Raw genomic sequence first — 115,343 nt, 5'->3', positions numbered from 1 at the left:
ATTCAGATCGACGCCAATGGCCAGTTGAGCATGGCCAAAGCTACCGCCAGCAGTGCCGTCGATATCATAGCTAAAAGTCTTGATGCCCAAGGCCCCGTTTATGCCGGCACGCAACTGGCGGTGCAGACTGCTGAGCAGTTGGTCAACCACCAGAGCGTTGCCGCCCGCGATAGCGTGCACCTGACCAGCGGCGGCAAGTTAACCAACACCGGGGTGATCGAAGCCGGGGTCAACCCCGACAACAGTCGGAATGTCAACGGCGATCTGTCCATCAACAGCGATTCCGTGAGCAACAGCGGCAGTGTGTCGGCCAGCCGTTCCCTGAACGTTACCGCTGCTGGTGTGCTCGATAACCAGAACGGCATCATCCAGGCACAGAACGTTACTTTGAGCGCGGCTCGACTGGTCAACCAAGGCCTCAATGCACGCATTTATGGGGAAACCGTTCTTGCGTTTAATGCCCCGGCGATCGTCAACCTCGACGGCCTGATCCGCTTTGCCGATGGACAGTTGACGACGGTGTCGGTCGACAGTCTCGACAACCGTCAGGGCCGTATCGAAGTGGCCGGCGGCAGTTTCAAGCTTAATACTCGAGAGCTGCAGAACGCCGATGGCAAAATCATTGCCGGGCAACTGGACATAGAGGCTAGCCAGATCGACAACAGCCGCGGCCTGATCGGCGCCAGTGAGAGCGAAGCCAAGGTTTTCGCACGTGAACGGCTGGACAACGGCAAAGGCAAAATTCAGGCGAAAACCACGTTGGCAATGTCCGGAGGCGAATTGCTCAATCGGGGCGGTACGCTGGCGGCTGATCAAATGAGGGTCACGGCGGCGCGCCTCGATAACAGCACCAAAGGTGTGATCAGTGCCGAAAACGGCGCTGTCGAGCTGGCGTTGGCGCAGGATCTGGATAACCACGACGGTAAGGTACAAGCATCGACTCAACTGTCTGTCGCTGCCCAAAGCATCAACAACCGCAACGCCAGTCTCACCGGTAAAACCATTGAGATGACCAGCCGCGGCGCGCTCGACAATACTCAGGGAACGATTTCGTCCGCTGACACTGTCATCACCAGCGCAGACATGGATAACAGCCAGGGTCTGATTCAAGGCAACGATCGCCTTAAACTGACCGCACAGGATCTGGAAAACTCGGGTGGCAAGCTGCTGGGCGGTGTGCTCGATGCAAGTCTGACCCATCTCACCGGCAACAACGACGGCACCATTAGCGCAGAAAACGGCACGCTCTCGCTGACGGTTCAGCAGCACCTGAACAACGCCTTGGGTCGGCTGCAAGCCAGCCAAGGTGACGTGGATGTTTACACCCGTTCTTTCGATAACCGGGGCGGCGTAGTCGCCGCTCAGCAGTTGTTGGTGGTGGCCAAGGAAGGACATGTCGACAACCGTGGCGGGCGCATGATCAGTGATGGTCTGAACCTGCACGCTGCCAGCCTTGATAACAGTGACAACGGTCTGTTGGCTGCGGGTGTTGACGGGGCTCGGCTGATCCTCAAACAGACCGCTCCCGGCCAGTCACAACTGCTCAACAACAAAGGCCGTATCCAGAGTGATGTCGGCCTGCACATCGAAAGCGATGCCGTCGATAACAGGGCCGGCGTCCTGCTCGGCAAAACCATCGACATCACCGCCACGCAACTGACCAATAACGATAAGGGTGGCATTGTCGGTAATGGCGGCGATGTCGCATTGAACATCTCCGGTGTCTTCAGCAACGTGACCGGTGTGGTTGATGCCGGTGAACAACGCTTGCTGCTCGAGGACTTCACTGCACTGGACAACCGTGGCGGTACCTTGCGCGGCAAGCGTCTGGACATCACCGGCACTTCGATAAACAACAACGATGCCGGCCAGATCGTCGCCAGCAGTGGCGGCCTGAAAATCACTGGCAAGACCCTCCTGAATCAGCAGGGTGTGATCCTCGCCAACGGCAGTCACGCGGAACTGGCACTCGGTAGCGGCACCTTGCAGAATCAGGGTGGGACGGTGCAAGCCGACTCTTTGGAAATCACCAGCGGCCACCTCGACAACAGCGCAGTCAACGACAAGGCCGGGCTGATTTCCAGTCTGTTAGATGACTTGAAACTCACTGTTTCGCGCCTGACCAACCGCGCGGGCAAACTGTTCGGCAAGGATCAAGTGATCTTCACTGGCAGCAGCCTGGATAACACTGGCGGCGAGATCAGTGGCAATCAACTGAGGCTCGACGCGGCGGGGCAGATTCTCAATCAGGGTGGCCTGATTGAATCGGCAACCCATCTGAAACTCACTGCCAGCGAGTTGGATAACAGCGCCGGCGGCCAAGTTCGAGCACTCGGTGGGGCATCCAGTCAGCTCAAACTGACCGGTAACCTGAACAATCAGGGCGGCGTAATCGAAATTGGCAGTCAGGATCTTGAGTTAGGTGCAGCCCAACTCAACAACTTCAGCGGAAGCGTACGCCACGCGGCGGCTGGCCTGTTCGATCTGGATCTGAGTAATCTTGCCGGAGAGCAGGGCAGCCTCACCGGTTTGGGTAAAGGCGTATGGGACGTCGGCTCAGTCATCGGCGTCGGCAACTGGCAACTCAACGGTGGCTTGACCTACACCAGCGCTCAGAGCCTGACCCTCAACGCCGACGACCGCATCGCCAGCGCTTCGGCACTGAGCCTGAATGTCGCCAACCTGACGAACGCCGGACAACTGCTCAGCGATGGCGATCTGACGCTGACCCTTGGCGGCCACCTGATCAACAGCGGTCGAGTATCGGCTCAGCAGAAGCTCACCATCAACGCCAACGATGTGATTCAACAGGACGGTCGGCTGGTCAGCGGCGGCGATACCGTCATGACCTTGCGCGGCACGCTGGACAACCTCGGTAGGCTGATCGCCAACCAGAACCTCACGGTGACGGCTGCGCAGGTCAATAACAAAGGTACCCTCGGCGCCCAAGGCAATCTCGAACTCAACGCTACCGACGGTATCTCCAACGTAGCCGATACGCTGCTGTTCAGCGGTGGCTCGATGAAGTTGCATGGCAACAGCTTGAGCAACTATTACGGCGATATTTATAGCCGTGGCAATCTGTCGTTCGACGCTGTGGGCGGTGGTCGGGCTACGTTGTTCAGCAACTTGTCGGGGACGATTGAGGGCGAGGGGGATATCGACATCAATGCGGTGTCGGTGGAGAACGCCAAGTCGGTTTTCGAAATGACGCAGGGCGGCAGTTCCGGCTCCATCAGATGGGTTTGCGGGCAGCACTGCGGTGGCCACGATGGCTGGAAAAGAGGCACGATCATCATTGATCGGACCTATAACGAAGTGGTCCTCAAAGACTCGACTGCATCGCGCTTCGTCGCGGGCAAAAACCTGACGATTCATGCTGGCAGCGTAGAAAACCGCTACAGCATGATGGCTGCCAACGGCAATCTCACGGTAACGGCCGACCGCTTGTTAAACCTTGGCGCGGCATCGCGCTCTGGAACTTCGACAGAAACGATCGGCACGCCTGGCAAGATCGATAATAGCTTATGGGATCGCATGGAGTTCGTCGAAGTCCCGGCGTTCAATGCGCAGACGCAGCAGGGACATTTCGATGAGGCACGCTTCAACGAGTTGGTCGCCGTTACCAATGACAGTCGCTTTTCTCACCCCGCCAATGTACACATAGACTGGTCCCCCAATGGCAACACCTTGTATCCGGCCACCCTGCAGGCGGGAGGAACGGTAAGCCTTGACGTCACCGACTCGATTCAGAACGGCAAGCTCTACAACAATACTTACGATCAACTCACCGGAAATCTGGACAGCGAAAAAGCGACCGGTGTGGGTGTCGTCGACATCAATCTGGGCAAGCGCAGCAGCAACGCCAGCGTTCAGGTCGCGAAGGACGTCACTCGCATCGAAAAGGTGGATGCGGATGGCGTGAAGCAGATCAGCTTTGTCCCGGTTGATTTCCGTGGGGTGCCGTTCGCTGCCGTAGATCCAACCGCGTCTTCGACTTTCAGGCTTCCGAAAGGCCCGTACGGCATGTTCGTGCAGAGCCAGAGTCCACAAAGTCGTTATCTGATCGAAACAAACCCTGAGCTGAACCAGGCCGCGCCATTCATGAGTTCCGACTACCTGCTCGGCAAACTCGATTTCAGCGCTGATGAAGCCGCGCGCCGCCTCGGCGACGGCCGCTACGAATCGCGCTTGATCAGCGATGCGGTACTGGCTCAGACCGGCCAGCGTTTTCTGGCCGGCGGCTTGAACAACGATTACGAGCAATTCCGTTACCTGATGGACAACGCGCTCGCCAGTAAAAATGAGCTGAATCTGGCGGTGGGAGTCACCCTGACGTCCGAGCAGGTGGCGGCGCTGACGCATGACATCGTCTGGATGGAAGAGCGCGTCATCGACGGTCAGAAAGTACTTGTGCCAGTGCTTTATCTGGCTCAGGCCGAATCCCGAAACGTGCGAGGCGGTAGCCTGATTCAGGGGCGTGATCTGCAAATGATCGCCGGCAATGACCTGGTCAACGTCGGCACTCTGCGTGCAACGAACAACCTCTCGGCAGATGTGAAAGGCAGCCTTTATAACGGCGGTCTGGTCGAGGCCAACGAACGCCTGAGCGTGATGGCCACCGACAGCATCCGTAATGCGCTGGCCGGTGATATACGCGGTAATCAGCTCAGCCTGAGCACCCTCAAGGGTGACATTGTCAACGACCGAACCGCCGTGACTTACAGCCCGGGGCAGGGGCTGCGCACTGCCCTTGACGAAGGCGGCAACATTAGCGCCCGCGATACGCTGAGCATCAAGTCCGGCAATGACTTGACCAACTCCGGCACGATCACCAGCGGCGCCGATGCAAACTTGAGCGCGACTCGCGACATCAATTTGCTGGCGGTCCAGGACGTCAACGAGATTCACAATATCGAGAACGGCGGGCATCGCTCGACCGTCACTACAACGGTGGAAAATCTAGCGTCCACCGTGAAGAGCGGCGGCAACCTGAAACTCGACGCCGGGCGCGACATCAACGTCCTCGGCAGTACTGCCGAAGCTAAAGGCGATCTGCTTGCCGACGCGAAACAAGACTTGAACATGGCTTCGGCGAGTGACGAACACAATGTCGAGACCAACAGCAAAAAAGGCAAGAAACGCGTCCACGAAGAAGATAACCACACCGTCCAGAAAGCCGCCGAGTTCATCGCGGGCGGCGACGTAAAGACCTCTTCCGGCCGCGACACCACACTTGTCGCGAGCAAGATCAGTGCAGGCAATGAAGCCTACGTGTATGCGGGTAATGACCTGAACCTGCTGGCAGCGCAGAACAATGACTACACCCTGTATGACATGAAAGAGAAGGGTGGTTTCGGCGCCAAGAAAATGAAGCGCGACGAGGTTACCCAGATCACTCATGTGGGTAGCGAGATCAAGACTGGGGGCAATCTCACGCTGGTTAGCGAGGGAGACCAGCGCTATCAGGTGGCGAAGCTCGACAGTGGTAAAGACCTCGTTCTCGACAGCGGCGGCTCCATCACCTTTGAAGGGGTGAAGGATCTGCATGACGAAAGTCATGTAAAGAGCAGCGATAACCTGGCGTGGACTTCCATGAAGGGGGAGGGCAGGACTGACGAAACGTTGCGTCAGAGTGCCCTGATTGCCAAAGGATCGATCACCATCAAAGCGGTTGATGGACTTAAGATCGATATCAATAGGGTAAACGAACAAAGTGTCAGTCAGGCCGTGGATGCAATGGTCGCTGCCGATCCGAATCTAGCCTGGTTGAAGCAGGCACAAGCACGAGGCGACATTGACTGGCATCAGGTAGAGACGATCCACAAAAGTTTCAAGTATGAGCACTCCGGACTCGGTGCCGGGGCTCAACTGGTTTTGGCCATTCTTTTAGCGGCGATCACCGGGGGTGCAGGTGCTGCGTTAGTGGGAGCGGCCGAGGGCTCGTTATTTGCCGGCATTGCCAACACCATGTTTGTGTCCCTGGAAACAACGGCTGCTAATAGCGCAATCAGCAACAAGGGGAAAATTGGGGCAGTTGTCAAAGACACCTTCAGCAAAGAAAGTTTGAGAAATGCCGCGATTTCCGGAGCCACCGCCGGCTTGACTCAAGGCTTTATCGATCCATACCTTGGCGGCCAAACGGCGCCTTTCAACAACCTTACCAAGGGCTTTGACCTTAATACGCTTGAAGGTATCGGTGGTTTTGCCATCCATGCGAGCGCTCAAGGGCTCGCTTCGAGCAGCATTAAAACGATCATAGGCGGTGGTAGCTATAGCCAGAATCTGAAAGACGGCTTGATCTCTCAGGCAGGAAACGTCGTTGCCGCCACCGCGTTCAATTTTGTGGGCGGTTACGCTCAGAAAAACTGGCAAATAGCGAAAAATGCTGGCGACTCGGTCGGCATGGCCATATGGGCCGAAGGTGGTGCCGCTCGTACTGCTCTGCACGCGTTGATGGGGGGCGCCGTCTCCAGTATTACCGGTGGTGACTTCAAAACCGGAGCAATTGCTGCGGGTGCCAGCCAGGCAATGGCTAGCATCCTGAACTCCACCTTCGAAAATAAACCGGAGTTACGTCAGGCCTTTTCTCAAATTGTCGGGCTGACCGCCGCTGGGTTGGCGGGCGGGGATGTCAACAAGGGATCGTGGGTCGCGTTGATGGCTGACCAGTACAACCGTCAGCTCCATCTTAAAGAGGCAGTGGCACTCGAGAAACTGCAGAAAGAGTCACCGGATAAAGCTTATGAGCTCAAAGCGGCTGCATGTGCGTTGGTTCATTGTAGTGAATCAATACCAACGGGTGATCCGAAATATCAGGAGTTCAAGGATCTCGAAACTGCAGGCAAAGGCTTCAAGGGGGCGCAAGATGCGCTGGTCGCAACGGGAGCTTTTGACGAGTACTCAAAATGGGACCAGGCCAACGATGCACTTGAGCGTAATGAAGAAGGCGCCCAACGCTCAATTGCTGCTCAACGAGCGATATTTGGTGCTACGGGTGCTGTAGCCGGTTACGGAGGCGCAGTAGCCTTTAGCCCGGCTTGTGTGAGTGTGGTTGGTTGTACGCTGCCTGCAATGTCAGCATTGGCGGGCGCCGCTTCCTTCAAGGATGGCTGGGACGCCACTGGCCAACTGTTTGCGCCTTATGAATACACCCAGGGCGACAGGGTTAATGCGTCGTTCAGTAGTGATACGTACCCAGGTGATGTGAGTCCGCTTCGTGACTACGGTACGGAAGTTGCTAAATCCGCATTGGAATTCGCGCTGCTGAAGGGCGCCGGGAAGTATCTTGAGGATGTTGGAACCGGGGCCTCGGTTTTGATCACTGGCGTGAAGAAAGAGGGGGTAGCGGCTGACGGAATCAAAGGCGCTTCAAATGTAGATCAGCCCGTCCTTCCTGCGTGGTACCGCGAAGACAGTTCAGCAGGAGCCGTTTTCAACAAAACAGGCGAGCTACCGGACGGGTACCGCCGGGTATTGAACACCAGAACAGGGAATGCCGAGGTGCTTGCACCGGATGGTCAGTTCTATCTTGAAACAAGCAATGGACTCAGGCCAAAGGCTGGCGGTAATCTTGCTGAGTTGGCGGAGGCTGAGCGGCGGATTGATGGATCAAAAGCAACAGCGGGTTCTGTAGAAAAACAAGCGACGCCTAGTTTTTCCAATCAATTCCCAGATCATCCAACAGGTGTCCCAACGCTAATCTCTGATACAAAGTTGACTCAAGGCGCAGGACGATATAATTATGTCGTTCTTCAGGATGGTCAGTTAGTGATCGGACGAAAATTTAATGATGTAGGCGGTGGTCACATTGACCTAGCAAATGGCAAACCCGTTGTTGCTGCGGGAGAAGTGAAAGTTGTGAACGGCGAAGTTAAATATATTGATAATACATCAGGGCACTATGAGCCATCTGGTCGGGCTGCGCAAACCGCAGCAGAAGATGCTTTTTCTCAAAAAGGGCTTGATGTGGGAGGGAAATATATAGAAAAAGTATGGGTGCCAGATCCTAGCAATTCCAGAAAAGGAGCCTGGGTGCCGAAATGAATGACGTTATTAAAGAGTTTGATGAGCTTTGCGATATGGCTATGGCCGCTTTTAGTGAAGAGCTAGAAATTTCCTACGAGATGTCCTTGTTAAATATTTTGAAATTTATTAAAAAAAATCCTGACTATAAAGAAGATTTTATAGATAGATTTAAGTTGATTTTAATGTCTAGGAGCTCGCCATTTGAAGTTGTGGCATTTTGTATGCGTGAGCTTCAGTGGCCCGAAATTAAAGAATTTGTAATTTCAAAGATGAATCCTTCTGAGGATCCTCGGACCGAGGCCCTGCGAAGTACATTAACCGCATATGACGAATTTTGGCCTGATGCCGATCTTTACAGTTACTATGGCGTGAAATAATTGGTGCCAAAGCTACTGGTGGCGCTGCCGGAAAGGTAGATAAGTTTATTCCTCCAGGAATGGACCGCTCATTCCGTTCTGTTAACCTAGAGTTTTCGCCGAGCAAGTATGTTGTTGATACAATGCAGAGCTCATAAATTTAAAACATGGTGGGTTGTTTTGGGGTAGGCTGTTCAAATATTGCAAGAAAGTTATTTTATGCTTCTGGTGGTGAAGGGGCGGTATTGACGTTTGCCATGCGAGAACTGGCGAATTAAATTTTTATGAGTTGCGTTTTCAGCTGCATAATATTTATGGGCGAGGTGGTTGTATAGGTGCCATGCACTCTGGTGCTATTCCCGAGCATCCTGATAAGTTGGATGTGCTAATCGGTACAGTTGGTCATGAGCCAAAATGGCTTTATTTGGTTGATCCGAATAGTCCGGAGGCGATTTTCACCGGGAAGTAGATTCGTTATTAGCATCGCGGAAGGGGCAGGGATAAATGGGGATAGACCACGTTTAATTCAATTGGCTAAGAGGTAAATGGGGGATAAGAGGTAAATGGGGACAGACCACGTTTAGAAAGCACTCCGAAAATGTGGTCTGTCCCCGTTGACCCGTTGACCCCCTCGTTCAACCCTATTCCTAAAGGGGATTGGGAACAGCATATTAAAAATATTAACCCGGGCGGAGTGTCGATCTCTGATAAGTTGAAGGGGTTGAAATAATGGGTGTGACTAGAATTTTAGACTCGGAAGGTGAGCTGCTTAATATTCTTCATGACTTGAATGCACTTGAGTGGAGAAAGTATGGGCAACGTAATCCAGAGGTCTGGATGGGTGATCATTTTGAAAGAGAGGATCGTTCGAGATTTCCTCCATATATAGCTTTTCGATTTGAAAAAGAAAATGAATATGTTATCTCTATTTTGAATGAGGTGATTGGTTCATATAATGGCTTGATTTCTTGGGTGCTGATAGGTTGTGAGCGTTATGCGTCCTCTGGCATGAATTGGGTAGTTGAACCTGCATATATTAAGGACGTAGAGGCTAAAGCCAAATTTTTAGGGTGCTCTTCTGAAAGCTATCTTGCCAAGTATGAGCCTGAGTTTGGCTCTATTGCCTTTGAAGACTTGGTTGGGTTAACTGAGTATATTCGTAAAAAATTCTCAGAATTGAATATCTCTAGCCAATGAACTGTAGAAGTCTTGGCTTGTATTGGCACTTCCGACACCGGCCTAGCGCCGGTGTTTTTGCACCCGATCTGCCCACTTTTTTCTATCTATTTACATCTTTTTTGCTCCCAAGTGCATCCTTTCAGGACTCAAGTTGCACCCCTTTTGCACCCCCCTGACTACCTATGGTCTACCTCTCGTCCGCTTAATGAGGCGGACCCAAAAATAGGTAAATGGGGACAGACCACGTTTAGAAAGCGCTCCGAAAATGTGGTCTGTCCCCGTTAACCCAGAGAAATGTAATAAGTGGAACGGCTTAGGGAGCTGCACCCAAAGTGGACGCTGAGAGAACGGTATGAGGACAGACCTTCCAAGACGTCAATCAAACCTCTCATCCGCCTAATGAGGTGGACCCAAAAATACCTTCGTTGATCACGGATAGAATTGCGGACAAAGCCGCTACGAACTCTGGCAAGCTTTATCCAAATGGAAATATGAAAGATGCCCACGCTGAAATCGGAGTGATTTAGCAAGCGTATAGCGCTGGTAAAACCACCGGAGCGGATATGTCCATGACCGTCGCCGGAAAGGATGTATGCGGATTCTGCAAAGGCGACACAGCCGCTGCCGCAGAAAAGGCTGAGTTGAAATCTTTAACCGTAAGCGCTATAGATGATAAAACAGGACTGCCGAAAAACTACTACTGGGAGCCAGGTATGAAGTCCATTAAGGAGAAGAAATAGATGATAATCGGAGGGTATACTCTTAGTCCTGAGCACGGTAGATTGCAAATTCCTCTTGTTCATCAGCCGACTATGGAAGATGTTGAATCCATTATATTTGAGTATAGTAAATTCGATGGCGTCATTTCGTTGTCTGTTACCCCTGTTCCTGAAACTGGGCCTTACGAAATTAATCTTTATGCTGATTCTGGAAACTATCTTCTGATGTTGAATCAATACCTGGATGATGGGGGGCACGTCGTGCGTACCCTTAATAATACGTCAGCTGGAACCAAGCGGATTGACGTTCTGGGTGATTGCTATCAGGCCAGTTTGATTACAAGAGATATAGGAGTTGTTATTTCTTGTTTTCAAGAATTTTTAAGTTCTGGTAATGTGAGCTCATTAGTGCTAAGTGTTTAGAGTGAGAGTGTGCAAGTAGAGTAAGAGTTAGGTGTGGAGCTGCTATGCAGATCGTCAATTCATCCGTTAGGATTGGGTGGAAGACAAAAAAGTGGCGAATTTATTAAAAAATGAGACAGGTTTATTTTATTTAATAAATCTGCCCCCTTTTTTAATTTGTGAATTTTAATGCTGCATCGTCAAAAAATAATCTTCGAATGATCGATTTGTTGAATCAGGCAGCACAGAAGAATGGTTCGTTTAAATAGGTACTAAGCATATGACTTCAATGACACCGTCTATGACAATTGAGCTTCTTCGACGGCTCACCGGCAAGCCCGTCTCCAAGCTTGTTAGGTATAGCTGGTGGCCTGCCTCGGAAGTTTCTGTGCAGTGTGGTATCGAGGATGAATTAGCCTTCTCATTAACTGCCGGACCCTTAGCTGTCTATTTTGAGGATGGCGTAATTCTTGGCTTTTCGAGTGACCCTTCTCTGAATAGTGTTATCGTTTGGGATGAAGCAGCGAGGGTTGCGGGTCAAGGTCCGGCCTCTTTGAATAGCGATGAAGAACTGTTCGCTATCTCTGAGTCTGGAAGGTTCTCTACTGTTTTTTGGAGGCGATTGATCGGCCGTTGTGTAAGCAATGTAACGATACTTAAGCGTGTGCACATGAGTGCGATAGAGAGCCAGCGCCCTAGTGAAGTAGGCTTGCGTTTTATTTTTTCAGACGGCAAGAGTTTTGTAGTATCTCATGGGTTACATGACAAATCTGATGATTTTTCAGTGCTAGAGGAAGCTCAGTTGAAGGGAGTTGAGTTGGAGGAAGTCTCGATAAACTAACGGTGCAAAAGAGTGGGCTAGCCTTACGCCGAAACCACCGTTGGCTGGTACTTCAGGGGGTAAATAGTGAAAGGCCACGTTTAATATAGCTGGCTGAAACAATACGTAAAATTTTGCCGTCGTTTGAGTCTTGCAGCGCACCAAGCTTTCAGTTCGACCAATTTAAGGATTCATTGATGCTGCGTAGACCCGGAGTTTTGATACCAGACGAAGAGGTAAATGGGGCCAGACCAAGTTTTGAAAGCACTCCGAAAATGTAGTCTGTCCCCTTTAACCTGATATGAAAATCACAACGCCGCAACAGCTGCCGCCTGCGCTGCAGCCCGGAAGGACTATTGAGTGATGTGAATATGATGGTTCGAGAAATTGGGCGAGAAGAGCCTGTGCAGGTGTTTGGTATTTACTGGATAGAGAGCCAGCGCTTTTACTGGATCATTCCTTATGATGGTTACGGTGGCCTGATGGCGCTCAGTGATAGAGAGGTCAATGTCGTTGACGCTTCTTTGTCAAGTGATCTCATCCTCTGCAAGGATGGGGAGGGAGGAGACATGATTTTGCATTGGGCAGCGGAAGACTTGATTGAAGAGCTTGTGGAGCGTGATCCACAGGCAATGGCCGAGTTCTTGGAGCGCATGAAAAGCTCACGATGAAGGTAAATGGGGACAGACCACGTTTAGGAGGAGGGGCGGGAATAGAGCGGATCTATTTTTTGATCTGTAATGAAGTTGATTCGCAGAATGACGATCCAGTCAAGGCTCGCATCTGGAGCGACCAGATAAGGTCATAAAGGAGCTTTTATGGACTCAAAAACATACAGGCTTTTAAACGATATCCCGGAACATGCTGATTATGCTGTAGAAGCCGGAGACCTGGATCCAGAGGATATTCCTCAGGAGCGAGTTGACGCAGTGGAGGAGTTGCTTTGCCGCACTCAGGACGATAATGAACGGTTTCTTGCTGCGAAGCTTTTGACCAATTGGGGATACCCAAGAGGTTTGATGGCTCTCGAGAAGTGCTTGGAAAAGCCTGAAAGTATTGAGTGGACATATAAACATCGATTGCACGGTTATGATGATACTTATTGCCATATACTTTTTGCTCTAACTCAATATTATGCCAATATGGCCGGTCGGGGCCACGCGGTGCTCGCGAGAGCTGAAGTATTTCCACTTGTTTCGAAAATAATTGTGTTAGCGGGTAGCCAGCCATTTGAAATTACTGGTGCACTTGATTTCGCGAGGAGAACAGGACATCAAGAATATCTACCTTTGATAAAAGACCATCTTCTCTCGATAATCGATCACTTTGATTTGCATCGATGGAAGATTTACGATGTTATCGTATTTCTTCTAGAGTTTGACGCCGATTTTGTAGTCTCTGTATTGAAACAAAAAAACAAAATAATTGAAGACTTCAAGCCGATGCACGGTGCATAGTTACTGCAGGTCCACACGAAGAAGCAAGTCTGGAGATTATTGATCGTGGTTGCCGCTAATGAATGAATCCTATGGAGTGAAGTGCGAGCAGTGTGGAGGCAATTTGATCGTCTTCAAAGAAGGTAGTACACAGGGAGTCCGTTGTGATCAGTGTGACTGGTCGGTGGTGACAACGAATATGCCCGGCATCCAGCTGGATAGGTGCAGGTATGAACTTCGCTGTCGCGGCGACTATCGGAATCAGGCTCAGGTGAGCGCTGTCTCCGAGGTGACAGGTCAAAATTATTTACTGTCCAGGATTACACTCCAGCAAGGCGATACTCTGGTATTCAGCGGTCAGGCGCAGGAGGTTTTACAGGCTAGAAATATTCTTGTGTCGGCTGGGGTTGTTTGTGAAATTACGCCTGATTTTCCCTGGATATGAATGAATTTGGCGATGATAGCGGTTTTTCGGAGGCGGGCTATGAATCAACAACAGCAGGACTTGATGATTGATCTGGTATCGCATCGGATCTCAAAAGACTGTTTTCTTGAGTCTCTATTTAAGCGTGGGGATATCCCCGAAGATTACCTGCGTGCTGAACTGGAAACTGCCCTTGAAATTAAAGACGCTGATAGTTTGGAATGCTTGCTGATATTCGGTGCGGTGTTCGGTTTCACTCAGGGTTGCGCGGATGTGTTATGCCGCTTACTCGTTGAGGACTGGCATTTCAGTCACGAGAATATTGCAAGGGAATTGAAGGTTTTCAGATACCTTGGTGCGGTCGACTATTTATTCAAGACGGCGCTGACCTGCTATCCGTATATCGCTTCCGAGCATGCTCTGGGTGTGAAATGCATTTATGCTTTACACGAGATTGGTACCGATAAGGCTAGAGAAAAATTGCAATTGCTGGCCAAGGTTGATAACGCTGAAATGTCCGAGTGTGCACGCCGTTTATTGGCGCGAGTCTGATGTTGCTTTAAAAGTGGTTGAGTTCGCAGGCATGAATATGCATTTCCCCATTTAAAATAAAAAGCCCCGAATTGCTTGGGGCTTTTTATTTGGGCTGGCGGTCGGCATGACTTAACGAAACGCCGGCACCACATCCCTGATAAACAACTCCAGCGATTTCTTCTTCTCCGCATGCGGCAGACTGTTGTCACACCAGAAACTGAACTCATCCACCCCCAGTTCCTGGTAATACTTGATCCGCGGAATGATCTCTTCCGGCGTACCAATCATCGCCGTCTTGTGCAGGCTCTCCAGTTCAAACTCCGGACGCCCGGCGAACTTCTCTTCCGGGCTCGGGGCGAGGAAGCCGTTGACCGGTACTTCCTTGTTGCCGAACCACGCATCGAAGGTGCGGTAGAAACGCGAGATCGCCTTGGCGCCGACTTTCCAGCCGTCCGGATCGTCAGCCGAGTGCACGTGGGTGTGGCGCAGCACCATCAGTTGTGGACGCGGGACGTTGGGGTTGTTGTCGAGTGCGGCCTGGAACTTGTTCTTCAGGTCGACGACTTCTTCGTCACCTTTCATCAATGGCGTGACCATCACGTTGCAGCCGTTGGCCACGGCGAAGTTGTGCGAATCCGGGTCGCGGGCGGCGATCCACATCGGTGGATTCGGCTTCTGGATCGGCTTCGGCACGCTGGTCGAGGTCGGGAATTTCCAGATGTCGCCGTCGTGGGCGTAGTCGCCTTGCCACAGGGCGCGGACCACCGGGACCATTTCGCGCAGGGCCTGACCGCCGCTGGAGGCGGGCATGCCGCCGGCCATGCGATCGAATTCGACCTGATAGGCGCCACGCGCCAGGCCAACTTCCATACGTCCGTTGCTGATGACGTCGAGCAGCGCGCATTCACCGGCCACCCGCAGTGGGTGCCAGAACGGCGCGATGATGGTGCCGGCGCCGAGGTGAATGGTGGTGGTTTTGGCGGCGAGGTAGGCCAGCAGTGGCATCGGGCTCGGCGAGATGGTGTATTCCATCGCGTGGTGTTCGCCGATCCACACGGTGCTGAAACCACCGGCCTCGGCCATCAGGGTCAGTTCGGTCAGGTCTTCGAACAGTTGGCGGTGGCTGACGCTTTCGTCCCAGCGTTCCATGTGGATGAACAGGGAAAATTTCATGACGCTTCCTCGGATCTTTTGTTGTTGAGGCTACAAAACTGTGTGGGAGGGGGCTTGCTCCCGAAAGCGCTGGATCAATCGACATCTCTGGTGGCTGACGCATCGCCTTCGGGAGCAAGCCCCCTCCCACAGTGGATTTGTGTGGGGTTGAAGTTTTGCTCAGGCCAGAACGGGCAGGGCGCCCATCTTGCCGTGGCAATACACCAGCGGCCCGGTGTGCTGCTCCGGGACGATCAGGTTCTTCACCGCGCCGACCATGATCGCGTGGTCGCCGCCTTCATATTCGCGCCACAACTCACACTCGATGATAGCCGTCGCGTTGGCCAGGATCGGGTTACCCAACTCGCTCAATGTCCACTCGATGCCTTGCGCTTTGTCCTTGCCTTTACGGGCGAAGGCATAGGCTTCGCTCTGTTGGCCGCCGGACAGAACGTGGATTGCGAAGCGCTTGTTCTTGATCAGCACAGGGTAGGAGTCGGAGCTGTAGTTGGGGCAGAACAGCACCAGCGCCGGGTCCATCGACAGTGAACTGAAGGCGCTGGCGGTGAGGCCGACGATCTGGCCGTCATCGTCCAGCGTGGTGATGACGGTGACGCCGGACGGAAACGAGCCCATGACTTGTTTGTAGATGGCAGCATCGATCATTGGACGGTCCTCGGGTGTTGTGACGCGATTTTTATGTATTTGTTGGTCTGATGGTATACCAGTATTTTTTCTTTGCAAGGGCTTTTAGGCTGAACCGATAAACGTGGTGCTTTCGTCGGAAACTCAGCGTTTATTGGGCTTTCGGCTGGCCTGCAGGCCATGGTATCAGTGAGGATGGCGTATCAGATGGCGCCGCAAACTACGTATCAGTCTTGTGAAATGTTTGGAATACCATAATATGGTCTGCATCTGAGGGGCGACCCAGAGTTCCCCCGGTTTGGCTTCATACAAAGATAAAAACAGACAAACTCGAGTTCATGCATATGTCCCAGATGTCCCGGCAAGATCCGTTGATCGAGAATCACACGGTCGACTACGTCCCACTCGCGGAACGCCACGGGAAGGCCCGCGACCTTTTCACTTTATGGTTCAGCACCAACATCGCGCCACTGCCCATCGTCACCGGCGCCATGGTGGTTCAGGTGTTCCATCTCGACTTGCTCTGGGGGCTGCTGGCGATTGCGCTGGGGCACCTGATCGGCGGCGTGGTGATCGCACTGGCCTCGGCGCAGGGGCCGCGCATGGGCATTCCGCAAATGGTTCAGAGCCGTGGCCAGTTCGGGCGTTACGGCGCACTGCTGATCGTGTTTTTTGCGGCGCTGATCTACATCGGCTTTTTCATTTCCAACATCGTGCTCGCCGGTAAATCGATTGTCGGTATTGCGCCATCGGTGCCGGCACCGCTGAGCATTCTGATTGGCGCACTGGCGGCCACGGCGATTGGTGTGATCGGCTACAACTTCATCCACACGCTCAACCGCATCGGCACCTGGGTGATGGGCAGCGCGCTGCTCGCCGGTTTCATCTACATCTTCGCCCACGACTTGCCGGCAGACTTCCTGACGCGCGGCAGCTTCAACCTGTCGGGCTGGCTGGCGACGGTGTCGCTGGGGATCATCTGGCAGATCAGCTTCTCGCCGTACGTGTCCGATTATTCGCGTTACCTGCCGGCGGATATCGGCATCGCCAAACCGTTCTGGGCCACTTATCTGGGGGCGACGCTGGGGACGATTCTGTCGTTCAGCTTCGGCGCCGTGGCGGTACTGGCAACGCCGGAAGGCACCGAGGCGATGGCGGCGGTCAAGCAGTCCACCGGGTGGCTGGGGCCGATTCTGATGGTGCTGTTTCTGCTCAATATCATCAGCCACAACGCGCTGAATCTGTACGGCGCGGTGCTGTCGATCATCACCTCGATCCAGACCTTTGCCAGTCAGTGGACGCCAAGCATCAAGGTGCGCGTGGCGTTGTCGAGTGTGGTGCTGGCGGGTTGCTGCGTGGTGGCGCTGGGTGCCTCGGCGGACTTCATTTCGCAGTTCATCGGACTGATTCTGGCGTTGCTGCTGGTACTGGTGCCGTGGGCGTCGATCAACCTGATCGACTTCTATCTGATCAAGCGCGGCGCGTATGACATCACCTCGATTTTCCGCGCGGATGGCGGCATTTACGGGCGCTTCAATCTACACGCGATCATTGCCTACTTCCTCGGGATTATTGTGCAGCTGCCGTTCGCCAATACCTCGTTGTATGTCGGGCCGTACGCCAATCTGGTGGACGGTGCGGATCTGTCGTGGCTGTTCGGCCTGGTGGTGACAGTGCCGTTGTATTACTGCCTCGCCACACGTGGGCAGACCCAGAATCAACGTGGCGAGGGGATTTATCCCCGATCGGCTGCGAAGCAGTCGTGAAATCAGCGAGTGCGGGCCCCTTTGAGATGTAAAGGGGGCCGCTTCGCGCCCCATCGGGGATGAATCCCCTCACCACAAGTGATCCTCGCCCAGGCTCCGCATTCCAGTGGTCATTCAAATTGGCCATTTCGATCCCCTTTTGGCCCATCCCCCACTGTGCCGCGACCCCGAGGTCGGCAAGAATCAAAGCCATAACTAAACGCTGGACTTTGCTTGCCCTTGGCTACCTTTACAGCCGCTGCCGTGTACAGAACATAAAAACCATCGATCTCACGTCGCATTCCGGGGAAACAACCATGGTCACGATGAAACGCATTCTGGGTGCCACCGTGTGTGGGCTGACGCTGCTGGCCAGCGCGGTGCACGCCGAACAGCGCGAACTGCGGGTGTACAACTGGGCGGATTACATCCTGCCGTCGGTGCCCAAGGATTTCGCCGCGAAGACCGGCATCAAAGTGACCTGGGACACCTTCGACACCAACGAATCGCTGGAGGCCAAGTTGCTCACCGGCAACTCCGGCTACGACCTGGTGGTGCCGTCGAACCAGTTCATCGACACTCAGATCAAGGCCGGCGTGTTCCAGAAACTCGACAAGTCAAAACTGCCGAACTGGAGTCATCAGGATCCGGCGCTGCTCAAACTGCTCGACGCCAATGACCCTGGCAACCAGTACGGCGTGCCCTACATGTACGGCACGGTACTGATCGGTTTCAACCCGGCCAAAGTCAAGGCAGCGCTCGGCGACAACGCGCCGGTGGACAGCTGGGATCTGGTGTTCAAGCCGGAGAACATGGAGAAGCTCAAATCCTGCGGCGTGGCGATGCTCGACTCGCCGTCGGAAATTCTGCCGCTGGCCCTGCATTACCTCGGCCTCGACCCGAACAGCCAGAACCCGGCCGACTATGAAAAGGCCAAGGACCTGATGCTGAAGATTCGTCCGTACGTGACCTACTTCAACTCGGCCAAGTACATGACCGACATCGCCAATGGCGACATCTGCGTGGCCATCGGTTACTCCGGCAGCTTCTATCAGTTCGGCAACCGTGCGAAAGAGGCGGGCAACGGTGTGGTGGTTGACTGGCGCTTGCCGAAGGAGGGCGCGCCGATCTGGTTCGATACTTTCGCGATTCCGAAGAGCGCGAAGAATGTCGAAGAGGCGCATGAATTCCTCAACACCTTGCTCGATCCGAAAGTCATTGCGCCGATCAGCGACTTCCTCGGCTACCCGAACGTGAACAACGACTCGATGCCGCTGGTGAACAAAGACATCACCGGCAACCCGAACCTGACGCCAACGCCTGAGGCCCTGAAAACCCTTTATGTAGTCCAGCCACTACCTCAAAAACTCGAACGCGTACGCACGCGGGTGTGGACCAGCATCAAGTCCGACAAGTAGCCGCACACCCTCTGGAGGAGTGAGCCTGCTCGCAAAGGCGCTGGACCAGGCAACATGGATGCTGAATGTGCCGGCCCCTTCGTGAGCAAGCCCACTCCCACCCTTTGATCTCGGCCAGCTCCGGATCCTCCATCCACTGACTATCACCTGTGGGAGCGGGCTTGCTCGCGAAGGCGTCGGGTCAGCCGACACCTTTATTGAATGTCGCACCGCATTGTGAGCAGGCTCACTCCTACAGGTTTTGTGGCGCGTTTTTACTCATCACCAGACTCAACACCACCGACCCCAGAATAACCCCGCCGACCACCGCCAGTGACCATTCCACCGGCATGTGAAACCAAGGCATCAGCGTCATCTTGCCGCCGATGAACACCAGCACAATCGCCAGTCCATACTTGAGCAAATGAAAGCGGTCGGCCATGTCGGCCAGCAGGAAATACAGCGCGCGCAGACCCATGATCGCAAAGATGTTCGAGGTGAACACGATGAACGGATCGGTGGTGACGGCGAAGATCGCCGGGATGCTGTCGACCGCAAACATCAGGTCGCTGGCCTCGATCAGCACCAACACCAGGAACATCGGCGTGGCCCAGCGCACGCCGTTCTGCAGCACGAAAAAGCGCTCGCCGTGAAAGCCCTGAGTGATCCGCATGTGCCCACGCACCCAGCGCAGCAGCGGGTTTTTGTCGAGGTCCGGTTGTTGCTCGGCGAACATCAGCATCTTGATCCCGGTGATGATCAGGAACACCCCGAAGGCATACAACAGCCACTCGAACTGCGACACCAGCCACACACCGGCGAAGATCATCGCCGCGCGCATCACGATCGCCCCGAGTACGCCGTACAGCAGCACCCGGCGCTGCAATTCCGGTGGCACGGCGAAGTAGCTGAAGATCATCACGAAGACGAACATGTTGTCGATCGACAGCGATTGCTCGATCAGATAACCGGTGAGGAATTCCAGGGTCTTGCGCTGGGCAATCTCAGCGCCGAACTCGCCGTGCAAATACCACCAGAGCAATCCGGCGAAAGCCAAGGCCAGTGCGCACCAGGCGATCACCCAACAGGACGCTTCCCGCACTGAAACGCAGTGCGCCTTACGTCCGCCGAAGACGAACAAATCCAGTGCAAGCATGGCGAGGACGAAGACGATAAACGCGCCCCACATCCATGGTTCGCCGATATTGATGTTGTCAGTGGGCATGGCAATCTCCCTGTCTTTTATGTCGTTGGAGGCAGACCGGGACATGCTAGCGAGGAGTGAATGCAAAGGAAAAATCGTATATTCCTGAGGCAAAGTTCGATAAAAACGAAGTGTCTGGCGTTTTTTGCGGCAGGCATCTTTGCAATGGCAAGCGGCATTGATGCGTTTATACGAGAGAAATTTCAGTGCGAGTTGATTTGGAAGGCAGAGCTGCCAAACACTGCGGGCGGACACATACCCGTTTGGCATTAATATGTCATTGCGACTGACTTTCTTATTGTGCAGGTTTGTCAAGAGGGCCCGATGCCAGCAGTTCTAATCTGCCTTGTACTTTGTGCGGCTTTCCATCGGGCTCTATTTGAAAATCAAAGTCTGCGTATATTGATTTGTTTTTGTCGTCTCGCTTAAGTTTGATTTCGCCGTTGTCACTCGAAATGATCCCTCCAGAAGCAATGACGCTGGCACGCACAGGGCTTTCGTCACCTTTCTTAATTGGATATGTGCCACTTTCGAGCTTCTGATCAATGATGATAGTAATCTGGTAAAAAACGTCTGCTTCGTGATATCGACCGATGATGCTGACTGATCCGGGAACCAAGGATGCATAAATAAACAGCTCCGGCCTGAAACTCGGAATGGGCGGAAAATCAGGATTGAATTCGGCCTTGTAGTATTTGCCAACGGGTTGTTGCTGTACTTCGATGGGTAATGGCTTCAAGTTTTCATCGACGCCAAGTTGTTTAAGCAGAATGGCATTGCTCATGGTTGCGTTCCTTCAGTGCTGAACGGTTTCAGGGATTTTCCAAATGGAAAGTCTATCGAGCGAGAACGTTACTCGCCGTCCTGTTCCACCGCTACTGTCAGAACTGTCAGTTGCCAGTTATGGGGGGGTGTGTTGGCAGGATTGTATTGATGCAGAGATAAGTGAAAGGGCATTGCAATCGAAAGCGGATTGAGGCCCTATCGAGCCTCAATCCAACCCTGCTTTTTACTTGCCGACAGTCAACGCCGGAGTACGCGGCGGCACCTGACGTTTCGAGCCCGTAGCCTCAAACGCCGAGGCCAGACGCAACAGATTCGAGTCATCGTAAGCACGACCGGCGAAAGTCAGACCAACCGGCATGCCAATGTCGGCCATGATGCCCATCGGCACGGTGACGGTCGGAACGCCGAGGTGACGGATCGCCAGGTTGCCGTTGGCGACCCAGACGCCATTGCTCCAGGCGATGTCCGCCGATACCGGATTGATATCGGCATCTGCCGGGCCGACGTCGGCGTTGGTCGGGAACAGCACCGCGTCGAGCTTGAACGTGTCCATCCAGTCTTCGAGGTCGAGCTTGCGGGTCTTTTCCAGACCGCGCAGGCCATCGGGCAGGGTCGGGATCTGGTCCCACGGGGTGATGCCGCGTTGGGCCATGCGCACGTATTCGTCCATGCCGGCGGCCAGATCGCCTTCACGGTTGGGCAGGGTGCCCGGGTCGTGCGGGAAGATCTTCGGCCCGTCGACATCGGCCAGGCGATTGAGCTTCGGATCGCCGTTGGCGCGCAGGAAATCGTCGAAGGCCCAGGCCGACAGATCCCACAGTTCGTGGTGCAGGAATTCCTTGGAAACGATGCCGCGATTGAACACGGTCGGCGCGCCGGGGCGGTCGCCTTCGCAGTTGGAAACCAGCGGAAAATCCACTTCGATGACTTCGGCGCCGGCCGCTTCCAGAGCGGTGCGGGCCTGGTTCCACAGGTCGATCACCGAAGCGCGAGTGTTGATCCGCTGCCCGGTCGGGCCGCCGATACCCGGTGCTTCACTGGTGCCGGCTTCAGGGTCGGCGTTGATGTACATCTTCGGTACACCGAGGCGTTTACCGGCCAGTGCATCGGACTTCACCGCCAGTTCGGCGTAGGACGCAGGGCGTACCGAGGCAACGCTCGGGATCGGCACCCACGGCTGCAGGCGCCACAGATCGCCACGGGTGTCGGGGTCTTCAGCAACCACAACGTCGAGCACTTCGAGCAGATCGGCCATGGTCCGGGCGTACGGCACCACCACGTCCATGGTCGGCGTCAGCGGCCAGTTGCCGCGCACCGAGATCACGCCGCGCGACGGCGTATAGGCGCACAAACCGTTGTTCGATGCCGGGCCGCGACCGCTCGACCAGGTTTCTTCCGCCAGGCCGAACGCCGAAAAGCTCGCGGCAGTGGCGGTGCCGGCACCGTTGGACGAGCCGGAGGCAAACGGCGCGGTCAGGTAGGCCGCGTTGTACGGACTTTCGGCCCGGCCATAGACGCCACGCTGCATGCCGCCATTGGCCATCGGCGGCATATTGGTCTTGCCCAGGCAGATCGCTCCGGCGGCACGCAGGCGTTCGATGGTGAAGGCGTCGCGATGCGCCACCAGATCGGCGAATGCCGGGCTGCCGGAAGCCGCGGTCAGCCCCTTGACCAGATAGCTGTCCTTGGCGGTGTAAGGGATGCCGTCGAGCGGGCCGAGGGTTTCGCCCTTGGCGCGGCGTGCATCGGACGCCTGGGCCTCTGCCAGTGCTTCGGGATTGCGTACGACCACGGCGTTCAGTGCAGTGGCCGTGTTCGGGCCGTCATAGGCGTCGATCCGGGCCAGATAGGCCTGCACCAGTTCAACCGCGGTGGTCTGGCCGGCGTCGAGCGCCGCGCGTAATTGAGCAATGGAGACTTCAGTGACTTCGATCATGCTGTTACCGCCGACAGGTTCGCTAAAGGGGTGGATCATTGTGGTTATGGTCGAGACGTGTAGAAAATTTCGTATGGGCGAAACTCTACCCTGAACTTTGCCGAATGGCATGTGCTAATTCGATAAATATCGACAAAACTCAGCGAAAAAATTCCCCCGGTGTCTCGCCAAACTGTTGGCGGAAGGCTGCGATGAACGCCGAGGTCGAGTCATAACCGCAGGCCAGAGCCACGTCGGTGACGCGTTCGCCACGTTCCAGCGGGGTCAGTGCGCCGAGCAATCGCAAGCGCTGACGCCAGGCACGGAAGGTCAGGCCGGTGTCGCGTAAAAACAGGCGGCTGAGGGTTTTTTCGGTGACGCCGAATTTGTCGCTCCAATGGTGCAGTGTGGTCTGCTGTTCCGGATGTTGCTCCAGGCTTTGATAGATCTGTCGCAGACGGCTGTCCTGCGGCAGTGGCAGCATCAGGTCGATCTGCGGCGCCTCAGCCAGTTGATCGAGGATCACCTGGGCCAACCGACCATGTGCGCCACTCTCGTCGTATTCCACCGGGACCAGACTGAACGCGCGGATCAGTTCGCGCAGCAGGTCGCTGACGCCCAACACATGACAACGTTCAAGCGCCCAGCCGGCCACGCTGCAATCGATGTACAGGCTGCGCATTTCGGTGTGCGGCGAGCTGAACACGCGATGCGGCACGCCTGCCGGAATCCACACCGCACGCTCCGGTGGCGCGACGAAACGCCCGGCGCTGGTCTGCACTTCGAGCACGCCCTGAATCGCGTACGACAATTGCACCCACGGGTGACTGTGACGCCGGGTCAGTGCGCGATTGGGCAGCGATTCGGTGCGCCCGTACAGCGCACGGGGCAGGCTGGGCAACCCGGGAATGCTGCGCCGGAAGCTTTTCTCATGTCCTTTAGGCGGCATCTGTTGGCTCTTCGGCGTTAGTCGGTAATTCCTGCTCACGTTAGAGTCGCAGTCACGTACTGGCAACCCCCGGATGAACAGACCCATGACTCGCCCAAGATTCCTGCCCGACAACTTCACCCTGACCCTGATCGGCGTCGTGCTGCTGGCCAGTTTTCTGCCGGCCAGCGGGCAGGTCGCGGTGGGGTTCGGCTGGCTGACCAATATCGCCATCGCGCTGCTGTTTTTCCTCCACGGCGCGAAACTGTCGCGTGAATCGATCATCGCCGGTGCCGGCCACTGGCGCCTGCACCTGTTGGTGTTCGGTCTGACCTTTGTGCTGTTCCCGCTGCTCGGGCTGGCGTTGAAACCGCTGCTGTCACCGCTGATCGGCGACAAGCTGTACATGGGCATGCTGTATCTCTGCGCGTTGCCCGCCACCGTGCAGTCGGCGATCGCCTTCACCTCGCTAGCCCGAGGCAATATCCCGGCGGCGATCTGCAGCGCGGCAGCGTCGAGCCTGTTCGGGATCTTCCTCACGCCATTGCTGGTGACGCTGCTGCTGAACGTGCACGGCGACGGTGGCTCGACCCTGGATGCGATCCTGAAGATCAGCGTGCAACTGCTGCTGCCGTTTATTGCCGGGCAGATCGCTCGGCGCTGGATCGGCGCGTGGGTCGGGCGCAACAAGAACTGGCTGAAGTTTGTCGATCAGGGGTCGATTTTGCTGGTGGTGTACGGCGCGTTCAGCGAGGCGGTCAACGAGGGCATCTGGCATCAGATTCCGGTCGTCGATCTGCTGGGGCTGGTGGTGGTCTGCTGCATTCTGCTGGCGCTGGTGCTGTTGGCGTCGACCTTGCTGGGCAAGGCGTTCGGTTTCAGCCAGGAAGACCGCATCACCATTCTGTTCTGCGGTTCGAAGAAGAGCCTGGCCACCGGCGTGCCGATGGCACAGGTGTTGTTTGCCGGCAGCACGATTGGTGTGTTGATTCTGCCGCTGATGCTGTTCCATCAGATTCAATTGATGGTCTGCGCGGTGTTGGCGCAGCGCTATGCCAAACGGCCGGAATCGGTGCCGGAGTTGATGGCGCAGGTTGATCCGTAAACGCTGCATTCCCTGTAGGAGCTGCCGCAGGGGGCTTTTACTCAATCCTGAGTCACGTGTTTCGGGCCGGCCAGTGCCCAGGCAATCAGGCCAAACAACGGCACGAACACGATGGCGATAATCCACACGCCTTTGTTGCTGCCTTTGCCTGCGCTCTTGCGCACGCGGTTGATCGCCCACAATTCAACGATCACAAGAACGACGGCGAGTACGATCCAGACGGGTTCAATTTGCATGGGCTACCTCCTGATGGTCTTTCAGTTAGGTGAGTCCAAACGCGCAGGGTTCATTTAAATTGCGCCGCTGCCTCCCGAATACTTCACCGCAGCGGCTGCCCGCGACGGCACATTGAGTGTGCGCAACAGCGACGACACGTGGATGCGCACGGTGAACGGCGAGATATCCAGTTCCCGGGCGATCTCCTTGTTGGTCTTGCCTTGGGCGATCAGCCGCAACACATCCTGCTGACGCGGGGTGAGGGCGGTGCCGGTCTCCAGCGGCAGCAGCCCGGAAGGCGCGAACCTGACCAGCACTTCGCCTTCGCGGATCGCCAGAATGGCCTCGCCGATCTCATCCGGGGCGATGTTCTTGCCGATGAAACCGTCGATGCCGGCCGCCATCACTTCGCCGATCAATGCCTCGTCGTCGACCATCGACACTACGATCAAAGTGGTGCGCGGCAGTTTTTTGCGCAGCTCGGCGAGTTGGCTGATGCAGGTCAGGCCGGGGAAGCGCAGGTCGAGAATCAGTGTGTCCGGCTCGCTGCCGTCGGGCAGCAAGGCCAGCACGGCGTCGAGGTCGCCGGCCTCCTCGATAGTCGCCTCGGGCAACAGGCGCTGCACGGTGCGCCGCATGGCTTCGCGAAACAACGGGTGATCGTCGGCTATGATGATGCGGCATGTCATGACGTGACCCTCCCTGGATCAGCGTGGTTTACGGCATGCACCTTAGCACCGCGTACGCAGATTGCCTGCCGGCCGCTGCTGAATCTGACGACTGTCGCACAAGGACGTTGCCCATGAAGTTCGAGAAAAACACCGAGCTGGATCAGGCCAATCTGCGGATCATCATCGCCAGCATTGCCATGGTTTACATCTGCGTGCTCGGTGTATTGCCGGGTCAGCGCTTCGATGTCTATCTGCCGGTGGTGGTCTACATCACGCTGTTTCTGCTGGCGTCGATTGTCTTGCGCCAGGCCATCGCGCGCTGGCCGGGGCATTACCCGGCGCGACGAATATTCGCGATGATCCACGATTACACCGGCACCTGTTTCGGCCTGGTGCTCGGCGGTGAAGCGGCGTTGCCGCTGTACGCGGTGATCATCTGGGTCAACCTGGGCAACGGCATGCGCTATGGCTCGCGCTATCTGGCGATTGCCACGGGGTTGGCGCTGCTGGCGTTGCTGGCGGTCTATCGGTTGACGCCGGTGTGGCAGGCGCAGCCGTACATGGTGCTGATGTTGATGCTCACCAGCACCGTGATTCCGTTCTACGCGCACTTGCTGCTGGAGCGCACGCGCAAGGCCTCCGAAGAGGCGGTCGCGGCCAATCTGGAGAAATCCCGGTTTCTCGCCCAGGCCAGTCACGATCTGCGCCAGCCGATTCATTCCATCGGGCTGTTCACGGCGTGCCTGCGTGAATCGCGGCTGGGCGAGCAGGAGCGGCAACTGGTCGACAACATCGACCGGTCGCTGCTCAACGTCTCGCAGTTGTTCCGTTCGATTCTTGACCTCTACACCCTCGACAACGGGCGCATTCTGCCGAGGCTGCAGGTGTTCAATCTCGGCGAGTGGCTGGCCGACCTGATCCGCCAGAACGCCGAGGCGGCGCGCTGGGCTGGCGTGGAGTTGCGTCTGCGTCCGTGCCAGCACTGGGTGCAGAGCGATCCGGCGTTGCTCGCGACCATGGTGCAGAACGTGCTTTCCAATTGCTTCAAGTACGGCGCGCAACGCCCGGTGCTGATCGGCGTGCGCAAACGCGGTGTCGGGCTGGCCATCGTGATTTATGACCGCGGCAGCGGCATTGCCGAGGAGCATCTGCCGAAGGTCTTCGAGGAGTTTTATCGAGTGCGTCAGGTGCGCGACAAGGACGTGGAAGGCGTCGGCCTCGGGCTGTCGATCGTCAAGCGTCTGGGGCAGTTGATCGGCGTCGATGTGGCCTTGCGCTCGCAGCTTGGGCGCGGCACGGCGGTCTCCCTGTATGGCTTGCCGGTGGCGGTGGCGCCGCAGTTGCCGGTCATGCGTGACGATGTGCGGCAGGCCGGCCTGTTGACCGGGCTGAAGGTGTGTCTGGTGGAGGATGATCGCAACGTCTTGCTGGCGACCTCGGCGCTGCTCGAGCGCTGGGGCTGCGTGGTGCAAGGCGAATTGAGCGGGCAGGGGCTGGTCACCGATTGCGACATCATCGTCGCCGATTACGATCTGGGTCCACATTCCACGGGCATCGAGTGCATTGACGAGGTGCGGCGCCAGCGTGGTTTTGCGGTGCCGGCGATGATCATCACCGGGCATGACATCGAGAAAATACAGGCGGCCTTGCACGACCGCCAAATTGCCATCCTGTCCAAACCGGTACGCCCGGCCGAGCTGCGCGCGACCTTGCGCAGCCTGCGCGACCGGCAAACCGAGCCGGCCGAGCAGGTTTGACTCAACGCTTGCAGAGGTAGTTCTGAGTGATGGTGGTTTGCAGGCAGTTGAACTGGCCCATGGTGCGGCAGATGTTCTTTTCTGAACCGGTCACCTCGGCGTTCTTGTAACCCCAGGTCTTGCAGCGCTCCATCGCCACAGTCAGGCCTTGCGCGGCGTTGGTCTGGCCGCTTTCGAACTGACCCAATTCGTAGGAGACCTGGACCACGCCGTCGTTCTTGCTGCCACCGGTGGCTTCCCACTGTTTGGGCGTGGCGCAGCCGCTCAGGGCGAGGGCGGTGAGGGTGAGGGTGAGAGTTGCGATCAGGGTTTTCATGATGGAACGTAGTCCTTTACCGGGGATGAAGGTTTACTGGAACGGAATCGGCGAGGCGCCTTTGGGCAGGCACGACAGCGGCGGGGTCATGATGCCCATGCTCGCCACCGCGATAATCGCGCCGCTGGGCAACTCGCAGTTGTACTCGCCGGCGGAGGTGTACGCGGTGTAGTAGGTGAGGGTACTGTCGCTGCGGATGTTGTCGATTTTCGACACCGGCTTGCCGATGACCGTCTGGGCGCGTTCTTTCATGCTGGCTTCGGTGGGTTTGGCGGTCTGGCAACCGCTGGCGCCAAGCAGCAGGGCGCTGACGATCGCCACTTTGAGAAGGTTGGAATGCAGTTTCATGGTGTTTCTTCCTTGGTGTTGTTCTGATTTCCAGGCACGACGATCCCGCGCACTGCACAGCGGCAATGTTGGGGAGCATCGGGGGTTGCGAGGGAATATAACGCCGGTGGGCGGGGCGGTCGATTAGCACAAATGTGCTAGTGCGGCGGAGGGAGAGGCGACCCAATGGGTCGCCCCGCGCCGATTACTGAGGGGAGTTGAACTGGTCGGAATAGCTGCCGGTCATCAGCGCCGAAGCGACGCGATCAGAACCGACGCCGACGCGTGAGTAGGCATAGTGATTGGCGCCGACCTTGTCGGTGCCGTCGGAAGCCAGTGCGCCTGCGCCGACGTGATCGGAGCCATCAGAGGCGACTGCGCCAGCCCCGACGTGATCGGAACCATCCGAGGCGACTGCACCAGCCCCGACGTGATCGGAGCCATCAGAGGCGACTGCGCCGGCCCCGACGTGATCGGAACCATCCGAGGCGACTGCACCAGCCCCGACATGATCAGAACCGTCCGAGGCGACTGCTCCAGCCCCGACATGATCCGAACCGTCCGAGGCGACTGCACCAGCCCCGACATGATCGGAACCGTCCGAGGCGACTGCTCCAGCGCCGACATGATCGGAACCATCGGAAGCCACTGCGCCAGCGCCGACATGATCCGAACCATCAGAGGCCACCGCCTGCGGCTGCGCAGCCCAAACCGTTGGCAACATCACGGTCGCCGCGACCGCAAGAATGGCGCCTGACAAAAGCGTGTGTTTCATGATTTTCTCCACGACCCATCAGCCACACAGCATTCCGTTGGCCCGGGGTTGACCAGATTGGCGATTGGCACGGGCGCGCTCGATGGGCGCACGGGTGTCGACGTTTTTGCATGAAACCGCGTTAGCGAACTGAAAAGTATAGATCGGCAAAATGCAGGTGCAGGTGCGACAACATGCAAGCGATAGTCGGTTAACTTCCTTGCGCAGGGGCGCTTGAAGGAAATCAGTCTAAAAACACCGCCCGGGACGCGATGGCTTTTGCTAGCCTCAAAGGTGTAGGCGAAGACGCAGACTGATGCGCAAGCGGATAGCAAGGGGACGTGGGGCGCGTTCCGAAGGGTACACGGTTAGAAAGATCTCCGCGCTGAGATCCAGCCCTTATGCCGTGTGAGGCAGCAAAGCACCGCTCTTTTTCCATGGTTGCTTTTGTACTGTGAGAGGCCCGATAAACCTTGTAAGCCAGAGACCAGCACTGGCCGCCTACTCGAACACCAAAGCCCGCATTGCTGCGGGCTTTGTCGTTGTTGCAGGGTCAGATCTTCGTCAGCGCGTACGCCAGATCGGCGCGCAGGTCTTCGAGGTCTTCGACACCCACCGACAGACGCACCAAGCCATCGCCGATTCCGAGTTTTGCGCGGGTTTCAGCGGGAATGGTCGCGTGAGTCATGATCGCCGGATGCTCGATCAGGCTTTCAACACCGCCCAGGCTCTCGGCCAGGGCAAAGATCTTCACGTTTTCCAGAAAGCGCCGTGCACCCTCCAGATCACTGTTCAGATCCACCGAGATCATCCCGCCAAAACCGTGCATCTGCCGCTTGGCCAACTCATGCTGCGGGTGCGACGGCAGGCCCGGGTAGTAGACACGTTTGACCTGCGGTTGCTGCTCCAGCCACTTGGCCAGTTCCAGCGCGTTGCTGCAATGACGCTCCATGCGCAGCGCCAGAGTCTTGACCCCGCGCAAGGTCAGGAACGCATCGAACGGCCCGGAAATCGCGCCGACCGCGTTCTGCAGGAAGCCGAGTTTGTCCGCGAGCTCGGCATTCTGCCCAACCACCGCGATACCACCGATCACGTCGGAGTGACCGTTCAGGTACTTGGTGGTCGAGTGCAGCACGATGTCGAAACCCAGCTCCAGCGGGCGCTGAATGTACGGGCTGGCGAAGGTGTTGTCGGCAACGCTGATGATCCCGCGTGCGCGGCAGATGCGCGCAATCGCGGCCAGATCCGACAGGCTCAGCAGCGGGTTGGTCGGCGACTCGACAATCACCAGGCGGGTGTCGTCCTGCAGCGCCGCTTCGAACGCCGCCAGGTCAGTCAGATCGACGTAGCTGAAGCGATGCCCGGCGCTGCGCTGGCGCACCTTGTCAAATAGACGGAATGTGCCGCCGTACAGGTCATTGCCGGAGATCACGTGCGAACCGGCATCGATCAGTTCGAGCACGGTGGAAATGGTCGCCAGCCCGGAAGCGAACGCGAACGCGCGGGTGCCACCTTCCAGATCTGCCACGCAACGCTCCAGGGCAAAACGCGTCGGGTTGTGCGAGCGCCCGTAGTCGAAGCCCTTGTGCACGCCGGGGCTGTCTTGCAGGTAAGTCGAGTTGGCGTAGATCGGCGGCATCAGCGCACCGGTGGTCGGGTCAGGCGTTTGCCCGGCATGGATCACCCGGGTCGCGAAGCCTTGGGATTTATCGTCGTGCTGACTCATGCGAGGGATCTCCGTAATTGGTTGAGCATGTCGGTGCGGGTAATCAGGCCGTGGAAGCCGGAGGCGTCGGCAATGATCGCGACGAGGCCGCGACTGAGCACCGCTTCCAGCTCGGCGAGGTTGGCACCGGGGGCGAGGGTTTGCAGTTTGTCGGTCATCACGCTGGACACCGATTGACTGAAGCGCGCAGCGTCTTCGTGCACGGGCAGCAGGATGTCCGATTCGTCGATCACACCGACCAGTTGTTTACCTTCAACCAGCACCGGCAACTGCGAGACATCCGCCAGGCGCATGCGCTGGAACGCGGTCAGCAGGGTGTCGTCGGGGCCGACGCTAATCACGCGGCCATCTTCGAAGCGCCGGGCGATCAGATCACGCAGGTCGCCATAGCGTTTGCGCTGCAACAGGCCCTGATCGGTCATCCACTGGTCGTTGTAAACCTTGGACAGATAGCGCGTGCCGGTGTCGCAGACGAAGCTGACCACGCGTTTCGGCTCGGTCTGTTCGCGGCAATAACGCAGCGCGGCGGCGAGCAGGGTGCCGGTGGACGAACCCCCGAGAATGCCTTCAGCGCGCAGCAACTGGCGGGCGTGGTCGAAGCTTTCTTCATCGCTGATCGAGTAGGCGTGGCGCACGCTGGTGAGGTCGGTGATCGATGGAATGAAATCCTCACCGATGCCTTCTACCGCCCATGAACCGGGCGTCGGCATGGTGCCGTCGCGGCTGTACTGAGCCATCACCGAACCGACCGGGTCGGCGAGGACCATTTGCAGATCCGGCTGTACCCGTTTGAAGAAACGGCTCAGCCCGGTCAGTGTGCCGGCGGAACCGACGCCAACCACGATCGCGTCCAGATCATGCTCGGTCTGCGCCCAGATCTCCGGCGCGGTGCTGCATTCGTGGGCCAGCGGGTTGGCGGGGTTGTTGAACTGGTCAGCGAAGAACGCGCCGGGAATGTCTTTCGCCAGGCGTGCGGCCACGTCCTGGTAATACTCGGGATGGCCCTTGCCGACATCGGAGCGGGTGATGTGCACCTCGGCACCCATGGCTTTCAAGTGCAGGACTTTCTCGGTGGACATCTTGTCCGGGACTACCAGCACCACGCGGTAGCCTTTGGCCCGGCCGACCAGCGCCAGGCCCAGACCGGTGTTGCCGGCGGTGGCCTCGACGATGGTGCCACCCGGTTGAAGGCGCCCGTCGCGTTCAGCGGCATCAATCATCGCCAGACCGACGCGGTCCTTGATCGAGCCGCCGGGGTTTTGTGATTCCAGTTTGAGAAACAGTGTGCAGAGGCCGGTATCGAAGCGGGTAACTTGTACCAGCGGCGTATTGCCGATCAGCCCAAGTACGGCAGGGCGTGAATCCTTTGACATTTCTTCACCTCTTGTAGTGGTGTTGATCGCGTTCCATTCGCGGGGAAAAGCTCGCGTGCAACATAGGCGCAGACCTGATCTGTCGCAACCTTTAACCCGCCGCTGCGCCAGCCATTTCGATCTAACCATAGAACAGAATCGCAGCCTGCAAGCGCCCGGTTTCAGAGGGTTTACATCAAGGCGCCATCGAGTATTGAAAGGGCGTCGTGAGCTTCGCCTGCAGCTTGATCTGCGGATGAATATCCTGCAGGGCAAACCGTGTTTTCAGCGGAAAAACAGCTCACATTTGATCATGAGAGAAACTCGTGATCATCAAGATTAAAATGAGTTTGTCTCACTAGCGCTTGATCTCGACAATGGCCGCCATCAACAAGACATTGGAGTTGTTTGTCATGGCACTGGCCCATTCCCTCGGATTTCCGCGCATTGGTCGCGATCGCGAACTGAAAAAAGCGCAAGAGGCGTTCTGGAAAGGAGAACTGAACGAGGCCGGCCTGCGTGAAGTGGGTCGTGAACTACGCAAGGCCCACTGGGACTTGCAGAAGAACGCCGGCATCGAGCTGCTGCCGGTAGGCGATTTCGCCTGGTACGACCAGGTGCTGACCCACTCGCTGATGTTCGGCGTGGTTCCCGAGCGCTTCCGTCCGCATGACGGCAAGGCCAGCCTGCAAACCTTGTTCGGCATGGCCCGTGGTGTCAGCGACAGTTGCTGCGGCGGTGCCCATGCGCAGGAAATGACCAAGTGGTTCGACACCAACTACCACTATCTGGTCCCGGAATTCAGCGTCGATCAACAGTTCCAGCTCGGATGGGAACAGTTGTTCGAAGAAGTCGAAGAGGCCCGCGCACTGGGGCATAACGTCAAACCGGTGATCATTGGCCCACTGACTTATCTATGGCTGGGCAAGGCCAAAGGCGCCGAGTTCGACAAGCTGGAATTGCTTGATCGCCTGCTGCCGCTGTACGGACAGATCTTTGCGCGCCTCGCCGCCCTTGGTGTGGAATGGGTGCAGATAGACGAGCCGATTCTGGTGCTCGACTTGCCCCAGGAGTGGAAAAACGCTTTCGAGCGAGCCTATAACCAGATCCAGCGTGATCCGCTGAAGAAACTGCTCGCCACTTACTTCGGTGGTCTGGAAGAGAACCTCGGTCTGGCCGCCAATCTGCCGGTCGACGGTTTGCACATCGACCTGGTGCGTGCAGCGGAACAGTATCCGACCATCCTTGATCGCCTGCCGGCCTACAAAGTGCTGTCGCTGGGTGTGGTCAACGGCCGCAACGTCTGGCGCTGCGACCTGGAACATGCGCTGGCGACTTTGCAGCATGCACATGAGCGCCTGGGTGATCGCCTGTGGGTCGCGCCATCGTGCTCGTTGCTGCACAGCCCAGTGGATCTGAACCGCGAAGACCAGCTCGATGCCGAGCTGAAAAGCTGGCTGGCGTTTGCCGTGCAGAAGTGCGAGGAAGTCGCCGTGCTGGCGCAGGCGGTCAGCGAGCCGGAAGCGCCGAAAGTGCTGCGCGCCTTGGCCCAAAGTCGCTCGGTACAGACCAGCCGCGCCGCCTCGCCTCGTATTCACAAACCGGCAGTGCAGGCCCGTGTCGCGGCCATTACCGCGCAGGACAGCCAGCGCCAATCGCCGTTTACCCAGCGCATCGCCAAGCAGCGCGCCAGCCTCGATTTGCCACTGTTCCCGACCACCACTATCGGTTCGTTTCCGCAAACTGCGTCGATCCGCCTGGCGCGTCAGTCGTTCAAGCAAGGCAAACTGAGCGAAGCCGAATACACCGAAGCCATGTACAGCGAAATTCGCCACGCCGTGCAAATCCAGGAACAGTTGGGCCTCGACGTGCTGGTGCACGGTGAAGCCGAGCGCAACGACATGGTCGAGTACTTCGCCGAGCAACTCGACGGCTACGTATTCACCCGTTTCGGCTGGGTGCAGAGCTATGGTTCGCGTTGCGTGAAACCGGCGGTGATCTTCGGTGATCTGAGTCGTCCGCAAGCCATGACCGTGGAGTGGATCCGTTACGCCCAGGGCCTGACCGGCAAGGTCATGAAAGGCATGCTGACGGGACCTGTGACCATGCTGATGTGGTCGTTCCCGCGCGAAGATGTGTCCCGTGAGGTTCAGGCGCGGCAACTGGCGCTGGCGCTCCGTGACGAAGTGGTGGATCTGGAAGCCGCCGGAATCAGGATCGTGCAGATCGACGAAGCCGCATTCCGCGAAGGTCTGCCGCTGCGCCGCGCGCAATGGCAGCACTATCTGGACTGGGCAACCGAAGCGTTCCGCCTGTGTGCCTCCGGTGTACGCGACGAAACGCAGATCCATACGCACATGTGCTACAGCGAGTTCAATGATGTGATCGAGTCCATCGCGGCGATGGACGCCGATGTGATCACCATCGAAACCTCGCGCTCGGACATGGAACTGCTGGAGGCGTTCGAGGCCTTCGATTACCCGAACGAGATCGGCCCGGGCGTCTACGACATCCACTCGCCGCGGGTGCCGGATGCTTCGGAAATGGCCAACCTGCTGCGCAAGGCAGCGCTGCGGATTCCGGCGGAACGGTTGTGGGTCAACCCGGATTGCGGTCTGAAAACCCGTGGCTGGCCGGAGACTGAAGCGGCGTTGGTGCACATGGTTGCCGCCGCCCGCCAGCTCCGCAAAGAACTGGCATAAAGCGCTAACTCCGTCTCTGTGGGAGCGGGCTTGCTCGCGAAAGCGGAGTGTCAGCTAAATAATTTTCGACTGACACTCCGCCTTCGCGAGCAAGCCCGCTCCCACACGGGAGTGTGCAGGGTGTCAGTGACGGCTCATCAAGCCGTGCAACACACCGAGGCGCAGCCCCGGTTCCGACGGCACCATCTGCGAAATGCCAAACACCTTGAACGCCGCCAGCATCAGCACCAGCCCTCCCGGGAGGATGCTCTGGCGATGCGGTTGCAGACCGGCGAGCTTCAGTTGTTGAACGTTCTTCACCTTCAGCAGCAACAGCGACAGGCGCAACAACCCACCATAGGTGATGCCATCCTGACCGAAGTCATTCAAGCGATTAGCCTTGAGCACCTTCGCCAGCATCCGCGCCGTGCCCGACGAGCCAATGGTCTGTTGCCAGCCCTGCGCGCGGTAGCGGCGGGCGACTTTTTCGAATTGCAGGATCGCCACGCGCTCGGCTTCCTGCAGCGCACCGGGCGCAATGCGTCCATCAGGGAAATAGCGTGCGCCCAGGCTGCCGCTGCCAATGGCGATGCTTTCGGTGAGCAGCGGTTGCGACCCCTGGCCGAGAATCAGCTCGGTGGAACCACCGCCAATGTCTACCACCAGCCGCATGTCCTCCGCCCCCGGTAGGGAGTGGGCGACGCCGGCATACACCAGTTGCGCCTCTTCATGGCCGGAAATGACGTCGATACGAAACCCCAGATGGCGTTCGGCACTGTGCAGAAACAACTGCGCATTGTCAGCCTCGCGTACTGCGCTGGTCGCCACGGCCCGCACCTTGCCGGCCTCGAAGCCGCGCAGTTTCTTGCCGAACCGCGCCAATGCCTGCCAGCCTCGATCCAGCGCCATTTCATCCAGAGCACCGCCGTCAAAGCCCTCGGCCAGCCGCACCGGTTCACGCAGGGTTTTGACTTCCTGAATCATGAAGCCTTTTCGACTGCGGACCGACTGGCCGATCATCAGGCGAAACGCATTCGAGCCCAGGTCGATGGCGGCAAACAGCGAGGCGTCTTCTTTCATGGGAATCCCTGCAAGCATCCGTCGAAGGCTCAAGACGGTTTGCGAGGATTCTGCGGTGCGCTTGATGACATCCTGATGACTGGGCAGGGGCGGCTGAATGAATTTGCGGCTGTCATGACACTGTCATTATCCGGCGTCTATGCTGCGGCCAATACATCGCGTGTTCTTAAAGTTTTTGCTGCCTCTTTGGGCAGCTTTTTTTTGCCCGCGATTTGGCAAGCCGTGCGCAAGGTTTGCAATCGTGGGCGTCCCTTGGCTAATATACGATCCATATACACTTCGTATCGGATTCGGATATGGGCATCGTAAAGATTTCAGAAGACATGCACGAGAACCTGCGTATCTCCAGCACCGCGCTCAGCCGCTCGATCAACGCGCAGGCCGAGCACTGGATGCGCATCGGCATGCTCGCCGAGCTGCACCCCAACCTCGACCACAGCGCCATTTGCCGCTTGCTGATCCGCGCCGAACAGAACGGCGGGCTGGATCTGCATCAACTGACTCAGGAAGCCGTCAGCGCATGAGAAATCAGATCAAGATCAATACCCCTGCGGAAATCGCGAAGTCACGTGCGGCGGGCAAACTCGCCGCCGAAGTGCTGGCGATGCTGGTGCCGCACGTCAAGGCTGGGGTGACGACCGATGAGCTGGATCGGTTGTGCAACGATTACATCGTCAACGTGCAGAAAGCGATTCCGGCCAACGTCGGTTATCACGGTTTCCCGAAAACCGTCTGCGCCTCGGTCAACGACGTGGTGTGCCACGGCATCCCGTCGGGCACACCGTTGAAAGACGGCGACATCGTCAACCTCGACATCGCAGTGATCAAGGACGGCTGGTTCGGCGACACCAGCCGCATGTACGTGGTCGGCGAGGCGACGCCTGAAGCACAACACCTGATCAAGACCACCTACGACGCGATGTGCGCGGGCATCCGCATGGTGCGTCCGGGCGCGACACTGGGCGACATCGGTCATGCGATCCAGAGCCTGGCGGAGAGCGAAGGTTTCAGCGTGGTGCGCGAGTACTGCGGGCATGGCATTGGCAAGGTGTATCACGATGAACCGCAGATCCTGCATTACGGTTTTCCCAATCAGGGCATGAAGCTCAAGGCGGGGATGATCTTCACCGTCGAACCCATGCTCAATGCCGGCAAGCGCCATGTGAAGAACATGCCGGATGGCTGGACGGTGCTGACCAAGGATGGCTCGCTGTCGGCGCAGTGGGAGCATATGGTCGCGGTGACCGAAACCGGCTTCGAAATTCTCACGGCGTGGCCGGATCAGATTGAAGGCTACCGCGCTATTCCCTGAGACCGTGCTGACAGCTTCCCTCACCCTAGCCCTCTCCCGGAGGGAGAGGGGACTGACTGGATTGTCTGGACGAGTTACGCCGACCTGAAATATCGGGTCGAACCCAGGTCTTGACCATCATGGTGATCGGCTCCCTTTCCCCCTCGCCCCCTTGGGGGAGAGGGCTGGGGTGAGGGGGGGAATCCCACAGACGACACGCTATCAGTGAGAACCGGCCGCTTTGTTGAGGTCGCTTTCAGCCCATTCGGTGTAGACGCAGGCATCCGCCGTGGCCCAGCGCACTCGCACCGGATCGCCAGCCTTGAGCGGCATGCCCGCCGCCGACAGCGCTTTAACCGTCATCGAAGTACCGCCCGACGTCACCACGCTGCACGTCTGGCTTTCGCCAAGGAACAACACTTCCACTACTTGCGCCGACACCTCATTCCAACCCGCCGCCAACGGCTCTTCGCTCGCCTGTTGCACGCTCAGCGCCACCGCCTTTTCCGGACGCACCATCAGCAGTACATCCTGATCGGTATGCAAGCCTGCGGTCAGGCGAATCGACAATGACTGTCCTTCAAACGAAGCCGCCGCATTGCCCTGGGCCTTGAGCTTGAGGAAGTTCGAGTTGCCGAGGAACGACGCGACAAACGCATTCGGCGGATTCTGATACAGGTCATAACCGCTGCCCAAACCAACAATCTTGCCGTGACTGAAAATCGCGATGCGCTGCGACAGGCGCATGGATTCTTCCTGATCGTGGGTCACGTAGACGATGGTGATGCCCAGGCGCCGATGCAGCTGGCGCAGTTCATCCTGCAGGTCTTCACGCAGTTTTTTGTCCAGCGCACCGAGCGGTTCGTCCATCAGCAGAATGCGTGGCTCGTAGACCAGCGCCCGGGCGATGGCGACGCGTTGCTGCTGGCCGCCAGAGAGTTGCGAAGGGCGGCGATGGGCGAATTGTTCGAGCTGCACCAGTTTCAACATCGCATCGACACGCTTGTCACGTTCGGCGGCGGCGAGTTTGCGAATCGCCAACGGGAAAGCGATGTTGTCGCGCACCGACAGATGCGGGAACAGCGAATAGCGCTGGAACACCATGCCGATGTCGCGTTTGTGCGGCGGCACGTTGACCAGCGACTGACCGTTGACCAGGATCTCGCCGCTGCTCGGGGTTTCGAACCCGGCGAGCATCGACAGCGTGGTGCTTTTGCCCGAGCCGCTGGAACCGAGGAAGGTCAGGAACTCGCCGTCCTTGATGTCCAGCGAGATGTTGTCGACGGCGGCAAAGTCGCCGTAGTGCTTGTTCAGATTGCGCAGGCTGACCAGGGGTTTGTCGTTCTGCTGGGATGCGTCTTTGATCACGGCACTCATGTCGTACTCCTGGGCGCTCAGGCGCTGATTTCGTTGCGCCGGCGCAGCGCGGCGGCGATCACCATGACCAATACCGACAGGCCGATCAGCAGCGTCGAAGCGACGGCGATCACCGGGGTCAGGTCCTGGCGCAAAGTGGTCCACATTTTTACGGGAAGGGTTTGCAGGGTCGGGCTGGCCATCATCACGCTGAGCACCACTTCGTCCCACGAAACCAGAAAGGCGAAGAGGGCGCCGGCGACCATGCCCGGACGGATCGCCGGGAACGTCACCTTGAACACCGCTTGCAGGCGTGAGGCGCCGCAGATCACCGCCGCGTCTTCAATCGACTGATCGAACAGCTTCAGCGAGTTGATGATCGAGATGATGGTGAACGGCAGCGCGACGATCACATGGCTGACCACGAAGGCAAACATGGTCCCGGTGTAACCGAGCTTGAGAAATAGCGCGTACACCGCCACCGCGATGATCACCAGCGGCACGATCATCGGCAGGGTGAACAGACCGTAGAGCATTTCCCGACCGGGAAAGCGCCCGCGCACCAGCGCAAACGCGGTTGGCAGACCGAGGGCCACGGCGCAGATCGTCGTCAGCACGGCAACCTTGAGGCTGGCCGCCGCAGCGTTCATCCAGTCGGCGTTGGAGAAGAACTGGCCGTACCATTTCAGCGTCCAGCCCGGCGGTGGGAACACCAGCCACTGCGACGAGCCGAACGACAGCAGGACGATGAACACGATCGGCAACAGCAGGAACAAACCGATCAGTCCGGTGGTTGCATACAAGCCGAAACGCATCCGCCGGCTCATGGCATTGGGAGTCAGGAGCATCTCGGCTTACCTCGTGTTGCTGGCGCCAACCGGGGATTCCGGCTGAAGCTTCAGGTAGAAGTAGAACAGCACCAGCGTGATCGCGATCAGCAACGCGGCGCCGGCACTGGCCAGGCCCCAGTTGAGGAACGATTGCACCTGCTGAATGATGAACTCCGGCAGCATCATGTTCTGCGCCCCACCCAGCAGCGCCGGGGTGACGTAGTACCCGAGCGACATCACGAACACCATCAACCCGCCGGACGCCAGGCCCGGCCGGCACAGCGGCAGGAACACCCGGAAAAAGTTGGTCCACGGACTGGCGCCGCAGATCGAGCCGGCCTGCAGGATCATCGGGTCGATGGCCTGCATGGTCGCCTGCAACGGCAGGACGATGAACGGGATCATGATGTAGCTCATGCCGATCACCACGCCGGTGAGGTTGTGCACCATTTCCAGCGGCTGATCGATGATCCCCAGCGCCATCAGCGCCTTGTTGATCACGCCCGAGGCTTGCAGCAGCACCAGCCACGAATAGGTGCGGGCGAGCAGGCTGGTCCACATCGACAGCAGCACGATGTTGAGAATCCAGCGGCCCCAGCCGCGCGGCACCAGGGTGATCGCCCAGGCCAGCGGAAAGCCCAGCAACAGGCTGAAAATCGTTACCAGTCCGGCCACCGAAAAGGTGTTGAGCAGCACCCGTGCATACGCCGAGTTGGCGAACAGTTGTTCATAGTTGCCAAGGCCCGGGGTCGGTTCGAGCACGCCGCGCAACAGCAGGCCAATCAACGGCGCCAGGAAGAATAAACCGAGGAACAATAGTGCCGGGGCGAGATTGCCGGCACCTTTCCAGCGTTGTCTGAGGGAGGGGGTCGAGCCGGCAACGCCGGTGGCGCTCCCGGTCACCGTTGCAGGACGGGGCGCAGTGGCCGCCATTTTCATTTGACCAGCCATTCGTTCCACCGTGTCGCGATGGCTTGACCGTTCTTGGCCCAGTACGCGAAATCAAGAGTGATCTGATCCTTGGCGTAAGCCGTCGGCAGGTTCGGGGCCAGCACCGAGTCCAGGCGCGCCACGCTGTCGACGTTGACCGGGGCGTAGGCGGTCAGGTTGGAGAAGTCGGCCTGGCCTTTGGCACTGCTGGCGTTGGCCAGAAACTTCATCGCCGCGTCCTTGTTTTTCGAACCCTTTGGAATCACCAGAATGTCGGCCATGACGAGGTTCTGTTTCCAGCTCACACCCACCGGCGCGCCGTCTTCCTGCAGAGCGTGAATCCGGCCGTTCCAGAACTGACCCATGCTCGCTTCACCGGAGGCCAGCAGTTGCTGCGACTGCGCGCCGCCGCCCCACCAGACGATGTCTTTCTTGATGGTGTCGAGTTTCTTGAAGGCGCGATCCAGATCCAGCGGGTAGAGCTTGTCGGCCGCTACGCCGTCGGCCAGCAGCGCCAGTTCGAGCACGCCGGGGCTTGGCCATTTGTACAGGGCGCGTTTGCCGGGGTAGGTCTTGGTGTCGAACAGCGCGGTCCAGTCTTGCGGCTTGGCCGCGCCGAGCTTGCCTTCGTTGTAGCCGAGGACGAAGGAGAAGAAGAACGAGCCGACGCCGTAATCGCTGACGAAACGCGGGTCGATCTTGTCGCGCTGGATGACTTTGAAATCGAGGGGTTCGAGCAGGCCTTCGGAAGCGGCGCGCAGGGCAAAGTCGGCTTCGACATCGACCACGTCCCATTGCACGTTACCGCTCTCGACCATGGCTTTGAGTTTGCCGTAGTCGGTCGGGCCGTCTTGCACCACGGTGATGCCGCTGGCCTTGCTGAACGGATCGGCCCAGGCCTGTTTCTGCGCATCCTGGGTGCTACCGCCCCAGCTGACGAAGTTCACGCTTTCGGCGGCCATTGCAGCCTGGCCGGTCACGCTCAGCAGTCCCGCAAAAAGGATTGCGGTTGCAGCTTTGTTCAACACCATTTTTACGCCCTCATTGTTGTGTTTTTGAGCGGGCTTGCGTTGTTGCCCGCCTGTCGGGAGCAGTAGCCGGACGGTTTTTCAGGTCGTTCGGTCTATGGAATATCATATTATGGTATTCCAAACTTTGTGCAAGCACTTTGCCTTACCGGTTATCTGTTGATTCTGGTTTTTTGCCCGTGCTCGGCACGAGTCATAGGGCGCACTTTAGAACCAGCCCCTCACCCCAGCCCTCTCCCAATGGGAGAGGGGAAAGGGAGCCGATCTCCATGCTGTTTAAAACTTGAGTTCGACTCGCAGTTTCAGGTCGATGTATAGCGGTAGAACAACTCGGTCGGCTCCCTCTAACTCCGGGAGAGGGCTGGGGTGAGGGCAGTGTTATTCGGTGAAGGGGATGCTCTCGACCACCTCCAGGTCATACCCGGTCAACCCGGCATATTTGAGCGGCGGCCCCAGATGCCGCAGCTTGCCCACCCCCAGGTTCTGCAGAATCTGCGCCCCGGTGCCCACCTCCGAATAAATCCGTGATTGCGAGCGGCTGAACTGCCGCGGCGGCTGGGTCAGTTGCGGCACGCGCTCCAGTAGCGCCTGCGACGATTCATGATTGGCCAACACCACCACAACCCCATGACCTTCCGCCGCGACCCGTTGCAACGCCGCCCACAGCGTCCAGTTGCTTGGCCCGCTGTACTCGGCGCCGACCAGATCACGCAGCGGATCGATCACATGCACGCGTACTAACGTCGGCTCTTCGCGGCGCAGATCGCCCATGACCATCGCCATGTGCACACCGCCCTCAATGCGGTCTTCAAAGGTGATCAGACGGAACGTGCCATGCACCGTCGGCAGCTCACGTTCGCCGATGCGTTCGATGGTGTGCTCGGTGCTCAGGCGATAATGAATCAGGTCAGCGATGGTGCCGATCTTGATTCCGTGCTTACGGGCGAACACTTCCAGATCCGGACGCCGGGCCATGGTGCCGTCGTCGTTCATCACCTCGACGATCACCGAGGCCGGGGTGAAACCGGCGAGGCGGGCGAGGTCGCAGCCGGCCTCGGTGTGGCCGGCGCGGGTCAGCACGCCGCCTTCCTTGGCGCGCAGCGGGAAGATGTGCCCGGGTTGCACCAGGTCTTCAGCGCGGGCGTCTTTAGCGACGGCGGCCGCGACCGTACGCGCACGGTCAGCCGCAGAAATGCCAGTAGTCACGCCGACCGCCGCTTCAATCGACACGGTAAACGCGGTACTGAACACGCTGCCGTTGCTCGGCACCATTTGCTCAAGGCCCAGGCGCTGGCAGTGCTCGTCGGTCAGTGTCAGGCAAATCAGCCCGCGCGCCTCACGCGCCATGAAGCTGATCGCCTCGGGTGTGCAGCAGTCGGCGGCCAGCAGCAGGTCGCCTTCGTTTTCCCGATCTTCGTCATCGACCAGCAGGACCATTTTGCCGAGGCGATAATCTTCGAGGATTTCTTCGATGCTGTTGAAGGCCATGCTGGACTCTCAGGGTTGGTTGCAAATAATATTGGTATACCATAATACAAAATCAACAAAGAGGTCACTATGAAGGCGTACTGGATTGCCCACGTGGATGTCGACGATGCCGAGCATTACAGCCAATACACCCAGCGCGCACCGGCAGCCTTCGCCGCGTTCGGCGCGAAATTTCTGGCCCGGGGCGGACGCAGCCAGGCGCTGGAGGGCAGGGCTACCCCTCAGCGTAGCGTGGTGATCGAATTCGAGAGCTATGAGAAGGCCGTGGCGTGCTACCACTCGGCGGCGTATCAGGAGGCGAAACGTTATCGCGAGGAATGGGCGAGGGCGGAGATCGTCATCGTAGAAGGCATCGCCCCACTTTAAGCAACACCGAAAATCCCCTGTGGGAGCGGGCTTGCTCGCGAAGGCGTCGTGTCAGTCGATAGAAATGTTGAATGATTGACCGCATTCGCGAGCAAGCCCGCTCCCACAGGGGGATAGGTGGTGATCAGCGGATAAAGTGGATTTTCCCGCTGTCATCATTGCCCATGTAGATCCCATACACCCCGGCCTGACGCTCCTCGATGTAACGCTCAAGAATCTGCCGGATCGCCGGGTAATAGATCTGCTCCCACGGAATGTCCTCGGGGGCGAAGAATTTGTAGTCCAGGGTTTCCGGGCCGAACTGGCCGGTGATCTCCAGCGCGATTGCGCGGAAGATGATGTACACCTCGCTGATCTTCGGCACGCTGAAAATCGAATAGGGCGAGACGATTTCCGCGCGCACGCCGCTTTCTTCCCAGACTTCACGCAGCGCCGCCTGCTCGGTGGTCTCGCCGCTTTCCATGAAGCCGGCCGGCAGTGTCCAGGTGCCCGGACGCGGGGGGATCGCCCGTTGGCACAAGAGGTATTTGCCGTCCTGCTCGATGATGCAGCCGGCGATGATCTTCGGATTGACGTAGTGGATATAGCCGCAGCCGCGGCACATCAGGCGCTCGTGCGTATCGCCCGGCGGTACCTGCTGACCGAGGTCAGGGCCACCGCATTTCGGGCAAAAGCTCGGGCTGAACATGTCAGTGACCTATACGCGGTTCTTTCAGCGCGATCGGCAGAGTGATGTTCGGCGTGGCGCCAGTCTCTTCCTGTTTGCGCTTGAGGTAGTCGAGGGCCACGGCCGCAGCGGCGCGCACGTGATCGACACAGGCCTGATGCGCCGCCAGCGGATCGCCGCTCTTGATCGCCTCGACCATTTTTTCCATTTCGTGGTTACTGGCGCCGCGACGGTTTTCCTGGGACACCGAGGTCGCCCGCAGGTAGCTGATGCGCGCCTGCAACTGGCGCAATTGAGTGGCCGCAACGTGGTTGCCCGAGCCTTCGAGCAGTACGTCGTAGAAGCCCTGCACCGAGTCGATCACCTGCTGCAGTTCGCCGTCCTTGAGCGCCTTGCGGTTCTCGTCGAGGGCTTTTTCCAGGGCCTTGATGTCCTTGGCCTTGGCACGCAGGGTGAACAGCTGGACGATCAGGCCTTCGAGCACGCAGCGCAGCTCATAGATGTCGACTGCATCGGCAAGGGTGATGATCGCCACCCGTGGGCCTTTGGCATCGGCGAACTCGACCAGACCTTCGGACTCCAGGTGGCGCAAGGCTTCGCGCACCGATGTGCGGCTGACACCGAGGCGGTCGCACAGATCGCGCTCCACCAGACGATCACCGGGCATGAGCTGAAAATTCATGATCGCGCTACGCAGTTTATCCAGCACGATTTCGCGCAGGGTAACGGGGTTGCGATTGACCTTGAAGCTGTCGTCGAGTGGCTGGCGTTTCATGGGGTCCGCTCTTTACTGTGGCTGTCCATGCCAGACGGGCATCAAAACAGCCGAGGGGTTAACTGGAGGCCTCGGCGTCGGCTTCGGCGAAGGCTTCACGGGCGAGCCGGAAACTGTCCACGGCTGCCGGGACGCCGCAATAAATACCGACCTGAAGCAGAATTTCGCGTATTTGCTCACGACTCAGGCCGTTACGCAAGGCGCCGCGCACATGCAGCTTGAGTTCGTGCGGACGGTTGAGCGCCGAGATCATCGCCAGGTTGATCATGCTGCGCTCCTTGAGCGACAAACCCTCACGGCCCCAGACATGGCCCCAGCAGTATTCGGTGACCATTTCCTGCAGTGGGCGGGTGAAGTCGTCGGCGTTGTCGATGGAGCGCTGCACGTAGGCTTCGCCCAGCACCTGGGTGCGGATCTTCAGGCCTTTTTCGTACTTTTCGTTACTCATCATTCCTCCTCACAACAGAGACCCCCTTTTGGAATGAAACCTGTGGTGAGGGGATTTATCCCCGACGGGGTGCGAAGCGCCCCCAAACCTGCAACCGCGAATTGCCAGACACACCGCGTGCAAGGATCTTACGACTGCTTCGCAGCCGGTCGGGGATAAATCCCCTCACCACAATGGGCAGTTCCACAGTGGGATCTATGTATCCATCAGGCCAGGGTTGGCAACGGCCCGAGCTTGCCCTTGTGATAAATCATCGGCGTCACCGGTTGCTCGGGCAGGATCAGGTTCTTCACCGCGCCGACAATGATCGCGTGATCACCACCGTCGTATTCACGCCACAACTCGCACTCGATGATTGCTGTGGCCTTGGCGAGGATCGGGTTACCGAGTTCGCTCAAATGCCATTCGATGCCGTTAGCCTTGTCCTTGCCTTTACCGGCGAAAGCGTAGGCCTCGGCGGTCTGGTCGGCGGACAGCAAATGGATTGCGAATTTCTTGCTGTCGCGCAGCACCGGGTAGGTGTCGGAAGCGTAGTTGGGGCAGAACAGCACCAGCGCCGGATCAATCGACAGCGCGCTGAAGGCGCTGGCGGTGATGCCGACGATGCCGCCCTCCGGGCCGAGGGTGGTGACCACCGTGACTCCGGACGGAAACGAGCTCATGACGTCTTTGTAAATGCCGGGTTCGATCATGTCGCAGGACTCCTAGCGCATCACAAACGGATCAGGCATCGGTGCCTGAGAGAGATTGATCCACACCGTTTTCAGTTCGGTATAGGCCAGCACCGAATCGATGCCGCTTTCGCGTCCATAGCCACTGTTCTTGAAGCCGCCGATCGGCGCCATCGCCGACACCGCGCGGTAGGTGTTGACCCAGATAATTCCCGAACGCACATCCCGCGCCAGACGATGGGCGCGGCCCAGGTCGCGAGTCCAGATGCCGGCGGCGAGGCCGAATTGCGAGTCGTTGGCGATTGCCAGCGCCTCGGCTTCGTCTTTGAAGCGAATCACCGATGCCACCGGGCCGAAGACTTCTTCCTGCATGATCTTCATCGAGTTGCGGTCGCACTCGAACAGCGTCGGCTCGTAGAACCAGCCGTCACCGAGATTAGTCGGACGCTTGCCGCCGGTGCGCAACCGCGCGCCTTCAGCAAGGGCATCAGCAACCAGACCTTCGACCACCGCCAATTGCTGCGCGGTGGCCATCGGACCCATTTCGCTGTGGTCTTCCTGCGGGTTGCCGATGCGGATGCGCTGGGCGCGTTCGACCAGTCGATTGACGAACTCGTCGTAGATTTCGTCCTGCACCAGCAAACGTGAGCCGGACACGCAGCTCTGGCCCGAGGCCGCATAGATCCCGGCAATCGCGCCGTTGATCGCGCTGTCCAGATCGGCGTCGGCGAAGATGATGTTCGGCGATTTGCCGCCGAGTTCCAGCGACAGTTTGGCGAAGTTTTCGGCGCTGCTGCGCACCACGTGCCGGGCCGTGGCCGCGCCGCCGGTAAAGGCGATCTTGCGGATCAGCGGATGACGGGTGAGGGCGGCGCCGGTGCTCGGGCCGTAACCGGTGACGACGTTGACCACGCCCGGCGGAATCCCGGCTTCGAGGGCCAGTCGCGCCAGCTCAAGGATGGTCGCCGAGGCGTGCTCGGACGGCTTGATCACGATGGTGTTGCCGGCTGCGAGGGCCGGCGCCAGTTTGATCGCGGTCAGGTACAGCGGGCTGTTCCACGGAATGATCGCGGCAACCACACCCATCGCTTCGTGCACGGTGTAGGCAAACAGGTCGGGCTTATCCAGCGGCAGGGTGCCGCCTTCGAGCTTGTCGGCCAGGCCTGCGGTGTAGTGGAAGAACTCCGGCAGATAGCCGACCTGACCCCGGGTTTCGCGGATCAGTTTGCCGTTGTCGCGGCTTTCCAGCTGCGCCAGTTGTTCCTTGTTTTCCGCGATCAGGTCACCGAGACGGCGCAGCAGTTTGCCGCGTGCGGTGGCGGTGAGGCCGCGCCAGGCCGGGCTGTCGAAAGCCGTCTGCGCCGCTTGCACGGCGCGTTCGACATCGGCTTCATCGGCATCAGGCAGCTCGGCCCAGGCTTGCGCGCTGGCCGGGTTGAGGCTTTCGAAGGTCTTGCCGGAGAGGGCGTCGACCCATTCTCCGCCGATGCACATCTGGAAGCGTGCGAGTGTCATGCAACGATCCCCTTTATAGGGTTTTGTCGGGAGTGTGCGAATTCGAGAAATTCCAGCAGCGTCTGGTTGACCAGCCGCGGCGACTCTACCGGCATCATATGCCGTTGCTCGGACAGCACCGCAACCTTCGCGCCGGGGATGCGTCGGGCCAGTTGCTCGGCCATTTCCGGGGTGGAACCGGGGTCGAGTTCGCCGGTGGCGATCAGCGTCGGCGCCTGGATGCTGCCGAGGTCGTCGGCGCGGTACATGTCCTGCGTGGCGAACAGTTCGTAAGTGGTCAGGTAACCCTGCGGGTCATTGCCGGCCAAGGTCTGACGAATGGCTGCGATCTGCGCCGGGTTGGCCGCCTGATATTCACGGCTGAACCAGCGCGACAGCGCCGCTTCGGCGTTGGCATCCGGGCCGTGCTCAGCGGCCTGCGCGGTACGGGCGATAACCCCGGCGCGCTGTTCTTCACTGCGGTTGAACACGCTGTTAAGCACCACCAGGCTTTGCAGGCGCTCCGGGTAGTGCAGGGCAAACGCCCGTGCCACCAGTCCGCCCATGGAGAAACCGATCACCGCAGCCTGAGGCAGATTCAGGTGATCGAGCAGCTCCAGCAACTGATCGGCATAACCGAGCAGGCCGGTGCCGCTGGCCGGGCGCGGGCTGGCGCCGTGGCCGAGCATGTCGTAGGCGATCACCTGGTACTGGGCAGACAGGCCAACGATCTGGCCGCCCCACATTTCTTTGTTCAGGCCCACGCCGTGGATCAAGACCACGGGCTGGCCTTGGCCGGTCGCCAGGTAACTGGTGCCAGCCGGGGTGAGTTCAGCGGTGAGCCGAATCATGGAGCGCTCCTGCAATGCCTTTTTATTGTGATTACTGGGCTTTTTCGGCGGCCAGTTCTTCCAGATCGATGTAGCGGTTGCCGATGCGCGGGTGCAGGCGACCACCGTCGGCGCACCCGAGCACCACCACGATTTCGTCGGCACGCGGCGCGTCTTCGATCTGCATTTCCAGAGTGATGTAGTGCGAACGCTGGCCTTCGTCGTCCTTGTGCATCATCGGGATCTGAATCGAAGTGCCCGGGCCGCCGCGCTTGTTGGTGAAGCTCAGGTAGCTCTTGGCCTTGACCGCTTCGCGGTAGTGATTGCCGAAGCGCAGGGTGTGGATCACCGCCGAGGCGTGTTCGATTTCGCCGTCGGCGCCGACCACTGCTGCCTTGCCGTAAGCCTCGATCTTCTCGGCACCGCCGATGATGCCCACCAGCCGCTCGACCATCAGCGCGCCGAGGTCGGAGCAGTTGGCGCGGATCTGCGGTTTCAGATCCTCAACGAAACCGTTGCCGACCCACGGGTTTTTCATCACCACGGCCAGGCCGACCATGGTCACTGGCTTGTCAGTGGCCTTGCCGCCTTCGATGAAGGTTTCTTCGACATAGCTGACGATCTTGCGAATTTCGAAACTCATGAGCTGCTCCGTAAGGGGATTGAGAGTGTCTGTGCGTCTGATGGTATACCATAATACCGATCGTGCAAGTCCCCCACGCAAGATTTGCCGGATCCATCCGGCGAATGGCGGTGTATTCACTGCCAGCCCCAATCTCACAAACACCATTACACCCTGTGGGAGGGGGCTTGCTCCCGAAAGCGGTGGATCAGTCGACATCTCGGGTGCCTGACACAGCGTCTTCGGGAGCAAGCCCCCTCCCACGATGGAAATCACCGCTGACAGGAGGGTCATCCGGTTAACAAAAGATAACGTGGCGCCGATTGTCAGACGTTTCCAAAGCCCGATAGGATGAGCCAGCTTCCCAAGGCGCTCTGGACTGCGGGTTTCACGGCTATGCTTGTGACCTGTCAGTTACCACGAGCACCCTTGCGGCGCCCTAAGGCCCAATGGCCTAACAATAATAAATAGGGGAAGGTCTATGAGTCGTTGCCGCCCGCCGGCGTTTCGCAACACCGCGTTGCTGGCCACAGCCCTCACACTGCTGGGCTGTGCTGCCTTGTCGGCACCCGTGCTGGCCGCCGAAGCGCCCGCCGACGGGGTGTATTCCACCGAATCGGCCAAAGCCGCCAAAAGCCTGATACTCGATGTTGTCCACGCCGGCACCCGGTTGGTGGCGGTGGGTGATCGCGGGCACATTCTCTATTCCGATGACCAGGGCAAGACCTGGACCCAGGCCAAGGTGCCGACCCGGCAACTGCTGACGGCGGTGTATTTCGTCGACGACAAGCACGGCTGGGCTGTCGGTCACGACGCGCAGATTCTCGCCAGCGAAGACGGCGGCCTGACCTGGAGCAAACAGTTCGAAGACCTCAAGCGCGAAGCACCGCTGCTCGACGTCTGGTTCCAGGACGTTAATCACGGTGTTGCGGTCGGTGCTTACGGTGCGCTGCTGGAAACCACCGACGGCGGCAAGAACTGGCAAGACGTCAGCGACCGCCTCGACAATCAGGATCAGTTCCACCTCAACGCCATCGCCGCCGTCAAGGACGCCGGGCTGTTCATCGTCGGCGAGCAGGGCAGCATGTTCCGCTCCCCGGACTGGGGCCAGACCTGGGAGAAAATCCAGGGCCCGTATCAAGGCTCGCTGTTCGGCGTGATCGGCACCGCGCAGGCGCAGACTCTGTTGGCCTACGGCCTGCGCGGCAACCTCTACCGCTCCAGCGATTTCGGCAGCACCTGGCAGCAGGTCGAACTCAAGGCTGCGCGCGGTACGCTGGAGTTCGGTCTGTCCGGCGCGACCCTGCTCGCGGATGGCTCGATTGTGATCGTCGGCAACGGCGGCTCGGTGATCAGCAGCAGCGACAACGGCGAAACCTTCAGCGTGTTCAACCGCCCGGACCGCATCTCGCTGTCCTCGGTGACGGCGGCCGGTGACGGCAATCTGATTCTGACCGGGCAGGGCGGCGTGCACACCACGCAGCCCAACGGCGCCGAGATCAATAATAAGAAGGCGGGGCTATGACTTCCTTGATCACTCCTCAGCAGGACAAAGCGACGCTCCTCGAACGTCTGATTTTCAACAACCGCCCGGCCGTGATCCTGATCTGCCTGGTGGTCAGCATTTTCCTGTTCTGGCAGGCCACGCTGATTCGCCCATCCACCAGTTTCGAAAAAATGATCCCGCTCAAGCATCCGTTCATCGAGAAGATGATGGAGCACCGCAACGATCTGGCGAACCTGGGCAACACCGTACGGATTTCGGTGGAAGCCAAAGACGGCGACATCTTCTCCAAGGAGTACATGGAGACCCTGCGGCAGATCAACGACGAAGTGTTCTACATCTCCGGCGTCGACCGTTCCGGCCTCAAGTCGCTGTGGAGTCCGAGCGTACGCTGGACCGAAGTGACCGAGGAAGGTTTTGCCGGCGGTGAAGTGATTCCGCAGAGCTACGACGGCTCGCCGGACAGCCTCGACATGCTGCGCAACAACGTCCTCAAGTCGGGGCAGGTCGGGCGTCTGGTGTCCAATGACTTCAAGTCGAGCATCGTCGACATCCCGCTGCTGGAGTCCTACCCGGACCCGCAGGATCAGGGCAAGCTGCTGGCGCTGGACTACCGCCAGTTCTCCCATGAACTCGAAGACAAGATCCGCAACAAGTTCGAAGCGCAGAACCCCAACGTCAAGATCCACATCGTCGGTTTCGCCAAGAAGGTCGGTGACCTGATCGACGGTCTGGTGATGGTGGTGATGTTCTTCGGCATCGCCTTCGTCATCACCCTGATCCTGCTGCTGTGGTTCACCAACTGCCTGCGCAGTACCGTGGCGGTGTTGAGCACCACGCTGGTGGCGGTGGTCTGGCAGCTCGGGCTGATGCACTTCTTCGGTTTCGGGCTGGATCCGTACTCGATGCTGGTGCCGTTCCTGATCTTTGCCATCGGCATTTCCCACGGCGTGCAGAAGATCAACGGGATCGCCCTGCAATCGAGTGAAGCTGACAACGCCCTGACCGCGGCGCGGCGCACCTTCCGGCAACTGTTCCTGCCGGGGATGATCGCGATTCTCGCTGACGCCGTGGGCTTCATCACGCTGCTGATCATCGACATCGGGGTGATCCGCGAACTGGCGATCGGCGCCTCCATCGGCGTGGCGGTGATCGTGTTCACCAACCTGATCCTGCTGCCGGTGGCGATTTCCTATGTCGGCATCAGCAAGCGCGCGATTGCCAAGAGCAAGAAGGACGCGAATCGCGAACATCCGTTCTGGCGCTTCCTGTCGAACTTCGCCAGCCCGAAAGTCGCACCGATCTCCATCGCTTTGGCGCTGATCGCTTTCGGCGGCGGCCTCTGGTACAGCCAGAACCTGAAAATCGGCGACCTCGACCAGGGTGCACCGGAGCTGCGTCCGGACTCGCGCTACAACAAGGACAACAACTTCATCATCAACAACTACTCCACCAGTTCCGATGTGCTGGTGGTGATGGTCAAGACCGCCACGGAAGGCTGCTCGCGCTACGAAGCCATGGCGCCGATCGATGAGCTGATGTGGAAGATGCAGAACACCGAGGGCGTGCAGTCGGCGATCTCGCTGGTGACCGTGTCCAAGCAGATGATCAAGGGCATGAACGAGGGCAACCTGAAATGGGAAACCCTGTCGCGCAACCCGGATGTGCTGAACAACTCGATCGCCCGCGCCGACGGCCTGTACAACAACAGCTGTTCGCTGGCGCCGGTGTTGATCTTCCTCAACGACCACAAGGCCGAAACCCTCGACCGTGCGGTACACGCGGTGCAGGAATTCGCCAAGGCCAACAACAAGGACGGTCTTGAATTCATCCTCGCCGCCGGTAACGCCGGGATCGAAGCGGCCACCAATGAAGTGATCAAACAGGCCGAACTGACCATCCTGATCCTGGTGTACATCTGCGTCGCGGTGATGTGCATGATCACCTTCCGTTCATGGGCGGCGACTCTGTGCATCGTCCTGCCGCTGGTACTGACCTCGGTACTGGGCAACGCGCTGATGGCGTTCATGGGCATCGGCGTCAAAGTCGCGACCCTGCCGGTGGTGGCGCTGGGCGTGGGGATCGGCGTGGACTACGGGATCTACATCTACAGCCGACTGGAAAGTTTCCTGCGCGCCGGGCTGCCGTTGCAGGAAGCCTATTACCAGACCCTGAAATCCACCGGTAAAGCGGTGCTGTTCACCGGTCTGTGCCTGGCCATCGGCGTGTGCACCTGGATCTTCTCGGCGATCAAGTTCCAGGCCGACATGGGCCTGATGCTGACCTTCATGTTGCTGTGGAACATGTTCGGTGCGCTGTGGCTGCTGCCGGCGCTGGCGAAGTTCCTGATCAAACCGGAGAAGCTGGCGGGGCAGAAGGGCAATTCGCTGTTTGCTCACTGATCCGGATGCCTGAAACGACGAAGCCGCAACCTTAGGGTTGCGGCTTTTTTATGAGTCAAGATCAAAAGCCCCTCACCCTAGCCCTCTCCCAGAGGGAGAGGGGACTGACCGAGGTGTGCGGCTTGATACATCGACCTGGAAATACCGAATCGATTATGGATTCACAGCAAATCATGAGATTTGAGATACCAGCCGATTATGGATTCAAAGCAAATCGTTCACGTCGGTGTAGGTCGTCAATATTCCCGGATCGGTCCCCTCTCCCTCGGGGGGAGGGCTAGGGTGAGGGCAAGCGGTCTCAAGGCTTACGAAAGATCCGCCCCAAGCACAACACTCAAGGCACTGCGCGCATCATCCAGCTGAACCAGCGTCGCGTGGCGGGCGCCAAGGGCATCACGGTTCTCGATCGCGGTAAGAATCGCCTTGTGCCGAGGCAACGCCAGTTCATGCAGATTCGGCCGTTGATTCGAATGCTTCAACGCCTCGGCAATCGCCACCGAAAGCATGTTGCACAGGTTCGCCAGCAGATCGTTATGGGTCGCGTCAGCGATGCGGCTGTGGAAGTCCAGGTCCGGTTGCAGCAAGGCTTCCGGCGTCGGCGCTGCTTCCATGCGTTGATAGGCCTCGCCGATGGCGGCGATGTCGGCCTCGGTCGCGTGCTGAGCGGCGAGGGCGGCGGCGGCCGGTTCGATGATGCTGCGCACACTGGTCAGCACATTGAAGAATTCATTCTGCGGACTGCTTTGCATCAGCCAGTGCAGCACATCCGGGTCGAGCATGTGCCACTCGCGACGGGCCTTGACCACCGTGCCGACGCGCGGTTTTGAATACACCAGCCCCTTGGCCACCAGCACCCGCGTGGCTTCGCGCAACACCGGCCGGCTCACCGCATATTCCTCGCACAACAGCGCTTCGGCGGGCAGTTTGTCGTCGGGCAAAAAACGTCCGGAGACGATCTGCATGCCCAGTTCCTGGACAATGCGCGAGTGCATGCTTTTACGGTCGGAAGGTTTGCGGTAATCCATGGGGAACGGCGCGATCCTGAGCGATGGAGATGCCGCGCATCATAGCAGGCGTGGCGCATTCTTGAGGCGGGTAAAGAACAACTGTGGGAGCGAGCTTGCTCGCGAAAGCGGTGGGTCAAACAACATTGCAGTTGAATGTACCGCCGTCTTCGCGAGCAAGCTCGCTCCCACAGGGATTTGTGTGATCAGTGGGAATGACGCGGGACTTCCGCCCCTCGGCAACCGACGAGGAAGTCGAAATCACAACCCTGATCCGCCTGCAGCACATGGTCGATGTACAGCTGACGATAGCCGCCGACCAGTAGCTGCTGCGGTGGTTGCAGATCTGCCATGCGCGCCGCCAGTTCGGCATCTGGAATATCCAGATGCAAACGCCCGCTGGCGCAATCCAGCTCGATCCAGTCACCTTCCTGCACCACCGCCAACGGCCCGCCGGCTGCCGCTTCCGGGGCAACGTGCAAAACCACCGTGCCATACGCAGTGCCGCTCATCCGTGCATCGGAGATGCGCACCATGTCGGTCACGCCCTGAGCCAGCAGCTTGGCCGGCAAGCCCATGTTGCCCACCTCGGCCATGCCCGGATAACCCTTCGGCCCGCAATTCTTCATCACCAGAATCGAATCTTTATCGACATCCAGTTCCGGATCATTGATCCGCGCCTTGTACATGTCGAAGTTTTCAAACACCACCGCACGACCGCGATGCTGCATGAGTTCAGGTGTGGCCGCGGACGGCTTGAGCACCGCACCCAGCGGTGCCAGATTACCGCGCAGCACGCAGATACCGCCGTCAGCGCGGATTGGATTGTCGAGGGTGCGGATCACTTCGTCCTCGCCGTAGATCGGCGCGTCCTGGGTGTTCTCGCCCAGCGTCTTGCCGTTGACCGTCAGCGCATCGGGATTGGGGATCAGATTGGCTTCGCCGAGACGGCGCAGCACCGCCGGCAAGCCACCGGCGTAGTAAAACTCTTCCATCAGGAAACGCCCGGACGGTTGCAGGTCGACGATGGTCGGCATGCCGCGCCCGATGCGGGTCCAGTCGTCCAGATCCAGCTCGACGCCGATGCGACCGGCGATGGCTTTCAAGTGGATCACCGCGTTGGTCGAACCGCCGATGGCGGCGTTGACCCGAATGGCGTTTTCAAAGGCTTCCTTGGTCAGGATCTTCGACAGGCGCAAGTCTTCGCGCACCATCTCCACCGCGCGCATGCCGGACATGTGCGCCAACACGTAACGTCGCGCATCGACTGCCGGAATCGCCGCGTTGTGCGGCAGGGACGTGCCCAGTGCTTCGGCCATGCAAGCCATGGTCGACGCGGTGCCCATGGTATTGCAGGTGCCCGCCGAGCGTGACATGCCGCCCTCGGCCGCGAGGAAATCGTCGATGGTGATAGTGCCGGCCTTGACCTGTTCGCTGAGCTGCCAGACCACCGTGCCCGAGCCGATGTCCTTGCCCTTGTGCTTGCCGTTGAGCATCGGCCCGCCGGTGACGACGATCGCCGGCACATCGCAACTGGCCGCGCCCATCAGCAGCGCCGGGGTGGTTTTGTCGCAGCCGGTCAGCAGCACCACGCCGTCAATCGGGTTGCCGCGAATCGCTTCTTCGACGTCCATGCTTGCCAGGTTGCGGGTGAGCATGGCGGTCGGGCGCAGGTTCGACTCGCCATTGGAGAACACCGGGAATTCCACCGGAAAGCCACCGGCCTCGATCACCCCGCGTTTGACGTGCTCCGCAATCTGGCGGAAATGCGCGTTGCACGGGGTCAGTTCCGACCAGGTGTTGCAGATGCCGATGATCGGCTTGCCATGAAACTGGTGGTCGGCGATGCCCTGATTCTTCATCCAGCTGCGGTACATGAAGCCGTTCTTGTCGGCAGTGCCAAACCATTGGGCCGAGCGCAGGGTGGGTTTCTTCTCAGACATGATCGATTCTCTTATTGTAAGACTATTGTTTGCGAGTCACGGCTAAACATAAGCGCAAAATCGCCGCTTTGGAAGTGTTGTTGGGTAATTAGTATTACTATATAGTCGTTTTCGGTGGAGGGATTGGCCCTGACGGTGTTCCGCGAGAGGCGTCCCCCGAGGTTCTATAAAAACAACAATCGGAGACCGATCCCATGAGCCAGGAACTGCGGCTTGTCCGGCGCATCACGCTGAAACTGATTCCCTTCCTGATCCTGCTGTACCTGATCGCCTATGTGGATCGCTCCGCCGTCGGCTTCGCCAAGCTGCACATGGGCGCCGACATCGGCATCGGTGACGCGGCCTATGGCCTCGGTGCCGGGCTGTTTTTCATTGGCTACTTTCTTCTCGAAATCCCCAGCAACCTGATGCTCGAACGCTTCGGTGCGCGGCGCTGGTTTGCGCGGATCATGATCACCTGGGGCGCAATCACCATCGGCATGGCGTTCGTCCAGGGCCCGCACAGTTTCTACGTGATGCGCTTTCTGCTCGGCGCGGCGGAGGCGGGGTTCTTCCCCGGCGTTCTCTACTACATCACCCAATGGTTCCCGGTGCGCCATCGCGGCAAGATCCTTGGCCTGTTCATCCTCTCTCAACCGATCGCGATGATGATCACCGGCCCGGTATCCGGCGGCTTGCTGGGCATGGACGGCATCCTCGGGCTGCACGGCTGGCAGTGGCTGTTCATCGTCATCGGCACCCCGGCGATCCTCCTGACCTGGCCGGTATTGCGCTGGCTGCCCGACGGCCCGCAGAACGTCAAGTGGATGGATCAGGCCGAGAAAGACTGGCTGACCGGCGAACTGAAAAAAGATCTTCAGGAATACGGCCAGACCCGTCACGGCAACCCGCTGCATGCGCTCAAAGACAAACGCGTGTTGCTGCTGGCACTGTTTTACCTGCCGGTGACCCTGAGTATTTATGGCCTCGGCCTGTGGCTGCCGACGCTGATCAAGCAGTTCGGCGGCAGCGATCTGGTGACCGGTTTCGTCTCGGCGGTGCCGTACATCTTTGGCATCGTCGGTCTGCTGATCGTGCCGCGCAGCTCCGACCGCATGAATGATCGCTACGGCCATCTGGCGGTGCTTTATGTGCTGGGTGCGATCGGTCTGTTCCTGAGTGCATGGCTATCACTGCCGGTGGCGCAACTGGCGGCGCTGTGCCTGGTGGCGTTCGCGCTGTTTTCCTGCACGGCAGTGTTCTGGACCTTGCCCGGGCGGTTCTTTGCCGGTGCGAGTGCGGCGGCGGGGATCGCGCTGATCAACTCGGTGGGCAACCTCGGTGGCTACATCGGCCCGTTCGTGATCGGCGCGCTGAAGGAATACACCGGGAATCTGGCTTCGGGGCTGTATTTCCTCAGCGGGGTGATGGTGTTCGGTTTGATTCTTACCGGAATCGTCTACCGCGTGCTTGAGCGCAAACACGTGCTACCGGTCGAGCAGTTCGCCGCCAGTGCACGCGGTGCTACCCGAACCTGAATCTGCAGAACAACATGGAACCCATGTGGGAGCGGGCTTGCTCGCGAATGCGGTGGGTCAGCCACCATCATTCGTTGAATGAAACACCGCATTCGCGAGCAAGCCCACTCCCACAATGGATCGGCGCCGAACTCAAGACTGGTTTACAGGAGAGGACATATGCATCTGGTTCAATTCGAATTGAATGACGGCGAGCGCCGCGTCGGCGTGGTCGACAACGGGCTGATCCGCGAAGTGCAGGACGCCCGCAGCGTACGCGATCTCGCGCTGGCCGCGATTGAGGCCGGCGGCACTCTGGAGCAGCAAGTACACACCCACGGCCTGGGCATCAGTCATGACTATGCGCAGTTGCTCAAAGACCGGCGCATCCTGCCGCCGCTGGATCACCCGGATCCGGCGCACCTGCTGGTCAGCGGCACCGGCCTCACGCACCTGGGCAGCGCCTCGGCGCGGGACAAGATGCACCAGCAGGCCGGCGACGAAGCGCAAATGACTGACACCATGCGCATCTTCAAATGGGGCGTGGAGGGCGGTAAACCGGCGGCGGGGCAAGCGGGCGTGCAGCCGGAATGGTTCTACAAGGGCGACGGCAGTATCGTCGTGCGTCCGGGCGAGGCGTTCCCGTTGCCACCGTTTGCCGAGGATGCCGGCGAGGAACCGGAAATGGCCGGGCTCTACGTCATCGGCCACGACGGCAAACCGTATCGCCTCGGTTTCGCGGTGGGCAACGAGTTCTCCGACCACGTCATGGAACGCAAGAACTACTTGTACCTGGCCCACTCGAAACTGCGCAGTTGCAGCTACGGCCCGGAACTGCGCACCGGTGAATTGCCGCAGCATCTGGCCGGCAGCAGTCGCATCCTGCGTAACGGCGAAGTGCTGTGGGAAAACGAATTTCTCAGCGGCGAAGCCAACATGTGCCACAGCCTCGCCAACCTTGAATACCACCATTTCAAATACCGCCAGTTCCTGCGTCCCGGCGACGTGCACATCCACTTTTTCGGCACCGCGACCCTGTCGTTCGCCGATGGCATCCGCACCCAACCGGGCGACCGGTTTGAAATCAGTCAGGCCGAATTCGGCGCCCCGCTGGTCAACGGTATCGCCCCGGCAGCAGCGGCTTTTCAACCGGACAGCATCGGCACCCTTTAAGGAGCTCCCATGACTCAGATTCTTGGCCACAGCTACATCGGCGGACAGCGCATCGCAGCAGGCAACGTCAAACTGCAAAGCGTCGACGCGACTACTGGCGAACAGCTGCCGTACGATTTCATTCAAGCGACTGAAGCCGAAGTCGATGCCGCCGCCAAAGCCGCCGCCGCAGCGTACCCGGTCTATCGCAGCCTCAGCGCCGAACGCCGCGCGCAATTTCTCGACGCGATTGCCGATGAACTGGATGCCTTGGGTGATGATTTCGTCGCGCTGGTCTGCCGCGAAACCGCGCTGCCTGCGGGGCGGATTCAGGGCGAGCGCGGGCGCACCAGCGGGCAGATGCGCCTGTTCGCCAAAGTCCTGCGGCGCGGTGATTTCTACGGTGCGCGAATCGATTTGCCATTGCCGGATCGTCAGCCATTGCCGCGTCCAGATCTGCGCCAATACCGCATTGGCCTCGGCCCTGTCGCAGTGTTCGGTGCGAGCAACTTCCCGCTGGCGTTCTCCACGGCCGGTGGCGACACCGCTGCGGCGCTGGCCGCCGGCTGCCCGGTGGTGTTCAAGGCCCACAGCGGCCACATGGCAACCGCTGAACTTGTTGCCGACGCACTGATTCGTGCCGCCGAAAAAACCGCGATGCCGGCAGGCGTGTTCAACATGATTTACGGCGGTGGCGTTGGCGAATGGCTGGTCAAGCATCCGGCGATCCAGGCAGTGGGTTTTACCGGTTCGCTCAAGGGCGGTCGGGCACTCTGCGACATGGCGGCGGCGCGGCCGCAACCGATCCCGGTGTTCGCCGAGATGTCGAGCATCAACCCGGTGATCGTTCTGCCTCAAGCCTTGGCTGAGCGCTCGGAAACCATTGCCCGCGATCTGACCGCTTCAGTGGTGCAGGGCTGCGGCCAGTTCTGCACCAATCCGGGATTGGTCATCGGTATCCGCTCGCCGCAGTTCAGCGCCTTCGTCCAGCAAGTCGCCGGGCTGATTGGCGACCAACCGGCGCAGACCATGCTCAACGCCGGCACCCTCGGCAGCTATGGCAAAGGTCTGCAAAAGTTGCTGGCGCATTCCGGCATCGAGCATCTGGCGGGTAATCCGCAGCAGGGCAGTCAGGCGCAGCCGCAACTGTTCAAGGCAGACGTCAGCCTGTTGATCAACGGCGATGAAGTGCTGCAGGAAGAAGTGTTCGGCCCGACCACGGTGATCGTCGAAGTGGCCGACAAGGCCGAGCTGAGCGCGGCGCTGCATGGGCTGCACGGCCAACTGACGGCGACGATGATCGGCGAACAGGCCGACTTCGAACGCTTCCCGGAACTGACACCTCTGCTCGAACAGAAAGTCGGACGGATCCTGCTCAATGGCTATCCGACGGGTGTGGAAGTGTGTGATTCGATGGTGCATGGCGGACCGTATCCGGCGACATCGGATGCGCGCGGAACGTCGGTGGGGACGCTGGCGATCGACCGGTTCCTGCGCCCGGTGTGCTTCCAGAATTACCCCGACAGCTTGCTGCCGGAACCGCTGAAGAATGGCAATCCGTTGCGCATCCAGCGGCTGGTGGATGGCAAGCCCTCGCGCGACGCGTTGTAAATCGCGCCGCACACCCCCTGTGGGAGCGGGCTTGCTCGCGAAGGCATTCTTTCAGTCAGTGATTGATTGCCTGACACACCGCTTTCGCGAGCAAGCCCGCTCCCACAGGGATCTCCAGCGACAATGAGCTATCATTGGCCCTTTCCCCCCTAAGAAAGACTGTTTGCCATGACTGCCCAAACCCTTCTCAACGCCCTCGAACACTGCGGCATGGTCGAAATCGATGGCTTGCATGCCTTCGAATTCGCCCTCGACGAAGACGACAACCTGCACATCGAATGCATCGATGGCCGCACGGCCAAGCATTGGGAGTTCACCCCGGCGCAGGTTACGGCGGCGACGTTTGATGAAGACCTGCAGAGCTGGCTGATCATTGGCTACGCCAGCGACACCAAGACCACCGGCGAGCACCGTTTGGTCTGCGTCGGCGACGTAGTCAGCAGCAGCGACGACGAGGAAGATGATCAATGAACATGCGTAAATTCTGGCCACTGCTGATGGCCGGCAGCGTCGGTGCGATGGGCCTGTCCAGTGCCAGCGCCGAGACCTATCAATTGCTGGTGGGCTCCTACACCGCTGGCACCAGCCAAGGCATCTATCGAATGAATTTCGATAGCGCCACCGGACAGATCGCTGCCATGCCGCTGCAAGTGGTGAAGAGCGAAAACCCGTCGTGGCTGACCTTGTCCAAAGACCAGAAGCATCTGTTCGTGGTCAACGAAAACGGCCCCGGCCAGAAAGATCCGGTCGGCCGCGTCAGCAGCTACTCGATCGATCCGAAGACCCACACTCTGACCCTGATCAATCAAGTGCAGAGCCTGGGCAACGAGCCGACCCATTCTAGCCTCAGCGGCGATGCCAGCCATCTGTTCGTCAGCAACTATTCGGTGGTGGAAGATCCGGGCGGCACCCTCGCGGTGTTGCCGGTCGGCGCTGATGGCAAGCTCAAACCCGTGGTGCAGATGAGCGCGCACCCGGCGAGCCGGGTCAACCCCGAGCGTCAGGCCTCGAACCACGTGCACTCGACGGTGTCCTCGCCGGACGGTCGCTATGTGTTCTCCAACGACCTCGGGGCGGACAAGGTCTTCATCTACCAGTTCGACCCGAAGGCCAACCCGGACCTGCCGCTGACCCCGGCGAAAACCGCTTCGGTGAGCCTGCCGGCCGGCAGCGGCCCGCGTCATCTGCTGTTCAGTGCCGACGGCAAGCATGCCTGGCTGACCATGGAAATGAGCGCGCAGGTCGCGGTGTTCGACTACCACGACGGCGTGCTGACCCAGACGCAAATGGTCGATCTGGCAGCGGGTCAGCCGACCTCGGACAAAGCCGCCGCCGCGCTGCATGCCTCGGCCGATGGCAAGTTCCTCTACGTCAGCAACCGTGGCACCGCCAATCAACTGCTGGTGTTCAGCATCGATCCGGCGACCGGGCAGCTCAAAGAGCTGCAAAAGCGTTCGGTGGAAGGCGATCACCCGCGTGAGTTCAGCCTCGATCCGAGTGGCAAGTTCCTGCTGATCGCCAATCAGAAGAGCAACGAAATTGTCGTCGTCGAGCGTGACGCCAAGACCGGTCTGCTCGGCAAAACCGTGCAAAAACTGCCGATGGACGCCCCCAGCGACCTGAAGTTTCTCGTGCGACAATAAGCCACAGGCCCCGGTTTACGGGGCCTGTCTCGTTGTATTAATCGCGCTGATATCCGGTAATGCTACAAAGCATTTCAAGCGATCAACCCTCGAGCGTTAAGTTTGCTTCACGGCCCAACCGGGCAAAGCAAGCCAACCGAATACGAGGGTTACCGCCATGAACTTCAATCTCTTCTCGATCATCGCCGCTTCCGCCATCTCTGCCACCGTTGCATTGCCAGCCAGTGCCAACGCTGAAGTTAGCAGCAAAAAATCCCACACCCAGAGCTACACCCAGAAATACCTGCAACAGAGCGCCAACTTCTATGCCGCACTGGATCACAAAGCCCAACACTGAAATGCCCGCTTCGAACAACTCCCTGTAGGAGCTGCCGAAGGCTGCGATCTTTTGATCTTCAACGTCAAAAGATCGCAGCCTTCGGCAGCTCCTACACGTATGCGTGATCGAAAAATCTGCGCTCGATAGGTTTTCTCCAAAGCTGAGATAGACCGGCTAAATAATCAACCAAGCTGATGTTCACTATGGAAAACCCTGAGTGGTTGCTTCGGCTTTTTTGATTGATCCTGACGGCACTGAAACATGCCCACGGAGCACATCATGGCCAGTTCAATCATCACCTCAGCCAAGCGCGGCGCCTACCTGGCCATCGGTCTTTACCTGGCCCTGGTGCTGTTTGTCAGCATCGCCGCGCAAACCCAACACAGCTTCGACGCACCGATCGAAGTCGCGCACCCCGGCATCCAGTTCGAACACCGCGCAGACGTGCTGGTTGATCGTGCTGAACTCGCAGGAGTGGGCGGCGCATGAAAGGCTATAGACTCTGGGTCATCGCCGGGCTGGCACTGATAACCAATGGTGCGGCGTTGCTCGGCTTCGGCCAAGGCTCGGTGGGTGCGCTAGCGCGGGCCATAGAGGCCAATCACAGCATTGCGCACAATATCGAACGGGCCAACTCCCAAGGGTTGCTGGCCGGCAATCCGCCGATCAAGGCTGAGGTCGATTTCCTCGGGCCGTTTGAAGTGGATTGCTCGGCACTCGGTATGTGCGCCGTACTGGCTTAGAGTGAGCGAACCATTGTGGCGAGGGGATTCATCCCCGATGGGCCGCGAAGCGGCCCCAGACCCGGCGAACCGAATTATTCTGATACACCGAGGTGTCTGATTTCAGGGCAGCTTCGCCGCCCATCGGGGATGAATCCCCTCGCCACAAGGAGCTCGGCACCAGGAATTCGGGTTACTTCTTCATGATCGCCGTGAACAGCTCGGATTCGAGCAAGCGCTGCAACCACGCTTGCAACCGCACATAAGGCGTCTGCGCAAACCACTCGCGATCCACATGCGCAAACTGCCGAACGAACGGCAGCAACGCGATATCCGCAAGACACGGATGATCACTCAGCAAATAATCCCGACCTTCAAGCAACCCATCCAGCCTCTGCAGAAATAACGCGCCCTCAGCCCGATAAACCTCCATCGGCTGCTCGGGATAGCGCTCGGCGTATTTGTAGCGATTCAGATGCAGCTTGAATGCCTGATCGTTGGCTTCGATCAACTCGGCAATCCGTGAATCACCGCCGAGCAACCAGTTGTCAGGATCATTCTGTGCCAACGCCCAGCGCATGATCTCCAGGCTCTCATCGATCACCCGACCCGCCGCATCCAGCACCGGTACCGTGCCTTTGGGCGAGATCGCCAGCATCGCGGCCGGTTTGGCCTTGAGGCTGACTTCGACGATCTCCACCGGTACGCCCGAATAACGCAGGGCCATCCGCGCACGCATCGCGTACGGGCAGCGGCGGAATGAATACAACGTGTTCATTTCACCTCCAGTGTGCTCAAGCCGTTGCCTTGGCGTTGCACCTGAATCTGCACCGGAATCCGTTCGTGCATTTCCTGGACGTGGGAAATCACCGCGACCTTGCGCCCCTGCGCCTGCAAGCCGTCGAGGGCATCCATGGCCAGTTGCAGCGATTCCGGATCGAGGCTGCCGAAGCCTTCGTCGATGAACAGCGATTCGATTTTCAGCGTGCTCGAGGCCATCGATGCCAGCCCCAATGCAAGGGCCAGCGACACCAGGAAGGTTTCGCCGCCGGACAGCGAATGCACCGAGCGCAATTCGTCGCCCATCTCGGTATCCATCACCAGCAGGCCGAGCATGCTGCCACCGCGTTTCAAGCGATAGCGTTTGACCAGTTGGCGCAGCTGCACGTTGGCGTGATGTACCAGCAGGTCGAGGTTGTAGGCCTGGGCGATCTTGCGGAAGGTGTCGCCGGTGGCCGAGCCGATCAACGCATTCAGACGCGCCCAGCGCTGGTACTCGGCATAGGCGTCGGCGATCTGCTGCGCGAGTGCCTGATTGGCATTCTGCCGGCGCTGATCTTCAGCTTGTTCGGCGCGCAGTTCGGCGCACTGTTGCTCACTGAGGTTGAACTGGTTCTGCAGCTCGGCGAGGGCGCTGGCGAGTTGCTCGGCATCGAGATTACCGTTGTGCTGCGCCTGATGATCGGCCAGACGCTGATCACGTTCCTGCAGCAGCACCTTGGCCTGTTCGATGGCTTTTTCGTTGTGCTGCAAGCGCTGGCGCAGTTCACTGAGCTGCGTGTCATCGACGCGCAGCAAGTCTTCGAGACCACCGTCATCCAGTTCAGCATGGCGTGCGCGCCAGTCGGCAATCTTCTGTGTCAGTTCGTCGTCTTCGCTTTGCAGCGCCTGCAAGCGTTCTTGCTGAGCCTTGAGTTCGGCGCCAATCTGCACCCGTTGCGTGCGCACGTTCTGCAGTTCCGCAGCGGTGCCGGTTTCGGCGTTGCGCGCCTGATCCACAGCCTGTTCCAGTTGCTGCTGCCAGTGCTCGGCGCTGCTGTGTTCGCCCAGCAGTTGCGCGAGTTTCGCCTGGCAGGCCTGTTGCTGCTCAGCCAGCGCGCTGAATTGCTGCTCGGCGCTTTGCAGTTGCTGTACGCGGCTGAGCTGGCGATCCTGTTCTTTCTCCAGCGTCTGCTGGCGTTGCTGCTGTTCGGCCAGTTCTTCCTTTTGCTGCTCGACTTGCGCCAGGCGCTCGGCAATCTGCCGATCGAGCTGCATGAAAGTCGCCGCCGGCTCGATACGCAAGGCTTCGAGGGTGTCGGCCGGCAGCAGGCTGGCGAACGCAGTCAGTTCCTCGTCGAGACGCTGACGGTCGCTGCTCAGTTCGCGTTGTTGGTTGCTCAGGTGCTGCGCCGCTTGCTGATGCGCGGTTTCGGCATTGCGCAGTTGCTGGGTCAAGCGCGCCGCGTCCTGTTGCAGGGTGAGCAGGGCGCTCTGGCGTTGTTCGTCCTGAGTGATGCTCTGGTTCAACTGATCGTTCTGCCGGGCCAGCCAGGCGTCACGCTTGTCGGCGTCCTGATTCAGCAACTGAGGCGCCAGCGGATGGGCCTCCAGACTCGGCGCTAGTGCCTGTTGCTGGACGGTCAATTGCTCCTGCTGTTGCAACAGCTCTTTCTGCCGGGCGATCACGCCACCGACGTCGGCGCGCAGCTCGGTGAGTTTTTCCTTGAGCTGATCCACCGCTTGCTGCGCGTTGGCCTGTTCGCTTTCATCATGACGGCCGAGGCTTTGCAGCAGTGCTTCCGGATGATGATACGGATGCTCGTTGCTGCCGCAGACCGGGCAGGGCTGGTCGTCCTGCAACTGCGCGCGCAGCTCTTCGACACTGGCGCTGCGGGCCAGACGCTGGCGTTCGAGCAGTTCACGGGTGACGTTGAGGGTTTGTTCGGCGACGGTCAGCTCGGCCTTGGTTTTCACCCCGTCCTGGGTCAGACGTTCACGTTCCTGCTGTGCATCGAGCAGGCGCTGTTGCAGCTCGGCGCCGCGTTTTTCCAGCTCCTGCTGACTGGCCCACAGCCGCGTCAGGTCTTCGATGGCGCGCAGCTGTTTGCGGTTGTCTTGCAACAGATTGCCGAGGATACCGATCTGCTCGGCGACGGCATCCGGCTCGGCGCCGGCCTCTTTGAACAGCACTTCCAGTTGCTGTTTCTGCGTGGCCAACGCGTCGGCGCTGTGCGCGGCGTTCTGTTTGAGGGTCGCCAGTTCGGCCTGGCCCTTGTTCAGGCGATTGCCGATCAGCATCAGCTGTTGCAGGCGATCGCGATAGGCATTCCATGCTTCGCTGAGCGGTGCCAGATCGGCACTTTGTTCCAGTTCGGCGGCGATTTTCTGCAAGCGCTCAGCGACTTCGGCCTGTTTCGTCTGCAACGCTTGAATCGCGCTCTGGCCTTCGGTGCAGGCTTGCTCGGCGGACTGCCGGGCCTCGGCGCTGAGTGCGGTGTCCTTGGCGAGGCGGGCGAGGGTGCTTTGCTCATCGAAGGCCTGACGCAGCAGCGGGGCACTTTCGCTGTGCCGCTGCTGCGCTTCGCTCAGGGCGATTTTCGCCGCATCCAGCGCCTGTTCCAGTTGCGTCTGGCGCTCGTTGAGCTCGCCGTGTTGCTGGGTATGCGCGGCAATCTGTGCCGCCAGCGGCGTCAGCTGCACATCCAGTTCAGTCTTGCGCGCGAACTGGTGACGCTGCGGGGCGAGTTGTTCCAGGCGCGTCAGTTTCAGGCGTTCACCCGCCAGACCTTCCCAATGTTGCTGCGCACTGTGCAGTTGCTCGGCGGCGGCTTGCTGCGCGTCCTGCAACTGGCGCAAATCCTTGAGCCAACTGTGCTGTTGTTCCAGTTGCTTGAGCTGCGCCTGCTGCAACTTCAACTGTTGCTGGGCAGCGTTGAAGCGTTCGTCCAGTTCGGCCCGGGCTTCGGGGGTGAGCGGAGTGACGCCGGTGGCCTGATCCTGCAGCAGCTTGTGCGCTTCGCGGGCCTCTTTGGTCTTGTCGAAGGCGCGGCGGCCAAGGCGGGTGTAGAGCGCGGTGTCGGTGAGTTTTTCCAGCAGTTCGCTGCGGTCGTTGTCGTCGGCCTTGAGGAACGCGCTGAACTCGCTCTGGGCCAGCAGCACGGCGCGGGTGAACTGTTCGAAGTTCAGACCGAGTGCGGCTTCGAGTTGGGTCTTGTACTCGCCTTTCTGACTGGCGAGCAGTTGATCCTGATCGATGTCACGCAGGCTCTGCCGGCTGGCCTGCAACTTGCCGCCAGCCTTTTCCCGGGCACGGTTGGCTTCCCAGCGCGCACGGTAACGGCGGCCATCGACGCCGACGAAATCCACCTCCGCATAACCTTCACCGGTACCACGGCGCAGCAAGGTGCGCGGGTCGCCGGTGGCGATTTCACCGTCGGCGTCCGGCACCTTGGCGTCACGGCCGGTGTTGTTCAGGCGCGGCACGGCGCCGAACAACGCCAGGCACAGGGCGTCGAGCAGGGTACTTTTACCGGCGCCGGTCGGCCCGGTGATCGCGAACAGGCCAGCACTGGCCAGCGGTTCGGCGGTGAAATCAATCTCGAACGGCCCGGCCAGCGAAGCAAGGTTCTTCAAGCGAATGGCGAGAATCTTCATGGCTGCTCGCCCTCCATCTGTACGTCCTGCAGCAGTTCGGCGAAGTCCTTGAGGGTCTGCTCATCGACCTCGTTGCCATAGTTGTCGAGCCAGGCGCGGCTGAACAGCTCCTGCGGAGTGAGTTGATCCAGTTCGACCAGCGCGCTGCCGTCGTCGCTGCCATCGGCGCCACGGTTGCCGGCGTACTCGGCGGCGATCCGCACCAAGCGTACGGCTTTGCCTTGCAGGGCGTTTTCCACCTGATGGCGCAGATCCGGCTGCGGTTCGTCGAGGGTTACGCGCACTTCCAGCCATGGCTGGCGCTGGGTTTCGGCTAGCAGATCAATGTTCGGCAGGTCAGCCAGTTGCAGCAGAATCTCCGCCAGTGGCGCCGGGCCGATGCGTTGCAGGTTGACCGACCTTGGAATCAGTTTTGGTTCGACACTGACCAGGGTTTCGCCGTCGAGGGTGACGTCGAGAATCTGGTGCTGATAACCGATCTCCGAAAACGACAACGGAATCGGCGAGCCGCTGTAGCGAATGCGCTCTTCACCGTTGACCTTCTGCGGCTTGTGCAAATGGCCGAGGGCGACATAGCTGATGCTCGGCCCGAACAGGCTGGCTGGCAGCGCTTCGGCGTTACCGATGATCAGGCTGCGCTCGGAGTCTTCCGAGACCGAGCCGCCAGCCATGTGCGCGTGACTGATGGCGACCAGCGCCTGACCCGGTTGGCGCTTGGCATTGGCGGCTTCGATCAGCCATTCATGCACCTGACCGATACCGTGCAAATAGTTGTCGCCCAGATGCGCACCGGTCACTTCCGCCGGGCGCAGGAACGGCAGCGCCAGGCACCACGCGGCGATCTCGCCTTGGGCATTTGGCAGTGGCAGCAGCAGCCGTTCGGCGTCGAGCTGGCCGTCATCCAGCCACAACACCCGCCCCAGTGCATGGGTGCGCAAGCGGCGCATCAACGGCGCCGGCAGTTCGATGCGCGAGCCGGAATCGTGGTTGCCGGCAATCATCACGATGGTCAGCAACGGTTGCTGCTCGTGAGCGCTGACGATGAAGTCGTAGAGGCGTTCCTGGGCTTTGACCGGCGGATTGACCGTGTCAAAGATGTCACCGGCAATCAGCAGCACATCCGGCTGCGCCAGTTGCAGTTGGCGCAGCAGCCATTCGAGAAAGCACGCATGCTCGAAATCGCGCTCCTGGCCGTGCAGGTTTTGTCCAAGGTGCCAGTCGGAGGTGTGGAACAGACGCAAGGTGGACTCCGCTACAGAAATAGGTGATGGCCGCGGGGGAATGATGGGCGGCTAAAGAGGGGGGAGTTTACTGGCAAACGGGCGGGCTTGCCCAAGGGCTTGAAAGATCAGTAGGTCGTGGCCGATGCCGTCTGTCGCTACTGTCAGATCTGACAGTAGCGGGTCGGCAGCTTCGGGTGATGGGATACCGCAGTCGCCAAGGCGTCGGGCCGGGGCTTTCTGTCACTTGAGGAGTTGCTTGTATGAAAACGCAATCACCATCAGCCTCTACGTCTTCTGATCCAGGCGTGAACGCGCTCAAGCCCATAAGGATCACCAAACTCAAGACTCCCGTGCAGGGCTATGACGGTGGTTTGCCGGTGGCCGCCGTGGAGGGAGGCGTCGATTTTCTGGTCCCTCCCTGGCTGGTCATGGAGGCGGGTGATCTGCTTGAGGTGTTCTGGGGCGACCTGCAGGCGCCGGTCTGGAGTAAAGACATCGAGCCGGAAGATGAAAACGAACTCATCAAAGGGGTTATCGATGAGGGGCATATCCGCAGAGGGGAGGCCTATCCGGTTTTTTATCGAGTGACCCGGCCGTTTCAGGAACCTGAGTCAACACCGCTGCAAAGGTTCTTCGTCAAACTGGATCGCCCCGGCGGCTTCGATGACGACCAGTCAACGCCCGGCAACCAGAACCTGCGCTACCACATTCTCCAAAGCATCATCGACAACGGCGTCGGCCCCGGGGAGGCCGCGGCGGGTGTGCCGATCACGATCCTGCCGTACCCCTTCATGCGTATCAACGACCGTGTCAAAGTGGCGTGGGGCAGCGTAGAGAAAAACGCCCTTGTCGAGCAAAAACATATTGACGACCCTGTGCGTAACCCGCTGATCGTGACCTTCGAAAAGAGACTGATCGAGCAGGCAGGTGATAGCGCCGGGGTGATCGTGGTGCACCAGGTGATCGATGAGTGTGGCAACTATCCGGATCCACGGTCACCGTGGTCGGCGAAAACCCGCATCTTGGTGGATCTGAAAGGAAATCGTCTGGATGCGCCTATCGTGCAGGCGGCCGATCCGGAGACTCACGAAATCGACCTCGACAAACTGAATGATGACGACGTGAAAGTTCTGGTCAATACCCCCGCTGGCACCTTCCAGGAGCAGGATGTCGTCGCATTGACCTGGCGAGGAATCAACGCCGAGGGCGCACCGATCGACCATGGCCCGGTAGAGCTGCCGGTGACACGAGTCGGTGTTGCGCTGATATTCACTGTCCCGAATGACAAGGTACGAGCCATTGCCAAAGGCCGGGCCAGTGTCTCCTACATACTCAAGCGAACGGGTGCGGCCGATCGGCCGTCCAAGACCGTCGGTATTTCGGTGACGGGAGAGACCTTCCGACTGCCGTCTCCTACGGTGGACGAAGCCCCTACCGGTACGCTGAACCCGGACGAACGCTGGGCCACCGTGCGCATTCCATGGTTTGCCGGACGCGCCGCCAGTGACCTGTTGACGCTGATCTGGGAGGCCACGCGTCCCGGCGGCGGCATTGTCTATTACGAAGACCCGCGCCCGGTTGGCGATGTACCGGATGACGAGCCGGTGTTGCGCAATGTCTCGAATGCGGAGATCCAGCGTTTCGACGGCTTGCAGGTCTCGGTGTTCTATACCATCGCCAATGATGATGAGGCGACACTCAACGTGCGCGAGTCGTTGCCGTTCGAGATGCAGGTGGGCGAAGTGCAACCGCTGTTCGTGACGCCGCGCGTTGAAGAGGCGGTGCCTGGCACGTCGTTGATCGATCCGGAAGCCGTCCCGCCGCTGGGCTGTAAATTGATTGTGCCGTATCTGCAGACACTGCCCGAAGACCTGGTGAGTTATCGCTGGCGCGGTACGGGCGGTAACGGCAGCACCAGTGGCTCACTGCGTCTTACAGCGCAAACTGCGGGTAAGGAAGTGCCGTTCACGGTGCCTAAACAGTTTGTGACCAACAACCTCAATCGCCGGATTGTCATCGACTATTTCATCGTGCGTGACGGCAAGACCCTGGGTTACTCCTTTCCACTGACCTTGCGGGTCGGCAATGCCCTGCTGGATTTCGATCCGCCCTCAATTGATGGCGCGCGCGGCGACCAGATCGATGCGAGCGCGGTGCCAGCGGTAGGTGCAACCGTACGTCTGGCTGCGGCGTATGGCTTGAGGGTGGGCGATAGCGGCGAGATCCGCTGGATCGGCGTTGCCGGCGGCGGTACCGCCATCGTGCCGTTTCGCGTGGAGAGCGGAGAAGCGGGGCGCGACAAACTGATCAGCGTGCCGCAGTCGGTGGTGTTGGCCAATGTCGGGCGGGAGATCTCGTTGGATTGCACCGTGGTGCGCCAAGCCGGTGGTCGCCAGTACTCGCGGGTGGCGGTTTATGACGTGCGTGCAACGCTGGGGACGGGACGCTTGCTGGTGATGGGCGCGCGCTCGCGGGGTAATTACCAGATTTATGGCGGCGGGACTGCGTGGTTGACCGCGCTGGATGCAACCACCCGGCAGCCGATCAGGGCCTGGTGGCGTTATAACGGCGAGGAGGGCGAGGTCAGTGGCACGACGTTCCGTGACACTCGGCCGGATCGGCTGCTGCATGTGCGGATCAGTGATGATCAGGTGACGATCAATCCGCAGAACCTGTGCGGGAACGGTAATTTTGTAGCCAGCCAAGAAGAAAATAGCGCCGCCTTTGCGGCACGTACCGAACGTGGAGCGCTGGTGGCATGGGGTAAGCCAGCCCGTGGTGGGGATCTGGGGGATTCGTTACCGGCCATTTCTGATGCTATATCGCTGAGTGCTTGCGGTTATGCCTTTGCGGCACGACAGGCCTCTGGTGCGGTATTGGCTTGGGGGCTGAGGGGAATGGGGGGAGATGTGTCGGAACCTATCAGTCTTTTGCGGGATATCGTAGCCGTAAGTGGCAACGGTTATGTGTTCTGTGCGCTGCGTCGCGATGGGAGCTTGGTGGCGTGGGGACGAACTGATTTTGGGGCAACACTTCCACAACCGATACCTGCGCTGAGGGATGTCGTCAAAGTGATTGGCAACCTCTACGCCTTTGCTGCGCTACGGGCCAATGGTTCGGTAGTGGCTTGGGGGCACCAAACCCATGGAGGTAATTTGCCTACGGCTATCGGGGCATTGGATGACATCGTTGATTTAGTCGCTACCAGCTACGCTTTTGCAGCCCTGCGTGCCAATGGTGCTGTAGTGGCATGGGGAGACTACGGTTACGGGGGATCCGTGCCTGGCAAGATCAAACTGCTTACAGACATTGTGGAACTGAGCGGGGCCGAAGCAGCCTTTGCCGCACGACGCAGCAATGGAAGCGTTGTTGCTTGGGGGTACCCTTCAGCTGGCGCAAGCGTTCCTGCGCCGATCGCCTTATTGACAGACATCCGCACGGTAACGGGTAACAAAGGATCATTCGTCGCACTGCTCAGCAGCGGGCGTGTCGTGGGATGGGGAAAACAGGCAATTCCAACACCGGTTGCATTACTGATTGACGTCGTACAGGTGGTATGCACAGGAGTTGCTTTTGCCGCATTGCGGGCCAACGGCACCGTTGTAGCCTGGGGGACTGCTGATCGAGGTGGGGAAATCCCGGATGCCATTGCGGCCAGGTTGATCAACGTCCGCGCCATTTATGGCAACACCCATGCCTTCGCCGCGCTGACCTCCAGCGGCGAAGTCGTGACCTGGGGCCGTGGCCCGGCCGGCGGTAACAGCGATGCCGTCGCCGATCAGCTCAACGGCAAAATCTTCTACGAAGCCACAGCGTTGTCCCGTGGTTTGGGGATGCGTGAGACGCGACTGCTTGAAGCGGCAGCAAGTGAACAAACCTCATAACACCGTCAACGCCTGAAAGATCGCAGCCTGCGGCAGCGCCTACACGGACTAAATGTAGGAGCTGCCGCAGGCTGCGATCTTTTTGCTTTTTACTTGGGCAAACAATCTTCCGTCCGTCGCTACTGTCAGATCTGACAGTAGTCAGCCATCAGCACCGAGTGGTGGGATTGCCGCAGTCGCCAAGGCGTCGGGCCGGGGCTTTCTGTCACTTGAGGAGTTGCTTGTATGAAAACGCAATCACCATCAGCCTCTACGTCTTCTGATCCAGGCGTGAACGCGCTCAAGCCCATAAGGATCACCAAACTCAAGACTCCCGTGCAGGGCTATGACGGTGGTTTGCCGGTGGCCGCCGTGGAGGGAGGCGTCGATTTTCTGGTCCCTCCCTGGCTGGTCATGGAGGCGGGTGATCTGCTTGAGGTGTTCTGGGGCGACCTGCAGGCGCCGGTCTGGAGTAAAGACATCGAGCCGGAAGATGAAAACGAACTCATCAAAGGGGTTATCGATGAGGGGCATATCCGCAGAGGGGAGGCCTATCCGGTTTTTTATCGAGTGACCCGGCCGTTTCAGGAACCTGAGTCAACACCGCTGCAAAGGTTCTTCGTCAAACTGGATCGCCCCGGCGGCTTCGATGACGACCAGTCAACGCCCGGCAACCAGAACCTGCGCTACCACATTCTCCAAAGCATCATCGACAACGGCGTCGGCCCCGGGGAGGCCGCGGCGGGTGTGCCGATCACGATCCTGCCGTACCCCTTCATGCGTATCAACGACCGTGTCAAAGTGGCGTGGGGCAGCGTAGAGAAAAACGTCCTTGTCGAGCAAAAACATATTGACGACCCTGTGCGTAACCCGCTGATCGTGACCTTCGAAAAGAGACTGATCGAGCAGGCAGGTGATAGCGCCGGGGTGATCGTGATGTACCAGGTGATCGATGAGTGTGGCAACTATCCGGATCCACGGTCACCGTGGTCGGCGGAAACCCGCATCTTGGTGGATCTGAAAGGAAGTCGTCTGGATGCGCCTATCGTGCTGGAGGCCGATCCTGTCAGCAATGTCATCGATCTCGACGAGTTGCAAGATGACGATGTGAACGTTCTGGTCAATACCCCCGCTAGCGTCTTCAAGTTGCAGGACATTGTCGCATTGACCTGGCAAGGCACTAACGCCGAGGGCGCGCCGATCAATCATGGCCCGCTGGAGTTGCCGGTGACGCGAGTCGGCGTTGCGCTGACGTTCACTGTCCCGAACGACAAGGTGTGGGCCATCGCCAAAGGCCGGGCCAGTGTCTCTTACGTACTCAAACGAACAGGCGAGGCTGATCGGACGTCGAAGAGCGTCGGTATCACGGTAGAGGGTGAGACCATCCGTCTGCCGGCTCCTACGGTGGATGAAGCCCCCGCCGGTACGCTGGACCCGAACGAGCATTGGGCCACCGTGCGCATGCCATGGTTTGCGGGACGCGCCGCCAGTGACCTGTTGACGCTGATCTGGGAGGCCACGCGGCCCGGCGGCGGCATCGTCTATTACGAAGACCCGCGTCCGGTTGGCGATGTACCGGATGACGAGCCAGTGCTACGCAACGTCTCGAACGCGGTGATCCGGCGTTTCGACGGGTTGAAGGTGTCGGTGTCCTATACCGTTGCCAATGATGATGAGGCGACACTCAACGTGCGTGAGTCTTTGCCGTTCGAGATGCAGGTCGGGGAGGTGGTCCCCTTGCTCGAGGGACCCCGGGTGGAAGAGGCGCGCCGCGAAACGTCTTCGATCGATCCGGAGGACGTGCCGCCGCTGGGTTGCAAGTTGATTGTGCCGTACCTGGAGACACTGCCCGACGACGTGGTGAGTTATCGCTGGCGCGGTGCGACCAGTGATGGCAGCACCAGAGGTTCGATATCGCTGACGTCGCAAACCGCTGGCAAGGAAGTGCCTTTCACAGTGGCCAGACAATTCGTGAGCAATAACCTCAATCACCTGATCGTCATCGATTACTTCATCGTGCGAGGCGGCAAGACCCTGGCGTACTCGTTTCCCCTGACATTGCGAGTCCTCTCTGCTCATCTGGATCTTGATCCACCAACCGTTGATGGCGCGCGCGGCGGCCAGATCGACGCAAGTGCGGTACCCGGTGTCGGCGCAACCGTGAGACTTACAGCGGCCTACGGCCTGAAGGTGGGTGACAGCGGTGAGATTCGCTGGATCGGAGCGCCGGGAGGCGGTACCGCCACCGTACCGTTCCAAGTGCAAGCCGGAGAGGCAGGGCGCGACAAGCTCGTGACCGTACCGAGGTCGGTGGTGCTGGCCAATGTCGGGCGGGAAATATCGCTGGATTGCACGGTGCTGCGTCAGGTGGGAGGGCGGCTTAATTCACGCGTGGCCGTTTACGACGTGCTCGCCTCCAAAGGCTCTGGACGCCTGCTGGTGATGGGCGCGCGCTCGCGCGGCAATTACCAGATTTATGGCGGTGGGACTGCGTGGCTGACCGCGCTGGATGCGATTACCCGGCAGCCGATCAACGCCTCGTGGCGTTACAACGGCGAGGAGGGCGAGGTCAGTGGCACGACGTTCCGTGACACTCGACCGGATCGGCTGCTGCATGTGCGGATCAGTGATGATCAGGTGACGATCAATCCGCAGAACCTGTGCGGGAACGGGAATTTTATATCCGGCCAGGAAGCAAACAATGCGGCCTTTGCGGCACGGACTGAGCGTGGAGCCCTGGTGGCATGGGGTAAGCCAGGCCGTGGTGGAAATTTAGGAGGTTCATTACCGGCCATTTCTGATGCCATATCGCTGAGTGCTTGCGGTTACGCCTTTGCGGCACGACAGGCCTCGGGTGCGGTAGTGGCTTGGGGGCTGAGTGGAAACGGAGGAGCCGTGTCGGAACCCATCAGTCCTTTGCGGGATATCGTAGCGGTAAGCGGCAACGGTTATGCGTTTGTCGCGCTACGTCGTGATGGGAGTTTGGTGGCGTGGGGAAGCCCTCCTTGGGGGGCAGCACTTCCAGAGCCGGTAGCTGGGCTGAGGGATGTTGTCAAAGTGATTGGCAACCTCTACGCCTTTGCTGCGCTACGGGCCAATGGTTCAGTAGTGGCTTGGGGGCACCAAACCTGGGGAGGAAACTTGCCTACGGCTATCGGGGCATTGGATGACATCGTTGATCTAGTAGCTACCGCTTATGCTTTTGCCGCCCTGTGTGCCAATGGTGCGGTAGTGGCATGGGGCAGTACCGGTAGAGGGGGAGTTGTGCCTGCCGAGATTGGAGTACTGATAGACGTTGTGGAACTGAGCGGAACCGAACGCGCCTTTGCCGCGCGACGCAGCAATGGCAGCGTTGTTGCCTGGGGGGCCGGGGCACACGGCGCAAACGTTCCTGCGCCGATCGCATTACTGACGGATATCCGGACGATAACGGGTAACTATGGATCATTCGTCGCACTGCTGAGCAGCGGGCGGATAGTGGGTTGGGGATCCCAGGCAATTCCGGCGCCAGTTGCATTACTGACTGACATCGTCCAGGTGGTATGCGGGGGAGTTGCTTTTGCTGCGCTGCGGGCCAACGGCACCGTTGTAGCCTGGGGGGCTGCTGATCGAGGTGGGGAAATCCCGGATAGTATTGCCGCAAGACTGGTCAACGTCCGCGCCATTTATGGCAACACCCATGCCTTCGCCGCGCTGACCTCCAGCGGCGAAGTCGTGACCTGGGGCCGTGGCCCGGCCGGCGGTAACAGCGATGCCGTCGCCGACCAGCTCAATGGCAAAATCTTCTACGAAGCCACAGCGTTGTCCCGTGGTCTGGGAATGCGTGAGACACGACTGCTTGAAGCGGCGGAAAGTGAACAAGCGTCATAACACCTTCAACGCCTGAAAGATCGCAACCTGCGGCAGCGCCTACACGTGATCCCTGTAGGAGCTGCCGCAGGCTGCGATCTTTTGCGGTTTACTTCGGATAAAGCGGCGGCAACCCGCTGTCACCCACCGGATCCTGCACCCGCTCGGCCGCCGGAATGGTACGGATCGCCCGCCACAAATCCTCGCCCTGCCAATGCTGCCCCGTCTCGCTGTACAGCGCGCCATTGAGCCCATCCAGCGCATCCGACAACGGCACAAACCGCGCTGCCATATCCGCCAGCGTCTCCGGCTGCTGCCGCGCCCATGCATCCAGCGCCTGCCGGGTCGCTTGCGGATCATTCGCCTGGCACGCCCGTTTGATGTCGTCCAGCAAAGTGCGCGGGCTCGGGCCGGTTTGGGCGGCGCGGTGCACCGCCGGTTGCCAGCGCGCCCGCCACCACAGGCCGAAGCCGAGCAGGGTGGTGCAGGCGAGGATCAGGGTGCTGAGTTTCCACCACCACAACACATCGTTATCGATGGCGCTCACTTGCAGAGTGCCGGCCGGGGTGTCGACCTGCAGGCTCGGGTTGTTCGCTACTTGCAGGGTGCGCGCCGGCAGGCTGGTGTGTTCCAGATGATCTTCGAAGGTGTTCCACCAGATCACGTCTACCGTCGGCAACTCGATCGCGCCGCTGCGGCTGGGCACCAGCGCTTCGCGTTCTTCACGGCTGCCGATCAGGCCGCGCTCGCCGCTCTGGTTGCTCAGCACCGGTTGATCCGGGTAGCGGCGCAGGCCATTGGCTTCGGTGCCGGGCAGGGCCGGCAACTGCGAACTGGCCAGGCCTTCGGCTTTTAAAGTCAGGCTGCGAGTCAGGGAGTCGCCGACCTGAAGATGATCCGGCTCAGGGTTCCAGCTTTCGCTCAGGCTCAGGCTGCGTGCCGGCAGCCACGGCGCATCGGCCGGGTAAGTCAGCGGTTTTGGTTTGACCGTCAGCGGAATCTCTGAGGAGCTGACGTGCAGCAGCTTGCCCGGTTTCGGGCCTTGCGCGGTCGCGTCCTGAGCCGGCTGAGTGTCGACCAGTGTGGCGCTGAAAGTCTGCGGGGCGATGGTCAGCAAGCCGCTGTGCTGCGGGTAGATCGCATAGCGCATCTCGATCACGCCATGGCGCACGCCGTTGATGTCTTTCTCGTAAGTGCGGGTGTCGCCCAGTTGCTCGATACGCGCGTCGGCGATCTGCAGCGGGGTCAGGCTGCTGTCGTCATACAGCGACACCGAATGGTAGATGCGCAGGGTCAGGATCGCCTGGGCCTGCACGTAAACGCTGGACTGGTCGAGACTGGCCTCGATGAACACCGGGTCCAGGTTGTTTTTCTCTTCGCGGCTGTCGCTCTCGATTACTTGCACGGTGATCGGCTGGCTCTGCACCTCACCCAGTTGCAGCGGCGGAATGACCACACTGCCGTTCTCTTTCGGCAGCAGGGTAATGATCCAGCGCGTGGTGGCGCGGTTGTCGCCATTGAGGGTGTTCAACTGGTTGACCTGACGCGTGCCGCGCACCTCGAACAGCGGTTCCAGCGGCGCCAGGTCGGGTTTGCCGAACTGCGTGACATCATCCGTTTCGAGGGTGAGCTCGACCGTCTCGCCGGAGTTCAGGCGACTGCGATCCACGCTGGCCGTCAGCTCGGCCGCCTGGGCGGTGGCCGTGCAGAGCAGCAGGGGCAGCAAGAGAGCGGTGAAACGGGTCATCGAGTTTTTTCCTGATCCTGATGTTGTTGCTGTTCGTACCAGAATTTGCGTCGCAGCAGTTCGCCCGGGTCGTCGGGGATCTTGCCCAGCCATTGTTCCAGTGCCTGACGCTGCTCGCCTTCGAGGTTGTCCTCGCTCGGGCGCAGCGTAGGCACGGTATCGGTTTCTTCCGCTTCATCGTTGCCCGGCACTTCGTTGGGGCCTGGCTGCGGCGGGGTGGTCGGTGGCGGTTCGCTGGCCGACTCGCCGGGCTGGGCCTCGCTCGGGGTGTCACTTTTCACCGCGGGTGGTGGCGCGGTCGCTGGTGGCGATTCATCGCCGGGCACGTTCGGCTGCGCCGGTTGTGGCTGTGGTTCGGCCGGTGGCGGAGTGTTCTTCTGCTTGAGCAGATTTTCCACCAAGGCCTTGTTGGTCAGCGCCGGGCGCAAGTCCGGTTGCAGTTCCAGTGCTTGCTCATAGGCATCGATGGCTGCTTCCAGCTCACCACTTTTCGCCAGCGCATTACCGCGATTGTAGTGGGCGCGGGCATCGCTGCCTTCGGCGAAACGCTGAGCGGCGCCACTGTAATCGCCGGCCTCGTACAACGCTACCCCTTGCCACTGATGATCTTCGAAGTGGTCGGCAGCCTCGGCCGGGCGTTTCTGTTTGAGCAGGTGCAGGCCCTGTTGGTCGGGGCGCAGCCACAGGTCTTCGAAGTCGAAAGCGTAGCTCGGCTGCGGTAGGCACAGCAGCAAGGGCAGGCAAAACAACCAGCCACGTCGTCCGGCGCAGGCAGCCAGCAGCAATAGCGGCAACAACAGCCAGTATCCCTGATCGGCCCAAGTGTCGAGGCGCACGGTCTGGCCATCGTCGCGCAGGCTGCGCGGGCCATCGAGCAGGCCGAGGGCGCGCAAATCGGACTCGTCCAGTCGCGCGTTGTGGTACTCGCCGCCGACACTGGCGAGGAATGCGCCAAGGCCCGGGCTGTCGAGTTGCGGCACGCGGATCGCGCCTTGTTCGTCCTTGAGGAAACTGCCGTCCTCCTGAGCGATTGGCGCGCCTTCAGCGGTGCCGATGCCGAGCATCAGCAGTTGCGCCGATTGCTGGCCAAGGGCGCGGCGGATGCCTTGGCGTTCTTCTTCGGTCAGCGAGGAGCCGATCAGCAGAATCCGTCCTTGGCCGAGCGCGCCTTGCTTGAGCAAGGCCAGTGCCTTGCTCACGCCGAGATCAGCGCGATGGCCGCTTTCCGGCATCAGCGACGGCTTGAGGGCGTCGAGCAGATTGTGGCTGGTCGCCAGGTCATCCGACAGCGGCACCAGCGTGTGCGCGCTGCCGGCGTAGACGACGATCGCGGTCTGCGCATCGCTGCGCGCCTGCAACAAGTCGAACAGCTTGCGCCGGGCCTGTTCCAGTCGCGTTGGCGGCGAATCGGTGGCGAGCATTTCCGGGGTCAGCTCCAGCACCACCACCAACGGGTCGGCAGGTTTCTGGCTGGTCTGTTCGACCCGCTCCCAGCTCGGTCCGAGCAGGGCGACGAGGGTCAGCAGCCACGCCACGCCAAGGGCGACCCACGGCAGCTTGCTGGCGCGGCCATTGCCACCGCTGAGCAGCGTCGCGTGGAACGCCGGCGGCAAAATCATCTGCCAGCGTCCGGCGCGTTTCTGCCGGTGCCAGAGTTGCCAGATCAGCCAGCCCAGCAGCGGCAGGAGCAGCAGCCACCAGGGGCGGAACCAGTGCGGCCAGAGCGCGATCATCGGCGCCTCCGCAAACGCAGGCGCTTGAGACGCTCGCGCCAGTCAGGCAGCGGACTTTGCAGATACAGCTCCTTGGTAAACAGGCGTTGCAGCGGGTTGTCCGGCCACAATTCGCGGGCGACCAGCAACAGGCTAAGCAGCAGGGCCAATGCCAGTGGCCACTGATACAAGGCTTGCGCCGGGCGCGCCTGGGTCGGTTGCTGGGTCACCGGTTCGAGTTGATCGAGGGTGTCGCGGATCGCTTGCAGCTCTTTGCCGTCGCGGGCGCGGAAGTATTGGCCACCGGTAGCGTTGGCGATGGCCTTGAGGGCCGGCTCGTCGAGGTCCAGGCTCGGATTGACCCCGAGCAGGCCGGTGCTGCCACTGTCTTCGGGGTCGGCGCCGATGCCGATCGGGTAGATTTTCACCCCTTCGCTGGCGGCCAGTTTCGCCGCGGTCAGCGGATCGATTTCGCCGCCGTTGTTGGCGCCGTCGGTGACCAGAATCAATACCCGGCTCTGTGCCGGGCGCATGCGCAGGCGCTTCAACGCCAGACCGATCGCATCGCCGATGGCGGTGTTCTTGCCGGCGATGCCGATCCGCGCTTCATCGAGCCAGACGCGCACGGTGTGCCGGTCGAAGGTCAGCGGTGCCTGCAGATAGGCCTGACTGCCGAACAGGATCAGACCGACGCGGTCGCCATCACGACTTTCAAGGAAATCGCCGAGCAGATGCTGAACCAGCGACAAGCGACTGACGTCTTCGTCCTGCCACTGCATGTCGGGAAAGTCCATCGAGCCGGACACGTCCACCGCCACCAGCAGATCGCGGCCGCTGGCGGCGATCGGCAACGGTTCGCCGAGCCATTGCGGGCGGGCGGCGGCGCTCAGCAGCAACAGCCACAGCAGCAGGAACGGTGCTTGCTGGCGCCACGCCGGCAGGTTGGCGCGGGCCCGGCGCCGCGCCAGACCTTCGAGGTCGGAGAGGAAACTCACGCGCAGCGCCGGTTCGCCGCTGTCGGCCACCGGCAGCACCAGACGCATCAGCCACGGCAGCGGCAGCAGCACGAAGATCCACGGCCAGGCGAACTCAAACATGCTTGCGAATCCAGGTGTCGACGGCTTGGGTCAGGCCGGCGATGGCTTTGTCGTCAAGCTTGCATTCGGGTTTGTAAGCACCTTCGACCAGCACCATCCAGCGCGTCAGGCCGGCGGCCGGGCAGCGGTTGTCGAGAAACGCCAGCCATTTGCGGCCATTGAGCGTGTGGCTCTGGCTGTAGGGGTAGTGGTTGCGGCACAGGCGTTTGAGCAGACCGTTGAGTTGCTGCAGCCAGGCACCGGCGGGTGCGCCGTCGTAGGGTTTGGGCATCTGCGCCAGTTCGGCCAGTGCGGCGATGCGCACGGGGTCGAGCGGTTGTTCGGCGCGCACGATCGGGCGTTTCCTGGTCGGAATGAACCGGCGCAAACGCCACACGGCGAAGCCCAGCAGCGGCAGCAATAACAGCAGCAGCCACCAGCCCGGCGCTGGCGGCCAGAAGTCGATCGGCGGCGGCGAAATCAGCGGTTGCAGTTGTTCGAGGCCGTTCATCGACTGCTCCCCGGGCGCTGCGGATTGAGGAACTCGCGCATCTGCTCGACCATTTCGCTTTGCGTGCTCAACGGCATCAGCAGCACCCGCAGTTTTTGCGCGAGCAATTCCCAACGGGCGATACGGGCTTCGGCTTGGGCGCGATAGGTCTGGCGCAGCTCGAAGTTGAGGGTGTCGAGTTCCAGTTGTGCGCCTCTTTCCGCGAATCTCAGCAGCCCGGCGGCAGGCAGGGCGTGATCCAGTGGATCGGACAGCGGCAACAGCAACAGATCGCAATGACGCGATAGCAGACTCAGTTGCTGCTCGGCGCTGTCGGACAGCGCGCGCTCGTCGCAGATCACGATCACCAGGCTGCCCGGACGCAACACTTCACGCGCCCGGCGCAGCGCCACGCCGAGGGCGTCGCGGTCCGCTTCGCGTTCGCTGTGCAGCGACTGATTGACCTTGACCAGGCGGTTGAGCAATTGCAGCAGACTCTGCTTGCTACGGCGCGGTTTGATTTCGTAATGCTCGTTGTCGCCGAACACCAGTCCGCCAACCCGATCATTGTGCCCCAGCGCCGCCCAGCCGATCAGCGCCGCCGCTTGCGCTGCAAGCACCGACTTGAACATCAGCCCGGAGCCGAAAAACAGCCGGGTGCTTTGCTCGACCATGATGAAAATCGGTCGCTCGCGTTCTTCATGGAACAGCTTGGTGTGCGGCTCCTGGGTGCGCGCGGTCACGCGCCAGTCGATGGTGCGCACGTCGTCGCCGGCCTGATAGACCCGCACCTGATCGAAGTCGACCCCGCGACCACGGAATTTCGAGTGATGCAGACCGATCAGCGGACTGCGCTGACTGGGTGTGGAAAACAGCTGCACTTCGCGCACACGGTGGCGCATCTCGATCAGATCGGTGAGGCTGATGCGGATGCCCGGTTCGGACGGCAGGGGGGCGTTCATGGGGGTCAAGCGACGGCTACGACGTCGAGAATCCGCTGCACCACCCGATCCTGATCGATGCCGGCGGCTTCGGCTTCAAACGACAGAATGATGCGGTGACGCAACACGTCGAACAGCACCGCCTGAATGTCTTCCGGGCTGACGAAGTCGCGCCCGGCCAGCCAGGCGTGGGCCCGGGCGCAACGGTCGAGGGCGATCGAGCCACGTGGACTGGCGCCATAGGCGATCCACTCGGCCATTTCCGGATCGAATTTGGCCGGGGTGCGCGTGGCCATGACCAGTTGCACCAGGTATTCCTCCACGGCGTCGGCCATGTACAGACCGAGGATTTCCTTGCGCGCAGCGAAGATCGCCTGCTGGCTGACCCGGCGTTCGGGTTTGGTTTCGCCGTTGAGCGCTTCGCCACGGGCCTGCTGCAGGATCCGGCGTTCGACGGCGGCGTCCGGGAAGCCGATTTTCACGTGCATCAGGAAGCGGTCGAGCTGCGCTTCGGGCAACGGGTAGGTGCCTTCCTGCTCGATCGGGTTCTGCGTGGCCATCACCAGAAACAGCGGCGACAGCTCGTAAGTGCTGCGCCCGACGCTGACCTGACGCTCGGCCATGGCCTCGAGCAGCGCCGATTGCACCTTGGCCGGGGCCCGGTTGATTTCGTCCGCCAGTACCAGGTTGTGGAAGATCGGCCCTTGCTGGAACACGAAACTGCCGGTTTCCGGACGATAGATCTCGGTGCCGGTGATGTCGGCCGGCAGCAGGTCCGGGGTGAACTGGATGCGATGGAACTGGGCTTCGATGCCCTCGGCGAGTTCTTTGATCGCTTTGGTCTTGGCCAGACCCGGAGCGCCCTCGACCAGCATGTGGCCGTCGGCGAGCAGGGCGATGAGCAAACGCTCGATGAGTTTTTCCTGGCCGAGAATCTGCGTTGAAAGAAAGGTTCGCAGCGCCAGCAGCGCTTCACGATGTTCCATCGGTGACTGTTCCTGGAAAGGGTGGCCGCAGGCGTTCGGATAACGCCGGGGCTGGGGGCGTTACTTTAATCCATCGAGGGGGGCGGCGACTAACGGCATTTTGCGCAAAGTGCGGGAAATGACCGGGGGATTTGTTGGAATTTTGTAGCCGGGAAGTGATTGGTTGACTGTTCCGGCCCTATCGCGAGCAGGCTCACTCCTACATAGGGGCGTCGTACACCGTACTGTAGGAGTGAGCCTGCTCGCGATGAGGCCCTTCAAGACGCCATCAAATCTGGCTAATGAAAGTGCCAGTCCCATCCAGAATATTCTTCAGGGTTTCTTCAACTTCAGCCAGATCAACCATGTCCGGATTGAAGGTAATTTCCAGCACATCATCGCCATTCAGCGCATCGGCATCCGCCGCCGCGATTTCAATCTTCAGCAGAGTCTTGGACAGGGTGACTTTCACGCCGTCCAGCGTCGAAGGCTCGCCATCCAGGGTGATCTCCAGCTCGTCCTCGTCCGGATAGCGGCTCATCAGAAACATGTCGCCCTTGTCGCTATGGCAGCAGAGCATGGCCATGTTGTCTTCTTCGTCGTCGCACGGGTTGACGATCAGTAGGGCGGTGGTCATTTGCATGGGGGAATTCCTGGCCGACGGGCGCTAAGTGCAATCGAAAGCGCGATTTTGCCAGCCTTGGCGCATTTGCGCTGCTCTCTTGCGTGGTTGCTTTGTTGCTGCCTGCAATACGAGGGCGGGTGAAACCTGGCGGAATCGGTGAAGAGGGAAAATTCCGACAGATGAATCCTGTGTTGAGGGTTGAAATTTCCGAGGACGCCGCAGGGAAAATTACTTGTTTGAACTTGGCAGCCATTTTCTGCTTTTTCGCTTGTTTTATCGCCACGATTGTCATTATTTTGCGGTTCGAGCGCAAAGGAGTGCGTCAACTCAAACCGAAAAAAGGACCTCTTTCAATGCATCCGTATTTCGAACGCGCTGAGGAAATTGCACACCTGTCCGACGATCAGATCGAGCAGATTTATCAGCGATATCTGGACGGGGAAAAAAGCGCTGCGCTTCTGGCCGAGTATCAGATCCCTGCCACTGTTCGCAGCTTGCTCAAGGTTTTGCCGCCGATGGTCAGTCAGGATCTGAAGTGCCCTTATTGCGATGTGCCGATGTGGGTACGTCGGCACGCCCGGGGCACTCCGATCTCGCAGCGTCATCCTTACAAGTGCATACGGTGCGAGCACCGATACTCTGCATCCGCCCGCCATGGCCGACGCATGGCGTGTACTTGCCCGGCATGTTGCCAGGTTCATCAGCAACAATTGGCGGCGCAGGCCGAGCGTGATCGCCGCGAACTTGAATCGTGCTTCGGTATACCGAGTCCGGCGGTGCCGTATTCGACCCTTGGGTTTGTGCAGAAACTGACGTTGCTGGCTTTGCTTGACGATGGCAATGCCAACCATCCCGAATGGATCGCGCCGTTGAGCGCGACATCCCGAAGCGAACATCTGGCACCGAGCGTCGAGGCCAGCGAGGAAAGATTGAAGAGTCTGCACGAGGCTGGCGTGTTAGCGGTCGCGACGAGCTCTGATATCAGGGCCTTCGATCGCACTGAGGGTTGCAGTATCAGTGACTATTGCGCAGTGCGCTGGCAGCCTAATGTGGCACTCGGCGGCGTTGCGCGCTGTAATCGGGAAAGTCTGTATCTGACGCTCTATCAGGAGTTGTCCGGCGACATTCAAGTTGCCTGGAAGAGCGAACTCTACGGGCTGATTTTCGATCTGGCCCGAGAAGAATCGCTTCAATACATCCGTGTGCTGGCCAATGAAGTCAGTTTTTCGTTCACGGCCGAGGCGCGTGCCGAAACGGTTGTGGGGCAACTCCTGCAGGATTTTTCCGTAAGCCAGCTCTATTACTTTGCCCGCCTGGCGGTAAAAAACGCTGCGCACTTTTACGCCACCGGCAACTCCAAAGGTCGCAGTCACGCGTCCAACACCATCCCGCGCAACATGCTCGGGACCGCTCAGGACGCCCTGACTCGGAACTGGCGCAAAAACGCACACCGCGATTCGCGGGTACCGCAATCGGCGTTGCATCGGTTGTTGTATGACGTAGTGCTCAAGGACAGCGGTGCCGGGTTTTCCAAGTCGCCGGGAATGTATTGGCGCGATGAACTGGTGCCGCAGTTCTTCTCCCGTGCAGCTTTTGACAGCGACCTGCTCGGTCATTTGAGGCTGTTTTGCCGAGAGTGTGACTCCAGCAATATCGACGCCAGCATGGATAAATTGATCCTGAAAACCATGTGTTACGACTGTGCCACCGTGAGCAAATTCAGGGCTTTCGAGGAGCTGCCTGACTGATGTTGATGGTGGGGGGGCTAAGCGGCCCAGGAAAAGGGAAGGCATAAGCTCAATGTGGCTGCTTTCCTTTTTTTCTTCGAGGTAGTTCCTGAGGATGTTGCCTTGAATCTTTTTTGAGTTCTGAGGGCTGTTTTCTAAAGTGAATGATAGTGCGGTAAGGAACGTAAAACAGGAGTTGAAAGAGAATCGGGGGGAGTAAGAATACGAAAAGAAAAACTCCTGAAGAGTACGTTGAATAGAATAGAAAATTCTGACCCATGATCCTCAGTTTTGAGTCGCGGCTCATGAGGTCGGTGGAGTTTAAATACGCTTCATAGGTGAAGAAAGAGCAAAATAAAAGCAGGACAATGAGCGATAAGGAATATTTTATGAGTGAGAGTTTGTTTGCTCTTTCAAATATCTGGTCGGATATTTTTAAGCATCTGTACAGGAATATTAAGCTGAATATTGGCGCAAATACCGCAATGTAATTCGTGGTTATCCTGGAGCTTAGAGGGAGTTTGGACGACCAGAAGCCGATGTTTTCGATCAGATAGTTTTGTAGAGCAGAATCTAGCAGCATAGGATGGTGCTCGTTAATGATTGGAACTATCAGGTTGATGAGGAGGATCGGCGCCAGCATGGATATAAAACATGCGGTTGATATGGATGGCTCAGGAGTGTTTTGCACCGTGTAATCCTTGTTTGGTGGCCGGCTCAATTAATTGAACCGGCGGGCAGAGTATTAATGCGCTGGCGTCGTTTCAACTAGCGTGAAAATCGTGTCATTTATCTTTTCTACGGTTTTGGCATCGAGTAAAGCGGCAACGCCAGCCACGAGGAGGCCGGTAGCGACTACAGCAATTACGGGTGGAAACGAAAAAGCAGCTAGCACTGGTGGTGCTATGAGAGCGACCAGCAACCCTGCTCCGGCTCCTGCGGCAATGCTTTCGAATTCGAGTAACAGGGGTTTCCAGTTTCCATCCTGAAAACCGATGATTGCCTTTTCCACAACAGAATGCGCCTGCACGATTTTTCCGGTTACGCCAAATCCTTTGGCGAGCCGATTGACACTGTCCATGTAGGTCGCCTTGTCCAACGCGTTCAGTGCGTCGACAACCGCACGGGTATCCTGCGGGCTGAGCCTTGCATTCGGGTTGGTTCGCACCTGCTCGAACGTTCGCAGCGCCTCGTTGTAGCTCCTGATCTTTTTCCCTGATACATCCTTTTGAAGATCCATCACCACTTGATGCAGCTTGGCGCCGTATTTCTCGAGGATGAATTTGTTCGCGTCGGCGACGTAAGCCACTGCGCGTTTGTAGTCATCAATACGTTTGGCCTCCGCTTCGGCAGCGATCCGTTGTTTTTCTTCCTCCAGTCGCAGAGCAGCCTGACGCGCCTGCTCTTGTCTTTGCGCCTCTTCAGCTTGTCGCGCCGCTTCGGCGGCCTGCTGTTGGGCGAGGGCCTCGGCCTGTCGCCGAGCTATTTCGGCATACAGTCTGGTCTGGCGGTCTTGAAGATTTGCGATTTGTTCGTTCAGAAGCATGGCGTCGTAAGTGGCTTGTAACTTCGCATATTGTTGCGACGTTTTAATATCCCTTAATTTTTGCTGCAGTTCGGTGTTTTTTTGAAAAAGCAATTCATTGACAATGTTGATGGCTTTGTTTAGCCATGTATCGGGAGTGGGGTGGATCAGCGGTGGGTGTCTGCTGTCCATAATGTTCAGCTCTGTTTGCAGGCCTTGCTCTAAATTGCGCTTTTTTTCCAGATAGTCACTTTCTATCGCCAGTGTGAGCCCATGCATCGGGTTGCCCAGCGGATAATTCTTGAGAATATCTCCGCGAATGGTGCCAGGGTTCAAATTGATGATTTCCCAGGAGCCATCGCCGTAGATTATTGTTGTCGGAAGTTCAAGTTGTCGCATGTGTTGATTCCTTTCTTTGATAGAGACCCGTTCCGTGGGTCGGTTTGATAACTGATGTCTGGTTTTTTATGAGGTGCGCTTATATAGATAGCACTGCCGATTTTTGCGTTCAAATCGTGCTGTAGGAATTCGGTCTTCAAATTATGTGAGACATTTCTTGTCAGTTTGTAAGGATTCTTTAGTGTGTTTCTACTTGTTGTTTTTTATTGGTTTTTTGGTGCGAACAATCGAAGGCTGTGTAAGCTTTGGCTGGGTGATTTTCCAAGGAGGAAAGGTGTGGCAGGAACGAATTCCAGGTAATCGGTCATTTCAGGTGCGCTTGCCTGTTGAGCGGCTACCTGAAGCGCGAGAATTCTCTTTGGCTGCTAATGTTTACCGGTGCGCGGGGCCGCGTTTACGTGCCAATGACCGAATATGTCGCAGCACCGCAAGCAGACACATTGTCGCACCCATTAAGCTGCGCAACGGATGAGCACCCGTAAAGACATTGTCGGCAGCCTCGACAGTCGTTTTTGCAGATGCCCATTCAATGGAAGGTGAATGTGACCTGAGTGTCTCGTCCAGCTTCACCCACCTGTCACCCTGTTTCCTCTGCCCGAGAATCAGGAACAGGGCGACACAAGCCCCGAAAGGGGTGTTGCACGCGACGCTTTCCATCAATAACAAGCTTAAGCGGAGTACCACAGATGGCGTTCTTCACCGCAGCCAGCAAAGCCGACTTCCAGCACCAACTGCAAGCGGCACTGGCGCAGCACATCAGTGAACAGGCACTGCCACAAGTGGCGCTGTTCGCTGAACAATTCTTCGGCATCATTTCCCTGGACGAGCTGACTCAACGTCGCCTCTCCGACCTCGCTGGCTGTACTCTTTCCGCGTGGCGCCTGCTTGAGCGCTTCGATCACGCGCAACCGCAAGTGCGCGTCTACAACCCTGATTACGAACGCCACGGCTGGCAATCGACCCACACCGCGGTCGAAGTCCTGCACCACGACCTGCCGTTCCTGGTCGACTCGGTCCGCACCGAGCTGAACCGCCGCGGCTACAGCATCCACACCCTGCAGACCACCGTGCTCAGCGTGCGTCGTGGCAGCAAAGGCGAGCTGCTGGAAATCCTGCCCAAGGGCAGCACCGGCGAAGGCGTGCTGCACGAGTCGCTGATGTACCTGGAAATCGACCGCTGCGCCAACGCGGCCGAACTGAATGTGCTGAGCAAAGAGCTGGAGCAGGTGCTCGGTGAAGTGCGCGTCGCGGTCGCTGATTTCGAGCCGATGAAGGCCAAGGTGCAGGAGATCCTCACCAAGCTCGATCACAGTGCATTCGCCGTCGATGCCGACGAAAAGACCGAAATCAAGAGCTTCCTGGAATGGCTGGTGGGCAACCACTTCACCTTCCTCGGCTACGAAGAGTTCACCGTTGTCGATCAGGCCGATGGCGGTCATATCGAATACGACCAGAATTCCTTCCTCGGTCTGACCAAACTGCTGCGCACCGGTCTGACCAACGAAGACCGGCACATCGAAGACTACGCAGTGAACTACCTGCGCGAACCGACCCTGTTGTCGTTCGCCAAGGCTGCGCACCCGAGCCGCGTACACCGTCCGGCCTACCCGGATTACGTGTCGATCCGTGAAATCGACGCCGACGGCAACGTCATCAAGGAACACCGCTTCATGGGCCTGTACACCTCCTCGGTGTATGGCGAGAGCGTGCGGGTCATTCCGTTCATCCGTCGCAAGGTCGAAGAAATCGAACGCCGCTCCGGCTTCCAGTCCAAGGCTCACCTGGGCAAGGAACTGGCGCAGGTACTCGAAGTGCTGCCGCGTGATGACCTGTTCCAGACCCCGGTCGACGAACTGTTCAGCACCGTGATGTCGATCGTGCAGATCCAGGAACGCAACAAGATCCGCGTGTTCCTGCGCAAAGACCCGTACGGTCGCTTCTGCTACTGCCTGGCCTACGTGCCGCGCGACATCTATTCCACCGAAGTGCGCCAGAAGATCCAGCAGGTGCTGATGGAGCGCCTGAAGGCCACCGACTGTGAGTTCTGGACCTTCTTCTCCGAGTCCGTGCTGGCCCGCGTGCAGTTGATCCTGCGTGTTGATCCGAAGAACCGCATCGACATCGATCCGCTGCTGCTGGAAAAAGAAGTGGTACAGGCCTGCCGCAGCTGGCAGGACGACTACGCCGCACTGACCGTCGAAAGCTTCGGCGAAGCCCACGGCACCAACGTGCTGGCGGATTTCCCGAAAGGCTTCCCGGCGGGTTACCGCGAGCGTTTCGCGGCGCATTCGGCCGTGGTCGACATGCAGCACCTGCTGAGCCTGAACGAAAAAAATCCGCTGGTGATGAGCTTCTATCAGCCGCTGGGCCAGGTGTCCGGTCAGCGCGAGCTGCATTGCAAGCTGTACCACGCCGACACCCCGCTGGCGCTGTCCGACGTCTTGCCGATTCTGGAAAACCTCGGCCTGCGCGTGCTGGGTGAGTTCCCGTACCGCCTGCGTCACACCAATGGCCGCGAGTTCTGGATTCATGACTTCGCGTTCACTGCGGCGGAAGGCCTGGAGCTGGATATCCAGCAACTCAACGACACCCTGCAGGACGCGTTCGTCCACATCGTCCGTGGCGATGCCGAGAACGATGCGTTCAACCGTCTGGTGCTGACCGCCGGTCTGCCATGGCGCGACGTGGCGCTGCTGCGTGCCTACGCCCGTTACCTGAAGCAGATTCGTCTGGGCTTCGACCTGGGTTACATCGCCAGCACCCTGAACAACCACACCGACATCGCTCGCGAGCTGACCCGGTTGTTCAAGACCCGTTTCTACCTGGCGCGCAAGCTGGGCAGCGACGATCTGGAAGACAAGCAACAGCGTCTGGAACAGGCGATTCTGACCGCACTGGACGACGTTCAGGTGCTCAACGAAGACCGCATCCTGCGTCGTTACCTGGACCTGATCAAAGCCACTCTGCGTACCAACTTCTATCAGACTGACGCCAACGGCCAGAACAAGTCGTACTTCAGCTTCAAGTTCAACCCGCACGCGATCCCTGAGCTGCCGAAGCCGGTACCGAAGTTCGAAATCTTCGTTTACTCGCCACGTGTCGAAGGCGTGCACCTGCGCTTCGGCAACGTTGCGCGCGGTGGTCTGCGCTGGTCCGACCGTGAAGAAGACTTCCGTACCGAAGTCCTCGGTCTGGTGAAAGCCCAGCAAGTGAAGAACTCGGTCATCGTGCCGGTGGGCGCGAAGGGCGGCTTCCTGCCGCGTCGCCTGCCACTGGGCGGCAGCCGTGACGAGATCGCGGCCGAAGGCATCGCCTGCTACCGCATCTTCATCTCCGGTCTGCTGGACATCACCGACAACCTGAAAGACGGCGCGCTGGTACCGCCGGCCAACGTCGTGCGTCATGACGACGATGACCCGTACCTGGTGGTGGCTGCGGACAAGGGCACTGCGACCTTCTCCGACATCGCCAACGGCATCGCCATCGACTACGGCTTCTGGCTGGGTGACGCGTTCGCCTCCGGTGGTTCCGCCGGTTACGACCACAAGAAAATGGGCATCACCGCCAAGGGCGCGTGGGTCGGCGTACAGCGCCACTTCCGCGAGCGCGGCATCAATGTCCAGGAAGACAGCATCACTGTGGTCGGCGTCGGTGACATGGCCGGTGACGTGTTCGGTAACGGCCTGTTGATGTCCGACAAGCTGCAACTGGTTGCCGCGTTCAACCACATGCACATCTTCATCGATCCGAACCCGAACCCGGCGACCAGCTTCGTCGAGCGTCAGCGCATGTTCGACCTGCCGCGTTCGGCCTGGACCGACTACGACACCAGCATCATGTCCGAAGGCGGCGGCATCTTCTCGCGCAGCGCGAAGAGCATCGCCATCTCGCCGCAGATGAAAGAACGCTTCGACATCAAGGCCGACAAGCTGACCCCGACCGAACTGCTGAACGCCTTGCTCAAGGCGCCGGTGGATCTGCTGTGGAACGGCGGTATCGGTACTTACGTCAAGGCCAGCACCGAAAGCCATGCCGACGTGGGCGACAAGGCCAACGACGCACTGCGCGTGAACGGCAACGAGCTGCGCTGCAAGGTAGTGGGCGAGGGCGGTAACCTTGGCATGACCCAACTGGGTCGTGTGGAATTCGGTCTGAATGGCGGCGGTTCCAACACCGACTTCATCGACAACGCCGGTGGCGTGGACTGCTCCGACCACGAAGTGAACATCAAGATCCTGCTGAACGAAGTGGTTCAGGCCGGCGACATGACCGACAAGCAACGCAACCAGTTGCTGGCGAGCATGACCGACGAAGTCGGTGGTCTGGTGCTGGGTAACAACTACAAGCAGACCCAGGCTCTGTCCCTGGCGGCGCGTCGTGCCTACGAGCGCATTGCCGAGTACAAGCGTCTGATGAGCGATCTGGAAGGCCGTGGCAAGCTGGACCGTGCCATCGAGTTCCTGCCGACCGAAGAGCAGATCAACGAGCGCGTTGCGGCAGGCCATGGTCTGACCCGTCCCGAGCTGTCGGTGCTGATCTCGTACAGCAAGATCGACCTCAAGGAACAGCTGCTGAACTCGCTGGTGCCGGACGATGACTACCTGACCCGCGACATGGAAACGGCGTTCCCGCCGACCCTGGTCAGCAAGTTCTCCGAAGCCATGCGTCGTCACCGTCTGAAGCGCGAGATCGTCAGCACCCAGATCGCCAACGATCTGGTCAACCACATGGGCATCACCTTCGTGCAACGACTCAAAGAGTCGACCGGCATGAGCCCGGCGAACGTGGCCGGCGCCTACGTGATCGTGCGTGACATCTTCCACCTCCCGCACTGGTTCCGTCAGATCGAAGCGCTGGACTACCAGGTCAGCGCTGACGTGCAACTGGAGCTGATGGACGAGCTGATGCGTCTGGGCCGCCGTGCTACCCGCTGGTTCCTGCGTGCCCGTCGCAACGAGCAGAACGCTGCCCGTGACGTCGCGCACTTTGGTCCGCACCTGAAGGAGCTGGGCCTGAAGCTCGACGAACTGCTGAGCGGCGAAATCCGTGAAAACTGGCAGGCGCGTTATCAGGCTTACGTCGCGGCCGGTGTTCCGGAGTTGCTGGCGCGTATGGTCGCGGGTACCTCGCACCTGTACACCCTGCTGCCGATCATCGAAGCGTCCGACGTCACTGGCCAGGATCCGGCCGAAGTGGCCAAGGCCTACTTCGCCGTGGGCAGTGCGCTGGACATCACCTGGTACCTGCAACAGATCAGCGCGCTGCCGGTTGAAAACAACTGGCAGGCCCTGGCCCGTGAAGCGTTCCGTGACGATGTGGACTGGCAGCAACGTGCGATCACCATCTCTGTCCTGCAACAGGGCGACGGCACTCAGGACGTGGAAGCACGCCTGGCGCTGTGGATGGCACAGCACGAAAGCATGATCGAGCGCTGGCGCGCCATGCTGGTGGAAATCCGCGCTGCGAGCGGCACCGATTACGCCATGTATGCCGTGGCCAACCGAGAGCTGCTGGACCTCGCGTTGAGCGGGCAAGCGGTGGTGCCTGCGGCTGCTGCGAATGCCGAGCTTGAACTGGCCTGAGTAGTGGTTGAATGAAAAAGCCCCGGTGTCGTGAGATGCCGGGGCTTTTTTGTGTCTGTGGGTTTTGTGTTGCCTGGTCTGGCCCCTTCGCGAGCAAGCTCGCTCCCACATTTGAAATGCATTCCCCCTGTGGGAGCGAGCTTGCTCGCGAAGAGGCCCTCTGGATCAATACAAGTCAGGTGCTTGTTTGTTATCAAGCATCGACACTTTATCTGTCGGTCTGGTCAACAAATTACTCAGCGACTGATCAAACTTCTGCAGCGCCCGAACTTGCACATCCTGCTGTTGATTAATATCAGCGACGATCTCTTCCGAACGTTTGAAGTCCGCCCAAACCGGTGTCAGTTCTTTGGCCTCCGAACCTTTCGCCGTGCCGATGTAGTTCAACTTCGCATCATAAAAATCCGCACTCACATCGGCTTTGATGTCGGAACTGCGCGAAGTGATCAGTTGGCTGTGGGTATCGACGATCGCCACCACATCGGGGTGCGCCGCGCGCAGGCTCTGCATGTCCGGGTACACCGTGACCGAGCCGAACTGCCGTTGCAGCGAGGCCTTCACCCAGTCCACCGCCATGTCCGGTTTCGAGGTGTTGACGTAGGCGTCGTGGATCGGCTGCACCAGCAGGCTCTGGCCGAAACCGGTGCCGGCGTTGGCCTGATAGTCACGCAGGTATTCGCGGTTGGTCTGGGTGCTCGGGCTGTAGACCACGCCCAGTGACACGCCGGGACCGCTGTGCACCTGGGCGGCGCTGCTGCGGCCGACCGGTTGGGTGAACAGGGTATCGAGGGACGACACCGCTTTCGGCGCGGTGGGTACTGAACAGGCGGACAAGGCTAAAACCGATATCGCCAAGGTACTGGCAAAAGCAAGTTTCATGATGAGTCTCCCGTGAAGCAACTTCAGTCGGAAAGTCAGCGTTGTCGCGGCTGTGGGTGACGGGCGCACGACAGTTGATTCAGACTAAACCCGCCAACCTGTAAATAAGCTGACAATTTTTCGAGTTGTGGCGATGCATTAGTTTTATTGGCTTTAAAGCAAAGCGGTTAATTGCCTCGGGAAATAAAAAGGCGCAAAACAGTGTTTTGCGCCTTTTTATTTATGGCTGTGCCAACAACCATCAGTTTTTCAAGGGGATCAGTACTTGCTCGTCCGGGGCCAATACCATGAACACCAGCAACTTCGCCGGTTTGCTGTTGCTGGCGTTTTTCGACACCAGGTGTTCGGAGCCGGCCGGTTCGTACCAGAACTGGCCTTTCTTGTAGGTGATCGCCTGTTCGCCCTTGACCTGGGAAATCACTTCGCCTTCGAGCACGTAGGCCATGGCGGTGCCGTCGTGTTTGTGGGCGATCGAGGACTGGCCGGGTTTGTAGTCGACTTCGATCATCATGGCTTTCTTGCCGGGGGCGTTTTTCAGCATCTGGTCTTGCAGGACGGTGACTTTCTCGGATGGGTCGTGAGCCAGGGCGGCGGCAGACATGGACAGGGCGATAACGGCGGTGAAGAGGTGCAGGGCTTTCATGGTGGATCACCTGTGGGAGGAGGGGGTGGTGACCACAGTAGTCTGCGGAGTGGGTCAAGCAAACGGCCAATATTCGGGAAGATCGGGTGACCAATCAGTCGTTCGGCGGTGCGGCTGAATACGCCTTCGCGAGCAAGCCCGCTCCCACAGTTGAACGCATTCCAAATGTGGGAGCGAGCTTGCTCGCGAAGGGGGCAGATCAGACGATTGGGAAGCTATTGAAATCCACACTATTGGCCAAGCGGCTATCGATCAGGTCAATAAACCCCTGTGCCTCAGGCCGGTTGAAGTGCGCTTGCATCGCCGCTTCCGACTGCCAGCGCGCACTCACCGCCCAGCGTTGGCTGTCCTCGGGGCAGCGGTCGACCATATAGGCGTCGCAGCCCGGTGTCTGGCGCAAAGTGTCGACGATCTTCTGCAACTGCCGGCCGAGCTCTTCAGAACGGCCGGCGGCGGCGCGCACCTGCACGGTGTTGATCACTTCGTTGGACATTGCTCACACTCCTGAATCAGGCCGGACGAATCCTGCTCATTGAGGGATAACGCCAGTGCAGAATAGGCCTGCACCCCGTGATCACCAATAACCAATCGGCGGTTAATCGCCCAGACCAATCATTCACGCCACTTGTTGCAGAATGTCGCGCAGGCGATCCAGAGCGGTGTCGATATCGAGGGTTTCAATAGCGCCGAAGCCGAAGTACAGGCCGCTCTTCACCGGCTGTTGATAATGAAAAATGTCGATGGAATACAGCCCGACCTCGACTTTTTTCGCCAGTTCGATCACCAGCGCCAGGTCGATCGGCACCTTGCACAGCACCGCCATGTGGAACCCGGCACTGGGCGGAATCGCCTCCAGCCACGGCGCCAGATCGGTGGCCATGCGCGCCAGAATTCGCTCGCGGCGCTGGGCGTAAATCCCGTGGCAACGGCGGATGTGCTTGAGCAGGCAACCTTCGGCAATGAACTTGGCCAACGCCCATTGCGGCAGGGTCGAGGCGTGCAGGTCGGTGAGCTGTTTGGCGCGGATCACCGCTTCGAGAATCGCCGGCGGCAGGATCGCGTAACCCAGACGCAGCTCCGGCAGCAAGGTCTTGGAGAAGGTGCCGACGTAGGCAACGATGCCGCGCTGATCGAGGCTGAACAGTGAGTCCGTAGGCCGCCCTTCGTAGCGGAATTCGCTGTCGTAGTCGTCCTCGACGATGATCGCGCCCAGCTCATAAGCGCGGGCGAGCAAGGCTTCGCGGCGCGCCTGGCTCATCGGCATGCCCAGCGGGAACTGGTGCGACGGCGTGACATAAATCATCCGCGTGCCCTCGGGAATCTGCTCGACCACAATCCCTTCGGCATCCACCGGGATTCCGACCACTTCGGCGCCGTGGGTGCCGAACAGCAACCGCGCGGGCGGATACCCCGGATCTTCCATCGCCACCCGACTGCCGGGGCTGATCAGCACGCGGGTGATCAGGTCCAGCGCCTGTTGCGCGCCGTTGCACACCACGATGTCTTCGTCCTGACAGTTGATCCCGCGCGAGAACGCGATGTGCCGGGCAATCGCATTGCGCAGCGCCGGCAGACCCTCGGGTACGCTGTAGAAGCCTTTGGACCCGGCCATCTGGCGCATCGCGTGCGACACGCAGCGGCGCCAGTCGTCATGCGGGAACTGGCCCTTGCTGGTGGCGCCGCCGATGAAGTCATAGCGCAACGAACCTTCCAGCGACGGGTGGCGCAAAAACACCGGCAGATTGCGCCAGCGCTCGATCACCTCGGCGCTGGCCAGTTCGGTGTGGCTTTGCTTGCGCTGGATCTGCGCCGGGCGGGCGTTGACGTAGGTGCCTTTACCGATCACCCCGGTGAGGAAATTTTCGTAAGTCAGCTGCGCGTAGGTGTCGGAAATGGTCTTGCGCGAGATCCCCAGTTGCTCGGCCAGCAGACGGCTGGGCGGCAACTGCGTGCCGGCGGCCAGGCGCCCGGACTCGATGGCGCCGCGCAGTTGCTTGTACAACTGGCCGGCCAGGTCCTTGCGGCCATTGATCACGACGTGAAGTTCCATACCGACGCGGCTCCGGAGGGCGATTGAAGTGTCGGCCAGATTAACGCTGTTGGGTGATTGGCAGTAGTTGCGCAGCACAAAAAACCGAAATTGGTCACCGTCCTACTGTGGGAGCGGGCTTGCTCGCGAAGGCGTCGTGTCAGGCACTAAAGTATTGACTGACACACCGCCTTCGCGAGCAAGCCCGCTCCCACAGGTTCTATGTGTATCTGTTGGGCAGTGGTGTAGCAATATTCCGTGGAATTGGGGCTGTAACGCTGGCAGTTCTGCGCTTACCGTGAACTCATCACTCCGCTTCCCCGAGAGCTGCCATGTCCCCGCGTCTGGACTACTACAACGCATCGCCCAAGGCGATGAAAGCGATGATCGCCATGGAGGCGCTGACCAGCGACCTGAGCATCGAGGCGCCGCTGTTGCAACTGATCAGGATCCGCGCCTCGCAGCTCAACGGCTGCGCGTTCTGTACCGACATGCATTCGGTGGACGCGCGGCGGGCCGGGGAGAGTGATCGGCGTTTGTATGCGATCGCGGTGTGGCGCGACAGCGGCTTTTTCAATCCCCGCGAGCGCGCTGCGTTGGCCTGGGCCGAGGCGGTGACGCTGTTGGCCGAGAGTCATGTGCCGGATGATGTCTACCAGTTGGCCAAAGCGCAATTCAGTGAGGCTGAACTGGTGGATCTGACCATGGCCGTCACCACCATCAACAGCTGGAATCGCCTTGCAGTAAGCTTCCGCCAAACCCCAAGCGACTGACGTGCATACCCTGTGATTGGGGTATTTCTAGTGATTGAGGTATTCCTTGTGGTGAGGGGATTTATCCCCGATGGCCTGCGCAGCAGGCCCATAACAATCCGACGCGGGTCCGTCAGATAAACCGAGTCAGCGGGATTGACGACTGCTGCGCAGCCGATCGGGGATAAATCCCCTCGCCACAGGTGTGTTTCCCCTTCGTATAGGTGTGTGAGTTTCTTAGCCTTAGGTGTTTGATTCATTTATTGGTTAATGGGGAAGTTCCGTTATTGGCGGGTGGGCGCTGCGGTTTGACTGAAGTGCCGAAAGTGTTGCCCATGCGTGTGCCTGTCGCCGCCGGCGTCGCCAGCCCAACCTGATTCGGTGGCCGCTTGTTCACCGGCACATTCAGCGCTTCCTGATTCTTTTCCGCGGCGGCAGCCCCTTCCGGATTGTTGCCCATCTGCTGGCTCAGGCAGTCGTAATTCGGCGCCTTGTAGCCGCCCACCGTCACCTCCACACAGCCCAGCGGCTGTTCGGCGTGGGCGCTGACGAAGGCGCTCAGCAGCAGCCCGCCGAGGGCGAATTTCCACAGTGATTTCATGCAAGCCTCCTGGCCGGCCCGAAGCGGCCGTTCTCTGATTGCAGTCTAGTGCAAGCCTCGCGCGAATCCCGTGATGGTTTTTTTGCACCGCCCGTCACACCAGATTCATAAACAGCCATCAGGATGACGGTTTTCAGGGGTACGTCAGCCGTGCAGCGAGGCAGTTCCAGGGACGGTCTTCAGCGTTCAGCGACTCTCGTGCGCCGGGTGAGTCTGGGGCTGCTGCTTGGCTGGTTCAGCGGTGCGGCGACAGCCGAACCCGCGCCCGCCGACTTGCGCATGACACTGCACATCCCGGCGCAAGACCTGGCCCGGGCGCTGGATCAGTACAGCCATGCCACGGGCATTGCAGTGCTGGTCGACAGTCAGTTGAGTCGTGGCCGGCGCTCGTTGGCAGTCGATGGCGAATACACCGCTGCCGACGCCTTGCGCCGTTTGCTCGGCGGCAGTGGCCTGATGGCGCGTTATGCCCGCGACGACGCGTTCACCTTGCAAGTGGCGCAGGTCGAGGACGTGCCATCGGCGCTGGATAAAACCACCCCGGCCAGTGCCGCTGTCAGTCGCAGCTACGCCACCGCCGTGCAAGCGGCGATCGAGCGCAACCTGTGCCGTTCGCCACTGACTCGTCCGGGCAGTTATCGCGCGGTGTTGCAGGTCTGGGTCGGGCGCGACGGCGTGGTGCAGCACAACCGGTTGGTCACCACCACCGGAGATGTACGGCGCGATACCGCGCTGGTAGAGAGCTTTCGCAATCTCAGGATCGACCGGCCGACGCCCAGCGCGTTGCGTCAGCCGGTCACGTTGCTGTTGTTACCGGAGTCGTCAGGGAAACGCATGGAATGCACCAAATGGGAAGGAGTTTCCGGGGGATGAAAGACACCGGACAAGGTTCGATGGTCCAGCTGTTCCTGACGTCCTACGAGGACTTTCGGGTGCGCTTGCGCCGCCGTCTCGGCTCGGAAGACCTGGCCAACGACGTGCTGCACGAAACCTACCTGCGGGTCGACCGCATGGAAACGCCGCCGAACCTGCTGCGGCCCAACGCCTACCTCTATCGCATGGCCCTGAACATCGCCGCCGACCGCCGTCAGGCCGATGCGCGCCTGCTCACCGGCGAGGAAGTCGAAGAGCTGCTGCAAGTCGGCGACGAGGCTTTGGATCCGGCGCGGGTGGTCGGTGGGCAAAAGGAAATCCAGTCGCTGCTCAGCGCCCTCTACGAGCTGCCCGCGCGGCGTCGCCGAATCTTCATCGCGGCGCGACTGGAAGAGGCGCCGCACCTGGAAATCTCCCAGCGTTTCGGCATCTCCACACGCATGGTCGAGAAGGAAATCAAAGCTGCATTGGGCTTCTGCGCCGCGAAACTGGAAAGAAAAGTGTTTCAGCGGTTCGGTCGCGGGGCCGGAAAACCGTCTTCTGAATAGTGCCCGATCAATTCGTTGAGAACCTGCGCGTTTGAACATCTTTCGACTGACACCTGCCAAGCCATCGGCGGCCGACAATCTGCACAGCGAAGCCCACGACTGGTTGGTCCTGCTGACCTCCGGCCGCGCCACCGTGGCCGACGCCCGCGCGTTACGCCAGTGGTGCGCGCAGAGCGCCGAACATGCCCAGGCTTTCGAGCAGGCCAAGGTGTTGTGGCACAACCTGCAACCTGCCGCTGAAATGCTGCAGTCGCCTCGGCGCTTCGGCCGGCGCGCGTTTCTCGGTGGCGCCATCGCTGCATCGGCGGCGTTCCTGCTGGTGCGCGGGACGGTCCCCGGTGGCTTCGAAGGACTCGGCGCCGATTACATCACCGAGGTCGGCCAGCAGAAGCGTTTCGAACCGGCCGATGGCGTAAGCCTGGAGCTCAACACCCAGACCCGTATCAACCAGCGCTCTGGCGATGATGGTGTGCAAGGTTTTGAGCTGGTCAGCGGTGAGGTTGAAGTGCAGACCGCGCGGTTGCCATTGGCGATGCAGGCCGGAGGAGGGTGGTTGCGGGCGAGTCAGGCGCGGTTCAACTTGCGCAACACGGATCAGCAAGTGTGCGTGACGTGCCTCGATGGTTCGGTGGACGTCAATGTCGATGGCCGCAGCCTGCGCTTGCAGCCGGGTGAGCAACTGAGCTACGACGCGCAGCAAGTGGGCGCAGTGCAAAGCGTCGACACCGCCGCAGTGATGAACTGGCGCCAACAAGTGCTGGTGTTCAACGGCGCAACCCTCAGCCAGATGATCGACGAGATCAACCGCTACCGCCCAGGCATGTTGCTGCTGCTCAACCGCGACCTCGGCCAACGCCGCGTCCAGGCCCGCTTCAACCTCGACCAACTCGCCGGCGTCGCGCTACTGATCCGCGACGCCTACGGCGTCAAATGCACCGAACTACCCGGCGGCGTCGTCGTCCTCAGCTAACCCAAATCCCACCAACCCCACCACCCCCTGTGGGAGCGAGCCTGCTCGCGAAGACGACCTTCCAGCCAACTCATCTCTCTCAGACTGCATACCATCCACTTGTAGGAGTGAGCCCGCTCGCGATGACGGCCCGACAGCCGACCAATATCTACCGGCTTGTGGGAGCTGACCTACCAGCGATGACAGCTCACAAGCCAACCATTCCCCAACTGACCAAACCCAATCCAACTGTGGGAGCGGGCTTGCTCGCGAAGGCGTCCATTCAGCCAAATCATCATCAACTGACCCACTGCATTCGCGAGCAAGCCCGCTCCCACAGGTTTTTGCAGTGATTCAGATTATTGCAGCGGCCCCATCACCTGCCGATACCGCTCCACCCCCTGCGCTGTCTCCCGCGTCAACCGAACCTCCAACCCCAACGGATCCTCCCGCCGATTACCACTCAACTGCCGCCACCCCTTATCCACCTCCCAAACTCGCACCTGCACATCACTCACCCCATCCAACACCGCCACCCCAACCCCCGGCGCCGGCAACGGATAGCGACTGCGCGCCTCAGCCACCGCCCGATACAACGTATCCCCCTTGACCCACCAACGCACCCGCTGCAAAGCCCCAGCCTGATCCGCCGCACTACGAATAATATCCAGCCGAAACCCCTTGCTATCACTGCTCCGCACCGTCAGCGCAGGCGGCGCACTCGGCGGTTCATCATCCACGCCAACCTTCTTCGGCTCAGTCAACTCCACACCCGCACGCATCTCCACATCACGCTGCAACTGATTCAACGCCCGCAACAAACCGTCGCTCTGCTCACTGCTCGCCTGCAAATGACTGTCCGCCCGCGTCACACTGTCCAGCCCGCGCCAGGCAATCAAACTGACCACCGCCATCAGCAGAATCGCGACCATCACCTCGATCAGGGTAAAGCCCCGTTGATCGTTCATTGCACACTGATCCTTCCACTAGCATCACGCAGCACACTCAGCCGATTCAGCCCATCAGACAAGGTCAATTGCAGCGGCGGATTGATCCACTCGGCGTTGAGCACCACCTTCTGCTTCGGCTCCACCCGCACCTCCAGCTTCGGACTCTGCCAGGTGCGCGGCCGCAACTGCGGATCATCCTTGAAATGCTCAAACCCCCGACCACTGTCACTGCGCCGACTGAAGCGAAAGCCCTTGCCATCACTCACCCAAACAATCGGCCGGCCATCCGCCCGCGCTTCGGCCTGCGCCACCTGCAGCAACTGCGCCACACGCTCGGCGTCCTTGCGCAGCAACTGCAGCGGATCCGGCTTGATACTCAGGCTGATCGCCGCACTGGCGATCCCGATGATCACCAGCACCACCATCAACTCGATCAGCGTAAAACCCTGTTGCTTGCCCACATTCATCGGTTGCGCACTCCGTTGCGTCCTGCCCCGTCCCAAAAAAACATCCTGCACGGCCAACATGTAAGGCGTGTGAAATAAAACCGTGAGAATTGCCGCGTAGCCTGTCAGCAGGGACTAAAAGGAGATTCAGCCCATGATGCTCACCACCCGCATTTCCCCCCCGCAAACCGTCCAGGCCCTCGCACTGCTCGCCGCCCTGGTCGGTGTCGCGACCTGGTCGTCGCTACTCCTGACCTCCGCCGAATCCCACACCCCACCAGCGCCCCCACAAATGCTCGCCGCGCGCAGTGACAGCCCGGCGTTGCAGTGGTTTTCCAACCAAACGGCGCCGGTGGACATCAAGGTGAGCGGGGTGATGGCGGGGAGTCGCGGGGCGGTGGCGATTTTGAGTTTGAACGATGGGCCACCGAGGAGCTTTTTGCAGGGGGAGAGGGTGGGGCCTGGGGTGAAGTTGGTGGCGGTGGAGGGGGATGGGGTGGTGATTGAGCAGGGGGGGGAGAGGGTGAGGCTGGGGGTGGAGAGGTTGGGGGAGGGGGTGGTTTTGCCGAGCCTTATGAGGCCGTAATTTGTAGGATCGGAGTCGTTACTTTTGCCGTGTTGAATGCCGGTTCAAGGCCTCCAAACGCAGGGATCCGAGACGCAAGCGAGTGCTTCTTGTCGCTTCCGGCCTGATGCAGGTAGTCGAGAATGTCAGCTATCGGCCAATAGCGACCAGCCGAGGCTGTCAATAAAAGGCCGGCGACTTATTACTATGTCATTTCAATCTTGCTGTAGAAAACACAGCCATGCATGATGGCAATGCGCCCCATCTATTAATCGTTACGCGTGTTAGCCAAAAGGCCACTAAATGGAACTCCACCACTACACAGATGTTAATGGCCTAACCGGCATCATACAGAGGCAAGCGCTATGGGCTACCGACATAGGATTTTTAAACGATTCTCGAGAAATGTTTGCTGGAATCGATCTTATCCGAAGAAGGTGCGATCATATAAGCACCATTGAAACTACCGATAAAAAAATCCAAAATGCAATTAGAGAGTTCTACGGCCAAATCCCAGAGTTCGTTGAAAAAAATCTAATAAAAAGAAATATTTATATTATTTCATTTTCAAAAGCTAGAGACAACTTACGGCAATGGATGTCTTACTGCCCGAAAAACGCAGGTTATTCGATAGAGCTTGACTCAAACAAAGTACTCGCAGACGGAATGTTAGAATATGAGAAAAAAGTAGTGTGTCGACTTGAAGAGGTGGACTATCACGAAGAAAGAATCAATGAAATTCTCGTGTTGAATAAAATATTCAGTTCTACCGAAGTTGCGCTGGCTAATTTGGAACAGGTCTTTTTAAGTCTGGCTAATGAACTATTTTTTCATTGCTGCGCTGTAAAACCTAAAGAGTTTTACGATGAGCAGGAAACTAGACTAGTCATTCATTCAAGAATGGAAAAGACTCATGAAGCAAGCTTTCGAACAAGAGCTGGAATAATAATTCCATACTTTGAATATCCTATCGAGCACTCATCGATAAAAGAGATTACAATCGGCCCAAACATTAATATGTCGCTTGCACGAAAAGGGCTGGAGATGTTTCTGGAAAAGCACTCAATAACTTGCAAGGTTCGAGAAAGCAAATGCTCCTTGAGAAACTTCTGAGTAGACAATCATCGTCAAAGGAAAATAATTTGCATTTTGAAAATAAATCAGCCCTCTTTTTTTAATGACGATTACCTGTGCTCGCCACTTCTGTTGCGAACCCCATGTAGAGCGAGTACTTTGCTTGAGTATTCAATAAAAAATGCAAAAAATGGAGACGGATTTGTTTTTGCGGAAAATAAATCCGTCCCCATTTATTCCTGATCCCGGCTTTGTTCTTGCAGGAGGCTCCGTGATAGTCAAAGAACCATTCATTTTTCCTCATTGGAACTATTTTCTCTGTTTAGAAGACGATGTGATAAGACTTTCACGGTGGGTGGAGTTTTCTCAAAGAAACCTTGATTGCTATTCAATCGAGATAGCCCGACTCTTGATGAGTGTATCAGCTGAGGTTGATGTAGTAGCAAGGCTACTATGCAAAAACCTTAATCCAGCCTCTAAGGCTGATACTATTGGGAAATATCAACAAGAAATATCGGCGTCCTTCCCAACAATACCGAAAGCGCTTGCAAGCATTCCTAGGCATGGAATAGAGCTATACCCTTGGTCTGAGTGGGTTGCAGCCAGAACACCGCCAAAGTGGTGGTCAGCCACAAACAAAGTAAAACATCACCGCGAAAGCCATTTCCATCAAGCCACTCTAGAGAACTTGCTAGACGCCATGGGCGGATTGTTAGTTCTACTCACTCTTTACTACAGAAAAGAAGTCCATCGACTCATGCCTTTAAGCCAGCTATTTATTCCCAAGGCTTTTTTAATAAATATGGGTGATAACCATGTTAGATTTATTGACAGAGCCTAACGGTTAGCTCAGCAAAATTCTCTGCGTAGCTGGAGGACAGATGCTAAAGGAAGGGCATATGAAGCTTGTAGACATTCAACCAGCAATTGGATCCGTTATCGCAAGTCTTGCGGTAACGGATCTGCGGGAGCGCACATACTTAGCGACATATCCCGGAATGATATCGATTGGTGCGGCGAGGGGAGTCACGAATGATGTGAAGTTTCACCAGCTTGCCACGCTAGTATATGGCTGGATGCCAAGAGTTGTGCGAATAGATCCATTATATACCTCTGCTGCGGTGGATACCCTTGGCGCAGCATTGTGGGTTACCGACGCGAGCTATAAGTCTATTCCAGTCAAGAGGATCTCAGACTGCTTGCACTCGGTTGTGGGGGCCTCAAAACTTTTGCATTTTGCAAACCCTGACGTATTTCCAATCTGGGACAGCAATATTGAAGTGTTTCGTAAAAAACCTGACTCGGATATAACCAGCGTGTCTCAGTATATGGATTATGTTGGGGAAGTACATAGCATTCGGAGGGAGACTGGATTCCATGAATTCTATATTGAGTTTTGCTCTGCCTATTCTGCTCGTCTGGCAACTAATGGCGTCCCGACCTATTCAATAGGTCACGTTCGAGCAATTGAGGCTGCTGTGTTTGAGCTTGCTCCGTAGTGGGTATGCCAAACAATTAACTGAAGAAGCCACAAAAAGGGAACTGATTCATTTCTCAGAAAATTAATCCGCTCCCATTTTTCGCTCTGCCTGTCACGATGGGCGGTATTTGGCCAGAGATAGTGACTAATGGGCGTCCCATTTTAGCTTTTTAATCATGAGATACAAGTGCTAATGAAAACTGTATTTGAAGACATTATCACGCGATATGGCACAAAACGCGAAGATTTTATTGCAGAAACCTTGCCGAAAAGCCCAAAATGGCTTGATTTTATGAAAGTGTCAGACTACCCAAGAGATGAGGAGTACTTTGATGAGGAGATGGAGTTTTACAGGGCATTCGAGCTTGAACTTGATGCTATTCCAAAATTGAGAAATAAAAAAAATCAGCTTACCCCAGTGGGAGGAGATTGTTCACTTTTTAAAAATTCACAACGAGAGACTGTCATCTCAAGTTGATAACTCGACGACGCTTACCGCTACTTTCGTTTTTATGAGGTCTCTCTTTCTTCTGCTTGCAAACTACATCACAAATATTTTCTACGCTCCGTTTGCATTCCTCGCTGTTTTCGCCATACAGATTTTTCTACAGCGGATGGGGCGTCGGCATGAGTTGGCTAGAAATAAAGAGCTTGTGATTATTATCGAAAATTACATCAAGAAAAGTCGCGTATTTTCTTAAATTTCATTTGTAGTGAATAGCCCTAGATTTTTAGATGGCGAGTGTCCGCTATTGGTCGATTGCTGCCGGTCGCGAAGGGCAGTTTCTGGCCGTCAGCGGTCATACTTGAGGGGCGGATTCCGGCCAGAAACGGACAATTGCGAGCCGCTGCTTTGGATTAAATCTTTCCTCGACAAGGGGAATCATAATCAGGGAGAGCGCAATTTCGTTCATCGTTAGGGTTACATAGAATCTTGCGCACACTGTAAACTTCGCCGGTTTACGAGTTTTGCTCATTAGTTTTAGTAAAGTAACTAACCGGTTCGGCGAAGCCTGTCTTCGGCTCACCATTTAGTCAATCTCTGGCTCACGACAGTTGGACCCCGCCAGCATCCTGTGGCTATACAGGCTCTGGCGGTTCTAGATAATAGAAATAGAATACGTCAATGCTAACAGGGAATATTGTAAAAGCCTCCATTGATGAACCATTCGTCAAGCGAAAGAGTTTTGTAGGTTACATACTGCCAGCTATTAACCCTAACGCTATACCGTTGAGCCTCTTCCTGCAAAAAACTTCTAACGGCGGGGAAACCGTGGGCAGTATGCAGTCCAACTAAGTAGTCCCGTGTAAGCGTCAAGTCGTGGGCTGCATTTGTAGTGTAACTGTGTCCTAAGTTTACAACGCTAAAATGCCGCGCAACTCTTCGCTTGAGAATGTCGTCCCAATGCGCAGGAGGAGATGGGTGAAATTGTAGTGCAGGAATACCTTGGGTATTTAGCGTAGCGGAGATCCATTGTTCTCGTGTGAAGTCGTCATAATAAGGATGAAATGTTTGCTCTTCGGCAGAACTAGGGAACTTGGCCTTTTTAGCATTGTTGCAAAAGTCACATGCAGGTACCAGGTTATTCGGAAGAACCGCCAAGTCAGGATATTTAGATTTAGGTAGATGATGGTCTAGCACGGTCACTGTGCCAATGCTGCACAAAGGGCATGTGGATGACGCGCTGCGTAATAGATTGTAATATCTTCTCGCATTACCACGAGTGGCGCTTAGATGTGTGGCATACAGCGAATCAAGCTCCGCCTTCGTTACGGAACCTACCGACAGCACTTGTTGAAATAAATACAGGCTTTGGGCGGCACCTCTTGCATCGTATGTAGCAGCCGTAGCTGCCAAGGACGCTTCAATGCCTCGGAGTCTGTCCGCCAATCCGTCATCGTCAGTACCATCTATACAGGCACTCATGACCTGAGAAAAAGTAAAAAAAGGCTTCGGCAAGGTTTTCATGATTATACGTCCGAAGGTGGTATTAAACTGAGTGCTCTTGCTAGCGCCCGGCCTTCTGCACCAAGTTCATCACCAAACTCATAGACGATCTGTTCATAAGTGTGCCCAATCGCCATTTCCGCAATAAGTTTGTGATAGCCAGTTTGAGTTAGCTCTAAACTAAATACTTCTCGAGTCAGCGTTCCTACATTTTCACCAAACGTATTTATTTGTGGTCGCTCGGCAGTGACTTCATGGCCTGAGCGGGAAAGTTTCCACACACATGAAGTCGGAACCTCCTGTAGAACCACTGGTGAATGCGTCGCGATGATCGCTACCCCGTTTCGATTCACTAATAAATCAGAAAGAGCTCGCACGAAAGCAGATAACAAGGGCGGATGTAAATGACATTCTGGTTCATCAATCAATACTAATGACTTTTCCTCAACCAGCTCTACAAGTCGAGTTATGGCTAGTATAACAATAGCGTGACCTGAGCTTAATTTTTTGAACATTCGAATAGCTTGATCCTCTACGTCTGCCGGGGCAGTCTCTGAAAGATCAGAAACGTTGATTTCAGCAAATAGCGGGTCTGACTCCAAAGTATGGAGTGCATTCTTCCATCGTTCTCGACGAACACCCTCCAAACAAATTAGAACGCTTTTTGCAAACTCTCCTGCGAGTTCAGATGATCCTTTGACGCGAGGTTCGGCTAATGGAGGGGCCCCTGTTGGTGATAGAGGCAAAGCTTCTCGGGTGATTAATCCTATATAGCTGTAGCGGACATCCCCCAACGATACTCCGCCAAGTGGGCCCTTCGAATCAAAAGCACTGAAGGAAACGGCGACCAGGCCCGCGAATCCCAATTGTCGAGCGCTATTAACAAATGGAATGCTTGGAAGTGAACTGCTTCGAAGAACTCCAACTGTTCCCGATCCATCCTCAGCGGGCATGCCGAGAAAGGAACGTGCAAGTAAATCGAAACATCTACTTTTTCCAACCCCATTTCGCCCAATAATCACATGGGTATTGGTAGACGGAAGAGATCCTGGTACAACCTGGAATTTAAGAAGAGGTGCAGGCGTTATCGCTTGCGGATCTTTCGGGAATTCATATTCGAAGCTATATGGCGTTAGCAATATTTGTGCATGAGCTAACAGTCTAAATCGATCCCTAACTCTGTCAAGAAGAATGTCTCTTAGTAATGAGTCGTTCAAAACCAACTCTTTTTCATTCTGAGTGTATATGTTTGTGTCGAACGCAAAGTCACGAATTGCGCTCAAATAGCTAATTCGAATTTTATCTCCAAGCGAGATCAGAGTTTCGTAATAGTTCTCATCTTGTCCGATAGAGAAATATTCTGAGCTCAACGTTTCGAAAGAGGGTGGCAATTTCGTGGTGCCGTCTTGTTCAGTCATTCCCCTCTTAGCTATTTTTACATAGCCTAAACTCACAGTCTCATAGGCGCTCAATACTATTGTCACTTTAAACATCGTCTGCCATTTAAACCAATCGTTCCAAGAGTCTGGAGTCAGTAGGCAATATGGCTCACCTGCAAATAGAGGTGGGTTTTCTGAATAAAATTTCATATTAAGCGCCCCATAAAATTCCACCTTAAAGTTATCTTCAGCAGCATAACGAATGCTAGGCTAGTCTCTCTAATTTTTGAGTGCAATACTTGCATTTCAAGCCTAGATACCAAGGGCATGAATATAAAACACTTTAGCTGCAGAGCGCAGTCAGAGCCTCTCTACAGTTTTGTCCACTTTGCTTACACTTTTGTTGGCTTCAAGCTCAGAAAAATAAATACGACAATATTGATGGTTTGCATCGCGCTACCTTTCGAGACCGTTTTGTTGTGCAGATGATAACAAAAAGCCATCAATCACAAGCTGTTGTTTAGGACGTCGTGAAAAAATAGTGGTAGATGACGGTTAGACACCAGGATTGAGCGGCCTCTGTTTCGTAGATGTTGAACGACCGAATTTGGCCGAAAGCAGCCATCGGGTGTGAAATATAGTCCGAAAACGCAAGTCAGCTGGTCCGATGAGTGGATGGCTCTATATAGGGGAGATTTTCCGCAGTAAGGTCTAGGTAAACACCATCGTTTAAAAAGACATCTCCAGACACTCTCCCAGGCTACATATCCTTGCGCCGTTGCCTACAGCTACGCCAGAATCCGCCGGCTTGTGCGCCTTAGGTGCGGGTTCTATTGTGGTTCGGTCGCTGACGAATCAGCGATCGGGTTTCGCAGCCCGGATTAATCAAGGCCACAGCGCTCCCAATCGTTGCCATTTCTGGCAATGGTGCTTCATGGCGGCTGTGCGCGGGATACCTTTTGGTATGCCGGGTTCCTTGATTCCCGGTCTGCGAACCTGCGTACAGCTGCCACCTCCGTCGTTTCGCAGCGAACCGTGGCGGCTCCATTAATCAAGGAGCTTCACCATGATCAAACCAACACCCAACCCACCCGAAACCGCCTCGGTTTCCCCCTACGAATCCATCGATTCAAAAAAACTGCACGAAGCCGCCGACCGCGCGCTCGACCATTACCTCTGTCCGCCCGGTTCCACACCGCCGCCACGTAAACACCGTGGGATGTATGCCGTGACGGCGGACAACAAAACCGAAGAGCTGCTGGTGGATGCCAGTGAAACACTCGCTTCGGCCAAAACCCTCGCGCAGAACATCGCCAGCTTGTTGCCGGTGTCGCAGCGTCATGCGCTGGCGGGGATTGCGCAGTTGATCATGCTTGGGGAGTTGGCGGTGAATCGGGCTTTGGATAATTTGCAGTTGCCGGGGTGATGTAGGTGTCGGGACACCCGGTGATTGATCGGGTGTTCATTCTGACGCCTTCGCGAGCAAGCTCGCTCCCACAGGGTTTCAGGTTGATTGCGGATATCGTGTGGGGCATGCGTTGTTTTGTTGCCTGAGATGTTTGTGTAGGGGCTGCCGGAGGCTCGGGCTGCGATCGGACGATCTTTTGATTTGATGTTTAAAAACAAGATCAAAAGATCGCAGCCTTCGGCAGCTCCTACAGGGGGCGATTCGATAGGGTTTCCAGGCGGGCCAGGGGCGGGGCGTCCTGGTTGCGGTTGAAGACTTGGATGGCGATTTTGAGTAGTCGGCCATTTTCAGCCGCTGCGATTACTTGCTCACACCGCAACACCAACCGTCCCTGATCACAATCAACAGCTTTCACGCCAGTCGGCAATCGACCTTCCAATTGCAGCTCCGCCATGCGGGTTTGCGCCGCGATCATTGCGATTGAGCGATCACGCAGAACTCCGCTGCTTTGGGTCATTAGCCCGGCCACGCGCACGGCCGCCGACATCGCCACGGCAATGATCGCCAGCGCCACCAGCACTTCAATCAGGGTGAATCCGCTTTCTCGGGAGCGCGTAGGCATATAAGGCCCAAAACCAGAACACAGCCCTCGACCCTAACCCGCGTCCTTGACGGCTTGACGACGAAAACTCCCGAGAATTTTCAACATCCCTGACATATCTTCTTGCAACACTGCGCGTCGAATCGAATTAAGCCAAGGGAATGTCGAGATGGATATCGCGCAGTTCAAACAGCCCAGACGACCGAGCCGGATGCCCCGTGGGCAGCAGGGTTTTACCCTGATCGAGATCATGGTGGTGGTGGTAATTCTCGGGATTCTGGCGGCGATGGTGGTGCCCAAGGTGCTCGATCGGCCGGATCAGGCGCGGGCCACGGCGGCCAAGCAGGATATTGGTGGTTTGATGCAGGCGCTGAAGTTGTATCGCCTCGATCACGGCACTTACCCGAGCATGACGCAGGGGCTGAAAGTGCTGGTGGAGCGGCCGGTGGATGCGAAGAACAGCAACTGGCGTTCGTATCTGGAGCGTTTGCCGAATGACCCGTGGGGTCGTCCTTATCAGTACCTCAATCCCGGCGCGAATGGCGAGATCGATATTTTTTCCCTCGGTGCCGACGGTCAGCCTGACGGCGACGGCGTGAATGCCGATATCGGTTCCTGGCAGCTGTAAGGCCGGTGATGAACAGCCAATCGAACCAGCAGGGGATGGCGATCATCAGTGCGCTGTTGATCGCGGCGGTGGTCGCGGTGATTGCGGCGGGGATGTTGACCCGGCAGAGCGTTTCGACCCGCGCGCTGGAGGCGGATCAGCAGCGGGTGCAGGGGCGCTGGTTGTTGCACGGTGGGCTGGAGATCAGCCGGCAATTGCTCTGGGATGCGCGGCAGCGTGATCCGCTGACCCGACTCGATCAGCCGTGGGCGCAGCGTTTGAACGCGCAGGGTTTCGAGGGGCGGCTGGAGGATGAGCAGGGCAAGTTCAACCTGCGCAATCTGGTGGCCAATGAGCGTGTCGATGAGGCGCAGGTGCAGGCGTTTCAGCGGCTTTGCGAGTTGATCGGTATCAGCGCCGGGTTGAGTCAGCGCATCAGTCAGCGGGTGATTGGCTCTTATCCGTATCTGTTGAATCCGCAGATTGCCGAAAACACCGCGAGCAAAAACGGCTTTGACAGTGGCCGTGCCACGTCGCCGAATGCGTCGCGCAAACCACAGAATCCGAAGTTGCCGATGCTGCGCAGTGTCGAGGATCTGCGCAGCGTCGAGGGCGTGAATGAGGTGGTCATCGGCAAACTGGCGCCGTACCTGACGGTGATCCCGGCGACCACCTGGCTCAACGGCAATACCGCCTCTGCGCCGGTGCTGGCCGCCTATGTGCCGGGGTTGTCGCTGGAGCGGGCGCAGGCGCTGATCAATGAGCGTGACGCCGGGCGCTGGTTCATCAACCGTGGCGATTTCGTCAACCGCTTGCGCATGCCCAATCTGGAGCTGACCAGCGTCAAGGTCGGCATCACCAGTGACTGGTTTCGCCTGCGTGGCGAGGCGCGGCGGGATCAGCGTCGGGTCAGCCTCGATGCGTTGCTGCATCGCAGCGAGGATCGTCTGCCACAGGTGATCTGGTCGCGGGTGGGCGTATGAGCCAGTTGCGTGTGAGTTTGCCGCCGTTGGCGCAGTTGAGTCTCGACAGTGAATTGGACTGTGCGTGGCTGGATCGGCAGGGGCAGGTCATTCGTGAGCAGCGCCAGACCTTTAGCCAACTGGGGCAGTCAGCGAAGCAGCCAGCGCTGAGCGCTTTTCTGCACCCGGCGGACAGTCTGCTGGCGAGCATCGACTTGCCACCGCTGCCGGCGAACAAGACCGCAGCAGCCGTGCAATGTGCGGCGCAGGCCTTGATGCTCGGTGACTGCAATGACATGCACATCGCTCATAGTCCACGGGACGAAGCGGGGCAGGTGCAGATCGCCTGGGCGCCGCGTCAGCGTTTGCTGCACCTGGGGCAACTGCTGAAACAGGCCGGTCTGAATCTGCGCGGTCTGTACCCGGCGGCATACAGCTTGCCGGTGCTGCCGGGCACGGTGGCCTGTCGGCAGGACGGCCATTTGTTGCTGCGCGAAAGCGTGCAGGTGGCGCGGGTGCAGCCGCTGTTCGACGACGAGATTGGCGATTGGCTGCTGACCTGCGGCACGCCGCTGCACTGGATCGGCTCGACGCCACCGCCGGATGCAGAATTGCCGATGGCCGAGGCGCAACGCTGGACCGGGCCGTTGCCGGGTTGGGGCTTGCAGGGTGCGGTGCAACAGCAGCGCAGCGAGCATCGCGGTTGGGGCCGGGCGCTGGGGCTTTGCGCATTGGCGGTGGCGGTGTGGGTCATCGGCTTGAACCTGTATGCCGCTCGCGAGGCGAGTCAGGGTCAGCAGCTCAAGACGTTGATGACCCAGCGGGTGAAGCAGGCCTTTCCCGAGTTGCCGGTAATCCTCAATCCGCTGCAACAGGCGCGTCAGCAATTGGCGGCGCGGCAAAAGGGCGCGGCGGAGGACCCGGCGCAGCCGTTCAATCGGCTGGTGTTGCAGGCCGGCAGTGGCATGCCGTTCATGGCCGGCACGGTCGAGCGCCTGACGTTTGTTGACGGCACGTTGCAGTTGAGTCTGCTGGCCGATGCCCGGCGCAGCGCCAATGACAAGGACAAGGATTGGCAAGCCGCATTGGCTCAGGTCGGGATCAGTGCGACGGCCGATGATGAGGGCTGGCTGCTGCGACCGAGCGAAGAAGTCACGACCCCCGACGAAAGCGCTGACGACAGCGGAGCAGAAGATGAATAAGGCATGGCTCGCGGTGTATCGCGCCCGTTGGCAGCGTTTCAGCGCGCAACTTCAGGCGCGCTGGCAAGCGCTGGCCCTGCGCGAAAAACGCATGGTCGGCGGCATGGCGGCGCTGCTGCTGGCGCTGTTGGTGTGGGTCGCATTGATTCAGCCGCCGCTGAAAAAAATCAGCTATTGGCAAGCCGAAACCCCGAAGTTACGCGCCCAGACCGAAGCCCTCGAAGTGCTGTTGCGCGAGGTCAGCGTGCGTCCGCAGGGGCAAAGCATCGAGCAGTCTCTTGAGCAGACCCTGCAGGCCAGCGGCCTGACCGGGCACTATCGATTGCAGGCCGGGGAGGCCGGCGCGTGGCAGTTGACGTTCGACGCGGCGCCGGCCGATGCAGTGCTCGACTGGCTGTTGAGCAACCCGGCACAACTTTCTCTGCAAGTGGTCGAGGCCCGTCTGCAACGCGCAGACAACGCGTCGACTGAAGTCACTGCCGGCACATTGTCAGGCACCGTTCGCATGGATCAGGCGCTGGGCGCTAAGGAAGCTTCATGAAGGGGTCAGGATCCAAACCGGCGCGCATGGCGTTGCCGATGCTGCTGATGGCGTTGAGCGCGTGCAGCAACACCACCACGCCGCCGAACCAGCCGCCGTTGCTGGTGGACAGCGAACTTGGCCGTCCATTGGCCAACACCCAACGCAGCGGTGATGCGCTGCTCGATCGGCAACGCGCCCAGGCACAAACCGCACCGCAACCACGGCAGATGCACAACATCACCGAACGCGCGCGCAGTGGCGGCGTCCCGCGCGGTAGCACACTGCCGAGCAATCCGCTGGGCGATCAGCCGGTGACGCTGAATTTTGTCGATGCCGATATTCAGGCGGTGGTGCGCGCGTTGTCGCGTTCCACCGGCCAGCAGTTTCTGGTCGACCCTCGGGTCAAGGGCAGCCTGACGCTGGTCTCGGAAGGTCAGGTGCCGGCACGCCAGGCCTACGACATGTTGCTCGCGGCGTTGCGCATGCAGGGTTTCAGCGTGGTCGATGTCGGCGGCGTCGCCCAGGTGGTGCCGGAGGCCGACGCAAAACTGCTCGGCGGGCCGATCTACAGCCCGGACAAACCCGCCGGCAACGGCATGCTCACCCGCACCTTTCGCCTGCAATACGAAAACGCGGTGAACCTGATTCCGGTGTTGCGGCCGATCGTCTCGCCGAACAACCCGATCAATGCCTATCCGGGCAACAACACCATCGTGATTACCGATTACGCCGAGAACCTCACGCGCGTCGCCCAGTTGATCCAGACCATCGACACCCCGAGCGCGATCGACACCGACGTGGTGCAGATCCAGAACGGCATCGCCGCCGACATCGCGCCGATGGTCGCCGATCTGCTCGACGCGCCGGGCAACGACCCGACGCAGAAAATCGCGGTGATCGGCGACCCGCGTTCCAACACCATCATCATCCGCGCCGGCAGCCCCGAGCGCACCGAGCTGGCGCGCAACCTGATCTACAAACTCGACAACGCGCAGAGCAATCCGAGCAATCTGCACGTGGTTTATTTGCGTAACGCGCAAGCGGCGAAACTGGCGCAGGCCTTGCGCGGCCTGCTGACTGGCGAGAGTGACAGCGGCACCAGCGACAGTGCGCGCTCGGTGCTCAGTGCCATGGGCAGCAACGGCAATAACAATGGCGGTTCGAGTGCGCAGAGTGGCACGCAAACCAGTGGTAACACCTCGACCACGTCGAGCACTGGCAGCACCGGCGGCAGTTATGCGCAGGGCAGCAGTTCGACCGGCACCGGCGGCAATCAGGCCAGCGAGCAGAACGTTGCATTTAGCGCTGGCGGGGTGACGATTCAGGCTGATGCGACCACCAACACCTTGCTGATTTCCGCGCCGGATCCGTTGTATCGCAACCTGCGCGAGGTCATCGATCTGCTCGACCAGCGCCGTGCGCAAGTGGTGATCGAGAGCCTGATCGTCGAGGTCGGCGAGGACGATGCCAGCGAGTTCGGCGTGCAATGGCAGACTGGCAATCTCGGCGGCAAAGGCGTGATCGGCGGGGCCAACCTTGGCGGGTCGGGGATCAATCTCAACGGCAAGACCAGCCTAGATGTGCTGCCGCAAGGCTTGAACCTCGGTTATGTCAACGGCACCGTCGATATCCCTGGCATCGGTAAGATCCTCGACCTGAAAGTGCTGGCCCGGGCGCTGAAGAGCAAGGGCGGCACCAACGTGCTGTCGACGCCGAACCTGCTGACGCTGGACAACGAAGCGGCGAGTATTTTTGTCGGCCAGACCATTCCGTTTGTCAGCGGCAGCTATGTCACTGGCGGTGGCGGGACCAGCAACAACCCGTTCCAGACCGTGACCCGGGAAGAGGTGGGTTTGAAGCTGAATGTGCGGCCGCAGATTTCCGAGGGCGGCACGGTCAAGCTTGATATCTATCAGGAGGTCAGCAGCATCGACGAACGCGCGTCGGCCAGCGCGACGTCGGCGGGGATCGTCACCAACAAGCGCGCGATCGACACCAGCATCCTGCTCGACGACGGCCAGATCATGGTCCTCGGCGGCTTGCTGCAGGACGGCTATAGCCAGAGCAATGAGGCGGTGCCATGGCTGGGGACCCTGCCGGGTATCGGCGCGCTGTTTCGCAACGAACGCCGGGCGATCACCAAGACCAACCTGATGGTGTTCCTGCGCCCGTACATCATCCGCGACAGCGAAGCGGGGCGCAGCATCACCCTCAACCGCTACGACTTCATGCGCCGCGCCCAGGGTGGGCTGCAACCGGAGCGCAGCTGGGCAATGCCGGATATGCAGGCGCCGCAGTTGCCGACAGCGGCGCAGGGGGTGCCGAGTCCGGTTCCGGCTTCGGGACCTCGCGCGACGATCAAAGCGGTGCCGATCGAAGGGAGTACACGCTTTTGAATCCGACCTTCAATCTGAGAAGTAAACCTGTGGTGAGGGGATTTATCCCCGATGGGCTGCGCAGCAGCCCTAAAGCCTATGCACGCGGTCAGTCAGATGGATTCGGATGTCAGGTTTCGGGGCTGCTGCGCAGCCCATCGG

At 58.7% G+C, this 115,343-nt stretch carries 95 protein-coding genes (1 of these 95 only partly in view); 46 read left to right on the top strand and 49 right to left on the bottom strand.

Annotated features, from left to right (window positions below; genetic code table 11):
- The 9 genes from M0808_RS16885 to M0808_RS16845 form a co-directional block, all read left to right on the top strand.
- Positions 1-8,046, top strand: the 3' portion of a protein-coding gene (locus M0808_RS16885; protein ID WP_247841940.1) for a DUF637 domain-containing protein. Its footprint begins 894 nt before the window's first position; 8,046 of the gene's 8,940 nt are visible here — the last part of the coding sequence; its start codon lies beyond the left edge, outside the window; the stop codon is at positions 8,044-8,046.
- Positions 8,043-8,405, top strand: coding sequence for a hypothetical protein (locus M0808_RS16880; protein WP_045122499.1), 363 nt, complete (start codon positions 8,043-8,045; stop codon positions 8,403-8,405). Before M0808_RS16885 ends, M0808_RS16880 begins: the two co-directional genes overlap by 4 nt.
- A 708-nt stretch (positions 8,406-9,113) precedes the next feature.
- Positions 9,114-9,581: a hypothetical protein gene (locus M0808_RS16875; RefSeq protein ID WP_247841939.1), complete on the top strand. Its 468-nt coding sequence runs from the start codon at positions 9,114-9,116 to the stop codon at positions 9,579-9,581.
- Positions 9,582-10,126: 545 nt separating this feature from the next.
- Entirely contained in the window at positions 10,127-10,303 is a 177-nt protein-coding gene (locus tag M0808_RS16870; protein WP_247841938.1) for a hypothetical protein, read from the top strand.
- Entirely contained in the window at positions 10,304-10,705 is a 402-nt protein-coding gene (locus tag M0808_RS16865) for a hypothetical protein (RefSeq protein ID WP_247841937.1), read from the top strand.
- 259 nt (positions 10,706-10,964) lie between these two features.
- Positions 10,965-11,525, top strand: a complete 561-nt coding sequence (locus M0808_RS16860; protein ID WP_139054797.1) for a hypothetical protein — start codon at positions 10,965-10,967, stop codon at positions 11,523-11,525.
- A 344-nt stretch (positions 11,526-11,869) separates the two neighbouring features.
- Positions 11,870-12,175 (top strand): hypothetical protein, encoded by a 306-nt coding sequence (locus M0808_RS16855; protein WP_240795655.1) that lies wholly within the window; start codon positions 11,870-11,872, stop codon positions 12,173-12,175.
- A gap of 147 nt (positions 12,176-12,322) precedes the next feature.
- Complete coding sequence (locus tag M0808_RS16850) at positions 12,323-12,961, top strand: hypothetical protein (protein WP_139054798.1); 639 nt, start codon at positions 12,323-12,325, stop codon at positions 12,959-12,961.
- Positions 12,962-13,424: 463 nt separating this feature from the next.
- The gene (locus tag M0808_RS16845; RefSeq protein WP_139054799.1) at positions 13,425-13,916 is read left to right on the top strand and encodes a hypothetical protein; all 492 of its coding nucleotides are present in this window, start codon (positions 13,425-13,427) and stop codon (positions 13,914-13,916) included.
- A gap of 111 nt (positions 13,917-14,027) precedes the next feature.
- On the opposite strand, the gene M0808_RS16840 is transcribed toward M0808_RS16845, so the two are convergent.
- Both M0808_RS16840 and M0808_RS16835 read right to left on the bottom strand, forming a co-directional pair.
- Positions 14,028-15,071, bottom strand: a complete 1,044-nt coding sequence (locus tag M0808_RS16840; RefSeq protein ID WP_247841936.1) for an LLM class flavin-dependent oxidoreductase — start codon at positions 15,069-15,071, stop codon at positions 14,028-14,030.
- Between the two features lie 159 nt (positions 15,072-15,230).
- Positions 15,231-15,716, bottom strand: coding sequence for a flavin reductase family protein (locus tag M0808_RS16835; RefSeq protein ID WP_003225754.1), 486 nt, complete (start codon positions 15,714-15,716; stop codon positions 15,231-15,233).
- Between the two features lie 323 nt (positions 15,717-16,039).
- Between M0808_RS16835 and M0808_RS16830 the strand changes: the two genes are divergently transcribed.
- Positions 16,040-17,461: a cytosine permease gene (locus M0808_RS16830; RefSeq protein ID WP_247841935.1), complete on the top strand. Its 1,422-nt coding sequence runs from the start codon at positions 16,040-16,042 to the stop codon at positions 17,459-17,461.
- 296 nt (positions 17,462-17,757) lie between these two features.
- Positions 17,758-18,858 (top strand): polyamine ABC transporter substrate-binding protein, encoded by a 1,101-nt coding sequence (locus tag M0808_RS16825; RefSeq protein ID WP_282188311.1) that lies wholly within the window; start codon positions 17,758-17,760, stop codon positions 18,856-18,858.
- Positions 18,859-19,090: 232 nt separating this feature from the next.
- On the opposite strand, the gene M0808_RS16820 is transcribed toward M0808_RS16825, so the two are convergent.
- The 4 genes from M0808_RS16820 to M0808_RS16805 all read right to left on the bottom strand — a co-directional run bounded on the left by M0808_RS16820 (position 19,091) and on the right by M0808_RS16805 (position 23,691).
- Positions 19,091-20,062, bottom strand: a complete 972-nt coding sequence (locus M0808_RS16820; protein WP_247841934.1) for a TerC family protein — start codon at positions 20,060-20,062, stop codon at positions 19,091-19,093.
- Between the two features lie 274 nt (positions 20,063-20,336).
- Positions 20,337-20,825: a hypothetical protein gene (locus M0808_RS16815; protein ID WP_247841933.1), complete on the bottom strand. Its 489-nt coding sequence runs from the start codon at positions 20,823-20,825 to the stop codon at positions 20,337-20,339.
- Positions 20,826-21,050: 225 nt separating this feature from the next.
- Positions 21,051-22,763, bottom strand: coding sequence for an amidase (locus tag M0808_RS16810; RefSeq protein WP_247841932.1), 1,713 nt, complete (start codon positions 22,761-22,763; stop codon positions 21,051-21,053).
- Positions 22,764-22,902: 139 nt separating this feature from the next.
- Positions 22,903-23,691 carry a helix-turn-helix transcriptional regulator gene (locus M0808_RS16805; protein ID WP_247841931.1) on the bottom strand — a complete coding sequence of 263 codons (789 nt, stop codon included), beginning with the start codon at positions 23,689-23,691 and terminating at the stop codon, positions 22,903-22,905.
- A gap of 85 nt (positions 23,692-23,776) precedes the next feature.
- Here M0808_RS16805 and M0808_RS16800 point away from each other — a divergent pair, with 85 nt between their 5' ends.
- The gene (locus M0808_RS16800; RefSeq protein WP_064587897.1) at positions 23,777-24,775 is read left to right on the top strand and encodes a bile acid:sodium symporter family protein; all 999 of its coding nucleotides are present in this window, start codon (positions 23,777-23,779) and stop codon (positions 24,773-24,775) included.
- 41 nt (positions 24,776-24,816) lie between these two features.
- On the opposite strand, the gene M0808_RS16795 is transcribed toward M0808_RS16800, so the two are convergent.
- Both M0808_RS16795 and M0808_RS16790 read right to left on the bottom strand, forming a co-directional pair.
- Positions 24,817-25,011 carry a PLD nuclease N-terminal domain-containing protein gene (locus M0808_RS16795; RefSeq protein ID WP_027613057.1) on the bottom strand — a complete coding sequence of 65 codons (195 nt, stop codon included), beginning with the start codon at positions 25,009-25,011 and terminating at the stop codon, positions 24,817-24,819.
- A gap of 54 nt (positions 25,012-25,065) precedes the next feature.
- Positions 25,066-25,680, bottom strand: coding sequence for a response regulator transcription factor (locus M0808_RS16790; protein WP_247841930.1), 615 nt, complete (start codon positions 25,678-25,680; stop codon positions 25,066-25,068).
- Between the two features lie 113 nt (positions 25,681-25,793).
- Between M0808_RS16790 and M0808_RS16785 the strand changes: the two genes are divergently transcribed.
- Positions 25,794-27,419, top strand: a complete 1,626-nt coding sequence (locus tag M0808_RS16785; RefSeq protein ID WP_247841929.1) for a hybrid sensor histidine kinase/response regulator — start codon at positions 25,794-25,796, stop codon at positions 27,417-27,419.
- A gap of 1 nt (position 27,420) precedes the next feature.
- Here the strand turns inward: M0808_RS16785 and yecR are convergent, their stop codons facing one another.
- From yecR to M0808_RS16760, 5 genes are all read right to left on the bottom strand, one after another.
- Positions 27,421-27,735 (bottom strand): YecR family lipoprotein, encoded by a 315-nt coding sequence (yecR, locus tag M0808_RS16780; protein ID WP_247841928.1) that lies wholly within the window; start codon positions 27,733-27,735, stop codon positions 27,421-27,423.
- Positions 27,736-27,768: 33 nt separating this feature from the next.
- Positions 27,769-28,083: a hypothetical protein gene (locus M0808_RS16775; RefSeq protein WP_135295994.1), complete on the bottom strand. Its 315-nt coding sequence runs from the start codon at positions 28,081-28,083 to the stop codon at positions 27,769-27,771.
- 184 nt (positions 28,084-28,267) lie between these two features.
- Positions 28,268-28,837: a phage infection protein gene (locus M0808_RS16770; protein WP_247841927.1), complete on the bottom strand. Its 570-nt coding sequence runs from the start codon at positions 28,835-28,837 to the stop codon at positions 28,268-28,270.
- A 532-nt stretch (positions 28,838-29,369) separates the two neighbouring features.
- Positions 29,370-30,542, bottom strand: a complete 1,173-nt coding sequence (locus M0808_RS16765; protein ID WP_041062583.1) for a cystathionine gamma-synthase — start codon at positions 30,540-30,542, stop codon at positions 29,370-29,372.
- Positions 30,539-31,915 carry a cystathionine beta-synthase gene (locus M0808_RS16760; RefSeq protein ID WP_225135284.1) on the bottom strand — a complete coding sequence of 459 codons (1,377 nt, stop codon included), beginning with the start codon at positions 31,913-31,915 and terminating at the stop codon, positions 30,539-30,541. The genes M0808_RS16765 and M0808_RS16760 overlap by 4 nt, the downstream gene beginning before the upstream one ends.
- Positions 31,916-32,307: 392 nt before the next feature.
- Between M0808_RS16760 and metE the strand changes: the two genes are divergently transcribed.
- On the top strand, positions 32,308-34,596 hold the full coding sequence (gene metE, locus M0808_RS16755) for a 5-methyltetrahydropteroyltriglutamate--homocysteine S-methyltransferase (protein ID WP_247841994.1): 2,289 nt from the start codon (positions 32,308-32,310) through the stop codon (positions 34,594-34,596).
- Positions 34,597-34,719: 123 nt separating this feature from the next.
- Here the strand turns inward: metE and M0808_RS16750 are convergent, their stop codons facing one another.
- The gene (locus M0808_RS16750) at positions 34,720-35,655 is read right to left on the bottom strand and encodes a Ppx/GppA family phosphatase (protein WP_247841926.1); all 936 of its coding nucleotides are present in this window, start codon (positions 35,653-35,655) and stop codon (positions 34,720-34,722) included.
- Positions 35,656-35,951: 296 nt separating this feature from the next.
- Here M0808_RS16750 and M0808_RS16745 point away from each other — a divergent pair, with 296 nt between their 5' ends.
- Positions 35,952-36,179, top strand: a complete 228-nt coding sequence (locus tag M0808_RS16745) for a ParD-like family protein (protein ID WP_025111624.1) — start codon at positions 35,952-35,954, stop codon at positions 36,177-36,179.
- Entirely contained in the window at positions 36,176-36,967 is a 792-nt protein-coding gene (gene map / locus M0808_RS16740) for a type I methionyl aminopeptidase (RefSeq protein ID WP_247841925.1), read from the top strand. Before M0808_RS16745 ends, map begins: the two co-directional genes overlap by 4 nt.
- A 201-nt stretch (positions 36,968-37,168) precedes the next feature.
- Here map and M0808_RS16735 read toward each other — a convergent pair whose 3' ends face one another.
- The 5 genes from M0808_RS16735 to ribBA form a co-directional block, all read right to left on the bottom strand.
- On the bottom strand, positions 37,169-38,323 hold the full coding sequence (locus M0808_RS16735) for an ABC transporter ATP-binding protein (protein WP_247841924.1): 1,155 nt from the start codon (positions 38,321-38,323) through the stop codon (positions 37,169-37,171).
- A 17-nt stretch (positions 38,324-38,340) separates the two neighbouring features.
- Positions 38,341-39,150, bottom strand: coding sequence for an ABC transporter permease (locus M0808_RS16730; RefSeq protein ID WP_025111627.1), 810 nt, complete (start codon positions 39,148-39,150; stop codon positions 38,341-38,343).
- 6 nt (positions 39,151-39,156) lie between these two features.
- Positions 39,157-40,071, bottom strand: coding sequence for an ABC transporter permease (locus M0808_RS16725; protein ID WP_247841993.1), 915 nt, complete (start codon positions 40,069-40,071; stop codon positions 39,157-39,159).
- Positions 40,068-41,093 (bottom strand): ABC transporter substrate-binding protein, encoded by a 1,026-nt coding sequence (locus tag M0808_RS16720; RefSeq protein WP_135295989.1) that lies wholly within the window; start codon positions 41,091-41,093, stop codon positions 40,068-40,070. The genes M0808_RS16725 and M0808_RS16720 overlap by 4 nt, the downstream gene beginning before the upstream one ends.
- A 375-nt stretch (positions 41,094-41,468) precedes the next feature.
- A complete protein-coding gene (gene ribBA / locus M0808_RS16715; RefSeq protein WP_222014934.1) occupies positions 41,469-42,578 on the bottom strand; it encodes a bifunctional 3,4-dihydroxy-2-butanone-4-phosphate synthase/GTP cyclohydrolase II in 1,110 nt (369 codons plus the stop codon).
- Between the two features lie 69 nt (positions 42,579-42,647).
- Here ribBA and M0808_RS16710 point away from each other — a divergent pair, with 69 nt between their 5' ends.
- Positions 42,648-42,944 carry a DUF1330 domain-containing protein gene (locus M0808_RS16710; RefSeq protein ID WP_247841923.1) on the top strand — a complete coding sequence of 99 codons (297 nt, stop codon included), beginning with the start codon at positions 42,648-42,650 and terminating at the stop codon, positions 42,942-42,944.
- A gap of 124 nt (positions 42,945-43,068) precedes the next feature.
- Here M0808_RS16710 and M0808_RS16705 read toward each other — a convergent pair whose 3' ends face one another.
- The 7 genes from M0808_RS16705 to M0808_RS16675 all read right to left on the bottom strand — a co-directional run bounded on the left by M0808_RS16705 (position 43,069) and on the right by M0808_RS16675 (position 48,472).
- Positions 43,069-43,632 carry an NUDIX hydrolase gene (locus M0808_RS16705; protein WP_098964282.1) on the bottom strand — a complete coding sequence of 188 codons (564 nt, stop codon included), beginning with the start codon at positions 43,630-43,632 and terminating at the stop codon, positions 43,069-43,071.
- A gap of 1 nt (position 43,633) precedes the next feature.
- On the bottom strand, positions 43,634-44,386 hold the full coding sequence (locus tag M0808_RS16700) for a GntR family transcriptional regulator (RefSeq protein ID WP_007968636.1): 753 nt from the start codon (positions 44,384-44,386) through the stop codon (positions 43,634-43,636).
- 58 nt (positions 44,387-44,444) lie between these two features.
- Entirely contained in the window at positions 44,445-44,834 is a 390-nt protein-coding gene (locus tag M0808_RS16695; protein WP_027613073.1) for a carboxymuconolactone decarboxylase family protein, read from the bottom strand.
- 206 nt (positions 44,835-45,040) lie between these two features.
- On the bottom strand, positions 45,041-45,526 hold the full coding sequence (locus M0808_RS16690; RefSeq protein ID WP_247841922.1) for a flavin reductase family protein: 486 nt from the start codon (positions 45,524-45,526) through the stop codon (positions 45,041-45,043).
- A 12-nt stretch (positions 45,527-45,538) separates the two neighbouring features.
- On the bottom strand, positions 45,539-47,020 hold the full coding sequence (locus M0808_RS16685) for an aldehyde dehydrogenase (RefSeq protein WP_247841921.1): 1,482 nt from the start codon (positions 47,018-47,020) through the stop codon (positions 45,539-45,541).
- A complete protein-coding gene (locus M0808_RS16680; protein ID WP_247841920.1) occupies positions 47,017-47,850 on the bottom strand; it encodes an alpha/beta fold hydrolase in 834 nt (277 codons plus the stop codon). The genes M0808_RS16685 and M0808_RS16680 overlap by 4 nt, the downstream gene beginning before the upstream one ends.
- 31 nt (positions 47,851-47,881) lie before the next feature.
- Positions 47,882-48,472: an amino acid synthesis family protein gene (locus M0808_RS16675; protein WP_098964278.1), complete on the bottom strand. Its 591-nt coding sequence runs from the start codon at positions 48,470-48,472 to the stop codon at positions 47,882-47,884.
- Between the two features lie 460 nt (positions 48,473-48,932).
- On the opposite strand from M0808_RS16675, the gene M0808_RS16670 reads away from it, so the two are divergent.
- Positions 48,933-49,976: a YCF48-related protein gene (locus M0808_RS16670; protein WP_247841919.1), complete on the top strand. Its 1,044-nt coding sequence runs from the start codon at positions 48,933-48,935 to the stop codon at positions 49,974-49,976.
- Positions 49,973-52,357, top strand: coding sequence for an RND family transporter (locus tag M0808_RS16665; RefSeq protein ID WP_103369119.1), 2,385 nt, complete (start codon positions 49,973-49,975; stop codon positions 52,355-52,357). The genes M0808_RS16670 and M0808_RS16665 overlap by 4 nt, the downstream gene beginning before the upstream one ends.
- Positions 52,358-52,662: 305 nt before the next feature.
- Here the strand turns inward: M0808_RS16665 and M0808_RS16660 are convergent, their stop codons facing one another.
- Positions 52,663-53,382 carry a FadR/GntR family transcriptional regulator gene (locus M0808_RS16660; RefSeq protein ID WP_041062520.1) on the bottom strand — a complete coding sequence of 240 codons (720 nt, stop codon included), beginning with the start codon at positions 53,380-53,382 and terminating at the stop codon, positions 52,663-52,665.
- A gap of 185 nt (positions 53,383-53,567) precedes the next feature.
- Positions 53,568-55,304, bottom strand: a complete 1,737-nt coding sequence (locus M0808_RS16655; RefSeq protein ID WP_247841918.1) for an IlvD/Edd family dehydratase — start codon at positions 55,302-55,304, stop codon at positions 53,568-53,570.
- Positions 55,305-55,498: 194 nt separating this feature from the next.
- Between M0808_RS16655 and M0808_RS16650 the strand changes: the two genes are divergently transcribed.
- The 8 genes from M0808_RS16650 (at position 55,499) to M0808_RS16615 (ending at position 62,268) form a co-directional block, all read left to right on the top strand.
- Positions 55,499-56,821, top strand: a complete 1,323-nt coding sequence (locus M0808_RS16650) for an MFS transporter (RefSeq protein WP_047598395.1) — start codon at positions 55,499-55,501, stop codon at positions 56,819-56,821.
- A gap of 159 nt (positions 56,822-56,980) precedes the next feature.
- A complete protein-coding gene (gene araD1 / locus M0808_RS16645) occupies positions 56,981-57,973 on the top strand; it encodes an AraD1 family protein (protein ID WP_247841917.1) in 993 nt (330 codons plus the stop codon).
- 9 nt (positions 57,974-57,982) lie between these two features.
- Positions 57,983-59,563 carry an aldehyde dehydrogenase (NADP(+)) gene (locus M0808_RS16640; RefSeq protein WP_247841916.1) on the top strand — a complete coding sequence of 527 codons (1,581 nt, stop codon included), beginning with the start codon at positions 57,983-57,985 and terminating at the stop codon, positions 59,561-59,563.
- Positions 59,564-59,731: 168 nt separating this feature from the next.
- A complete protein-coding gene (locus M0808_RS16635; RefSeq protein ID WP_098964272.1) occupies positions 59,732-60,034 on the top strand; it encodes a DUF5629 family protein in 303 nt (100 codons plus the stop codon).
- Positions 60,031-61,206: a lactonase family protein gene (locus M0808_RS16630; RefSeq protein WP_247841915.1), complete on the top strand. Its 1,176-nt coding sequence runs from the start codon at positions 60,031-60,033 to the stop codon at positions 61,204-61,206. Before M0808_RS16635 ends, M0808_RS16630 begins: the two co-directional genes overlap by 4 nt.
- 157 nt (positions 61,207-61,363) lie before the next feature.
- Entirely contained in the window at positions 61,364-61,543 is a 180-nt protein-coding gene (locus M0808_RS16625) for a hypothetical protein (RefSeq protein WP_247841914.1), read from the top strand.
- Between the two features lie 261 nt (positions 61,544-61,804).
- Positions 61,805-62,014 (top strand): hypothetical protein, encoded by a 210-nt coding sequence (locus M0808_RS16620; protein ID WP_095136379.1) that lies wholly within the window; start codon positions 61,805-61,807, stop codon positions 62,012-62,014.
- Positions 62,011-62,268: a hypothetical protein gene (locus tag M0808_RS16615; protein ID WP_098964270.1), complete on the top strand. Its 258-nt coding sequence runs from the start codon at positions 62,011-62,013 to the stop codon at positions 62,266-62,268. The genes M0808_RS16620 and M0808_RS16615 overlap by 4 nt, the downstream gene beginning before the upstream one ends.
- 172 nt (positions 62,269-62,440) lie before the next feature.
- Here M0808_RS16615 and M0808_RS16610 read toward each other — a convergent pair whose 3' ends face one another.
- The 3 genes from M0808_RS16610 to M0808_RS16600 are packed head-to-tail and all read right to left on the bottom strand — an operon-like array spanning position 62,441 to position 67,904.
- Positions 62,441-63,025 (bottom strand): glutathione S-transferase, encoded by a 585-nt coding sequence (locus M0808_RS16610; RefSeq protein WP_247841913.1) that lies wholly within the window; start codon positions 63,023-63,025, stop codon positions 62,441-62,443.
- Positions 63,022-66,663: an AAA family ATPase gene (locus M0808_RS16605; protein ID WP_247841912.1), complete on the bottom strand. Its 3,642-nt coding sequence runs from the start codon at positions 66,661-66,663 to the stop codon at positions 63,022-63,024. Before M0808_RS16605 ends, M0808_RS16610 begins: the two co-directional genes overlap by 4 nt.
- The gene (locus tag M0808_RS16600) at positions 66,660-67,904 is read right to left on the bottom strand and encodes an exonuclease SbcCD subunit D C-terminal domain-containing protein (protein ID WP_247841911.1); all 1,245 of its coding nucleotides are present in this window, start codon (positions 67,902-67,904) and stop codon (positions 66,660-66,662) included. The genes M0808_RS16605 and M0808_RS16600 overlap by 4 nt, the downstream gene beginning before the upstream one ends.
- Positions 67,905-68,146: 242 nt before the next feature.
- Between M0808_RS16600 and M0808_RS16595 the strand changes: the two genes are divergently transcribed.
- Positions 68,147-71,770, top strand: coding sequence for a hypothetical protein (locus M0808_RS16595; protein ID WP_247841910.1), 3,624 nt, complete (start codon positions 68,147-68,149; stop codon positions 71,768-71,770).
- Between the two features lie 225 nt (positions 71,771-71,995).
- On the top strand, positions 71,996-75,619 hold the full coding sequence (locus M0808_RS16590; protein WP_247841909.1) for a hypothetical protein: 3,624 nt from the start codon (positions 71,996-71,998) through the stop codon (positions 75,617-75,619).
- A gap of 88 nt (positions 75,620-75,707) precedes the next feature.
- Here the strand turns inward: M0808_RS16590 and M0808_RS16585 are convergent, their stop codons facing one another.
- The 7 genes from M0808_RS16585 to M0808_RS16555 form a co-directional block, all read right to left on the bottom strand.
- Positions 75,708-77,345 (bottom strand): BatD family protein, encoded by a 1,638-nt coding sequence (locus M0808_RS16585; RefSeq protein ID WP_247841908.1) that lies wholly within the window; start codon positions 77,343-77,345, stop codon positions 75,708-75,710.
- Positions 77,342-79,078, bottom strand: a complete 1,737-nt coding sequence (locus M0808_RS16580) for a tetratricopeptide repeat protein (RefSeq protein WP_247841907.1) — start codon at positions 79,076-79,078, stop codon at positions 77,342-77,344. Before M0808_RS16580 ends, M0808_RS16585 begins: the two co-directional genes overlap by 4 nt.
- Positions 79,075-80,154: a VWA domain-containing protein gene (locus M0808_RS16575; protein ID WP_150368734.1), complete on the bottom strand. Its 1,080-nt coding sequence runs from the start codon at positions 80,152-80,154 to the stop codon at positions 79,075-79,077. Before M0808_RS16575 ends, M0808_RS16580 begins: the two co-directional genes overlap by 4 nt.
- Complete coding sequence (locus M0808_RS16570) at positions 80,147-80,644, bottom strand: DUF4381 domain-containing protein (RefSeq protein ID WP_007968588.1); 498 nt, start codon at positions 80,642-80,644, stop codon at positions 80,147-80,149. The genes M0808_RS16575 and M0808_RS16570 overlap by 8 nt, the downstream gene beginning before the upstream one ends.
- Positions 80,641-81,585, bottom strand: a complete 945-nt coding sequence (locus tag M0808_RS16565; protein ID WP_247841906.1) for a DUF58 domain-containing protein — start codon at positions 81,583-81,585, stop codon at positions 80,641-80,643. Before M0808_RS16565 ends, M0808_RS16570 begins: the two co-directional genes overlap by 4 nt.
- 5 nt (positions 81,586-81,590) lie before the next feature.
- Positions 81,591-82,550, bottom strand: coding sequence for a MoxR family ATPase (locus tag M0808_RS16560; RefSeq protein ID WP_003218556.1), 960 nt, complete (start codon positions 82,548-82,550; stop codon positions 81,591-81,593).
- A 268-nt stretch (positions 82,551-82,818) separates the two neighbouring features.
- Entirely contained in the window at positions 82,819-83,172 is a 354-nt protein-coding gene (locus tag M0808_RS16555; protein ID WP_098964262.1) for a hypothetical protein, read from the bottom strand.
- Positions 83,173-83,333: 161 nt separating this feature from the next.
- Here M0808_RS16555 and M0808_RS16550 point away from each other — a divergent pair, with 161 nt between their 5' ends.
- On the top strand, positions 83,334-84,902 hold the full coding sequence (locus M0808_RS16550; protein ID WP_247841905.1) for a hypothetical protein: 1,569 nt from the start codon (positions 83,334-83,336) through the stop codon (positions 84,900-84,902).
- 724 nt (positions 84,903-85,626) lie between these two features.
- On the opposite strand, the gene M0808_RS16545 is transcribed toward M0808_RS16550, so the two are convergent.
- Complete coding sequence (locus M0808_RS16545) at positions 85,627-86,805, bottom strand: colicin-like pore-forming protein (protein ID WP_247841904.1); 1,179 nt, start codon at positions 86,803-86,805, stop codon at positions 85,627-85,629.
- Between the two features lie 686 nt (positions 86,806-87,491).
- Between M0808_RS16545 and M0808_RS16540 the strand changes: the two genes are divergently transcribed.
- Entirely contained in the window at positions 87,492-92,387 is a 4,896-nt protein-coding gene (locus M0808_RS16540) for an NAD-glutamate dehydrogenase (protein WP_095136367.1), read from the top strand.
- Between the two features lie 165 nt (positions 92,388-92,552).
- Here M0808_RS16540 and M0808_RS16535 read toward each other — a convergent pair whose 3' ends face one another.
- The 4 genes from M0808_RS16535 to M0808_RS16520 all read right to left on the bottom strand — a co-directional run bounded on the left by M0808_RS16535 (position 92,553) and on the right by M0808_RS16520 (position 95,959).
- Positions 92,553-93,266, bottom strand: coding sequence for an ATPase (locus M0808_RS16535; protein ID WP_247841903.1), 714 nt, complete (start codon positions 93,264-93,266; stop codon positions 92,553-92,555).
- A gap of 241 nt (positions 93,267-93,507) precedes the next feature.
- Positions 93,508-93,909 (bottom strand): cupin domain-containing protein, encoded by a 402-nt coding sequence (locus M0808_RS16530; protein WP_027613102.1) that lies wholly within the window; start codon positions 93,907-93,909, stop codon positions 93,508-93,510.
- Between the two features lie 199 nt (positions 93,910-94,108).
- Complete coding sequence (locus M0808_RS16525) at positions 94,109-94,402, bottom strand: antibiotic biosynthesis monooxygenase (protein WP_247841902.1); 294 nt, start codon at positions 94,400-94,402, stop codon at positions 94,109-94,111.
- Between the two features lie 123 nt (positions 94,403-94,525).
- A complete protein-coding gene (locus M0808_RS16520; protein WP_247841901.1) occupies positions 94,526-95,959 on the bottom strand; it encodes a PLP-dependent aminotransferase family protein in 1,434 nt (477 codons plus the stop codon).
- 311 nt (positions 95,960-96,270) lie between these two features.
- Between M0808_RS16520 and M0808_RS16515 the strand changes: the two genes are divergently transcribed.
- Positions 96,271-96,711, top strand: a complete 441-nt coding sequence (locus M0808_RS16515; protein ID WP_027613104.1) for a carboxymuconolactone decarboxylase family protein — start codon at positions 96,271-96,273, stop codon at positions 96,709-96,711.
- Positions 96,712-96,946: 235 nt separating this feature from the next.
- Here M0808_RS16515 and M0808_RS16510 read toward each other — a convergent pair whose 3' ends face one another.
- Entirely contained in the window at positions 96,947-97,291 is a 345-nt protein-coding gene (locus M0808_RS16510) for a hypothetical protein (protein WP_247841900.1), read from the bottom strand.
- A 207-nt stretch (positions 97,292-97,498) separates the two neighbouring features.
- On the opposite strand from M0808_RS16510, the gene M0808_RS16505 reads away from it, so the two are divergent.
- From M0808_RS16505 to M0808_RS16495, 3 genes are read left to right on the top strand one after another with little or no spacing between them, the layout of a single operon-like run.
- Complete coding sequence (locus tag M0808_RS16505) at positions 97,499-98,164, top strand: secretin and TonB N-terminal domain-containing protein (RefSeq protein WP_247841899.1); 666 nt, start codon at positions 97,499-97,501, stop codon at positions 98,162-98,164.
- Positions 98,161-98,712: an RNA polymerase sigma factor gene (locus M0808_RS16500; protein WP_041062424.1), complete on the top strand. Its 552-nt coding sequence runs from the start codon at positions 98,161-98,163 to the stop codon at positions 98,710-98,712. The genes M0808_RS16505 and M0808_RS16500 overlap by 4 nt, the downstream gene beginning before the upstream one ends.
- A gap of 31 nt (positions 98,713-98,743) precedes the next feature.
- The gene (locus M0808_RS16495) at positions 98,744-99,682 is read left to right on the top strand and encodes a DUF4880 domain-containing protein (RefSeq protein WP_247841898.1); all 939 of its coding nucleotides are present in this window, start codon (positions 98,744-98,746) and stop codon (positions 99,680-99,682) included.
- 338 nt (positions 99,683-100,020) lie between these two features.
- On the opposite strand, the gene M0808_RS16490 is transcribed toward M0808_RS16495, so the two are convergent.
- Together M0808_RS16490 and gspH are read right to left on the bottom strand one after the other, a co-directional pair.
- Positions 100,021-100,629: a prepilin-type N-terminal cleavage/methylation domain-containing protein gene (locus M0808_RS16490; RefSeq protein ID WP_247841897.1), complete on the bottom strand. Its 609-nt coding sequence runs from the start codon at positions 100,627-100,629 to the stop codon at positions 100,021-100,023.
- Positions 100,626-101,078: a type II secretion system minor pseudopilin GspH gene (gspH, locus tag M0808_RS16485; protein ID WP_027613110.1), complete on the bottom strand. Its 453-nt coding sequence runs from the start codon at positions 101,076-101,078 to the stop codon at positions 100,626-100,628. Before gspH ends, M0808_RS16490 begins: the two co-directional genes overlap by 4 nt.
- Positions 101,079-101,211: 133 nt before the next feature.
- On the opposite strand from gspH, the gene M0808_RS16480 reads away from it, so the two are divergent.
- The 5 genes from M0808_RS16480 (at position 101,212) to M0808_RS16460 (ending at position 104,654) form a co-directional block, all read left to right on the top strand.
- A complete protein-coding gene (locus M0808_RS16480; RefSeq protein ID WP_097087189.1) occupies positions 101,212-101,643 on the top strand; it encodes a type II secretion system protein N in 432 nt (143 codons plus the stop codon).
- 282 nt (positions 101,644-101,925) lie between these two features.
- Positions 101,926-102,735: a DUF2971 domain-containing protein gene (locus tag M0808_RS16475; protein WP_247841896.1), complete on the top strand. Its 810-nt coding sequence runs from the start codon at positions 101,926-101,928 to the stop codon at positions 102,733-102,735.
- Between the two features lie 232 nt (positions 102,736-102,967).
- A complete protein-coding gene (locus tag M0808_RS16470; RefSeq protein WP_247841895.1) occupies positions 102,968-103,537 on the top strand; it encodes a hypothetical protein in 570 nt (189 codons plus the stop codon).
- A gap of 58 nt (positions 103,538-103,595) precedes the next feature.
- Complete coding sequence (locus M0808_RS16465) at positions 103,596-104,195, top strand: hypothetical protein (RefSeq protein ID WP_247841894.1); 600 nt, start codon at positions 103,596-103,598, stop codon at positions 104,193-104,195.
- Between the two features lie 174 nt (positions 104,196-104,369).
- On the top strand, positions 104,370-104,654 hold the full coding sequence (locus M0808_RS16460) for a hypothetical protein (protein WP_247841893.1): 285 nt from the start codon (positions 104,370-104,372) through the stop codon (positions 104,652-104,654).
- A gap of 651 nt (positions 104,655-105,305) precedes the next feature.
- On the opposite strand, the gene M0808_RS16455 is transcribed toward M0808_RS16460, so the two are convergent.
- Together M0808_RS16455 and M0808_RS16450 are read right to left on the bottom strand one after the other, a co-directional pair.
- The gene (locus tag M0808_RS16455) at positions 105,306-106,145 is read right to left on the bottom strand and encodes a hypothetical protein (protein WP_247841892.1); all 840 of its coding nucleotides are present in this window, start codon (positions 106,143-106,145) and stop codon (positions 105,306-105,308) included.
- A 2-nt stretch (positions 106,146-106,147) separates the two neighbouring features.
- Positions 106,148-107,713 carry an AAA family ATPase gene (locus M0808_RS16450; protein WP_247841891.1) on the bottom strand — a complete coding sequence of 522 codons (1,566 nt, stop codon included), beginning with the start codon at positions 107,711-107,713 and terminating at the stop codon, positions 106,148-106,150.
- Between the two features lie 856 nt (positions 107,714-108,569).
- Here M0808_RS16450 and M0808_RS16445 point away from each other — a divergent pair.
- Positions 108,570-108,929 (top strand): hypothetical protein, encoded by a 360-nt coding sequence (locus tag M0808_RS16445; protein WP_007968533.1) that lies wholly within the window; start codon positions 108,570-108,572, stop codon positions 108,927-108,929.
- Positions 108,930-109,158: 229 nt separating this feature from the next.
- Here M0808_RS16445 and gspI read toward each other — a convergent pair whose 3' ends face one another.
- Positions 109,159-109,533, bottom strand: coding sequence for a type II secretion system minor pseudopilin GspI (gene gspI, locus M0808_RS16440; RefSeq protein ID WP_247841890.1), 375 nt, complete (start codon positions 109,531-109,533; stop codon positions 109,159-109,161).
- Between the two features lie 148 nt (positions 109,534-109,681).
- Between gspI and gspG the strand changes: the two genes are divergently transcribed.
- Genes gspG through gspD form a run of 5 tightly spaced genes read left to right on the top strand, consistent with a single transcriptional unit; the run spans position 109,682 to position 115,202 of the window.
- On the top strand, positions 109,682-110,140 hold the full coding sequence (gene gspG / locus M0808_RS16435; RefSeq protein ID WP_282188309.1) for a type II secretion system major pseudopilin GspG: 459 nt from the start codon (positions 109,682-109,684) through the stop codon (positions 110,138-110,140).
- Positions 110,141-110,148: 8 nt separating this feature from the next.
- Positions 110,149-111,102, top strand: coding sequence for a type II secretion system minor pseudopilin GspK (gspK, locus tag M0808_RS16430; RefSeq protein WP_247841889.1), 954 nt, complete (start codon positions 110,149-110,151; stop codon positions 111,100-111,102).
- Complete coding sequence (gspL, locus tag M0808_RS16425; protein ID WP_247841888.1) at positions 111,099-112,283, top strand: type II secretion system protein GspL; 1,185 nt, start codon at positions 111,099-111,101, stop codon at positions 112,281-112,283. The genes gspK and gspL overlap by 4 nt, the downstream gene beginning before the upstream one ends.
- Positions 112,276-112,824, top strand: coding sequence for a type II secretion system protein GspM (gspM, locus tag M0808_RS16420; RefSeq protein ID WP_247841887.1), 549 nt, complete (start codon positions 112,276-112,278; stop codon positions 112,822-112,824). Before gspL ends, gspM begins: the two co-directional genes overlap by 8 nt.
- Positions 112,821-115,202 carry a type II secretion system secretin GspD gene (gene gspD / locus M0808_RS16415; protein ID WP_247841886.1) on the top strand — a complete coding sequence of 794 codons (2,382 nt, stop codon included), beginning with the start codon at positions 112,821-112,823 and terminating at the stop codon, positions 115,200-115,202. Before gspM ends, gspD begins: the two co-directional genes overlap by 4 nt.
- The last annotated feature ends 141 nt before the right edge of the window (positions 115,203-115,343 follow it).

The organism is Pseudomonas sp. MWU12-3103b, assembly GCF_023100615.1.
Classification (GTDB): Bacteria; Pseudomonadota; Gammaproteobacteria; order Pseudomonadales; family Pseudomonadaceae; genus Aquipseudomonas; species Aquipseudomonas putida_A.
This window is presented reverse-complemented; position numbering and strand designations above follow the sequence as displayed.

Excerpts from the sequence above, each read along its gene's own strand:
- M0808_RS16650 (WP_047598395.1), top strand. The coding sequence starts at position 55,499 with ATGAGCCAGGAACTGCGGCTTGTCCGGCGCATCACGCTGAAACTGATT.
- M0808_RS16705 (WP_098964282.1), bottom strand. The coding sequence starts at position 43,632 with ATGTTCAGCCCGAGCTTTTGCCCGAAATGCGGTGGCCCTGACCTCGGT.
- M0808_RS16730 (WP_025111627.1), bottom strand. The coding sequence starts at position 39,150 with ATGCTCCTGACTCCCAATGCCATGAGCCGGCGGATGCGTTTCGGCTTG.
- M0808_RS16570 (WP_007968588.1), bottom strand. The coding sequence starts at position 80,644 with ATGAACGGCCTCGAACAACTGCAACCGCTGATTTCGCCGCCGCCGATC.
- M0808_RS16860 (WP_139054797.1), top strand. The coding sequence starts at position 10,965 with ATGACTTCAATGACACCGTCTATGACAATTGAGCTTCTTCGACGGCTC.
- M0808_RS16810 (WP_247841932.1), bottom strand. The coding sequence starts at position 22,763 with ATGATCGAAGTCACTGAAGTCTCCATTGCTCAATTACGCGCGGCGCTC.
- gspI (WP_247841890.1), bottom strand. The coding sequence starts at position 109,533 with ATGCCTACGCGCTCCCGAGAAAGCGGATTCACCCTGATTGAAGTGCTG.
- M0808_RS16820 (WP_247841934.1), bottom strand. The coding sequence starts at position 20,062 with ATGCCCACTGACAACATCAATATCGGCGAACCATGGATGTGGGGCGCG.
- araD1 (WP_247841917.1), top strand. The coding sequence starts at position 56,981 with ATGCATCTGGTTCAATTCGAATTGAATGACGGCGAGCGCCGCGTCGGC.
- M0808_RS16530 (WP_027613102.1), bottom strand. The coding sequence starts at position 93,909 with ATGAAAGCCCTGCACCTCTTCACCGCCGTTATCGCCCTGTCCATGTCT.
- gspK (WP_247841889.1), top strand. The coding sequence starts at position 110,149 with ATGAACAGCCAATCGAACCAGCAGGGGATGGCGATCATCAGTGCGCTG.
- M0808_RS16545 (WP_247841904.1), bottom strand. The coding sequence starts at position 86,805 with ATGCGACAACTTGAACTTCCGACAACAATAATCTACGGCGATGGCTCC.
- M0808_RS16525 (WP_247841902.1), bottom strand. The coding sequence starts at position 94,402 with ATGTCCAACGAAGTGATCAACACCGTGCAGGTGCGCGCCGCCGCCGGC.
- M0808_RS16615 (WP_098964270.1), top strand. The coding sequence starts at position 62,011 with ATGAAAGGCTATAGACTCTGGGTCATCGCCGGGCTGGCACTGATAACC.
- M0808_RS16660 (WP_041062520.1), bottom strand. The coding sequence starts at position 53,382 with ATGGATTACCGCAAACCTTCCGACCGTAAAAGCATGCACTCGCGCATT.
- M0808_RS16725 (WP_247841993.1), bottom strand. The coding sequence starts at position 40,071 with ATGAAAATGGCGGCCACTGCGCCCCGTCCTGCAACGGTGACCGGGAGC.
- M0808_RS16575 (WP_150368734.1), bottom strand. The coding sequence starts at position 80,154 with ATGTTTGAGTTCGCCTGGCCGTGGATCTTCGTGCTGCTGCCGCTGCCG.
- M0808_RS16850 (WP_139054798.1), top strand. The coding sequence starts at position 12,323 with ATGGACTCAAAAACATACAGGCTTTTAAACGATATCCCGGAACATGCT.
- M0808_RS16845 (WP_139054799.1), top strand. The coding sequence starts at position 13,425 with ATGAATCAACAACAGCAGGACTTGATGATTGATCTGGTATCGCATCGG.
- M0808_RS16555 (WP_098964262.1), bottom strand. The coding sequence starts at position 83,172 with ATGCAAATGACCACCGCCCTACTGATCGTCAACCCGTGCGACGACGAA.
- M0808_RS16500 (WP_041062424.1), top strand. The coding sequence starts at position 98,161 with ATGAAAGACACCGGACAAGGTTCGATGGTCCAGCTGTTCCTGACGTCC.
- M0808_RS16565 (WP_247841906.1), bottom strand. The coding sequence starts at position 81,585 with ATGAACGCCCCCCTGCCGTCCGAACCGGGCATCCGCATCAGCCTCACC.
- metE (WP_247841994.1), top strand. The coding sequence starts at position 32,308 with ATGGCACTGGCCCATTCCCTCGGATTTCCGCGCATTGGTCGCGATCGC.
- M0808_RS16770 (WP_247841927.1), bottom strand. The coding sequence starts at position 28,837 with ATGAAACACACGCTTTTGTCAGGCGCCATTCTTGCGGTCGCGGCGACC.
- M0808_RS16585 (WP_247841908.1), bottom strand. The coding sequence starts at position 77,345 with ATGACCCGTTTCACCGCTCTCTTGCTGCCCCTGCTGCTCTGCACGGCC.
- M0808_RS16815 (WP_247841933.1), bottom strand. The coding sequence starts at position 20,825 with ATGAGCAATGCCATTCTGCTTAAACAACTTGGCGTCGATGAAAACTTG.
- M0808_RS16830 (WP_247841935.1), top strand. The coding sequence starts at position 16,040 with ATGTCCCAGATGTCCCGGCAAGATCCGTTGATCGAGAATCACACGGTC.
- M0808_RS16465 (WP_247841894.1), top strand. The coding sequence starts at position 103,596 with ATGAAGCTTGTAGACATTCAACCAGCAATTGGATCCGTTATCGCAAGT.
- M0808_RS16540 (WP_095136367.1), top strand. The coding sequence starts at position 87,492 with ATGGCGTTCTTCACCGCAGCCAGCAAAGCCGACTTCCAGCACCAACTG.
- M0808_RS16550 (WP_247841905.1), top strand. The coding sequence starts at position 83,334 with ATGAATCCTGTGTTGAGGGTTGAAATTTCCGAGGACGCCGCAGGGAAA.
- M0808_RS16870 (WP_247841938.1), top strand. The coding sequence starts at position 10,127 with ATGTCCATGACCGTCGCCGGAAAGGATGTATGCGGATTCTGCAAAGGC.
- M0808_RS16745 (WP_025111624.1), top strand. The coding sequence starts at position 35,952 with ATGGGCATCGTAAAGATTTCAGAAGACATGCACGAGAACCTGCGTATC.
- M0808_RS16760 (WP_225135284.1), bottom strand. The coding sequence starts at position 31,915 with ATGTCAAAGGATTCACGCCCTGCCGTACTTGGGCTGATCGGCAATACG.
- M0808_RS16720 (WP_135295989.1), bottom strand. The coding sequence starts at position 41,093 with ATGGTGTTGAACAAAGCTGCAACCGCAATCCTTTTTGCGGGACTGCTG.
- M0808_RS16680 (WP_247841920.1), bottom strand. The coding sequence starts at position 47,850 with ATGATTCGGCTCACCGCTGAACTCACCCCGGCTGGCACCAGTTACCTG.
- M0808_RS16655 (WP_247841918.1), bottom strand. The coding sequence starts at position 55,304 with ATGTCTGAGAAGAAACCCACCCTGCGCTCGGCCCAATGGTTTGGCACT.
- M0808_RS16510 (WP_247841900.1), bottom strand. The coding sequence starts at position 97,291 with ATGAAATCACTGTGGAAATTCGCCCTCGGCGGGCTGCTGCTGAGCGCC.
- M0808_RS16630 (WP_247841915.1), top strand. The coding sequence starts at position 60,031 with ATGAACATGCGTAAATTCTGGCCACTGCTGATGGCCGGCAGCGTCGGT.
- M0808_RS16840 (WP_247841936.1), bottom strand. The coding sequence starts at position 15,071 with ATGAAATTTTCCCTGTTCATCCACATGGAACGCTGGGACGAAAGCGTC.
- M0808_RS16455 (WP_247841892.1), bottom strand. The coding sequence starts at position 106,145 with ATGAAAACCTTGCCGAAGCCTTTTTTTACTTTTTCTCAGGTCATGAGT.
- M0808_RS16475 (WP_247841896.1), top strand. The coding sequence starts at position 101,926 with ATGGAACTCCACCACTACACAGATGTTAATGGCCTAACCGGCATCATA.
- M0808_RS16685 (WP_247841921.1), bottom strand. The coding sequence starts at position 47,020 with ATGACACTCGCACGCTTCCAGATGTGCATCGGCGGAGAATGGGTCGAC.
- M0808_RS16620 (WP_095136379.1), top strand. The coding sequence starts at position 61,805 with ATGGCCAGTTCAATCATCACCTCAGCCAAGCGCGGCGCCTACCTGGCC.
- gspM (WP_247841887.1), top strand. The coding sequence starts at position 112,276 with ATGAATAAGGCATGGCTCGCGGTGTATCGCGCCCGTTGGCAGCGTTTC.
- M0808_RS16710 (WP_247841923.1), top strand. The coding sequence starts at position 42,648 with ATGAAGGCGTACTGGATTGCCCACGTGGATGTCGACGATGCCGAGCAT.
- M0808_RS16640 (WP_247841916.1), top strand. The coding sequence starts at position 57,983 with ATGACTCAGATTCTTGGCCACAGCTACATCGGCGGACAGCGCATCGCA.
- yecR (WP_247841928.1), bottom strand. The coding sequence starts at position 27,735 with ATGAAAACCCTGATCGCAACTCTCACCCTCACCCTCACCGCCCTCGCC.
- M0808_RS16675 (WP_098964278.1), bottom strand. The coding sequence starts at position 48,472 with ATGAGTTTCGAAATTCGCAAGATCGTCAGCTATGTCGAAGAAACCTTC.
- M0808_RS16560 (WP_003218556.1), bottom strand. The coding sequence starts at position 82,550 with ATGGAACATCGTGAAGCGCTGCTGGCGCTGCGAACCTTTCTTTCAACG.
- M0808_RS16875 (WP_247841939.1), top strand. The coding sequence starts at position 9,114 with ATGGGTGTGACTAGAATTTTAGACTCGGAAGGTGAGCTGCTTAATATT.
- gspL (WP_247841888.1), top strand. The coding sequence starts at position 111,099 with ATGAGCCAGTTGCGTGTGAGTTTGCCGCCGTTGGCGCAGTTGAGTCTC.
- M0808_RS16670 (WP_247841919.1), top strand. The coding sequence starts at position 48,933 with ATGAGTCGTTGCCGCCCGCCGGCGTTTCGCAACACCGCGTTGCTGGCC.
- M0808_RS16825 (WP_282188311.1), top strand. The coding sequence starts at position 17,758 with ATGGTCACGATGAAACGCATTCTGGGTGCCACCGTGTGTGGGCTGACG.
- M0808_RS16665 (WP_103369119.1), top strand. The coding sequence starts at position 49,973 with ATGACTTCCTTGATCACTCCTCAGCAGGACAAAGCGACGCTCCTCGAA.
- M0808_RS16625 (WP_247841914.1), top strand. The coding sequence starts at position 61,364 with ATGAACTTCAATCTCTTCTCGATCATCGCCGCTTCCGCCATCTCTGCC.
- M0808_RS16520 (WP_247841901.1), bottom strand. The coding sequence starts at position 95,959 with ATGGAACTTCACGTCGTGATCAATGGCCGCAAGGACCTGGCCGGCCAG.
- M0808_RS16880 (WP_045122499.1), top strand. The coding sequence starts at position 8,043 with ATGAATGACGTTATTAAAGAGTTTGATGAGCTTTGCGATATGGCTATG.
- M0808_RS16800 (WP_064587897.1), top strand. The coding sequence starts at position 23,777 with ATGACTCGCCCAAGATTCCTGCCCGACAACTTCACCCTGACCCTGATC.
- M0808_RS16580 (WP_247841907.1), bottom strand. The coding sequence starts at position 79,078 with ATGATCGCGCTCTGGCCGCACTGGTTCCGCCCCTGGTGGCTGCTGCTC.
- M0808_RS16785 (WP_247841929.1), top strand. The coding sequence starts at position 25,794 with ATGAAGTTCGAGAAAAACACCGAGCTGGATCAGGCCAATCTGCGGATC.
- M0808_RS16610 (WP_247841913.1), bottom strand. The coding sequence starts at position 63,025 with ATGAACACGTTGTATTCATTCCGCCGCTGCCCGTACGCGATGCGTGCG.
- M0808_RS16790 (WP_247841930.1), bottom strand. The coding sequence starts at position 25,680 with ATGACATGCCGCATCATCATAGCCGACGATCACCCGTTGTTTCGCGAA.
- M0808_RS16735 (WP_247841924.1), bottom strand. The coding sequence starts at position 38,323 with ATGAGTGCCGTGATCAAAGACGCATCCCAGCAGAACGACAAACCCCTG.
- M0808_RS16490 (WP_247841897.1), bottom strand. The coding sequence starts at position 100,629 with ATGAACGATCAACGGGGCTTTACCCTGATCGAGGTGATGGTCGCGATT.
- M0808_RS16445 (WP_007968533.1), top strand. The coding sequence starts at position 108,570 with ATGATCAAACCAACACCCAACCCACCCGAAACCGCCTCGGTTTCCCCC.
- M0808_RS16690 (WP_247841922.1), bottom strand. The coding sequence starts at position 45,526 with ATGATCGAACCCGGCATTTACAAAGACGTCATGAGCTCGTTTCCGTCC.
- gspG (WP_282188309.1), top strand. The coding sequence starts at position 109,682 with ATGGATATCGCGCAGTTCAAACAGCCCAGACGACCGAGCCGGATGCCC.
- M0808_RS16590 (WP_247841909.1), top strand. The coding sequence starts at position 71,996 with ATGAAAACGCAATCACCATCAGCCTCTACGTCTTCTGATCCAGGCGTG.
- M0808_RS16835 (WP_003225754.1), bottom strand. The coding sequence starts at position 15,716 with ATGATCGATGCTGCCATCTACAAACAAGTCATGGGCTCGTTTCCGTCC.
- M0808_RS16535 (WP_247841903.1), bottom strand. The coding sequence starts at position 93,266 with ATGAAACTTGCTTTTGCCAGTACCTTGGCGATATCGGTTTTAGCCTTG.
- M0808_RS16460 (WP_247841893.1), top strand. The coding sequence starts at position 104,370 with ATGAAAACTGTATTTGAAGACATTATCACGCGATATGGCACAAAACGC.
- gspH (WP_027613110.1), bottom strand. The coding sequence starts at position 101,078 with ATGAATGTGGGCAAGCAACAGGGTTTTACGCTGATCGAGTTGATGGTG.
- map (WP_247841925.1), top strand. The coding sequence starts at position 36,176 with ATGAGAAATCAGATCAAGATCAATACCCCTGCGGAAATCGCGAAGTCA.
- M0808_RS16605 (WP_247841912.1), bottom strand. The coding sequence starts at position 66,663 with ATGAAGATTCTCGCCATTCGCTTGAAGAACCTTGCTTCGCTGGCCGGG.
- M0808_RS16795 (WP_027613057.1), bottom strand. The coding sequence starts at position 25,011 with ATGCAAATTGAACCCGTCTGGATCGTACTCGCCGTCGTTCTTGTGATC.
- M0808_RS16595 (WP_247841910.1), top strand. The coding sequence starts at position 68,147 with ATGAAAACGCAATCACCATCAGCCTCTACGTCTTCTGATCCAGGCGTG.
- M0808_RS16635 (WP_098964272.1), top strand. The coding sequence starts at position 59,732 with ATGACTGCCCAAACCCTTCTCAACGCCCTCGAACACTGCGGCATGGTC.
- M0808_RS16700 (WP_007968636.1), bottom strand. The coding sequence starts at position 44,386 with ATGAAACGCCAGCCACTCGACGACAGCTTCAAGGTCAATCGCAACCCC.
- M0808_RS16750 (WP_247841926.1), bottom strand. The coding sequence starts at position 35,655 with ATGAAAGAAGACGCCTCGCTGTTTGCCGCCATCGACCTGGGCTCGAAT.
- M0808_RS16765 (WP_041062583.1), bottom strand. The coding sequence starts at position 30,542 with ATGAGTCAGCACGACGATAAATCCCAAGGCTTCGCGACCCGGGTGATC.
- M0808_RS16775 (WP_135295994.1), bottom strand. The coding sequence starts at position 28,083 with ATGAAACTGCATTCCAACCTTCTCAAAGTGGCGATCGTCAGCGCCCTG.
- M0808_RS16450 (WP_247841891.1), bottom strand. The coding sequence starts at position 107,713 with ATGAAATTTTATTCAGAAAACCCACCTCTATTTGCAGGTGAGCCATAT.
- ribBA (WP_222014934.1), bottom strand. The coding sequence starts at position 42,578 with ATGGCCTTCAACAGCATCGAAGAAATCCTCGAAGATTATCGCCTCGGC.
- M0808_RS16695 (WP_027613073.1), bottom strand. The coding sequence starts at position 44,834 with ATGAGTAACGAAAAGTACGAAAAAGGCCTGAAGATCCGCACCCAGGTG.
- M0808_RS16805 (WP_247841931.1), bottom strand. The coding sequence starts at position 23,691 with ATGCCGCCTAAAGGACATGAGAAAAGCTTCCGGCGCAGCATTCCCGGG.
- gspD (WP_247841886.1), top strand. The coding sequence starts at position 112,821 with ATGAAGGGGTCAGGATCCAAACCGGCGCGCATGGCGTTGCCGATGCTG.
- M0808_RS16515 (WP_027613104.1), top strand. The coding sequence starts at position 96,271 with ATGTCCCCGCGTCTGGACTACTACAACGCATCGCCCAAGGCGATGAAA.
- M0808_RS16865 (WP_247841937.1), top strand. The coding sequence starts at position 10,304 with ATGATAATCGGAGGGTATACTCTTAGTCCTGAGCACGGTAGATTGCAA.
- M0808_RS16480 (WP_097087189.1), top strand. The coding sequence starts at position 101,212 with ATGATGCTCACCACCCGCATTTCCCCCCCGCAAACCGTCCAGGCCCTC.